The organism is Nitrospirales bacterium (genome assembly GCA_031315865.1).
In the GTDB taxonomy this organism is placed as follows: Bacteria; Nitrospirota; Nitrospiria; order Nitrospirales; family UBA8639; genus JAGQKC01.
Map to the genome: position 1 here is coordinate 2011346 of JALDRJ010000002.1, position 114901 is coordinate 2126246.

114 protein-coding genes and 1 riboswitch (2 of these 115 cut by a window edge) are annotated in these 114901 nt (G+C 50.7%); of the genes, 40 read left to right on the forward strand and 74 right to left on the reverse strand.

From position 1 onward, the window contains the following. The 3 genes from MRJ96_09290 to MRJ96_09300 all read right to left on the reverse strand — a co-directional run. Positions 1-463: the 5' portion of an efflux transporter outer membrane subunit gene (locus MRJ96_09290; protein MDR4501627.1), read on the reverse strand. 1085 nt of this gene lie to the left of the window's left edge; the window shows 463 of its 1548 coding nt (coding positions 1-463); its start codon is at positions 461-463; the stop codon falls past the left edge of the window. Between the two features lie 20 nt (positions 464-483). Continuing rightward, on the reverse strand, positions 484-1623 hold the full coding sequence (locus MRJ96_09295; GenBank protein MDR4501628.1) for an HlyD family secretion protein: 1140 nt from the start codon (positions 1621-1623) through the stop codon (positions 484-486). A 93-nt stretch (positions 1624-1716) separates the two neighbouring features. Next, entirely contained in the window at positions 1717-1929 is a 213-nt protein-coding gene (locus tag MRJ96_09300) for a DUF1656 domain-containing protein (GenBank protein MDR4501629.1), read from the reverse strand. A gap of 373 nt (positions 1930-2302) precedes the next feature. Between MRJ96_09300 and MRJ96_09305 the strand changes: the two genes are divergently transcribed. After that, the gene (locus MRJ96_09305) at positions 2303-4462 is read left to right on the forward strand and encodes an FUSC family protein (GenBank protein ID MDR4501630.1); all 2160 of its coding nucleotides are present in this window, start codon (positions 2303-2305) and stop codon (positions 4460-4462) included. A 126-nt stretch (positions 4463-4588) separates the two neighbouring features. Further along, entirely contained in the window at positions 4589-4963 is a 375-nt protein-coding gene (locus MRJ96_09310; GenBank protein MDR4501631.1) for a hypothetical protein, read from the forward strand. Between the two features lie 29 nt (positions 4964-4992). Here the strand turns inward: MRJ96_09310 and MRJ96_09315 are convergent, their stop codons facing one another. The 3 genes from MRJ96_09315 to MRJ96_09325 all read right to left on the reverse strand — a co-directional run bounded on the left by MRJ96_09315 (position 4993) and on the right by MRJ96_09325 (position 7688). Further along, positions 4993-5619 carry a DUF3365 domain-containing protein gene (locus tag MRJ96_09315; protein ID MDR4501632.1) on the reverse strand — a complete coding sequence of 209 codons (627 nt, stop codon included), beginning with the start codon at positions 5617-5619 and terminating at the stop codon, positions 4993-4995. Between the two features lie 40 nt (positions 5620-5659). Then, positions 5660-6145 carry a hypothetical protein gene (locus MRJ96_09320; protein ID MDR4501633.1) on the reverse strand — a complete coding sequence of 162 codons (486 nt, stop codon included), beginning with the start codon at positions 6143-6145 and terminating at the stop codon, positions 5660-5662. Positions 6146-6263: 118 nt separating this feature from the next. Then, on the reverse strand, positions 6264-7688 hold the full coding sequence (locus tag MRJ96_09325; protein ID MDR4501634.1) for an MBL fold metallo-hydrolase: 1425 nt from the start codon (positions 7686-7688) through the stop codon (positions 6264-6266). Positions 7689-8306: 618 nt separating this feature from the next. Between MRJ96_09325 and MRJ96_09330 the strand changes: the two genes are divergently transcribed. Then, positions 8307-8894, forward strand: a complete 588-nt coding sequence (locus MRJ96_09330; GenBank protein MDR4501635.1) for a superoxide dismutase family protein — start codon at positions 8307-8309, stop codon at positions 8892-8894. A 42-nt stretch (positions 8895-8936) separates the two neighbouring features. Next, positions 8937-9467 (forward strand): c-type cytochrome, encoded by a 531-nt coding sequence (locus tag MRJ96_09335; protein MDR4501636.1) that lies wholly within the window; start codon positions 8937-8939, stop codon positions 9465-9467. A gap of 134 nt (positions 9468-9601) precedes the next feature. On the opposite strand, the gene uvrA is transcribed toward MRJ96_09335, so the two are convergent. The 6 genes from uvrA to MRJ96_09365 form a co-directional block, all read right to left on the reverse strand. After that, a complete protein-coding gene (gene uvrA, locus MRJ96_09340; GenBank protein ID MDR4501637.1) occupies positions 9602-12403 on the reverse strand; it encodes an excinuclease ABC subunit UvrA in 2802 nt (933 codons plus the stop codon). A gap of 162 nt (positions 12404-12565) precedes the next feature. Continuing rightward, positions 12566-12943 (reverse strand): fluoride efflux transporter CrcB, encoded by a 378-nt coding sequence (gene crcB / locus MRJ96_09345; protein ID MDR4501638.1) that lies wholly within the window; start codon positions 12941-12943, stop codon positions 12566-12568. Positions 12944-13268: 325 nt separating this feature from the next. Next, the gene (locus tag MRJ96_09350; GenBank protein ID MDR4501639.1) at positions 13269-13817 is read right to left on the reverse strand and encodes a hypothetical protein; all 549 of its coding nucleotides are present in this window, start codon (positions 13815-13817) and stop codon (positions 13269-13271) included. Positions 13818-13939: 122 nt separating this feature from the next. Continuing rightward, positions 13940-14434: a hypothetical protein gene (locus tag MRJ96_09355; GenBank protein ID MDR4501640.1), complete on the reverse strand. Its 495-nt coding sequence runs from the start codon at positions 14432-14434 to the stop codon at positions 13940-13942. Between the two features lie 723 nt (positions 14435-15157). After that, positions 15158-15991, reverse strand: coding sequence for an ROK family protein (locus tag MRJ96_09360; GenBank protein ID MDR4501641.1), 834 nt, complete (start codon positions 15989-15991; stop codon positions 15158-15160). Beyond that, positions 15957-16508, reverse strand: coding sequence for a nucleoside deaminase (locus MRJ96_09365; GenBank protein ID MDR4501642.1), 552 nt, complete (start codon positions 16506-16508; stop codon positions 15957-15959). Before MRJ96_09365 ends, MRJ96_09360 begins: the two co-directional genes overlap by 35 nt. A gap of 817 nt (positions 16509-17325) precedes the next feature. On the opposite strand from MRJ96_09365, the gene MRJ96_09370 reads away from it, so the two are divergent. Next, on the forward strand, positions 17326-18141 hold the full coding sequence (locus MRJ96_09370; protein ID MDR4501643.1) for an SDR family oxidoreductase: 816 nt from the start codon (positions 17326-17328) through the stop codon (positions 18139-18141). A 100-nt stretch (positions 18142-18241) separates the two neighbouring features. On the opposite strand, the gene MRJ96_09375 is transcribed toward MRJ96_09370, so the two are convergent. The 7 genes from MRJ96_09375 to MRJ96_09405 all read right to left on the reverse strand — a co-directional run bounded on the left by MRJ96_09375 (position 18242) and on the right by MRJ96_09405 (position 25325). Next, positions 18242-18637, reverse strand: a complete 396-nt coding sequence (locus MRJ96_09375; GenBank protein MDR4501644.1) for a hypothetical protein — start codon at positions 18635-18637, stop codon at positions 18242-18244. Positions 18638-19146: 509 nt separating this feature from the next. Beyond that, positions 19147-19578, reverse strand: a complete 432-nt coding sequence (locus tag MRJ96_09380; protein MDR4501645.1) for a hypothetical protein — start codon at positions 19576-19578, stop codon at positions 19147-19149. 127 nt (positions 19579-19705) lie between these two features. Continuing rightward, positions 19706-20458, reverse strand: coding sequence for a CPBP family intramembrane metalloprotease (locus MRJ96_09385; protein ID MDR4501646.1), 753 nt, complete (start codon positions 20456-20458; stop codon positions 19706-19708). Positions 20459-20482: 24 nt separating this feature from the next. Next, positions 20483-21706, reverse strand: coding sequence for an ABC transporter permease (locus tag MRJ96_09390; GenBank protein MDR4501647.1), 1224 nt, complete (start codon positions 21704-21706; stop codon positions 20483-20485). Positions 21707-21719: 13 nt separating this feature from the next. After that, entirely contained in the window at positions 21720-22430 is a 711-nt protein-coding gene (locus MRJ96_09395; GenBank protein MDR4501648.1) for an ABC transporter ATP-binding protein, read from the reverse strand. Between the two features lie 3 nt (positions 22431-22433). Then, positions 22434-23576 carry an efflux RND transporter periplasmic adaptor subunit gene (locus MRJ96_09400; GenBank protein ID MDR4501649.1) on the reverse strand — a complete coding sequence of 381 codons (1143 nt, stop codon included), beginning with the start codon at positions 23574-23576 and terminating at the stop codon, positions 22434-22436. A 189-nt stretch (positions 23577-23765) separates the two neighbouring features. After that, positions 23766-25325, reverse strand: coding sequence for a TolC family protein (locus MRJ96_09405; protein MDR4501650.1), 1560 nt, complete (start codon positions 25323-25325; stop codon positions 23766-23768). Between the two features lie 369 nt (positions 25326-25694). Between MRJ96_09405 and MRJ96_09410 the strand changes: the two genes are divergently transcribed. Further along, the gene (locus tag MRJ96_09410) at positions 25695-26528 is read left to right on the forward strand and encodes a hypothetical protein (protein ID MDR4501651.1); all 834 of its coding nucleotides are present in this window, start codon (positions 25695-25697) and stop codon (positions 26526-26528) included. Between the two features lie 95 nt (positions 26529-26623). On the opposite strand, the gene MRJ96_09415 is transcribed toward MRJ96_09410, so the two are convergent. Both MRJ96_09415 and MRJ96_09420 read right to left on the reverse strand, forming a co-directional pair. After that, entirely contained in the window at positions 26624-27274 is a 651-nt protein-coding gene (locus tag MRJ96_09415) for a protein N-lysine methyltransferase family protein (GenBank protein MDR4501652.1), read from the reverse strand. Between the two features lie 33 nt (positions 27275-27307). Continuing rightward, complete coding sequence (locus MRJ96_09420) at positions 27308-27637, reverse strand: hypothetical protein (GenBank protein ID MDR4501653.1); 330 nt, start codon at positions 27635-27637, stop codon at positions 27308-27310. 317 nt (positions 27638-27954) lie between these two features. Between MRJ96_09420 and MRJ96_09425 the strand changes: the two genes are divergently transcribed. Further along, a complete protein-coding gene (locus tag MRJ96_09425; GenBank protein ID MDR4501654.1) occupies positions 27955-28197 on the forward strand; it encodes a ribbon-helix-helix domain-containing protein in 243 nt (80 codons plus the stop codon). Next, positions 28194-28580, forward strand: a complete 387-nt coding sequence (locus MRJ96_09430; GenBank protein ID MDR4501655.1) for a type II toxin-antitoxin system VapC family toxin — start codon at positions 28194-28196, stop codon at positions 28578-28580. The genes MRJ96_09425 and MRJ96_09430 overlap by 4 nt, the downstream gene beginning before the upstream one ends. 79 nt (positions 28581-28659) lie before the next feature. Here the strand turns inward: MRJ96_09430 and MRJ96_09435 are convergent, their stop codons facing one another. The 12 genes from MRJ96_09435 to thiS all read right to left on the reverse strand — a co-directional run bounded on the left by MRJ96_09435 (position 28660) and on the right by thiS (position 40803). Further along, on the reverse strand, positions 28660-29886 hold the full coding sequence (locus MRJ96_09435) for an aminotransferase class V-fold PLP-dependent enzyme (protein ID MDR4501656.1): 1227 nt from the start codon (positions 29884-29886) through the stop codon (positions 28660-28662). After that, entirely contained in the window at positions 29861-30718 is an 858-nt protein-coding gene (locus MRJ96_09440) for a tryptophan 2,3-dioxygenase family protein (protein MDR4501657.1), read from the reverse strand. The genes MRJ96_09435 and MRJ96_09440 overlap by 26 nt, the downstream gene beginning before the upstream one ends. A gap of 78 nt (positions 30719-30796) precedes the next feature. After that, positions 30797-31375 carry a TIGR00730 family Rossman fold protein gene (locus MRJ96_09445; protein MDR4501658.1) on the reverse strand — a complete coding sequence of 193 codons (579 nt, stop codon included), beginning with the start codon at positions 31373-31375 and terminating at the stop codon, positions 30797-30799. 151 nt (positions 31376-31526) lie between these two features. Then, complete coding sequence (locus MRJ96_09450) at positions 31527-32450, reverse strand: M23 family metallopeptidase (GenBank protein MDR4501659.1); 924 nt, start codon at positions 32448-32450, stop codon at positions 31527-31529. Continuing rightward, complete coding sequence (gene pafA / locus MRJ96_09455; protein MDR4501660.1) at positions 32447-33820, reverse strand: Pup--protein ligase; 1374 nt, start codon at positions 33818-33820, stop codon at positions 32447-32449. The genes MRJ96_09450 and pafA overlap by 4 nt, the downstream gene beginning before the upstream one ends. A gap of 258 nt (positions 33821-34078) precedes the next feature. Beyond that, positions 34079-34762 carry a proteasome subunit alpha gene (prcA, locus tag MRJ96_09460; protein ID MDR4501661.1) on the reverse strand — a complete coding sequence of 228 codons (684 nt, stop codon included), beginning with the start codon at positions 34760-34762 and terminating at the stop codon, positions 34079-34081. Between the two features lie 3 nt (positions 34763-34765). Beyond that, a complete protein-coding gene (gene prcB, locus MRJ96_09465) occupies positions 34766-35614 on the reverse strand; it encodes a proteasome subunit beta (protein ID MDR4501662.1) in 849 nt (282 codons plus the stop codon). 25 nt (positions 35615-35639) lie between these two features. Then, positions 35640-37115, reverse strand: a complete 1476-nt coding sequence (locus MRJ96_09470; GenBank protein ID MDR4501663.1) for a proteasome accessory factor PafA2 — start codon at positions 37113-37115, stop codon at positions 35640-35642. A 48-nt stretch (positions 37116-37163) separates the two neighbouring features. Then, positions 37164-38843 carry a proteasome ATPase gene (arc, locus tag MRJ96_09475; protein MDR4501664.1) on the reverse strand — a complete coding sequence of 560 codons (1680 nt, stop codon included), beginning with the start codon at positions 38841-38843 and terminating at the stop codon, positions 37164-37166. A gap of 224 nt (positions 38844-39067) precedes the next feature. Continuing rightward, on the reverse strand, positions 39068-39700 hold the full coding sequence (gene thiE, locus MRJ96_09480) for a thiamine phosphate synthase (protein MDR4501665.1): 633 nt from the start codon (positions 39698-39700) through the stop codon (positions 39068-39070). A 52-nt stretch (positions 39701-39752) separates the two neighbouring features. Next, complete coding sequence (locus MRJ96_09485) at positions 39753-40526, reverse strand: thiazole synthase (GenBank protein MDR4501666.1); 774 nt, start codon at positions 40524-40526, stop codon at positions 39753-39755. Between the two features lie 73 nt (positions 40527-40599). After that, complete coding sequence (thiS, locus tag MRJ96_09490; GenBank protein ID MDR4501667.1) at positions 40600-40803, reverse strand: sulfur carrier protein ThiS; 204 nt, start codon at positions 40801-40803, stop codon at positions 40600-40602. Between the two features lie 260 nt (positions 40804-41063). On the opposite strand from thiS, the gene MRJ96_09495 reads away from it, so the two are divergent. Together MRJ96_09495 and MRJ96_09500 are read left to right on the forward strand one after the other, a co-directional pair. Beyond that, positions 41064-41528 (forward strand): histidinol-phosphatase, encoded by a 465-nt coding sequence (locus tag MRJ96_09495; GenBank protein MDR4501668.1) that lies wholly within the window; start codon positions 41064-41066, stop codon positions 41526-41528. Between the two features lie 178 nt (positions 41529-41706). Further along, the gene (locus MRJ96_09500) at positions 41707-41943 is read left to right on the forward strand and encodes an Lrp/AsnC ligand binding domain-containing protein (protein ID MDR4501669.1); all 237 of its coding nucleotides are present in this window, start codon (positions 41707-41709) and stop codon (positions 41941-41943) included. Positions 41944-41958: 15 nt separating this feature from the next. Here MRJ96_09500 and MRJ96_09505 read toward each other — a convergent pair whose 3' ends face one another. From MRJ96_09505 to ffh, 11 genes are all read right to left on the reverse strand, one after another. Then, a complete protein-coding gene (locus tag MRJ96_09505) occupies positions 41959-43272 on the reverse strand; it encodes a S41 family peptidase (protein MDR4501670.1) in 1314 nt (437 codons plus the stop codon). 27 nt (positions 43273-43299) lie between these two features. Continuing rightward, complete coding sequence (locus MRJ96_09510) at positions 43300-44496, reverse strand: peptidoglycan DD-metalloendopeptidase family protein (protein MDR4501671.1); 1197 nt, start codon at positions 44494-44496, stop codon at positions 43300-43302. Then, the gene (locus tag MRJ96_09515) at positions 44493-45392 is read right to left on the reverse strand and encodes an ABC transporter permease (GenBank protein ID MDR4501672.1); all 900 of its coding nucleotides are present in this window, start codon (positions 45390-45392) and stop codon (positions 44493-44495) included. The genes MRJ96_09510 and MRJ96_09515 overlap by 4 nt, the downstream gene beginning before the upstream one ends. Further along, positions 45389-46057 (reverse strand): ATP-binding cassette domain-containing protein, encoded by a 669-nt coding sequence (locus tag MRJ96_09520; protein ID MDR4501673.1) that lies wholly within the window; start codon positions 46055-46057, stop codon positions 45389-45391. Before MRJ96_09520 ends, MRJ96_09515 begins: the two co-directional genes overlap by 4 nt. A gap of 165 nt (positions 46058-46222) precedes the next feature. After that, positions 46223-46609, reverse strand: a complete 387-nt coding sequence (locus tag MRJ96_09525; GenBank protein MDR4501674.1) for a YraN family protein — start codon at positions 46607-46609, stop codon at positions 46223-46225. After that, complete coding sequence (locus MRJ96_09530) at positions 46606-47232, reverse strand: ribonuclease HII (protein MDR4501675.1); 627 nt, start codon at positions 47230-47232, stop codon at positions 46606-46608. The genes MRJ96_09525 and MRJ96_09530 overlap by 4 nt, the downstream gene beginning before the upstream one ends. Before the next feature lie 44 nt (positions 47233-47276). After that, on the reverse strand, positions 47277-47729 hold the full coding sequence (gene rplS, locus MRJ96_09535) for a 50S ribosomal protein L19 (GenBank protein MDR4501676.1): 453 nt from the start codon (positions 47727-47729) through the stop codon (positions 47277-47279). Positions 47730-47781: 52 nt separating this feature from the next. After that, positions 47782-48543 (reverse strand): tRNA (guanosine(37)-N1)-methyltransferase TrmD, encoded by a 762-nt coding sequence (trmD, locus tag MRJ96_09540; protein ID MDR4501677.1) that lies wholly within the window; start codon positions 48541-48543, stop codon positions 47782-47784. Then, positions 48533-49072 (reverse strand): ribosome maturation factor RimM, encoded by a 540-nt coding sequence (gene rimM / locus MRJ96_09545; protein MDR4501678.1) that lies wholly within the window; start codon positions 49070-49072, stop codon positions 48533-48535. The genes trmD and rimM overlap by 11 nt, the downstream gene beginning before the upstream one ends. A gap of 78 nt (positions 49073-49150) precedes the next feature. Continuing rightward, a complete protein-coding gene (rpsP, locus tag MRJ96_09550; protein MDR4501679.1) occupies positions 49151-49435 on the reverse strand; it encodes a 30S ribosomal protein S16 in 285 nt (94 codons plus the stop codon). 109 nt (positions 49436-49544) lie between these two features. Beyond that, a complete protein-coding gene (gene ffh, locus MRJ96_09555) occupies positions 49545-50930 on the reverse strand; it encodes a signal recognition particle protein (GenBank protein MDR4501680.1) in 1386 nt (461 codons plus the stop codon). 321 nt (positions 50931-51251) lie between these two features. Here ffh and MRJ96_09560 point away from each other — a divergent pair, with 321 nt between their 5' ends. The 8 genes from MRJ96_09560 (at position 51252) to MRJ96_09595 (ending at position 58657) form a co-directional block, all read left to right on the forward strand. After that, positions 51252-52673, forward strand: a complete 1422-nt coding sequence (locus MRJ96_09560; protein MDR4501681.1) for a sigma-54 dependent transcriptional regulator — start codon at positions 51252-51254, stop codon at positions 52671-52673. A 591-nt stretch (positions 52674-53264) separates the two neighbouring features. Further along, complete coding sequence (locus MRJ96_09565; GenBank protein MDR4501682.1) at positions 53265-53660, forward strand: S-adenosylmethionine decarboxylase; 396 nt, start codon at positions 53265-53267, stop codon at positions 53658-53660. A 183-nt stretch (positions 53661-53843) separates the two neighbouring features. After that, positions 53844-54311: a hypothetical protein gene (locus tag MRJ96_09570; protein MDR4501683.1), complete on the forward strand. Its 468-nt coding sequence runs from the start codon at positions 53844-53846 to the stop codon at positions 54309-54311. Positions 54312-54376: 65 nt separating this feature from the next. Further along, a complete protein-coding gene (locus tag MRJ96_09575; GenBank protein ID MDR4501684.1) occupies positions 54377-54799 on the forward strand; it encodes a hypothetical protein in 423 nt (140 codons plus the stop codon). A 127-nt stretch (positions 54800-54926) separates the two neighbouring features. Further along, positions 54927-55586 (forward strand): hypothetical protein, encoded by a 660-nt coding sequence (locus MRJ96_09580; GenBank protein ID MDR4501685.1) that lies wholly within the window; start codon positions 54927-54929, stop codon positions 55584-55586. Between the two features lie 240 nt (positions 55587-55826). Beyond that, positions 55827-56678 carry a thioredoxin domain-containing protein gene (locus MRJ96_09585; protein ID MDR4501686.1) on the forward strand — a complete coding sequence of 284 codons (852 nt, stop codon included), beginning with the start codon at positions 55827-55829 and terminating at the stop codon, positions 56676-56678. A gap of 87 nt (positions 56679-56765) precedes the next feature. After that, entirely contained in the window at positions 56766-57725 is a 960-nt protein-coding gene (locus MRJ96_09590; GenBank protein MDR4501687.1) for a hypothetical protein, read from the forward strand. A 152-nt stretch (positions 57726-57877) separates the two neighbouring features. Then, on the forward strand, positions 57878-58657 hold the full coding sequence (locus tag MRJ96_09595; GenBank protein MDR4501688.1) for a CPBP family intramembrane metalloprotease: 780 nt from the start codon (positions 57878-57880) through the stop codon (positions 58655-58657). 216 nt (positions 58658-58873) lie between these two features. Here the strand turns inward: MRJ96_09595 and MRJ96_09600 are convergent, their stop codons facing one another. Further along, positions 58874-59716 (reverse strand): EcsC family protein, encoded by an 843-nt coding sequence (locus tag MRJ96_09600; GenBank protein ID MDR4501689.1) that lies wholly within the window; start codon positions 59714-59716, stop codon positions 58874-58876. Positions 59717-59866: 150 nt separating this feature from the next. Next, entirely contained in the window at positions 59867-60562 is a 696-nt protein-coding gene (locus MRJ96_09605; protein MDR4501690.1) for a hypothetical protein, read from the reverse strand. Positions 60563-61022: 460 nt separating this feature from the next. Between MRJ96_09605 and MRJ96_09610 the strand changes: the two genes are divergently transcribed. After that, positions 61023-64106, forward strand: a complete 3084-nt coding sequence (locus tag MRJ96_09610; protein MDR4501691.1) for a DUF748 domain-containing protein — start codon at positions 61023-61025, stop codon at positions 64104-64106. A gap of 78 nt (positions 64107-64184) precedes the next feature. Further along, entirely contained in the window at positions 64185-64982 is a 798-nt protein-coding gene (locus MRJ96_09615) for a DUF1295 domain-containing protein (protein ID MDR4501692.1), read from the forward strand. Here MRJ96_09615 and MRJ96_09620 read toward each other — a convergent pair. Beyond that, on the reverse strand, positions 64977-66284 hold the full coding sequence (locus tag MRJ96_09620) for an AmpG family muropeptide MFS transporter (GenBank protein ID MDR4501693.1): 1308 nt from the start codon (positions 66282-66284) through the stop codon (positions 64977-64979). The genes MRJ96_09615 and MRJ96_09620 overlap by 6 nt on opposite strands. Before the next feature lie 476 nt (positions 66285-66760). Here MRJ96_09620 and MRJ96_09625 point away from each other — a divergent pair, with 476 nt between their 5' ends. Next, a complete protein-coding gene (locus MRJ96_09625) occupies positions 66761-69796 on the forward strand; it encodes a PAS domain-containing protein (protein ID MDR4501694.1) in 3036 nt (1011 codons plus the stop codon). Between the two features lie 290 nt (positions 69797-70086). After that, on the forward strand, positions 70087-70539 hold the full coding sequence (locus MRJ96_09630; GenBank protein MDR4501695.1) for a hypothetical protein: 453 nt from the start codon (positions 70087-70089) through the stop codon (positions 70537-70539). 196 nt (positions 70540-70735) lie between these two features. On the opposite strand, the gene MRJ96_09635 is transcribed toward MRJ96_09630, so the two are convergent. Beyond that, a complete protein-coding gene (locus MRJ96_09635; GenBank protein ID MDR4501696.1) occupies positions 70736-71296 on the reverse strand; it encodes a YqgE/AlgH family protein in 561 nt (186 codons plus the stop codon). 215 nt (positions 71297-71511) lie between these two features. Next, complete coding sequence (locus MRJ96_09640) at positions 71512-71784, reverse strand: Fe(2+)-trafficking protein (GenBank protein MDR4501697.1); 273 nt, start codon at positions 71782-71784, stop codon at positions 71512-71514. Positions 71785-71922: 138 nt separating this feature from the next. On the opposite strand from MRJ96_09640, the gene MRJ96_09645 reads away from it, so the two are divergent. Continuing rightward, positions 71923-72852, forward strand: a complete 930-nt coding sequence (locus MRJ96_09645) for a Ppx/GppA family phosphatase (GenBank protein MDR4501698.1) — start codon at positions 71923-71925, stop codon at positions 72850-72852. An 83-nt stretch (positions 72853-72935) separates the two neighbouring features. Here MRJ96_09645 and MRJ96_09650 read toward each other — a convergent pair whose 3' ends face one another. Together MRJ96_09650 and MRJ96_09655 are read right to left on the reverse strand one after the other, a co-directional pair. Further along, complete coding sequence (locus MRJ96_09650) at positions 72936-74438, reverse strand: class I SAM-dependent methyltransferase (protein ID MDR4501699.1); 1503 nt, start codon at positions 74436-74438, stop codon at positions 72936-72938. A gap of 1 nt (position 74439) precedes the next feature. Continuing rightward, complete coding sequence (locus tag MRJ96_09655) at positions 74440-75156, reverse strand: iron-containing redox enzyme family protein (GenBank protein ID MDR4501700.1); 717 nt, start codon at positions 75154-75156, stop codon at positions 74440-74442. 139 nt (positions 75157-75295) lie between these two features. Between MRJ96_09655 and MRJ96_09660 the strand changes: the two genes are divergently transcribed. The 4 genes from MRJ96_09660 (at position 75296) to MRJ96_09675 (ending at position 78547) form a co-directional block, all read left to right on the forward strand. After that, positions 75296-76045, forward strand: a complete 750-nt coding sequence (locus MRJ96_09660) for a polymer-forming cytoskeletal protein (protein ID MDR4501701.1) — start codon at positions 75296-75298, stop codon at positions 76043-76045. 184 nt (positions 76046-76229) lie between these two features. Continuing rightward, on the forward strand, positions 76230-76676 hold the full coding sequence (locus MRJ96_09665; GenBank protein ID MDR4501702.1) for a polymer-forming cytoskeletal protein: 447 nt from the start codon (positions 76230-76232) through the stop codon (positions 76674-76676). Positions 76677-76791: 115 nt separating this feature from the next. Further along, positions 76792-77526, forward strand: a complete 735-nt coding sequence (locus MRJ96_09670) for a CopD family protein (protein ID MDR4501703.1) — start codon at positions 76792-76794, stop codon at positions 77524-77526. Positions 77527-77770: 244 nt separating this feature from the next. Further along, positions 77771-78547, forward strand: coding sequence for a hypothetical protein (locus MRJ96_09675; protein ID MDR4501704.1), 777 nt, complete (start codon positions 77771-77773; stop codon positions 78545-78547). Between the two features lie 676 nt (positions 78548-79223). Here the strand turns inward: MRJ96_09675 and MRJ96_09680 are convergent. From MRJ96_09680 to ccmA, 11 genes are all read right to left on the reverse strand, one after another. Continuing rightward, a complete protein-coding gene (locus MRJ96_09680; protein MDR4501705.1) occupies positions 79224-79460 on the reverse strand; it encodes a type II toxin-antitoxin system HicB family antitoxin in 237 nt (78 codons plus the stop codon). After that, on the reverse strand, positions 79457-79876 hold the full coding sequence (locus MRJ96_09685; GenBank protein MDR4501706.1) for a putative toxin-antitoxin system toxin component, PIN family: 420 nt from the start codon (positions 79874-79876) through the stop codon (positions 79457-79459). Before MRJ96_09685 ends, MRJ96_09680 begins: the two co-directional genes overlap by 4 nt. Positions 79877-80088: 212 nt before the next feature. Continuing rightward, on the reverse strand, positions 80089-81006 hold the full coding sequence (locus tag MRJ96_09690) for a hypothetical protein (GenBank protein MDR4501707.1): 918 nt from the start codon (positions 81004-81006) through the stop codon (positions 80089-80091). A 21-nt stretch (positions 81007-81027) separates the two neighbouring features. Beyond that, entirely contained in the window at positions 81028-81501 is a 474-nt protein-coding gene (locus MRJ96_09695; protein ID MDR4501708.1) for a cytochrome c-type biogenesis protein CcmH, read from the reverse strand. Then, the gene (locus MRJ96_09700) at positions 81498-82052 is read right to left on the reverse strand and encodes a redoxin domain-containing protein (GenBank protein ID MDR4501709.1); all 555 of its coding nucleotides are present in this window, start codon (positions 82050-82052) and stop codon (positions 81498-81500) included. Before MRJ96_09700 ends, MRJ96_09695 begins: the two co-directional genes overlap by 4 nt. Next, on the reverse strand, positions 82049-83998 hold the full coding sequence (locus MRJ96_09705; GenBank protein MDR4501710.1) for a heme lyase CcmF/NrfE family subunit: 1950 nt from the start codon (positions 83996-83998) through the stop codon (positions 82049-82051). Before MRJ96_09705 ends, MRJ96_09700 begins: the two co-directional genes overlap by 4 nt. A 176-nt stretch (positions 83999-84174) precedes the next feature. Further along, on the reverse strand, positions 84175-84630 hold the full coding sequence (gene ccmE / locus MRJ96_09710) for a cytochrome c maturation protein CcmE (GenBank protein MDR4501711.1): 456 nt from the start codon (positions 84628-84630) through the stop codon (positions 84175-84177). Positions 84631-84637: 7 nt separating this feature from the next. After that, on the reverse strand, positions 84638-85126 hold the full coding sequence (locus tag MRJ96_09715) for a cytochrome c maturation protein CcmE (protein MDR4501712.1): 489 nt from the start codon (positions 85124-85126) through the stop codon (positions 84638-84640). Continuing rightward, positions 85123-85848, reverse strand: a complete 726-nt coding sequence (gene ccsA, locus MRJ96_09720) for a cytochrome c biogenesis protein CcsA (GenBank protein MDR4501713.1) — start codon at positions 85846-85848, stop codon at positions 85123-85125. Before ccsA ends, MRJ96_09715 begins: the two co-directional genes overlap by 4 nt. Before the next feature lie 81 nt (positions 85849-85929). Continuing rightward, complete coding sequence (locus MRJ96_09725; protein MDR4501714.1) at positions 85930-86607, reverse strand: heme exporter protein CcmB; 678 nt, start codon at positions 86605-86607, stop codon at positions 85930-85932. Positions 86608-86626: 19 nt separating this feature from the next. After that, on the reverse strand, positions 86627-87265 hold the full coding sequence (gene ccmA / locus MRJ96_09730) for a heme ABC exporter ATP-binding protein CcmA (protein MDR4501715.1): 639 nt from the start codon (positions 87263-87265) through the stop codon (positions 86627-86629). Between the two features lie 271 nt (positions 87266-87536). On the opposite strand from ccmA, the gene MRJ96_09735 reads away from it, so the two are divergent. Beyond that, positions 87537-88178 carry a TlpA family protein disulfide reductase gene (locus MRJ96_09735; GenBank protein MDR4501716.1) on the forward strand — a complete coding sequence of 214 codons (642 nt, stop codon included), beginning with the start codon at positions 87537-87539 and terminating at the stop codon, positions 88176-88178. Beyond that, the gene (locus tag MRJ96_09740) at positions 88165-88911 is read left to right on the forward strand and encodes a cytochrome c biogenesis protein CcdA (protein MDR4501717.1); all 747 of its coding nucleotides are present in this window, start codon (positions 88165-88167) and stop codon (positions 88909-88911) included. The genes MRJ96_09735 and MRJ96_09740 overlap by 14 nt, the downstream gene beginning before the upstream one ends. A gap of 75 nt (positions 88912-88986) precedes the next feature. Here the strand turns inward: MRJ96_09740 and bamD are convergent, their stop codons facing one another. Next, positions 88987-89961: an outer membrane protein assembly factor BamD gene (gene bamD, locus MRJ96_09745; GenBank protein ID MDR4501718.1), complete on the reverse strand. Its 975-nt coding sequence runs from the start codon at positions 89959-89961 to the stop codon at positions 88987-88989. Between the two features lie 172 nt (positions 89962-90133). Here bamD and MRJ96_09750 point away from each other — a divergent pair, with 172 nt between their 5' ends. Further along, a complete protein-coding gene (locus tag MRJ96_09750; GenBank protein ID MDR4501719.1) occupies positions 90134-91153 on the forward strand; it encodes a ketoacyl-ACP synthase III in 1020 nt (339 codons plus the stop codon). 186 nt (positions 91154-91339) lie between these two features. Next, entirely contained in the window at positions 91340-92278 is a 939-nt protein-coding gene (gene ispH / locus MRJ96_09755) for a 4-hydroxy-3-methylbut-2-enyl diphosphate reductase (GenBank protein MDR4501720.1), read from the forward strand. Between the two features lie 252 nt (positions 92279-92530). Here the strand turns inward: ispH and MRJ96_09760 are convergent, their stop codons facing one another. Further along, a complete protein-coding gene (locus MRJ96_09760; GenBank protein ID MDR4501721.1) occupies positions 92531-92704 on the reverse strand; it encodes a Flp family type IVb pilin in 174 nt (57 codons plus the stop codon). A 364-nt stretch (positions 92705-93068) separates the two neighbouring features. Between MRJ96_09760 and smc the strand changes: the two genes are divergently transcribed. Further along, complete coding sequence (smc, locus tag MRJ96_09765) at positions 93069-96758, forward strand: chromosome segregation protein SMC (GenBank protein ID MDR4501722.1); 3690 nt, start codon at positions 93069-93071, stop codon at positions 96756-96758. 174 nt (positions 96759-96932) lie between these two features. Continuing rightward, a complete protein-coding gene (locus tag MRJ96_09770) occupies positions 96933-98123 on the forward strand; it encodes a mechanosensitive ion channel family protein (GenBank protein MDR4501723.1) in 1191 nt (396 codons plus the stop codon). Positions 98124-98222: 99 nt separating this feature from the next. Here MRJ96_09770 and MRJ96_09775 read toward each other — a convergent pair whose 3' ends face one another. Both MRJ96_09775 and MRJ96_09780 read right to left on the reverse strand, forming a co-directional pair. Further along, positions 98223-98570, reverse strand: coding sequence for a YfhL family 4Fe-4S dicluster ferredoxin (locus MRJ96_09775; GenBank protein ID MDR4501724.1), 348 nt, complete (start codon positions 98568-98570; stop codon positions 98223-98225). A gap of 248 nt (positions 98571-98818) precedes the next feature. Further along, positions 98819-99352, reverse strand: a complete 534-nt coding sequence (locus tag MRJ96_09780; protein ID MDR4501725.1) for a 4'-phosphopantetheinyl transferase superfamily protein — start codon at positions 99350-99352, stop codon at positions 98819-98821. 517 nt (positions 99353-99869) lie between these two features. Here MRJ96_09780 and MRJ96_09785 point away from each other — a divergent pair. Together MRJ96_09785 and MRJ96_09790 are read left to right on the forward strand one after the other, a co-directional pair. Beyond that, positions 99870-100763, forward strand: coding sequence for a DMT family transporter (locus MRJ96_09785; GenBank protein MDR4501726.1), 894 nt, complete (start codon positions 99870-99872; stop codon positions 100761-100763). A gap of 46 nt (positions 100764-100809) precedes the next feature. Then, positions 100810-101202 (forward strand): nuclear transport factor 2 family protein, encoded by a 393-nt coding sequence (locus MRJ96_09790; GenBank protein MDR4501727.1) that lies wholly within the window; start codon positions 100810-100812, stop codon positions 101200-101202. Positions 101203-101306: 104 nt separating this feature from the next. Here the strand turns inward: MRJ96_09790 and MRJ96_09795 are convergent, their stop codons facing one another. Then, entirely contained in the window at positions 101307-101681 is a 375-nt protein-coding gene (locus tag MRJ96_09795) for a hypothetical protein (protein ID MDR4501728.1), read from the reverse strand. A gap of 67 nt (positions 101682-101748) precedes the next feature. Next, a complete protein-coding gene (locus MRJ96_09800) occupies positions 101749-101964 on the reverse strand; it encodes a hypothetical protein (GenBank protein ID MDR4501729.1) in 216 nt (71 codons plus the stop codon). Between the two features lie 231 nt (positions 101965-102195). On the opposite strand from MRJ96_09800, the gene MRJ96_09805 reads away from it, so the two are divergent. After that, on the forward strand, positions 102196-102669 hold the full coding sequence (locus MRJ96_09805) for a hypothetical protein (GenBank protein ID MDR4501730.1): 474 nt from the start codon (positions 102196-102198) through the stop codon (positions 102667-102669). A 26-nt stretch (positions 102670-102695) separates the two neighbouring features. On the opposite strand, the gene MRJ96_09810 is transcribed toward MRJ96_09805, so the two are convergent. The 6 genes from MRJ96_09810 to MRJ96_09835 form a co-directional block, all read right to left on the reverse strand. Further along, positions 102696-103790 carry an aminomethyltransferase family protein gene (locus MRJ96_09810; protein MDR4501731.1) on the reverse strand — a complete coding sequence of 365 codons (1095 nt, stop codon included), beginning with the start codon at positions 103788-103790 and terminating at the stop codon, positions 102696-102698. Continuing rightward, a complete protein-coding gene (locus MRJ96_09815; GenBank protein ID MDR4501732.1) occupies positions 103790-104176 on the reverse strand; it encodes a histidine kinase in 387 nt (128 codons plus the stop codon). Before MRJ96_09815 ends, MRJ96_09810 begins: the two co-directional genes overlap by 1 nt. Positions 104177-104191: 15 nt before the next feature. Beyond that, positions 104192-104707: a tetratricopeptide repeat protein gene (locus MRJ96_09820; GenBank protein ID MDR4501733.1), complete on the reverse strand. Its 516-nt coding sequence runs from the start codon at positions 104705-104707 to the stop codon at positions 104192-104194. 332 nt (positions 104708-105039) lie between these two features. Beyond that, positions 105040-105840 carry a sulfide-dependent adenosine diphosphate thiazole synthase gene (locus MRJ96_09825; GenBank protein ID MDR4501734.1) on the reverse strand — a complete coding sequence of 267 codons (801 nt, stop codon included), beginning with the start codon at positions 105838-105840 and terminating at the stop codon, positions 105040-105042. A 69-nt stretch (positions 105841-105909) separates the two neighbouring features. Beyond that, positions 105910-107847, reverse strand: a complete 1938-nt coding sequence (gene thiC / locus MRJ96_09830) for a phosphomethylpyrimidine synthase ThiC (protein ID MDR4501735.1) — start codon at positions 107845-107847, stop codon at positions 105910-105912. Between the two features lie 102 nt (positions 107848-107949). Then, positions 107950-108052: riboswitch (TPP riboswitch) on the reverse strand. 185 nt (positions 108053-108237) lie between these two features. Beyond that, positions 108238-109122, reverse strand: coding sequence for an EamA family transporter (locus tag MRJ96_09835; protein MDR4501736.1), 885 nt, complete (start codon positions 109120-109122; stop codon positions 108238-108240). Between the two features lie 53 nt (positions 109123-109175). On the opposite strand from MRJ96_09835, the gene MRJ96_09840 reads away from it, so the two are divergent. The 4 genes from MRJ96_09840 to lspA all read left to right on the forward strand — a co-directional run. Beyond that, the gene (locus MRJ96_09840; GenBank protein MDR4501737.1) at positions 109176-110126 is read left to right on the forward strand and encodes a transposase; all 951 of its coding nucleotides are present in this window, start codon (positions 109176-109178) and stop codon (positions 110124-110126) included. 152 nt (positions 110127-110278) lie between these two features. Beyond that, the gene (gene nadA / locus MRJ96_09845) at positions 110279-111382 is read left to right on the forward strand and encodes a quinolinate synthase NadA (protein MDR4501738.1); all 1104 of its coding nucleotides are present in this window, start codon (positions 110279-110281) and stop codon (positions 111380-111382) included. A 163-nt stretch (positions 111383-111545) separates the two neighbouring features. Continuing rightward, complete coding sequence (ileS, locus tag MRJ96_09850) at positions 111546-114416, forward strand: isoleucine--tRNA ligase (protein ID MDR4501739.1); 2871 nt, start codon at positions 111546-111548, stop codon at positions 114414-114416. Further along, a protein-coding gene (gene lspA, locus MRJ96_09855) for a signal peptidase II (GenBank protein MDR4501740.1) crosses the window boundary here: on the forward strand, positions 114413-114901 show its 5' portion. The gene runs 21 nt beyond the window's last position; the window shows 489 of its 510 coding nt (coding positions 1-489); it begins with the start codon at positions 114413-114415; the stop codon falls past the right edge of the window. Before ileS ends, lspA begins: the two co-directional genes overlap by 4 nt.

A 114901-nucleotide genomic window follows, 5' to 3' on the forward strand; every position in this document is an offset into this window, starting at 1 on the left:
CGCTTGCAGATTCCACGCCGCGTCGAAACCGTCCCCAAAAGTCCAATTCCCACGCGGCATCAAACCCGATCGCATAATTGTAATTGAAATGATCCAGCGCCCCGACTAATGGTGAATTCTTGCTGAATTGATTGATGAGGGCTCCGGCGCGCGCTTGTTGGGATTGAGGAAAGAGAAGGCCGATTGAGATGCCCAATTGCGCTCTCGCTTCAAAAATACGCAAGCCCGCGATTTCCAGGTCGAGGTTTTGCTGGCTGGCCTTTTCGATAAGCGTGTTCAAGATCGGATCATTAAATACCGCCCACCACTCGTGATAATCTGCCGTCTCTGTCTTGATAGTCGGGTTTTCTTCATAAATCCACTTGTTCTCAATCGGAATATCTGGCTTGGCGAAATCCGGTCCGACCATGCACCCCGTGGGTACAAGTGCCAATATAAGAAGGCAGGGTAAATTCAGTCGCATGTTCAAATCAGGTTCCTCCCTCACTGAAGTGGACGGGGAACAGCCTCGACTGGACCAGAATCCTCCTGTTCGCTCGTTCCGGTCATGACCATCACCGACGCCGTCGTTCCTACGCGCAGCTGGATGGTGTCTGGGACGGCAAGAAGACGAATGCGCACGGGGACACGTTGCGCCAGGCGAATCCACTCAAAGGTCGGGCTGACGTTTGGCAACAGATTGTTCCCAACACTCCCGTCATGCTGGGCAATGCCCCAGGCAAGACTCTCCACTTCGCCTTTTATGGGCGTGTCTGGATACGTCATAAGCGTGACAACAGCTTTGTCGCCTGGACGAATAGGGGCGATGTAATTTTCCCGAAAAAACCCGTGAACCCAAAAGCTGTTGACATCAATGAGTGCCATCACTGCCCGGTTGGCGACGGCCTGATTACCGAGCTTGAGATTCAAATTGGTCACATAGCCGTCAACGGGTGCTAGGACTTGGGTGAACTTCAGGTTCAATTCCGCTTCCTGCAATTTGGCCTGCGCTGCGCGCAAACGTGGATTCATGTTTCCTTCAACGCCAAGATTCGCCCGGTCTCGTGCCAAGTCCGCTGTCGCTTGCTTGGCTGCGACTCGCGCTTCTAATAATTTGATTCTGGCTTCATCGTATCTGGCCTGCGCCACTGCGTAATCGGCCTGGGCGGCTTCCAGTGCCCGTTGAGACATCGCGCCTTTCGGAACCAATTCTCTGGCGCGATTGAATTGCGCACTGGCTTGGTTGAATCGCGCTTCGATTTCTTTAATTTCCAGCGCGGCTTGTTTTACGACGATATTTCGTTGCTTCTGAAGAGCTAACGACGCTTCAACCTGTTTTTCCAATGCCTCGATATCATCGTGGGTTTTGTCGAGCTCCGCACGCGCAAAGTTGAGCGAGGCGATGAAAGTGCTTGGATCTATCTGAAAAAGATGCTGTCCTGCGGTAACGAACTGGTTATCAACAACGGAGAGCTCGACGATAGGCCCCGTCACTCTTGGCGTGATTTGAATGACCTGGGCGCGCACCTGTCCGTCCCGGGTCCAGGGGTTAATGATGTAGTTCCAATATTTGACCAGCAAAACACTGACCGCAAGCAAAAGCACCGCACTGGTGAGTATCAGTTTCTTCGATGTGTGGGACATAAGTATTGAACGTTCTACGTTCTAACTGTATAGCCAATCCATGTCGATACGGTATGCTTCGAGCACGTTGCCATCGTACGTGTTTTCGCCATTTTATACCGGAATGAAGAGTGTTCCAATCAATCCAACATAGATAATAGTCAGTGCCACAAAGATAAGCGGCGGATAGTAAAAGAATTGCGACAATCGTGAACGGTTAAGAAACGTCACTGTTACCAGAGCGGCAAGGACGCCCAAGACACTGACGATGAACAAGGGCGGTAAATACACACCTCCTATAGCAAATTCGTGCGGGAAATACTCCATTCGTCTCCTTCACGTTCCTTCAGTACGATCGATCGAGCCATCTGTCTTTCTGGATTGTCAATGCAGTGAATCACGGTATGCGTTCGTAAGGCCTTATCGCTTTTTCCGTGTTGGCGTTATTGGAACAGCCTGATTTTACTAAATGACCTCTTAATAATACATAGGAAACATGGTGAGCTTTTTCTTTCTTTATTCGTTTATGGCATGATCCCATAGCCTCGGACCCACCAGTGAAGAGGCGAGAGACTTGATGGCAGAAGAAAACGGAAATGGTCACCGGTGTATCGCATCGTGCTATCGGTACCAGTGGAGAGACGATGGTTTTCCATATCTTCACCAACTCGTCGGATAAAAACGGCAGAAGTTCTTATCGATGATTCCTTTATCGAGACGCACTAAAGAGGCCATCAAGACGGGTTTGGCCATGACGACCGTGTTTGCGGCTGCCTTTTATTTCAATTGGAAAAGGCCGGAATGGGGCGGACTGGCGGTCATCATGCTCGGTCTGACGGCTACGATGGGACAGTCGTTGAATAAGGGTATTTTGAGAATCTCAGGTACGGTGCTAGGAGCCACTGCCGGGCTGGTCTATTTGGGATTTTTCCCCCAGGACCGTTGGTTACTTCTGCTGTGTTATTCCTTGCATCATGGTATTTGCGTGTACATGATTACAGGCAAAAAGGACCAATATTTCTGGCATATTACCAGCTTTGTGGCCATGACCATTATCATTGGGACGGGAGGCTCATCAAAGGGGGCCTTTGATATTGCCATGGCACGACTGGAGGAAAATGCAACAGGGATCCTGATCTATACCTTGATCGTCGTGTTTCTGTGGCCACGAAACAGTGTAAGCGATCTGAAAACAGCGAGTCGAAAATTGATGGAGGTTCAGAGCAGGCTATATCGCGTGCGTTCTCATTTCATGATGAATGGTGTTGCCGAAGACATCCAGCCGCTTCAACGAGAAGAATCTGGTTTATTACTCAAAGTCGGGCAAGCCCTTGAAGCAGGCAAGGTCGATAGCAACCAGGTCTTCGCGCAACGATACCGGTGGCAACGATTTCTTCAGTTGTCGACATCTCTGAAAGAAACTCGTGAAATATTGCACCAAAATTTCTCTGAAATCCAGTCATTCAACCTCATCGAGTGTATTCCCGATCTTGAGCGCTTTTTATCGGGACTGGATTTGCGATTTCAAGAAATTGAGCGCCTGATGAATGACGGGGCAGCATCGAGCCAGGTGCCATCTGCCTTCAACGTACATATCGATGACGGCTATATCCAACGATTATCCCCTTTTCAGCGTGCATCGGTGCTCTTAATCAAGACAGAGCTAGAGCGTCTGGAAACGCTGAGCCGGTCGCTATTCGAATGTGTCCTGGGACTCAACGAAAATATTTCACCTGTCCCTTCTCCTCAAAAAAAATCACCTATGAAGCTGTCTATCGATCCTGACCGGTTGATGGGAGCGGTGAAAATGGTGATCGTTCTATGGGTCGGTTTTTTCATATTGATCTATATCGATCCGCCGGGGCACGCAGGATTCCTGTATCTCGCTGTTATCATCGGTCAGGGCGCTTTGATGCTTGGAATCAGTGCCAAAGTAATCCTGTTGCCTTTTGTCGTTGGTTCTATTGTGACAGGGATATTATATATATTTGTCATGCCTCATTTGTCTGGTTTTGCAGAGCTGGGCATGTTGATTTTTATCGTGACGTTTATTGCCCATTATCTGTTTGCGCTGCCTCAGCAAGGCTTGTTGCGGTTGGGAGTCATGCTTCCTTTCGTGGCGTTCACATTTCTCGAGAATCACCAGGCTTATGATTTTGCCGTCTATGCGAACAGCGTGATTATGCTAATGCTGTCCATTAGCATTAACATTGCTGTAGATTATTTTTTCTCATCGACTCGACCTGAAAAGATGTTTCTACGTCTGCTTGCCCGGTTTTATCGATGTTGCGGCTTTTTGTTACTGGACTTGGCGCACGAAAACGAACCCAGGCAAAGCCTCAAGAGCCACTACAAGGCCGAGTATTATTACTACAACTTATTGTCTCTGCCCGAGAAACTGGCAAAGTATGCGCAACGTATCGACTATCACGCGTTTCCCAACAATAAGCCTGAGCAAGTGCAATTGTTGGTGATGAATTTGCAGAATATTATCTATCGGATCACGATGTTGATGGATGCCAAAAAATATCCGCAAGACAAGTGGCTGGCTAGTCATTTACATGGCGATGTACAAGACTTGTGTCTGAAACTTGGCGAACAATTCCGCCGTTGGTCTGACAACCCGACGGTTCTATCCGAAAAAAATCTGCCAATGCATTTGGCCGCACAGTTGGATACTATCGAAACTCAGTTTAAGGAGGCGTCTGCTTCGATTTCTCAGGAAAATTACGACCATAAGGATCGTGAATGCCTTTACCAGTCCCTCGGTAACTACCGAGGCCTTGCTGAAGCTGTTATCGGGTATGCGCATTCCGCAGGAAAATTTGACTTTGAGACATGGCGAGAAGCCCGATTTTAAACGAGCGTTCCTTTCACGTGACATGACCGGATAGCGTTGTTTGAGTCTTATCTGTATGAGCCTGTACCGTTCCCACGGGCGTGGGGATGAACCAGCACTTCTGTCTATCATGAATGAGGAGGACCCATGAATCGAGTCCTATCGTATATGTTGCCCATTCTTCTTGGTCAATTACTGTTTTCCCAATCTGTTTTGGCGTATCAGGAGGAAGTGGATTGGATGTGGCAGGATGTGAAGGCGAAAGCCAGAGGCGGGGCACAATGTAAAAATTTTGTGGTGAAGGCCGGGCCTCCCGAGATTCTTCGCGGGAAAATCTCCGGGCGAGCCTGCTTAAAAAAGGCGATCCAGTCGTATCGACATGGGGATCATGAAGAAGCCTTTGGCTGGATTCTGGCCGGTGAATGTCACGATCGACAGGCTCGTGACAAACTGGTTCGACATGCGCCAAAAGTCCTGGAGTACGTCGTCAAGACCTATGGTCATGATGTGCCGGACAACTGACGTATTGACTGTTCTTCGCGCATGCCTTTTTATCTACCTCGCTGATTGATCGCATACTTAATGCTGACCGCTCCACGGAGGTCTCCCGCTTTGTAACCTGTAGCCGCGTCATGAGGGTAGTGTTTCTTGAGCATGGTTCGAATCGCCTCAGGTATCTGCTCAGGGGCTCCATGACAGAGCAAGCATTGTGGTTGAATGCCAATAGGCTTCATAAATCGAAAATATTGGCCACTCGGTTCGGAGACAATATCGCCATAGGTCATCTCCGTAAAGCTCTCGCCGTTTTGAGCCAGCTTTGAAAATTGCTCGAGCACGCCCTGTTCCCAGGCATCCGGCATGCCAAGTAGGGGGTTTCGTACGCGTGTGCCCACTCGTGTGACCCGCCAGCCATGTTCCCGGGATAATCGATTGGCGATTTCCGGGGCCAGCCCGGCGCACACGTTGATGGCTTCTGATGGACCGCTTTTCTTCATCTCCGACATCATCGCCGCGCCCAATTCTTTCATAAACGCTCCTGCAACCTCATTGGCGGCTTTCGCTTCTGGATCCATGAGCGGAGAATGGAGTTGAGGATCGGAAGCCCATGCTGATGAAACCACCATGACCGTTAACGAGAGAATAAGAATAAAACGGCTAAAGAATTTTTTCATGCTCATCGAATAGTTCTCCATTTTTTAGACTTGTTGCCATGCGACATTAACGCTGATAAGTCTGATGACAGACCACACAGGCGCGTAATGTTCGTTCCAAGTGTGGAAGAATCTTTTGCAGATCGTGCGAAGACATGGCGCGAGCCAGCTCTTCAGCTGCCTGATGATGAGCCATCGCAAGATCATGGTAAGCTGGAGGAAAATTTTCAGGTTGCTGCCGTCGCATGGCTTCCCGGTGTTTGGCGAATCCCAATTGAGTCATCGCGACGTGTTCTGCCTTGGGAAAATTTTCCTGTGCTAACGCACTCACGATGTCATGGACAGCTTCTAAATGCTCACGCATGACCGCACGATGTGCTGTCTCGGCTGATGGACTCAGTGTGAAACCCTGGTGATCATCTGGCGCTGACGTCAAAACTTCAGGATTTTTCCCGTTCATGTGGGTGCGATCAGGGGTTCCTGGCTGATGGGAACAGCCAAACGTGAGCATGCACCAGATGAAAACCCGCCCTGCCAATTTCGTGAGACCCATCGCGTGACTCATCTTTTTTGAACCTCTTTACTCCTAAGCGGACACGCCTCCATCTGTGAAATACGCAAGGCTTCTCCGGTTTCGTTATAGGACTATGGGTTTTTGGCTTTGATGCATATCAATGATTGGAGCATGTCTGCCCCGTCGCAGAAGCCTGGGGCTTTTCAACAGCCGCCTCCCAGGCGTCAATGCCGCCAACAAGATCCATCACATTGGTAAATCCGTGTTTTTCTAAGAGGCTTGCGGCGATCGATGAGCGATACCCCGTGGCGCAGTGCACAACTATTTGTCGGTCTCGAGTCACTTCGTCGAGGCGCTCTTCGAGATGACTGACCGGAATATTCACGCTGTGGGCAAGGTGTTTGTCTTTCCATTCCTGTTCTTTACGCACATCGAGCACAAGTGGCGGTTCGGCCGTGTGTAGTTCGTCTGCTAATGTCTGAGCCGTGATTCGAGCCGTACGGCTCACAAGATCTGCACGATGAGCCAGGGCTTCCATTCCTCCCTTGAGATACCCAGCGACCTGATCAAAGCCAATTCGGCCTAATCGCATCGCTGCCTCGGCTTCACGGACCGGCTCCGCAATAATGACAATACAGTGTTTAGGTGAAAGGATGGTGCCCGCCCACGTTGCGAATTTTCCACCAAGCCCAATGTTCACACTCCCCGTCAGATGACCTCCGGCAAAATCAGCGGGATCGCGGACATCGAGCAGTTGTGCTCCAGTGCTCCGCAATTTAAGGACATCCTCAAGGGATAAGGGCTTGAGTTCTTCTTCCAAGACACGATCCAGTGTTGGCCGTTCTTTCCGGTTGAGCATCGCATCATAGCTGAAATACTGCGGGGCTTCGGGCTGGTTCGCAGTCACGAGCCGTATGAATTCGTTCCTCTTCATTGGCTGCAAAGCATAGTTATACCGTCGTTGCGTCTGCATGGTGGAAAAGGTGTCCGTGCTCAGATTTTTCCCACACATCGACCCAGCTCCATGTGCGGGGTAGACGAGTGTTTCGTCTGGCAACGGAAGCAGTTTGTTCTGCAAGGAATCGTACAACATTCCACCCAACTCATCGGCGCTCACTCCGACGGAAGCCATGAGGTCCGGGCGTCCTACATCGCCGATAAACAAGGTATCCCCAGTGAGTACCGATTGGGGTATGGACCCGCTTTTTTCGAGATCATAGACGAGGATGGAAATGCCTTCAGGCGTATGCCCGGGAGTCTCCAGGATCTGCAGTCTGACCTTGCCAAACTCCAGGTTTTCACCGTCCCTGAAGGCTCGAAAGGGAAAATCAGCCTGAGCTTTGACACCCAAACAAATTTCTGCTCCGACACGATTTCGCAGCTCCAGATGGCCAGCCACAAAATCGGCATGGAAGTGAGTGAGAAAGACATAGCGAATGTTTAATTTCTGATCTTCGGCATCGTGAACATATTGATCGATATCTCGTTGTGGATCGACAATGACCGCACTTCGCGTTTCTTCGTCTCCAATCAAATATGAGGCATGAGCCAAGCAGCCTAAAAAGTATTGTTTGAAAATCATGGTGCCCTCCTTTTTTATATCATTGGGATTCAAGAGATGATGCTTCTTTCTTGACTCGTCGTCATCGACCACCATCACTCATCCCATAACGCATGCCCCTTCAATCGTGACAGTAGAACTGGCTCATACTTCATATTGTTTATAAGTGTGTGCATTTGCGATGCCGAAAAAAGAAATTAAACACAGCCCAATATTGGCCAATATTGACAGACGTATTTTCGTTTCGGTGATTTTCGGTCAAGGCAGAGCCGAAAATTGTTAAGTGAATAGGTTAATCGTTAACTTTACGCATTAACGTGTAAAAGTAAGGTGTGCTGATAAAAACAGTTCAAAAAAATGCAGCGCATGACGTCTTCTGTCTCAAGTCAATGAGACCTGCTGAGGTTTGTCTCAGTCTTATCCAGAGTACGTGTCGCAAAATTCCACATGTGATCTATTGATCATGTGCGATGGATAGTCGGGCCATGGAGAATAATTTGGCGTCACTCTTGCTAGCCTTCAGTGCACGAATGAGTCAGAAGATGGTAGCGGAAAAACGCGGTGGGTCGAACGTCGAGGCAGACATGACTCCTCCCAGAAAGAATTCGCATCATCAAAAAAGAAAAAAGGAGGTTGCAGATGACACAAGTAAGGCTAGTCAAGGGAACACTGTTCCTAGCAATCGTGCTGGGGGCAGGATTGGTTTCCGGGTGCGCGCATCACGGGCATGGGCCCTATTCAAAGATTGCCAACGCCACGATTACGGGTTGTACCGATGCCAATATTACAGGGACGGCCATCCTCAAAGAACGAGAATCACCAGAAGGGATAAAACTTGTGGATATCATGATGGAGGTGAAGGGGCTCAAGGACGGGAAGCATGCCGTGCATATCCATGAAGTCGCGAGCTGTGAGCCCTGTGGCTCCGCCAAAGGGCATCACGATCCGGGACCAAACTCCAATTCCGCTCCTGATGCTCCCTTGTTTAATCATCCGTATCACATGGGGGACTTAGTCAATATCGAGGTCAAAGACGGAGTGGGCAAAGTGCATATGGCCACTAGCCGTATTACCCTCTCGGGCGGTCGTTTGAGCGTGCTTGATGAAAACGGCAGTGCCTTCATCATTCATACAAACCCGGATCTGTACTGTGACCAAGAGGATGAGCTGAACCCAGGATGTGCGGGGGGATCACGCGACGCCTGTGGAATCATCAAGCCCCAATAGAGTTGACGACGAGAGTTACCGGTAAAGAAGAAGGAGAGGATCATGCGGCTTAAATTTCTGGCAATGAGTATCATAGTCTTTTCGATGATAACCAGCATCGAATTCGCTACGGCACAACATGGTGCACAAATGATGCGTCCCCGCGTACCGGATGACAAGCTTGAGGAAGCGCGGGCACTGACGAGCCCCCTTCCACAATCAGAAGAAATCGTTGCGAAGGGAAAGGTCATCTATGAGGGAAAAGGAACCTGTGTGAATTGTCATGGTGAGACCGGACATGGAGACGGACCTGGCGCTGCGAATCTCAATCCTCCCCCAAGAATTTTTCGCTCGCATGGGTTCTGGATGCATCGAACAGAGGGTGAGATTTTTTGGGTGATTAAACATGGATCACCCGGTACAGCAATGATTCCGTTCGGCGGGTTGCTGACAGATGAGGAAATATGGGCGGTGATACAGTATGAACGCAGTTTCGCCGCCGGACATGGACGAGGTGGAGGAATGGGGCGTCATAAGGGAAGAGGGTCAAGAGGGAGGCATGGTGGTCGGGAAAGGCATTATGGAGGACGATAAGGACACATGCTTTGGGTTCTTCTGTGGGAACGCCTGCCCCATCGTAAACTCTACATGCTAATGGAGAACTATTCTTCGACGAGTGGTTCAAGGAAGCTCTTCTGTGAGTGCATTGGATGAGGTATTGCCCCTTATTATTTACCTAATAGGGGGCGGAGATACCGTCCTGTCTGTGAGTGAGGGTGTTTAGCGATCTCTTCCGGCCTCCCTTCTGCCACGATCTGGCCCCCGCGTTCTCCGCCACCCGGCCCAAGGTCGATGATCCAGTCGGAACATTTCATGATATCGAGGTGATGTTCGACCAGGACGACGGTATTTCCTGCGTCAACCAGACGATTGAGAACCAACAGGAGCTTTTTGATGTCCTCTTGATGAAGGCCAGTCGTCGGCTCATCGAGAATGTAGAGCACGCCTCGAGCGTCAGAAGACCGGGTCTTCCCCTTTAATTGTCCGGTCAGTTCTGCGGCGATTTTGAGACGTTGGGATTCTCCTCCGGATAGACTCGTGGCGGGCTGTCCGAGACGCAAGTACCCGAGCCCTAATGTGGCCAAGAGTTCCAGTGGCGGGACCAATGCAGGCGCCAATTCCCCGAATTCGGCCAGGGCCTCTTCAATCGTCAGGTTCAGGACATCATGAATCGAGTAGCCACGTACGCGAATCGCTAAGACTTCAGGCTTGAATCGCCGGCCTTCACATTCTTCGCAGGTTACGTACAGATCATCGAAAAAATACATTTCAAGCTTTTCCTGGCCCTGTCCTTCGCAGCGTGAACATCGTCCGGCTCCGGTGTTGAAGGAAAAGTGAGCAGGGGTGAGCCCTTGGGCACGGGCTTCACGGTCTTGAGCGAACAGGGTGCGGAGAAGCTGAAAGGCTTTGATGTAGGTGATGGGGTTGGAGCGAGGGGTCTTTCCGATCGGGTCTTGATTGATGAGGCGCACGGTGTGGAGATGCTCGAGGCCCGAAATGGTCTCGTACGGTCCCACAGGAGGAGTTCCGACTTTGAAGGCCCGTGCCGCGGCTGCATAGAGAATATGTTCGACCAACGTACTTTTCCCTGATCCTGACACTCCTGTGACGCAGGTCAGCAGCCCTAAGGGGAATTGGACGGTCAATTTTTGTAGATTGTGTGCCTCAGCGCCCGTGATGGTGATGGCTTGTCCGCTCTTGGCGCGGCGTACTTGAGGAACCGGAATCGAGTCTTCTCCCCGGAGATAGCGAGCCGTGATGGCACGAGAATCTTTAAGGAACGCATCAACGGAGGCTGCGCACACGACCTGTCCGCCCTGCTGTCCGGATCCGGGTCCCATTTCCACGAGGTAATCCGCTTGCTGCATAACTTGCGAATCATGTTCGACCGTGATGACGGTGTTGCCGAGTCTGGCCAACTCTCGTAATAACGAGGCCAAAGCGGCAGTATCTTTGGGATGCAGGCCGATCGTGGGTTCGTCCAAGACATACAGCGTGCCCACGAGTTTGGCTCCAAGCTGTGTGGCCAAAGAGATGCGCTGAGCTTCCCCACCGGATAAGGTGCGCATTTCACGGTTGAGTGTGAGATAGTCCAAGCCAACTTGTAAAAGGAAGGAGAGCTTAGCGTCTAAGGTCTGAAGAAGGTCCTGGGCGATCTCGCGTTCAAAAGCCGTTGGTGAAAATGTCTGTAACCAATCGTAGACTCGTTGTATCGGCCATTGCGACACATCATGAATGTGCTGTCCTTGTATTCGGACCATCAACGCCTGAGGCCTAAGACGACTGCCTTGGCAGGTTGGACAGAGGGAAGGACTCCGGTAGCGGCTCAGGAAGACCCGAACATGCATCTTGTATCGTTTGCCTTCGAGATACTCGAAAAATTGGTGAATGCCTTCCATCTTTTTGTCACCTTCCCAGACGATCCGTTTGGCTTCCGGTGACAATTGTGCGTAGGGGGTGGAAGTCGATAGTTTCCGTTTTTTAAATCCTTTCAAGAGTTCGTCCTGCCACCAACGGTTGGACGGTTTCGTCCACGGTTCGATGGCTCCGTCCTGAAGAGATGTTGTCTGGTCAGGGATGATTAAGGCTTCGTCGTAGCCCAAGATGTTGCCGAATCCTTTGCATTCAGGACAGGCACCCAGGACATGATTGAATGAAAAGTGGACCGGCCTGACAGCGTCGAAGGTTCGATGGCACTGTGGGCATCGTAATGACGTGCAATACTCCAATAGGTCTTTCCCGACGATTTGCACAGAGGCCAAGCCCTGCCCTTCCCGAAAGGCCGTCTCGAGGCTCTCGACGAGTTGAGACCGATTGTCATCCCGGAGAACCAGCCGATCGACGATGACCTGTATCGTCGCTTGCGAGAAATTTTTGGGTACATGATCTTTGTCAAGATTGTAGGTTTGCCCATTGTCGAGAAGACGAAGATACCCGCGCTTCAGTAATGATGAGATAAATTCCTGAAGATGCGTGGGCTTGGGGGCCGGAACGGGAAAAAGAATGAGTGCCCGGTCGTGAGAGAATGTTTCGAGCAGCGCGTCGGCCACGGTTCCCGGCTGGTGAGCTTTTGCTTCTTTGTGGCAGTCAGGGCAGATATGGTGACCGATTTTGGCGAACAAAAGGCGTAGATAATCGGAAATTTCACTCGCAGTTCCGACGGTCGAGCGCGACGTGCGAACAGGATTTTTCTGTTCAAGGGCAATGGCGGGACGAATATTCTGCAGTTGGTCCACGTCAGGCCGCGTGACGCGTTCCAGAAACATTCGGGTATAGGAGGAGAGCGATTCAATGTACCGCCACTGGCCTTCGGCAAAGATCGTATCAAAGGCCAGAGAGGACTTTCCCGATCCGGATACGCCGGTGATGACCGTCAGCGCATTGTGCGGAATCTGGAGCGAAACATTTTTGAGGTTATTTTGTCGCGCGCCTTCGATGACAAGATCGCGGTTGTGTTTGGTCTTTTTCATGACGATTGCCCAAAGTGAGCAACTCTAACAGCTTGGAGGCGGCCTCGCCACTTATGTTGAGGCAGTGACAAGCGTAAGATGGTGGACGGAGAAAAATATCAAGCGGGTAGCGAAACGCGTAGTAAGCCAGAAGCAGACGGGTACGGGGAAGATGGAGAGGGGCTAACTTAATCGCCCCAGTGCATCACCAGCCCAAACGGCTCCGAGGCCGACGATGAGATGGAGGCCAATACTGAGAACGGCCCGGTGAAATTCAGCGTCCCGTAAGAGTGAGAGGGTTTCGTACCCAAACGTGGAATACGTCGTGAATCCTCCAAGGACGCCAATGAAAAGAAACAATCGGAATTCATTCCCGAAGAGTTGTCGTGTGTCAGCCACGCCATTGAGCAGGCCGATCACGAAACATCCGATGACATTCACGACGAGCGTGCCGAATGGAAACCCGACGATGGGACTGAAGCGTTGAACGAATCCCGAAAGAAGAAAACGACCGATGGACCCAACCATTCCACCGAGCCCCACTAAAAGTATTTGAGTCATAACACGGAGGAAAGGTACGAGACGATAAAGGTTCTTTTGCGCACAGTCTCCAACAACGCTTTAAGGTTCCTGTCGCGGCAATGCCAACTTTTAGATAGATATTAGCAGAAAATCAAGGAATTCTCCTATTTTTGTATTGTCTTCAACGAGGCCCACCGTTTCAATATGAGTGAGCTGGGAGGGGATAAACGGGATGAAGGCAAATGGAGTAACCCACTGTCATGTTTACCGGAAGATATCAGATGTCATATCGAGGCTTAAAAATTCGGTAGCGTTTCGATGAGTGTCCGAAAAGTAGACAAGCCAGCTATAGAAACGGCCCCACTCACTTCACGCCATTTTGCTCCTGCATACTCAAGATGAGCTCGCGCATTTCGGGTGGAGTATCGTTAAGCAATTCCTCATCTGTCAGGTACGTTTTTTCATCAGCAAATTCTTGTCCCGTCATATCTTCAAGATCTTGATCGGAATCATTTCTCTCCAGTTTGTTGGAAATAATCTGGACGTTAGTGTCAACAGGATGCGCCTCCGCTTCGCTCGTTCGACGTGAAACAATCATCACGGTCCGTACCGCACCTGAGGCGGGGTCCTTGCTCAGACCATAGTTCCATCCATTCAAGAGGCGATCGAGGCCTTGTTCAAGAGGCATATCAGTAAAGGCTTCAGAGATCACGGCATTGCGATAATCCAACGCATTCATAATAGCAATGTCGATACCTGCTTCCCATCCGATCTGCTCCATGACTCTCGCAAGTGAAGCATCCTCCAGGTTTACACTAAGATCATGACCACTTACTCTAACTTCAGCATGACAATCGAACGTAAAAAGCAGCCACATCCCAACGGCTACCCAAATAGAGACTGTTTTATTCATACGTCTGCTCCCTCACGGGTTACGCTAATGTAGCGTGAAGAAGAATTGTTTGACGATCGTTATTGTGCTATGCCTCCTTCCACCACGCTTGCTGTGGGGTGGAAGGAGGCAATCCCGATCACTTAGTTTGTTTCATACACGGAATAGGACACTACCGAGAACGATGGTACACCGGCAATTCTTTGGGGCAGACTACACAACACGTTGTAGATCCCCCCGCCTCCGGTATAACTAATGCTTGGGATAAACACATCACTGTTTCCACCAAAAAACTCGTCGCTATTCCCTGATTTGCTCGTGACATAACTTCCGTTCAACCCCCGAACATACGCAGTGCAAGAAATCGTGGCTGAGTTACTTTGATCTTTCACATCGACGATCACATACGTCAGTTTTCCACCTGATAACGTGTACGGAACCGGACAATATACTGTCGCAGACTGCGAGGCACTATCGTTGTACACGCCCTGTGAACTATACCGCACGTTATTAGACGCTGTGGGATTGTAGGGTTGACACATTGTTCCCGGGTACGTCGTGGTCTTTGTTTCGGCCTGAGCAGAGCCAGTACCGACCACTCCGACGAACATCATCACTCCCATCAATGAATACAGCATTGTTCTCATTGGGTTGCTACATACTTTCATACCTTAATTCCTTTCTTTTACCATCAACCCATATGAGGTTGAGGCATTAGATTGTTGTTTGACTGTTTTGCTCTTTTGCGGAACCGTGTATCACACGTTGCATGTGATAAGCACAGAATGTGCCGAACCATGAACGTCGCCAATCGGGGAAGCTCATGAAATGAAATCTCTCTTTTTATTAGAGGAAGTTGGGAGCAGAACGAAGGAGGTGATGGAGCCAGATAGGCGTATGAGCATGAAGTCAATAATGAATCTGATTCGATACATTGCGTATCGATAAAGATACTATCAGTGCAATTGCCGCGACGGCTGTGAATTATATTGCCGCCAAGTCCATCGTCAGTGGTCGATAATATGCTTATTAACGTTTAATGAAGAGAAGAAAAGGAGTGTATCGGCATGTGGCCGTTATTACACAGGTCATGGGGCCGGATGTGTCTCGGAATGGGAGTCTTTTTCGCCCTGATGATTGGGACAGGGATTTAAGAGGCAAAGCCCGCTGTTACCACTCTGCCTGGGCTCGTAGAATCAGCAACTCCCAACCATATCAATTCTCAAATTCTCAGGATCTCTCTTTAATCATATCGGGAGACATGAATTCTTCTCTGCACAGGAATGACGGAGCACTGCTCTTGTCACACAACTTGATGAGTTCGATGATTTTTAATTAGGCGATATGCGGAGACACAATAATCAACCTTTGGCGATGGTCTTGCGTCGAGATTTGCTCTTGGATTTTGGTGACTTAGTCTTTGATGGTTTGGCTTGAATCCATCGGTTCATGGGGTCATCCGCCCCCAAATTCCAAAATGCGATGCCCCCAAGCAGGCCAGCCGTGTTCGGAACGAGCGTGACCTTTTCAGGCAGGGTGAGTGTCACTTTTTTGCTGTTTCCACCGCCGATATAGAGGTGGTCAAAATTCAGGACAAGGTCCAGGGTTTCTATGGCCTTCTCGAGCCGCTTGTTCCATTTTTTTTTGCCAATTTTTTTGAGTGTTTCTTCGCCCAGTTGCTCTTCATAGGTTTCGCCGTCCCGAAACGGGTGATGCCCCAACTCTAAATTTGGGACTAATTTGCCATCGACAAACAGGGCCGATCCGAATCCGGTTCCTAACGTAATGACCAACTCGATATCTTTCCCACGAATGGCGCCAAAGCCCTGGACATCGGCGTCATTGGCGGCTCTCACAGGCCTTTGTAATTTGGTCGTGAGCGCACTGACCAGATTAAACCCTTTCCACAGGGCATTGCCGAGGTTGGGGGCCGTGTAGACGATGCCATGACGAATCACGCCGGGGAAGCCCACGGAAACCCGGTCGAATTCACCTTGTCCCTTCGCCAGTTCGACGATAGTCTTGGTTACCGCTGACGGACTTGCCGGTTTGGGCGTGGGAATGCGTCCCCGCTCGGTCAGGGGGCTTCCTTTTTCATCCAGAACGATGGCTTTGATGCCTGTGCCTCCGACATCAACCGCGAGGGTTTTCATCGTTCTTCTATCGTGTTTTCGTGTCTGACGGGTAGTGGCCATGATCATTCTCCTGTTGAGTGCCTTGCCGACCGTTGTAAATAATACCGCCAGCCTTTGCATACTCCTCTAATATCTGAGCAGCTTGCTTGCGGCCAATATCCTGCGTGACCGAGATTCCTCGTCCTTGAAGCGTATCGATCCAGTTCACCGGTTTGTCACCTTCATCAAATCCGATAGCCCGCGCATCTTCGTCCCGCGCCCCGCACACGACTGCGCGTATGCCGGACCAGGGTATCGCACCGAGACACATGGCACAAGGTGCGGTACTCGTGACGAGTTCGTATTGCCAACGATCATCCGCGCCGAGGTCATGATGCCCCACTGTCTGCTGCGCGAGGGTTATGGCCACGATCTCAGCGTGGGCAATCGAGGCTCGTGTGGACGTGACGAGGTTCACGCCAGCGGATATGAGAGTATGGGTTGAGCGCTCAAACACTCCTGCCGCAAACGGTCCTCCTGTCTGGTATTTCACGTTGAGTTGGGCAAGGTCAAGAATCATGTTCATCCGATCAGCCATGGTTTCATGAATCCCAGGGGATTCGCGAAGGTACGCAGGCAGCCAAGGGGGCAGTTGAAGAACATAAGAAGGAAAAGTTTCAAGCGGTTTGTGATTCATAGGCAGAGAGACAAGTTCTGGTGAGACGTCCTACCGGCAGATCGGAGGTTTCGAGGAACAGCGTACAATACTGTAAGAACGTTGAAAAGAGCCTGGGCCGATAACGATGAGGTCACGATGAGGATAGGTGGTTACATGGAAAAAGAATCGGGCTACTCATATCCATGTATGAGCAGCCCGATTGTGGCGTTTATGACGCCGTCTATGAGGTACCTCCATATGTCTTCTACCCATTTGTGGTTAGACACGGAGTCGTTCATTTTTTGTGATGGCCGGTTGATCGGTCTATATGAAGTGCCTTTCCATCGTGAACAACGGTATTGCCTTCACTGACCTATCCCTTATGAAAAGCGTGAAGTGGAATTCTTCCTCGTGCGATCCGGCACGATCTTTTTCAGAGGATAGGGACTTCAACTCGGCAAAAATGAAAACCCCGGTGCGGTAGGGAGGTGATCATGACCACAAACGGGGCTAAATGGCCAGGTGGAGTAGCGTCATCCATGGGAGACCTCCTTTTTTATGGCGGTTGAAAGGCCTCAAGGGATCATCGCTTTCATGCTCTGTCCTTATGACCTTTCTTCAGCGAAACATTGCTAATGCTACGCCTATCTTTAATAGATGTCAACAAGATAAATTATCAAATCTTCGAATCGTTTTCGGCTCCATGTGATCATGCTTCATGATGAGTCCGTTCCGATGGAATCCGATGGAGTAAGGAATGTTCAGTTTTCTTGAAAAAGTCGTGTTGATTACAGGCGCTTCAGAGGGGATCGGGCGCGCATTGGCGCTAGCCCTGGCGCCTTTACGGCCTAAGCTGGTGCTGATCGCCAGGAATGAAGAACGTCTTCAAGAGGTGGCGTCCGAATGTGAACAGTGTGGGGCCGCGACATGTGTCGTACCGGCTGATATCACGGAGGAGCAGGCATGCCGCCAAGTCATCGATCGTGCCGTTGGAGCCTATGGAGGCGTGGATGTGCTCGTGAATAATGCCGGTATGGCAATGCGGTCGACGTTCGAGGAAACGTCAGATCTTTCGATCTTTGAGTATCTCATGAAACTGAATTATTTAAGTGGCGTCTATTGTACAAAGTATGCGTTGCCATACCTGAAAGAAGCCAAAGGCCAAATTGTGGCTATTTCCAGCGTCGCCGGTCTCACCGGAGTCCCGACGCGAACGGGGTATGCGGCCAGTAAACATGCGATGATCGGGTTTTTTGAATCATTACGGATCGAATTAGCAGAGACGGGCGTGACGGTCACGATTGTCGCCCCGGATTATGTGCAATCTCAGATTCATGAACGGTCATTTGATGCTCACGGTCATCACATTGGAATCAATCCGGCAAATCGTCATACCTATCTCACCGCTGAAGCCTGTGCCGCCATGATCGTCAAAGCCATGGAGAAACGGCAGCGTTTATTGGTGACATCCTGGAGAGGTCGTTTGGGAAGAATCGTTCGAACGATTCTTCCAACCGTCATCGATGGGATCGCGAAGAAAGCTGTGGAGGAAGAAATGGACAGAAAAAACTAGAATAATGTTGAAAGAAAGGCTGCTTGGCTGAAATTTCTGTTGTTCTTTGAGAAATCAGCCAAGCAAAAACTTTTATTTAACCTAATGATATTGTGTATTTCTAGCCTTGGTCGCCTAGTTTTGTGTGAGCGACACTTTCAAATTTAACTGCTGTTCCCCGTACAGTCGTACACGTAAATGAGTATACATTGAAATAAGGAATGAAGCCATACAGGCTGCTTTCTGTGCTGACGTTGATCAAGGCGTCCCCACCCGTTTTCTCCAATGCTTTGTCGACGGCGGATGATGTATCCGATTCTCCAAACGGAATAATGGCTAGGATGAAGTGACGACAAGATTGCCCTTCGGCCGGCCCAAGTTCTTTAAATGTAGTATTTGTTGTCAGCAGTGAGCTCGGGTCAGCTGTGCTCTTGGTGACAATTCCTAGATTGCCAGTAGTACTACAGCCGGAAAGTGCAAACATACAGAGAATCAGTAGGTAAATAACTTGTCTCATCACGTTCTCCTTTTTTGTTGAATTAGCTATTTGTTCTACGAACTTCCAACATGAATAATGAAGTTCTCATCGCTTAATCATGGATGAGATGACTGTTGTACCAGAGGTGAAATTAGTGCGTTAGCAGACTTCTCATGATCGATCTGAGTCTGCGCAGATAAAAAAAACGAAGTCAAGACTTTGAGAGAGTTGATGGTTTTGGCGCAGATACTTGAAGTTATTCGTCGTCCTTGAAAAAACTTTTCCCAGAGTGTGTGAATGAGGAGAGTGTAGGCAACACTATCACCTTCTCGAATAGTCAGGGCTATTCTTTAGCGCCTGTGTGTTTTTGGGATTTCAATCGTCTTTGTTAATCAACTGGCGGTTTGATTCCAAGGGAGGATTCCAGGCCAGTCTGACAGTCCATGCACTCTTGGAAACTATTAGAAAAACGACTTTCGCAGGAAAGACAAGGTAACGTAGAAAATGAGAAATTCTGCCCAAAGCTTATGCAAGTGAGAGATTCGTAGCTAAGGCCTTTCTGAGGTCGAGGGGGTCGGCTGGGCTTCTTGCTGAATCACGTAAAAGTCTTTTTGCGTGATGAACTGCCCATTGGCATGTAGTCGAAATTCATAACGACCGGGTCCTGGAAGCACGACTGTGGAGATGTTCAGGCCGAAATCATGAGTCTCAAGACGGTTTTTAATTTGAATCGGTGAAATCGCGCCCTTCCCCACCGTTTGGTTTTTATCCAAGTAGACCAGCTCGATTTCAAATTGATACGCGCCTTCTGCATCGGTCAGGCAGAAATACACGCCCATTTGCGGATGTTGGCAAGGGAACGTTTTGGCCCACAGATGGGAAAATGCGCCAATGATGCTCTTCTTTCCAGTTAGGCTGTCGATAATGATCGTGTCGCACACGAGAAAAGCTTGGACGCTGGGTTTGACGATTTCCGACATAGGTGCCTCGGGTGTCAGGTTGGAGATGGTTACGTCACGAAGAAAGTCGTACCATACAATGGAGAACCTCTGTTTGTCAGTCACACCTTTGCTTTAAACGTCGAAGCCGTTCATCGCGAGGGACGAATCATGTAAGGGCTGCTTTGATCAAACTGTATAAGACGATGACTTCGACTGCGTGCGCCGTGATGACGCTGTACAGATTCCTGGACTGGACCCACATCCATCCCCAGACCAGCCCGTCCCATACGGCAATCCAGTGGAGGTGTTGAAAGGTGGCGACCATAAAGGGATCAAAGGCAAAAACGAGTGCGGAAAGAAGAATGGCGAGTAGAGGAGTGAAGGGTTTCCTTTTGCCATGGATTGTCCGAGAATGCCGTTGAAGGCTTGCCAGGCTAGTTATGAGTCGTCCGAGCAGAAAACCACGAAAATTCAATTCAACAGCGATGGCGATGATGACAATGGTCCAGGGGACCATCATCCATACGGGAGCTTGCGCATGTGGAGTATTCGTCAGGAACGTAATGTCTTTTCCCAAGAAGGGAACGAGATAGAGGATGATCCCCGTATTGGCGAGACCTAAGGTGAGCCCCACGAGACTTCCCATCCCAATTCCCTCCACAAGTTGATTCCTGCGCAGACCGATTCGTGTTGACACATGATCGTTTACGCAGGCCCAAATCGCGAATCCCAGATAGGCCAATAATTGTGGCATGAACTGTACGAGCGTTCGTTGCTGCTGAGCGTCGGGGAGAAGGTAGAAGGCGACGGTGCCAAAAAGTGGCAGCAGCACAAGACTTGTCCCCTTTTCTGCTTGGAGCTCTTCAGTCTGATCGTGATGATCATGGGGCCAGGCGAATGGAGATGAAGAATGCCGCATAGCCACACGCGTCACACGGTTGAACTATTGGTAGCGAAGGGCTTCAGCCGGGTCTAGCTTCGAGGCTTTGATGGCGGGATAGAGTCCGAAAAACACGCCGACGATCATCGCGAATGAAAAGGCGATTACGATGGCCGACGGCCGAATCACGGCCCCCCAATCACCACCGCCCGGCATCGCTTGAGCCACGAAATCCCCGAATCCATACGCGGCGATGATGCCCATAAGGACACCGATCAGTCCGCCAACCAAGCTGATCGTGATCGATTCAATGAGGAATTGAAGCAGAATATCTTGACGGCGGGCTCCGATGGCTTTGCGCAAGCCAATCTCTCGAGTGCGTTCGGTCACCGTGACGAGCATGATATTCATGATGCCGATGCCGCCCACGACCAGGGCCACGACGGCGATACCGCCGAGCACGATACGAAAGGTCCAGATGGTACGATCCACTGCATCGAGAAAATCGCCTTGGTTACGAACTTGTACGTCGTCCACGCCATCGTGGCGTTGAATTAAAAACGCATGGAGTTGTTCCATGGTTTGATCCATGCGATCTCGATCCGGTACGTGAACGATCATCGAACGCAAGGCATCCGTTCCTTGAAACCGGCGCAGGGCTGTGGTGACCGGGATAAAAATCATTTCGTCATAATTCGAGCCGTAGATGATTCCCTTGGGCTGCATGACGCCGATGACCATGAATCGCTGATCTCCGATATTGACTTCTTTCCCAATTGCGGACTCACTGCCGAACAGGCGTTCGGCGACTTCTTTTCCTAAGGTGACCACACGCTTCCATTCGGCGATGTCTGCTTGCTGTAAAAAGCGTCCTTGCTCCGCTTGAAAATTCCTTGCCATGGAAAACTCGGGAGAAGTTCCAGTGACTTCTCCGCTAAAATGGCGATCTCCTGCCTTGAGCTGCTGTTCGAGAAAGACGCGAGGGACGACGTGCAGATGCGGAAATTTGGCTTGAATCGCGATCGCATCGTCATAGTGTAATCCTGTCGAGCGTCCTTTGAATAATCGCTGTTCTTCTACGGTGAGGGATTTTTGCCAGACGAATAATAAATTCGTCCCGAGCCGTTCGATAGAGCTGACGAGCCAGAGTTGCCCGCCTTCTACGATGGCAATCATGGCTATAACGGAGGCTACGCCGATAATGACTCCGAGCATGGTGAGGGCTGAACGCAGTGCGTTGGCCGACAAATTCTTGAAGGCATCTAAGATGATTGAGCCGAGAATCATCGTCTTCTGTCGATCACGCCATGACCTGGTTTGCCGCTCTGAGACGTTCGTCGGATGATACTTTGCCGTCCGTTAAACTGATGCGACGTTCGGCCTGTGCGGCAATGTCTCGATCGTGGGTAATCATGATAATGGTTTGACCCTGTTGATGCAGGTCATGAAACATGGAGAGAATATCCTGCCCTGATTGGCTATCAAGATTGCCCGTTGGTTCATCGGCGAGGACGATGGCAGGCCGGTTAGCCAATGCCCTGGCGATAGCGACGCGCTGCTGTTGCCCGCCGGAGAGTTGATTCGTGAAATGGTGGGTGCGGTTCTCAAGGCCGACGCGGGTCAGCAGATCCAGAGCGCGCTGGCGTTGAGCTTCTCGTGAATGACCGGCATACAGCAGCGGGAGTTGGACATTTTCCAACGCGGTCTTTCGCGGAAGAAGATGGAAGGTCTGGAAGATAAACCCGATCTTTTGATTTCTGATTATCGTGAGCGCATGATCCGAGAGAGAGGTGATCCGCTCTCCGTCGAGCCGGTAGTCGCCGGAGGAGGGACGGTTCAGGCAGCCGAGAATGTCGAGCAACGTCGTTTTGCCACTCCCCGATTGGCCGACAATGCAGACGAATTCTCCGCGTTCGATGGAAAAATTTACATCGGTTAAGGCGGGAACCGCGATTTCTCCGGCCTGATACACTTTGCTGATATGCTCTAACTCGATCAGCGGTGGAGCCATGGGTTATCGTCTTGAGCGTTCGGTGCGTTTGAATGTTGGGATGACGACTTCATCGCCTTCCTCGAGTCCTTCTGCGATCACGGCTTGCGACGCTGTGCGAAATGCGACTCGAACTTTCCGTTCGGTGATCTGGCCGTTTTCCATGATGTCCACGATATCATCGCCATGTTCGGCCTTGAGAGATTCAAGAGGGACGGTCAGAACGTTATTCAGCGATTCGGTGATGATGTCGATGTTGGCCGTCAGCATCGGGCGCAATTCAGGGCTTGGCCGATCGATGGTGATGGTCACTTCATAGGTGACGATGTTTTCTTCCTTCACGCCTTGAGTGGAAATATGCGTGACCGTACCTTCAAACTGTTCTTGTAGTAACGCATCTAGGCGAATGTTTACGCGTTGACCGACTTTGACCCGCGCGATGCCGACTTCATTGATCTTGGCCACCACGACCATGTGATGTAAATCCGCGACACGCATGAGGACGGTTCCTCCCCCGACCGTGGCTGTTCCCGAGGTGATGATCTCGCCGGGCTGGACGAGCACTTCGAGGATCGTCCCGGATATCGGGGATTTGAGCTGAAATTCTTCGGGCCGGTTCGGTGAGAGCCGTTTGGTGAGATAACGTTGATACAGGGTTTGATTGCCGCCAAGGGCAAGCAGTAATTGACGTTCGGCTAATTCCAGCCGGACAAGAGCGCGGCGATGTTCCTGTCCCGCGAACTCCAGCTCTTTTTTTGCGATGAATCCCTTCTTGAATAGGGCCTGCGTTCGGACCAGTTCCAGCCTGGCCTTCTCGACGCTGATTCGTTCTTCTTGAATGGATGCACGAAGTTGGGCGGCTTGCCGTGCTTCTCGTGGTTCTTGCCTGATGACGGCGAGCAACTGGCCGGCCGCCACCTGTCGCCCGGCCGTCACGGAAAGCCGGGAAATTTCCCCGGAAAATTGCGACTTGATTTCGACTGTTTGTGACGGCTGAATGGTGCCGGTTTCGGAGACATGGGTCTGGATCGAACCTCGTGTGACGGAGACAAGCTTGACCGCTTCATCCTGTGTGTTTGGCTTACCGGAAAGTGGATCAAGAAACCAGACTACCCCGCCAATGACGAGGATTGACGAGGCTAGACTCATGATCGTCCAACGCTTCATGGAGGAAATGATAGAGCGGTTTTGTGACTCTTACGTCCGATGAATTAACGGCAATGGAATAGTGATACCCTATCATAACAGGCGGAAAAGACTTGAGGGAATGGATCGTGTGCTGAATGAAGAATGTTGTGTGGGGCATGAGGCCTACGTCGAGCTCTGTACAGAATGATACGGTAACGATTCTGCGTTCTATTGGAGGACGATGTGGTAGTCTTCCAACGCTGTTGCCGTCATACGTCGAAGGTTTGACAGCGATTGATTGTAATCGATGATCGCACGTTGTTCATTCCCGCGCGCAATGGCCAAGTCTCGTTGAAACTCAAGGACGACTCGCGTGGTGCTGAGGCCTAGTTGCAGTCGTTCCTGCTCGGCATGAAGCTGTTTTTCAGCGAGTTCACGAGCGGTTCGGGTGGTTTGGATTCGCTTGAAATCGGTGCGTACGCGGCGGACGGCTTCCTTGGTGTCAATGATGACCTGGTGGCGGATGCGTTGCAACGTGGCTTTGGCTTGATTTGTTTCCAAGACTCGCCGATTGTACTGACTTTGGGCCGACCGATTTCCTAGAGGATAACTCAGGATAAGACCGCCTCCAAAGTTATAAAAATCCCGGCTGGTGGTCCGATCCAGGGTATCTCCCGGGTTTTTCCCTAGACCGCTCAACCCGACATTTCCCTCGAAGGCAAGGCTTGGGAGCAGCTGATTCTTGGCTAAGTTTGTGTTGAGTGTTCCCGTTTCGATATTCTTTTGAGCTTGAAGTATTTCCGGGCGTTTTTGAAGCGCCAGCTCAAGCTCGTGGCGTAACGTTTGGGTGCGGGCTTTCTGCGTCGGTCTATCGGTGGCAATGACGGTGATCTCTTCCTGTAAGGTTTCTTCGGAAGGGCTGAAGAGACGATAGAGTTGATCTTCCTGGTCGTGTACGGCCTTTTGCGCGATTAAGACTTCTTCGACTCGACTCGCGACTCCTGCTTGCGCTTGCAACACTTCCACCTCGGCCATGACTCCAGCCGAGACCTTTGCCCGGTTTGCCGCGAACAACTCTTTGGCAGCCTTCAGCGTGGATTTGGCGACCTTCAGGTTTTGTCGCGAAAAAACCAATTCCCAATACGCGTGCTCCACGTCTTTGATCACGTTGAGGACTTGATCGACGAAAACATACTGTTCGGTCGTGGCGGCGTTCCGCGCGATATGAATTTGGGTGGTATTCACGTCGACGCCAAAATTACGAAGCAACGGTTGGCTCAAGTTTAAGGAGAGCGTATTGGTATAAGAGGGATTGAAGAGAAAGCTTGTTTGACCCGCAACGGAGTTTCTATTCGTGTCGAAGTGTAGGTCAAGGTTCCCGCCAGAGTATAATTTTTGAGTTAACCCGAGCCTCACATTCATATTGTTTTGATCGATTTTGTCCGGCTCCGACCCCAGTGTTGTGCCGCCGAGTCCGAAGATGGGTCGATTGAGTGGTGTCACGCTTCGATCATAGTTGGTTGACAGTTCGACGGTCGGATCGAATTGCGCGAGTTCCAAGACAATGTCGGTGAGGCGGGCATCTCGTGTTTGTCGACTGATCGTGATATCAAGATTCTCTTCGAGCGCGCGGAGGACGGCCTCTTGAAGCGTCAAGGTTTCAAGTGGCTCGGGGTCTATAAGGTTTGTGAGTTGGGAAGAGGTCGTCGATGTCTGTGCAAACGTAAAAGCGGCAGAAGAAAAAACCATGAACAGACTGAGAAGGCTGTTGCAGAAAAGTTGTCGCATGCTGATCCTCGCTGATCTATAGATCGTGGTGGCGCGACAGGCTCGTCCATGCATGAGTGTCGTCACGCTCAACATACCGAAAGCATGGAATCTTTGTATTGATTAGGTTTGGTTCAGGCTATCAAAGTCATTGAAGGCTCTGCAAACATCGAATGAACCATTTCATCCTTCACGTTGAGACGGCGCGTGAAATAACTAGTAAAAATACTACTCTTCATCCCAGCAAGCTATTGTCCTGATGCAGGCAGCGGACTGTCGAGAATAAGTACTTGTGGACAAGACCGGTAAATTCGTAAAATCGGGAAAGATCACCCATCGCAATGAGCGATGTATTCCATCATCCATTCGTTATTCTATAGAGGGAGTTGTATGAGCGTGTTGGATAAGATGCATACAAGGTGTTTGGCAACTGACGGATGTTTTCTGTCCGTATCAATAAAGCGGCGGATCCTTGGATTCCATACTATTGGATTGGCCACCGTTTTTATTTTTCTCTCTGTCGTGACCGGTGTGTGGGCGAATGCGAATGATGAGCCGCAAGAGCTTCCCAAACCCCAAATACGTACGACCCCTCCGCTGTATAAAGAATGGCGCTTTGATAAAGATGCGTTGGGTGCCCATCCTGTGGGATTCCAGAGTGGGGCGGTCAATGGACAGGCTGATGGACAATGGGTCGTTACCGAGGAGGCGACGGCTCCGACCAAATCTCAGGCAGTGCTTCAGCAGGCCGATTGTTCAGACGACTCGTGTTATTCCATTTTACTTGGCGATGAGACCGATGTGGCTTATGTTGATGTGTCAGTCCGGCTCAAGCTTCCCACGAGCGATACGATGGGAAAGGCGGGTATTGTCCTTGGCGCGAAAGATGAGAAAAATTTTTATGCGGCTGTGGTGACCCCGGACACGAAAACCATCGAAGCGTTCATCGTTCGCGATGGAAAAGCCACGTCATTCGGCAAGGCGCAAATCAAGCATGCGAAACAAGATTGGCATCATCTGCGAGTACAGCGAAGTCCGATGATGAGTCACGACCTCTTCAACGTGTATTTTGATCAGCATATGTTGTTGTCGCTCTCAGACTCGACATTCAAGGAAGGAAAGGTTGGATTGATTACCTGGGGAAAAGGCGACTATAGCTTCGATAATCTTCGAGCTATTGAATACGTGACGAATCTTCCCCTCTCCCGGCCACCGGCCTATTAGTCTTTTCCTGAAAGCTCTATGCTCGAGTCAGGCACAGGATAGAGGATGAACCACATGGCATCATCCTTTATCCCAACCTTGTGTTGAGGGAATGATCAGGGTGATACACTTTCCCTGGCCTGAAGCGCGTAGATGTATCCAGTTTTCCCACCGCCCGAGCGTTTTCTCAGTGCCTCGTTCAACGGACAGGGTTGCACAGACATGGCGAAATGTTCCTGGAAGTGAACCTCGATCGTATTCAAACCAAGTCGATTGGGATCGCAAAAAAAGGCCTTTCCGTCAGATTTGAGGGTGGAGCGGAGGACGTTCGATATTCCTGGCAAGTTTTTGGTGTCATAAAATACTTCGCTACCCATGACGATGTCGTACTTCCGAGGCATGGAGATTGAAGAAGACCAATCTAACGTGTGTGTATCAAACTGTCGAATCTGATTTATCCTGCATGTTTCTTTCACGCCTTCTAAAACGACCGGGACCATGTCGGAAAACGTGGTGAAGGCCCCCAACTGAGCAGCCACGACTCCCGCAAGGCCAACTCCGCAGCCGATTTCCAGGACGTGTTTTCCCGTCAAGTTTCCTGGAAAGTGCTCGTGAATGAGATATTCAGCCAGGGCGAGCTCGGATGGCCAGAGGCGGTCCCAATAGGCCCAGCCCAGAGATTCATCGTCACGTTGCTCCAATGGTGTTTCGTCGCCGATGTCTCGTTTGGTCTTAACGACGACCTGGATATCTCCAAGGCGAGGCAATGAAAAGGTTCTGATGCGACTCAATGAACAGGCCTAATTATCCGGAAGCTTACTTAATTCGGCGTGGACAAAAGATAAAATCTTCTCGCAATCCTCGATCATGCCATCGGTGACATTCATGCCGAGGGCGATCTCTTCTTCATCCAACGTGTCGACCAGGCCCTGGTTTTGTAGGAAATTCACGTCCCAGAATAGCAGGCCGATGTTTTCCTTTTTCCCATCTATTGTGACAACGGCATTGATATTGTCGCCATGTTCTGTCGGCGTATTCACAAATGTGGGTTTGACTCCGGCGCTAGAGGCTCGTTGAAGAAATTCCATGAACGTCTTGATACGGTTTAAGCTCGTAATATCTTTTTCCATGTATTGGCCTCTCAAGGTACTAACATAATGCCTATTGTGCTTGTGAAGCGAGACGTTTCAGTTTCGATATTCCACCATCCAGCCAAGTCACTCATACCCGCAAGCTGTACGTGCAAGTGTATTGGAAACGACTTAATGAACACCAGCCATAGAATGCTCTTCATTGTATGAACAGATTTTCGCTTGAGCTCATGAGCTCGATTGAGAACTTTTTATAACAGAACTCCTCAACAGGGACTGCTGTCTTAGAAGGCAAGTCTTGTGGACTTCGAGAAGTTAACATATAATACTAATGTATACATTACAGGGCCATTTCAATGATTCGAACACAAATTTATTTAACTGAACGTGAGAAGGATCAGTTAGAAGCCATAGCCAGTACTCGAGGGGTGAGGCAGAGTGAGCTCATTCGAGAGGCTGTTGATGAGTTGATCGAGAAGTATGCGCCTTCCCAGCGATTGGAGCGTATCAGGAAAGTACGCGGTCTATGGAAAAAAAGAAAAGATCTTCCATCGTTGCATGACCTTCGCAAGGGGTGGAACCGTAGGACTCCAAATTGACGCAGCGTATTCTTGTCGATACTGATGTCCTCATCGACTATTTTCGGGGTATAGACGTTGCGTGTGATTGTATTGAAGCGCATCTCGACCTCGTCTCCCTATCCGTCATTTCTGTTGCTGAAATCCGTGCTGGCATTCGAGGTAAAGGTGAGGGGGACGCACTCGAACAGTTCCTCTCAGTTATTCCAATATTTGATGTGACTCGAGTCATTGCTGAGAAGGCAGGGGACTGGGTGAATCAATTTGGTAAGTCTCATGCCGTCGAAATCCCTGATGCGTTAATTGCGGCGACCGCCACTGTACACGACCTTCAACTGAAAACGCTTAACATCAAGCACTACCCCATGTTTAAAGGCCTCGTTCCAGCTTATAAAAAGAGGTAGGTCTTTCCAGTTGCTGGCAGTTCTGTCAAAGAGTGTAGGAAGGGGCTAGGCGGCGGTCTGTGTTTTGAATGGTTTACGATCATTTGCTTCCAGTTATTTTGGCTATTTCGCTGGCGCATTTTCTCATTTCTTCATCCTTGGTCAAAATGTCTGGGCAGATGCGGAGAAGATTGTCGCGCGCGTCGATGACGATGCTGTGCGCTTTGAGTTGTTCGGCGATTCTCCTGGCCTCAGGATGAGTGACTGTCAAAAACGCGCCACGTCTTTCTGGCATTCCAAGCACATGTATTCCTCGTTCCAATAGTAACTCGGTGAGTCTGGCCTGTTGTCCGAGTGAATATTCGCGAAGCCGATCGACTCCGATGCCTTGCGTAAATGCCAGCCCAGCTTTGGCCTGATAATAGGGTAGGATTGGTGGCGTCGATTCCAGAAACGCATTGCCTCCTGATGCGAGGGCAGGGGAGTCGGGTCTCAGAAAGTCAAAGGGCGTTGGTTGTGCGAACCACCCTGTGTCCAATGTGGATAGCGTACCATCCAGATGTTTCGGGTGGATAGACAGCCAACAGGCTCCCGGCCCGCCTCGTAAATATTTATAGCACCCTCCAATCGCAAAATCCGCTCCTAACGCTTGGATGTTGATCGGTATGACTCCTACCGCGTGATAGAGGTCCAAGAGTACCCGGGAGCCTTGGGCCTGTGCTTCTTGAATGATCGCAGGCAAGTTCGTGAGATACTGGCCGGTGGAAAATAGCACCATCGAGACGATCAATAAGCTGCCCGGATGTTTTTTGACCACCCCGAGTATGTCGTCTTCATGGAAGATGCCTCGTTGATCGGAAGGAATCCAGTGTATGGCGATGCGATTTCGTTTAGCGTAAGTCTTGAGTATATGGTCAACGGAATTAAACTCTGCCGTGGTCGTTACGACGGAAGTTTTTTCGTCGTAGCAATTCAGTACTGCCCGCAATCCCTGCCCGGCGCTGGTTTTGGGAATGATACAGTCTTCCGACGGCGCGTGAATCAAATTGGCGATCTGCCTGCGAAACGTCTGGATTTCGGCTAGCCAGACATCCCAGGCCCCTTCCATGTCCGCATACCAGTATTCTATGGCCTGTTGTACGTCGGCGAGTGTTTGATCCGGGGGACGACCCAGCGAGTGATTGGCGAGATAGATTTCCGGTCGTCTCAGGACTTTTGAGAATAACGGATGAAGGTGAGCACGTAGGGATTGTTCATCTAACGGTCCAGGCCCAAGAGCCGTAAGCGCATCGTGAAGCCTTTTATTTTCCGATTTCTGTCCGGACATCGAGTAACTCAGGGAAAAAAGAAAAGTCGAGCGCTTGCTTGAGAAACTTGACGCCGGATGAACCGCCGGTGCCTCGTTTGTATCCGATCACGCGTTCGACGGTCTTGAGATGACGAAATCGCCACAGTTGAAAGTTTTCCTCCACATCCACTAATTTTTCGCACATCTCATAGGCATCCCATTGGGCGTTGGGATTGTCGTAGATCTGCTTGAATACGGGGACGAGTGCAGGAGTCCGGACGTGCGGAAGCGACCAGTCTCGCTCTAAGCAGGATCGAGGAATATCGTATCCCTGGCGACCGAGTGAGCATAAGAACTCATCGTAGAGGCTTGGGGCATGAAGCGTCTTTAATAAAAGCTGGTACAGTTTGTCATCGTGGCGGAAGACTTCGATGACATCAGCGTCCTTGTTTCCGAGGATAAATTCAATCGACCGGTATTGAATCGATTGAAACCCTGAGGCGTTTCCCAGAGAATTTCGGAACGCGGCATATTCATTAGGCGTGAGGGTTTCGAGTACCGCCCATTGCTCAAAAAGTTGCCGTTGGATTTGTTTGACGCGTGCGAGGATTTTAAAGCATGGGTTGAAACGATTGTGTTGGATATGGATCAATGCCGCTTGCAATTCGTGCAGAATCAATTTCATCCAGAGCTCGGATGTTTGATGTTGGATGATAAAGAGCATTTCGTCGTGATGCGGTGGGTCGCTGAGCGTCTGTTGCGCGGTCAGTAATTGATCGAGGTGCAGGTAGCCAGCGTAGGTAAGACGATCCCGGAAATCGAGCTGGATTTCTTTTTCAAGTTGACGTTTGTTGGAAGAATGTTCGGACATTGGGAAGATCCATGGATGGTATTGTGGAACTACCTCCACATGGTGAAGATACAATATCCCAATTTTTTCATGAATAGTCTATGGGCGGTCTAGGCTGGCCGAAGATATCTCCGTATGCGCCTTACCCTGCAAAAGATCCAACAGATGTTCTGGCTTCAGTGCTTCCATGACCAAATACCGGTTCACGGGCGTGACGAAGCCTTGTTGAACTTGATTGTCCATGAACGACAGGAGATCATCATAAAATCCTTCGATATTCAAGAGACCACATGGCTTTGAGTGAATGTTCAATTGCGCCCAGGTGACCATTTCACAAATTTCCTCAAGCGTGCCGAATCCTCCTGGCAGAGCGATAAACCCGTCAGAGAGTTGTTCCATGAGGGCCTTTCGTTCATGCATGGTTTGAACGATACGAAGGTCAGCCAATTCTCTGAAAGCGAGTTCCTTTTCGGCCAAAGCTTTAGGAATGATCCCAATGACTTCTCCTCCACCCTTCAGGACCGTTTCGGCCATGATGCCCATGAGTCCGATATTGCCTCCCCCATAAACGAGGCCGATCCCTCGTTTCAAGAACTGTTCCCCCAATTCTCGAGTGACTCGTTCATAGATGGGGAGGCTGCCTTTCGTTGACCCGCAAAATACACAAAGACGTTTCATGATTGAGTAATGAGTCCTGTCATGAGAATGATAAGTCTTCTGGAGAGCAGCCGGTCAGAGCGTGAGCCGTTCTACCTTACGCAGGTTGCAGTTTAACCCCACGTGGAGATGGGCGTCATTGTCTGAGAAGAATTCGCACGAATCCCGGTCGTTACGGTTCGCTTGGCAGATTAATCAGCGAGTAAGGATTGACGCGGGAACCATTCAAACGAACGCCCCAATGTAAATGCGGTCCAGTCGCGCGGCCGGTCGCTCCCACTTTTCCGATGATATCCCCCTTTTTGACGAGCTGTCCTTCTTTGACTGAAATGGCTGAGAGATGGAAATACATCGAATAAAGGCCAACTCCATGATCGAGGATGACTCCTTTCCCTGTAAAAAAGTGGTCGTGGGTCAATCGAACGGTGCCGGTATTCATCGCATGAACCGGTGTCCCGCGAGGAGCGGCAATGTCTTCTCCGCTATGCGGGTTTTTGGATTGTCCGTTAATCACGCGCTGACTGCCAAATCGGCCAGAAACACGTCCTTTCACAGGGGCCATGAATGGACCGTCCCAATAAGGATGTGGACTGACTGATTCAAAAGCCGCCATCATTTCTTGTCGTTCTGCTTTCACCCGTTTCAGTGTTTTCGAGTCGATGTCGACTTTCTGCTTCGGCAACTTCAAATGTTGTACGGAATACTCTTCTTTGAGAACGAGCACCGAATAACTTCGATGCTCTGTTCCGGCCGAAGATGTAATCGTGATATCCAGCTCATGAAGGTTTGGCGAATCTTGCATGTCAATGCCGAGTAAGCCTGCATATGTCTCGGGAGACAAGGGGAAAAAGGGTATGTCACGTTTGAGGAATGTTCCCGTGACCTTCGCCGGGTCGAGGTTGCCGACAGGGACAGTCACCCAGATGACTTCGCCCTGTTTGGCACTAAGCTGCCCATCGGTGCCTGGCGGTTGTTGTTGAGCGCCAGGAATCAGTTGGAGGGGGAAAATACTGGCAACGATGACGGTTATGACGAGGAGGATTTTGCCTGCACGTGTCGACTGTGAACGGGACTGGCCGACGAAATAGATGCTCATGCTTTGAATCGAGTATGAGGAATTTGTGCGAGGAGTTCCTCGACTCGTCGATTCGATGCACAAAAGGGGTCCATGCACAGAATTGTTTCTTCCCAGTAACCGTTGAGTTTTAGGTAAGTCCAGTCCACCGTGTACGAGCGGTTTTTGGCTCTGGCGAATCGAATGAAATCTCCCCGTATCTTTGCACGAGTGGTCTGAGGCGGGATGCTTTTCGCCCGTTCTATCGCTTCTTCTGAGACGACTTTTCGGATATTGTCCCGGCCAACTAACAGATAATACAGGCCACGTTGTTGGTTGACATCATGGTACTGCAGGTCCATCATGGCCAGGCGGGGGTCGTCCCACCTACAGCCTTTTTTCTCGATAAACGATTCCATCAACCATTTTTTTGTCACCCAATCGAGTTCTCGAACGAGGAGCATTGGCGACTCTTCAAGCCGGTTCAAGATTCGTTCCCATTCATTCAGGACATCGTGCAGCACTTTATCGTGTGGTTGAGTCTCAAGATATTCACTTGCGCGTTCCCAGTACATTCTCTGAATTTCCAGAGCGGTCAATTCTCGACCATCTTCGAGTTTCACGCGTCGTTTGAGGGTCGGGTCTTTTGAGATGTCACGAATGGCTTTCACGGGCTCATCTAATTCGATGTTGGGAATCATAAACTTGTTTTCAATCATCGAGAGAACGAGGTCGGTCGTTCCGACTTTCAAGTACGTCGCGAACTCCGACATATTCGAGTCCCCGAGGATGATATGGAGCCGGCGGTATTTTTCTGCATCAGCATGGGGCTCATCACGCGTATTAATGATGCTTCGGGAAGAAGTGGTCGACGAGGACGTCTTTTCATGGATATGTTGGGAACGCTGGGAGATAAAGTATTGAGGCCTTCCCGATACTTTGAGGATTTTCCCCGCGCCAGAAAAGATTTGTCGGGTGACGAAGAATGGGATTAATTGTTCGGCGACTTTCCAAAAGTCCACATCGCGTCGCATGAGAAAATTTTCGTGACAGCCATAGGTATTGCCGAGCGAGTCGGTATTGTTCTTGAAAATGAAAATGTTGCCGGAAAGACCTTCTTCCCGGAGGCGTTCTTCGGCGATAGGTAGGCAGGCTTCAAGGACGCGTTCGCCAGCCTTGTCATGCATGACGAGATCAAACAGGTCGTCACATTCAGGGGTCGAATATTCTGGATGACAACCAGTGTCTTGGTAAAATCGAGCTCCGTTCGCTAGAAAAGCATTGGATGGCCAACTATTGGGAATCAACCCTTCAAAGATGTATCCGAGAATTTTTTCGATAGGCAAGTAGACGCGACCGTTCGGGGAAAAGGTGAGTCCGTATTCGCATTCAAGGCCAAATATGCGTTTCATCGTGAAATAACAGTCCTTGAGAGGGCACGTACATTTCAGCATACACCCCATTGGTCCAATCTTCAATCATTATCGACCTAACGACTGAGGATGAGGCGTGGCCGTTCTTCAAGCATTCCTGAGAGGCGTGTTGAATAATGACGAGAACGAAGCTGGCGGGCTTTTTTCAACAGACTTCTGAGTAACCGTTTGGGAGGCGCACGTATTCGGATAGGATCTGCCAGGAAAGAATGAACTGGAAGTCTGTAGGGAGAAGAGCTAAGAAAGTAGGGATTTGACTTCTACGGAAGAAATGCGTCTAAATTTTCGACCAGTCCGTGTTCGATCCAGAACGGCGACTTCCAGGCCTTCATCGGCAATCGCTTGTTCGGTCATTTGTTCAAACGCTTTTTTACAAAGGGCGAGAGCGTCCGATAACGAGGGCGGTTCTGTCGGGCTTTCGTTTCGGAGGTATGACAGTAAGGCTTCAGCCCGTCCTCCGATGGCCGTCATGCGTTGTTCATCCACGATGCTTCCATCAAAAGCAATACGGTACAGCTCATCTTGGCCCGCTTCTTCTCCGACTTGCGCGAGCAGCAATTCCACTTCGAAGGGCTTCAATTCCTGGCTGAAAATGGTGCCAAGCGTTTGGGAATACCCGTTGGCTAGTGAACGAGCCGTGACATCTTCCCGGCTATACATCAACCCCTTTAAGTCAGCATGCTGAATGCCGGCTTTTCGAAGATTCTCGAATTCACTATATTTTCCGGCTCCGGAAAAGGCGATATTGTCGTACACTTCAGAAATTTTGAACAAGGATGCGCTGGGGTTGTCAGCGATCAACACCAGGCCTTGCTCAAACTCCATGGCGATGATCGAGCGGCCTTTGGCGATGCCCTTTTTGGCATACTCAGCCTTGTCTTGCATCATTTGTTCTGGAGAGACGTAGTACGGGAGCGCCATGAATTAGCTTTCCTGTCTCCGAGTTTGTACGAGCTCTTCCCACAGCGTGGCGAGCGTGCTCTCTTCGATGTCCTGTACGCCTTGCCCGCTCACGACTTTCATAGATGGGTAGATGCGTCGGATTGGGTCCGGCCCTCCGGTTCCTACATCCTCTTCTGCCGCGTTGGCTAACGCTCGAAGCGCGATTCGCACGGCAGCCTGTTCCGTGAGATCTTTCTGATACCGTTCCTTCAGGAGGAGCCGGGCATCCTTTCCACCGGACCCGATGGAATGAAATTCAGTTTCTTCGTATCGTCCACCGGTAATGTCGTACTTGAAAATTCGCCCCTGCGCTCGTTTCGCGTCATATCCGACAAACAGAGGAATGACGACGAGCCCCTGCATGACCAACGGTAGGTTCGCTTTGACCATTTGTCCTAAACGGTTAGCCTTTCCTTCGCAGGAGAGCTGCACACCGTCGAGTTTTTCATAATGCTCGAGTTCAATACTGAACAGCTTAGCCATTTCTAGGCAGGGTCCAGCGGCGCCGGCGATGGCCATCGCGGAAAAGTCATCGGTCTTATACACTTTCTCCATACGGTTTTCAGCTATCTGAAATCCTTCCGTGGCCCGTCGATCGCCGGCGATCAAAACGCCATCAGCATATTTGAAGGCCAGGACGGTCGTGCCATGCGCCACGGGTTGTGGAAAGGGAGATGACTGATAGTCATGGGGACCCCGTTGTTGCAGGATGGGCTGCCCCCCCCATCTGGCCATGGGCGTTAACTCGGGCCGATGGGTTGAAAGAAACTGAAAAAAGCTTGAACAATGATCAGGTGAACCGGGCGGGAGGTCAAATCCAGAAGATTGCATGAGTGTCCTTAGAAAAGATTCCGGTTTATTTAGAAAGTTTTTCGAGCAGTTGATCGATCGTCTGGACACCGTCAAGAAGCTCGTTGGTGAGGGACTGGGTCCCTCGGTAGGGGTCCGTGAGCGGAATTCTTTTTATCTGATCATGCCCTTGGTCTAAGAGGACCGAAGTCCAGCTCATTCCGTACACGTTCTCTGGAAATCGCTTGAGGCAGGTTCCTCGAAAGTAGGCCCTCGTGTTACAAGGCGGAGAAACCGTCGCCTGTTCGATATCATGATCTTGAAGCAGCCGCACGATGCGGTTTGCGCGTTCAAGGGTGTAGTACAAACCTCTCTCCGGGCGCATGTCGTGGTATTGCAGGTCGAGAAGTCTGGCGCGTGGATCGTTCCATCCACATCCTTTTCGATCGATGTATGTCTGAATCATCCGGTGTTTGGCGACCCAATCCAACTCTTTATGAAGTTGAGTCGGATCTTCTTCAAGCTTCTTGAGGATTGTGTCCCAAAGGACCAAGACTTCCTTTGTGGCGGGTGAAAGATCCCGCGTATTGTAGAAATCATGAGCGGCTTGAAGGTAGCTTTGTTGTATTTCGATCGACGTGGTGGTCCGCTTGTTGGCAAGCCGTAGACTGGCGTTGAGGTTCAGATCTCGCGAAACGGTCTTGATATCTTGTACCGGGTTCTCAAGGCTCAGCTTCGGGAATTCCCATCCCGCGTCCAGCATTTCCATGATGATGGCCGTTGTGCCAATTTTGAGGTATGTCGGAATTTCAGCCATGTTGGCATCACCGACAATCACATGTAACCGCCGATATTTGTCGAGTTCGGTATGTGGTTCGTCCCGAGTATTGATGATGGGACGTTTCACCATCGTGTTGAGGTCCATCAGGCATTCAAAAAAATCAGAACGTTGCGCGATTTGATAGTCGATGGGGTTCGTGTGGTTTTCTGCGCCGACTTTTCCCGAACCCGCATAGATTTGACGGGTTACGAAGAATGGAATGAGTGTTTGCGCGATCTTGTCAAAGGGAACTGATCGTGACAGCAGGTAGTTCTCGTGGTAGCCGTAGCTATTGCCTTTCCCATCGGAATTATTTTTATAGACGAAGACTTTTTCCCCGTCGAGCGAGGTGTTGAGCGACTCTAAACAGGCCTGAATGATGCGTTCGCCTGCTCGTTCATAGGCTAGCAGCTCAAGTGGTTGACTGCATTCCGGGGTGGAATATTCCGGGTGGGCCCCGTCGACATAAAGCCGTCCCCCATTCAAGAGGAGTTTGTTTAACTGACGATTATAGTGGGGATTGGGACGTTCAGGCTCTCCTTCGACGACGAAGCCTCGTGAATCAAGAAAAGGATTTTCATATTCGTAGTCCCAGATACCCCGTGGTGCTGCGAGAGATGGGAAGTGGCCAATGAGCCGAATGGAATCCGTGACCGGGTCAGCATGACCGGAGCCCTTGGCAAGAATGCCAAATTCTGTTTCCGTACCTAGAATGCGGTACAAGGACCCTCCATGTCAGCCTCAAGCGATGGGCAAAGTGAACGTGACATGTCAGAAGTAGTGTCCGACGCTGACCGTTTCTATTTCTCGGGATTCCGACGGTTCTTCCGTTAACGTACGCACGTGAATGATCTTTTCTCCCTTTTTCCCCGCGATTCTCGCCCAATCGTCAGGGTTCGTGGTGTTGGGGAGATCTTCCTGTTCTTTGAACTCTTCTCGAATAGCTTGCCGTAAATCATCTGACGCAATGCCTTTTTCCCCAGTGGTGATGGCTCGTTTGATCGCCATCTTTTTGGCACGAGCGACCACACCTTCGATGAGCGCGCCGCTGGCAAAATCCTTAAAGTAAAACGTTTCTTTTTCCCCGTTGGCGTAGGTCACTTCCAAGAACCGATTTTCTTCCGAACGGGCATACAGCGACTCTGTCGCGATCTCGATGAGATGGGCGACGAGCTGCTTGGGGTCACCTTGCTGTTGATCGAGTTCAGCTTTGGAAAAAGGAAGGTCCGGCGTCAGGTATTTTCCGAGGATTTCTTTCGCCCCCTGTTTGTCCGGACGGGGGATTTTCACTTTGACATCCAGGCGTCCGGGCCGTAAGACGGCAGGGTCTATCAAGTCTTGTCGATTGCTCGCTCCGATCACGATCACATCACGTAAGCTTTCGACTCCATCGATTTCAGCGAGAAATTGCGGGACGATGGTGGATTCTATGTCAGATGAGATGCCGGTGCCACGCGTGCGGAACAATGCATCCATTTCGTCGAAGAACACGATGACCGGATAGCCGTTCGAAGCTTTTTCTTTTGCTTTCGCGAAGACCTCTCGTATTTGCCGTTCGGACTCACCCACGTATTTGTTCAGCAACTCCGGCCCTTTGATATGGAGAAAGTAACTGCGAACTTCCCGTCCAGTTAAATGTTTTAATTTTTGCGCTATGGAATTCGCGACAGCCTTGGCAATAAGCGTCTTGCCGCATCCAGGCGGACCATAGAGTAAAATGCCTTTCGGAGCGGAGAGCCGATGTTCGGCGTACAGGTCCGGGTATAAAAACGGTAGTTCTACTGCATCTTTGACTTGTGTCAGTTCGTTCTCAAGCCCTCCGATTTGCTCATAATTGGCATCAGGTACTTCTTCTAACACAACTTCTTCCATCTCGGATTTCGGGAGTTTTTCCGTGATGTAACCCGATCGCGTTTCGAACAGGAGCAGGTCGCCGACACTCAAAGTTTCGGATTGCAGCGGTTGAGCAACTTCTACGACGCGTTCTTCATCGTGTCGTAATTTGACTAATGCTCGATGGTCATCAAGACGGAGCTTTAACTGCGCGACCTCACCTTGGGGATTAAAATCTCGTATTTCGATGATATTCATGGCCTCATTCAGGATCACCTCTTGCCCTTTGCGAAACTCCTGTTTAGGCAATGACGGATGAACGCTGACACGCATTTTTCTTCCCGAAACCGTGACATTCGCCGTGTCATCTTGGTTCAGGTCACAGAAAATGGCAAAGGTCGAGGGAGGTGCAGTCAGCTTTTCAACTTCTTTTCGGAGAGCTTCAATCTGAACTTTGGCTTCTTGCAGGCTGGAAACGAGACGGTCGTTCTGTTGTTGCGACCGGCGGAGTTGATGGCGCGAGTCATAAAGTTGATGGATTTCAGACTCCATCACCTGCAACTCACTTCGAAGTTTTTCTAATTCACTGTCCTGATCATCCTGTTTTCTCATTCCCATCGTCGTTCCACCTGTTGTTGGTTGTGGACGTTTCCGGCAGGACTTATGGGAGAAAGCTCTGATCTATTACGATAGTCGTCATCCCTACCAAAATACGCAGTATTCTCAAGGTTTCTCAAGCCATAGGTATTGTCAGAAGTACCGTCATCTTATCACTCGATTTTCAAAAGGGTCAACACAGACAAGGGTGAGGACGTGGAGAGAACGTGGCCGAAGGTCTTGACTTATGAGGCGTCTAGTGCATTTATGAAATTCTTGGTTGCGGCGGAAACCTGTACTGCTTCCAGGATGGCGGATATCACCGCGACACCATACGCTCCGGCATCCTTGACTTCCTGAACTCGTTCCAGCGTGATGCCCCCGATGGCGTAAATGGGGAGAGTTGATCGTTGGCAAACAGTTTTGAGCGTCTTGATCCCCAGAGGTGGGCCGTACGGTCTTTTTGAAGGCGTATCATAAATGGGACCAAGAACGAGAAAATCGGCTCCTTCGCCTTCTGCCACGCAGACATCTTCTTGAGAATGCGTGGATTTCCCAATGAGTGTGGAGATGCCAAGGAATTTCCGTACTTGTGGAATAGGCAGGCTATGGGCCGGTAAATGCACGCCATCAGCTCCGATACATCTTGCGATATCGGCTCTGTCATTCACGAGTAGAAGGGCATCGTGACGATGAGCTTCAGACGCAAGCTCGCTGGCTAGACTCAGTAGTTGACGAGTATCAAGGTCTTTTTCGCGAAACTGTATGAACTTTGTTCCGGCTCTCAGTGTCTCGTTGATGATGGAAGGAAGGGGGCGCCGTCGAGTTTGACGGCGATTCGTGACGACATATAAACGAGGAAGCGTTTTTTTTGTCATTCAGGAGAGGTTGGAACAGCAGCAGCGTATTTCTTGAACATGTCCAGTCCTTTTACAGCATTCCCTCTATCGGACTGCTAGCGGTCGCATACAGTTTTCGAGGTATCCTTCCGGCTCTGTAGGCGAGCCGTCCTGCGTCAATCCCCAGTTTCATCGCCTCAGCCATCATGATCGGATCTTTGGCCCCGGCGATGGCCGTATTCATCAGAACCGCATCTGCTCCGTACTCCATGGCGAGAGCGGCATCAGACGCCGTGCCTACGCCTGCATCGACGACAATGGGAACTTTGATCGTTTCAAGGATGATCTTCAGGTTATAAGGATTCCGAATGCCAAGTCCGGACCCGATCGGGGCTGCTAACGGCATGACGGCCGGACAGCCGACATCAACCAATTTTTGAGCCACAATGGGGTCATCGTTGGTATAGGGTAAGACGATAAATCCTTCCTTCACGAGAATCTTGGCCGCTTCGACTAACCCAGCCGTGTCAGGAAAGAGTGTCCGTTCGTCACCGATGACCTCAAGTTTGATCAGGTCAGACACCCCGGCTGCACGTGCCAGCCGTGCATAGCGAAGCGCATCGTCAACGGTGTAGCACCCCGCCGTGTTGGGAAGAATGGTGTATTCTTTCGGATTGAGGTAGTCGAGCAGGTTCTCTGATTGACGATCCGTAATATTCACCCGTCGAACGGCAACCGTCACGACATCGGCGCCAGCCGCATCGATGGCTTTTTTCGTTTCTTCGAAGTCTTTATATTTCCCCGTTCCTACCCAAAGACGTGATTTGAACTCGCGTCCGGCAATAGTTAAACGATCGTCAATCATGGTCAGCTCTCTCGTTCTCAATTAAAAAGGTTGTTGCAGGTCTATCAAATGGCGTGTGTGTCGCCGATCAGCGTCAGGTCCCTCCGCCAATAAAGCTTAAGATCTCCACAGTATCCCCCTGGTGCAAAACTGAGGTGGGAAAATCCTGTCGATCGAGTATTTTCAAGTTCAACTCGATGGCGACCTGTTCCGGGCAGATGTCTAGTTGATGAAGAAGATCTGATACCGTGAGACCTTCCTGGAGAGTTTGGTTGTTCCCGTTTACTTGAATATCCATGAGAACGTGATCACTGTACACTCATGGGACGAGAATTGTCTCTGTGCCTTCACGCCTGATTTCATCCTAAGGCAGTATTGAAATGCTTGTCAATAAAAGGGGGACGGTTGTTTGTGACATCCAATCATGTCGTAAGGACGCATGGCGACAAGAACGCGATCATGAATGAAATTGGTGGTAGCTCTAGCGGATGGTTCTGCGTACAATGTGAAATCCTCAAATTTTCCCCTTGTTAAGATCCTATCAACCGGTGGGAATTTATGACGAATCATAATCAAGATTTAGCAGGGCTGTTTCATGCGATGGCCGGTCTCCTCTCGAGGCGTGCGGCAAATCCGTATCGCGTACGTGCTTACCGAAAAGCGGCAGAGGCATTGCTGGCTTTGGAAGATGATATTAACATGATCGCTCAGCGTGGAGAATTACAATCGATTTCCGGGGTAGGAAAAGACCTTGCGTCCAAGATTCAAGAGTACGTGTCGACTGGACACATACAGGCCTATGAGGAGTTGAAAACTCCCCTGCCAGATGCAGTCAAGGCTTGGATGAACTTGCCCGGATTTTCAGAACATCTCGTCCATGATTTATATTTTCGTTTAGGGATACACACGTTGGAAGACTTGGAACGATTGGTTCGCTCTCATATGTTACGGACGATCCCAGGAATGATGGAGCGGACGGAAGAGGTTTTGGCAGCCATTCACCGTCGGCTTCCTGAAAAATAAGATCGCGTAGGTCGGTTTGGATTGACTGCCTGATTGGCCTTTGTTAGCGTTTAGAAGGTGACTCGTTGGCTCGCTCATCCCTGGAACGGCATGCTTCAGCGGTCACGAACGAAACAGATGATCGTGTCCTTGGGGCATGGTGAATATGAATCTTTAAAGAAAAAGGTCGAGAGTGGATATGCCCATTGCTGCGTTTATACTGATCGACGTGACAGGAAACCACACCAAAAGTGCGTACAAAACGATCATGAGAATTCAAGGCGTGAAATCGTTGGCAGCCGTGACGGGGCCTCACGATCTCGTCGCGCAAATTGAAGCCGCTACGATCGAGGAACTCAATGATATCGTTCTTTCACGTATACGTAGTATTGACGGAGTCTTGAAAACGAGCACTGCAATCGTACTGAATCTTTGATGCTTTATTAGAGTCTTAGGCTGCCGGCCGTAATTGTTTAAAGACCTTCCAGGTTTTCAAGAGTTCCAATGCTTTTTGAAGCTGTACGTCGTCAGGCGGTACTCCCGTGTCCTCGTCTTTCTTCTTATCATCGCCGCCTTCACTGGCTTGAGTGTTTTCCAGTTCTGATAGTTGAGGAAGCGAAACGGCTTCTTCATCAGTTTCCTTTTTTGTTTTCGCATGTGCGGTGGTTTTGGGATCCACCACGATATCAGGTTTGACGCCAATTTTATGAATCGACTCGCCTTTCGGGGTGTAATATTTCGCCGTCGTTAAGCGAAGCCCCGACCCATCCGAGAGCGGAAGAATCGTTTGCACGGACCCTTTCCCAAAGCTTGTCATGCCCAGGATGACGGCTTTACCCCAGTCTTGCATGGCTGCGGCCACGATTTCTGATGCACTCGCCGAACCTTGGTTAATTAAGACGATCATGGGGTATTGATATTTCTCTCCATTGTCGCGTGCCCGATACTCATCTTCCCGTCCATTGCGTCCTTTAATCGATACAATTAATTTTCCGGACTTCAAGAATTGTTCGGCGACTCCAACGGCTGCTGTGAGCAGGCCGCCTGGGTTATTTCGTAAATCTAAGATCAATCCTTGAATGTTCTGTTCTTTTAGCTTTTCTAATTCGTTCGCTAAGTCCTCCGGTGTTTGTTCCTGAAATTGCGTAATCCGAATATACCCGGTATTTCCGCCAATGACCTTACTGCGGACACTCTGAATTTTGATAGTATCACGCGTAATGTCGAATACTAGGGGTTGTTTTTCGCCCTCTCGAAAAACCGTCAAATTGACGGATGTCCCTTTCGGTCCCCGCATTTTTTGGACGGCCTCCATCAGTGTCAGATCCTTCGTTGGCGTATCGCCAACTTTGACGATAATGTCTCCGGCTTTGATCCCGGCCGCGAAGGCGGGTGTGTCTTCGATCGGGGCAATCACGGTTAACCGATTGTCCTTGATGCCAATCTGAATGCCCAGTCCTCCAAATTCCCCCTTCGTTTCCACCTGCATTTCCTTGTACATGTCTAATGTCATATAAGAGGAATGTGGATCTAGTCCCGCCAGCATGCCACGTACGGCCCCATGAACCAGGTCCTCCATTTTGGTCTCTTCGACATAGTGTTTTTTGACTTGAGAGAGGACTTCCGCGAAGATTTGCAATTCTTCATAATTCTCGCTCGCATATCCAGTCCGATCCCATCCTTTTCCGATCAAGACTCCCACGAGCAGAATAATGACCACCGTCAGACCAGAGACCCAGACAGTTGAGTGGCGTTCTTGTTTCATACAAAAGTTCCTTTGACTACTCCATGGTTATGGACGTTTAACGAGCCAGCGAAGCGGATCCACCGGTTTGGTGCCTTTTCGTAACTCAAAGTAGAGGGTGTTGTTGTCGGTGAGACCGGTTTCTCCAGTTTTTCCGATGACTTGCCCTTGGGAAACCTTCTGGCCTTCTTTCACGAGTAATGTTGACGCATGAGCATAGAGAGAGAAAAACCCATTGGTATGGTCGACGATCACGACTAATCCGTATCCTTTTAACCAATCGGCATAGACGACAGTACCTTGAGAAACGGTTTTGATCGCTGTGGCATGGTTGGTTCGGATCTCGATGCCTTTTTTATTGACATATGTATCAAAGGTTGGGTGCTTTTGGCGACCAAAAAACGAAACGACCGTTCCTTGTGTTGGCCAGAGTAATGAGCCTTCGTTATGGGCTTTACTCTTTTTTGTTTTCGCCTGTGCTTGTGATAGCTTAAAGCGTTGATCGAGTTCTTTCAACAATGCATCGACTTGTTTGGCGGAACGCTGTAACCCTTCGACGGTACGTTCATAGAGTTTTTGTTCTTTCGATAAACTCGTGAGGACTACATGCTTGTCCTTCTTGACCCCCTTCATATCATTGATCGTTTGTTGCGTCTGTTGTTTGAAACTCAGCAGTTCTTCACGAGCTTTCGCTCGTTGTGTCTTGAGGTTTTCCAATTCCTCCAACTGTCGTCGGTAGTCGGTCAGGAGTTGGTATTCTTGCTTGGATATCGTGGAAAGATAGGCTAACCGTCGCTCAAAATTGGCGAAGGTGTCGGCTTCGAACAAGGCTTTGAGATATCCCCCCCTTCCTTCCATGTACAGCAGCCGTAGTCGATTGGAAATACCTTTCCGATGTTGGGAGACTTCTGATTCAATGTTCGATAATTGTTTCTGGACTTGAGAGAGCTCCCGATCTTTTCCTTTGAGATCCTTGTCGATACGCCGGTACTCTTGTTGTTTTTTGACTAATGCCTTATCCAGTTTTTCAATTTTCTTCAAGACTGATTCAGATTGTTTTTCAGCTTTCTTGGCCTTCTGCTTGGTTTTGTTGATTTCTTCATTGAGTTTTTTAAGGCGAAGGCGTTCCTGTTCCAATTCTTGGGAAATAGCCGTCTTCGGTTGAGAGGCTGCCCAGATCGGGAGTGGACATGCCATGCTCGTGCTGAGAAGAATGATCGACCAGAATCGAGGAGTCTGTCTCATGTTCGAATTTTTGCCCATCCGTAAACCGACAACGCACTCCCAATACAGCCCAGGATCAATCCCGCTAACACTAACATACACGATAATTGGATAGGGAAGAAGCTAATGGCCGTCTCTAATCCTCCTACCCAGCCTAAATCGCTGATTTTATCTTTGACGATTTCAAATCCCCCGCGAAGAAGGCCTAATGAGAGCAGTCCACCCAACGTGCCGAGTACCGCGCCTTCAATCAGGTACGGAATAGAAATGAACGCTCCGGTGGCGCCTATCAAGCGTAAAATTTCTATTTCTTCACGCCGTGCCCAAAAGGCTAAGCGGACGGTGTTCGAAATGATCGTCAATGAAGCTATTGAAAGAATCAGTCCCACTCCCAGCGCCCCAATCTCAAGGTAACTGGTGAAGAGCGTTAATCGTTCCACCCAATCCCGGCTGTACCGGACATGCTCCACGCCTGACAGCACCTTGACTCTTGAAGCAACCGCCGAGACGAGGTCTGAGACATGCGGGCTGGGTGTGAGGTGCGCGACGAATGAGGCCGGTAAGGGATTATCTCCAATACCCTCAAGTAGGTAAGATTCACTGGGGAATTGCTCATGAAAGTCTTTAAGGGCTTGGTCTTTGGAGATAAACGCCAGGGTTTCGATGTTCGATTCCTGCTTGAGCATGGTTTCGAGGGTTGATCGTTCCTTGGACGAAATCTCATCCTTGAGGTAGATAATGATTTGAACCTGGTCTTGAAGAGTCCCGGCGATGGTCCGCACATTGTGGTACAACAACACAAACACACCGAAGCTGGCGATCGTAAACGCGGTCGTCATAATCCCGATAACCGTGCTCGTTCGGTTGGCACGGAGGCCCCGGATGGCCTCGCGGAGGAGATAGAGCACGCGTTTCATACCATCACTCCTCGGTCAGTGATAAGCCGACCACAGTCGAGCTTGATCATGCGGCCATTCATTTGATCGACGACCTGACGGTTGTGGGTCGCGAGCATGACCGTCGTTCCTCGCGCGTTGATCGCTTTAAACAGCTCTGCGATTTCATACGTGAGTTGAGGATCCAAATTACCTGTCGGCTCATCGGCGAGTAAAATGATGGGGCTATTCACGATTGCCCGGGCAATGCAGACCCGTTGTTGCTCCCCAGCGGACAAGACCGAGGTCTGTGCTGCTCGTTTATGGTCCATACCGACCGCCTGGAGCGATTCAGCGACTTTCCGGCGTGCGTCAAACGACGAGAGGCCGCGAATAATCAATGGCAGTTCCACATTTTCATACACCGTTTTATGGGGAAGCAGCTTAAAGTCTTGAAGGACAAATCCCATTGTGCGACGGAGATATGGAATGTCTCCTGGCCGCAGCCGCGCAATATTTCGGTTTTGCACGAGAATTTGTCCATCATCCGGATGTTCAGCGCCAAAAATAAGCTTCAACAAGGTGGTCTTACCGGCGCCACTGGGTCCGGTGATCAGGACACATTCACCTTTATCAACCCGCAGGGAGAGATCGGAGAGGGCAATGCATCCTTCATAATATTTGGTGACGTGAAAAAGTTGAATCATCCGGCGTCTGTAAGGTCATAATGTGAAGAACAGACGAAGATCGGAAGGTGGAAGTTCTTCATGGAAAGTATGAGCGGTTTAAGGGAAGGCTTCATCTATTATTTGATCGCAGCAGGTGTCCCAGTGAGAGGATACCTGCGACCGTCTTTTCCTCATTATAACAGCTCACCATCTGATGTCTTCCCCAGGAATCTCAAAGGCATCTTCAATGTGTATCAATTCAAGAGGCTGTCCAAGATCTCCATGGCATAACACGACATCAAAACGACAAGCACGTTGACTGATCTGGCGTTGAGCCAGGTACTGGGCTGCCAATTTAATGAGCCGCAGTTTTTTTGAAGACGTGAGGGTATAGGGCGCGCCGCCATGACTTTTTGATCTTCGTGCCTTCACTTCCACAAAGACCAGCGTCTGGCGATCCTGGACGATGAGGTCAAGCTCTCCTCCGGCAAGCCGCATATTGCGGTGAAGGATACGATATCCTTTTTTTCGAAGATATGCAGTCGCAAGGGATTCTGCGGCTTTTCCAAAGATGTGACTCTTTGGTTTCATGCGGGTTCTGAGACGAGAGACCGACAGGCTTGGACCGGACGAAAGCTCTGTCGGTGCCCTTGGCACGGCCCATGTTCGGCAAGAAGCCGAAGGTGTTGCGGTGTGGGATAGCCCTTATGAATGTGGAACTGATACTGTGGGAATCGCTGATGATAGTCATGCATCACACGGTCTCTCGTGACTTTGGCCAGAACAGACGCGGCGGCGATCGATAACGAAAGCCCATCGCCTTTGATGATTGATCGTTGAGGAATCGAGGTGTAGGGGACATGAATGGCGTCAGTCAAGAGGTAGTCTGGGGTAATAGACAGTGCCGTCAAAGCTCGGAACAACGCCAATCGTGTGGCCTCAAGGATATTCAGACGGTCAATTTCTTGCTCAGAAGCGATTCCGATAGACCAAGAGATCGCTCGATGCGTCAACTGTCCGTAGAGAGACTCTCGATCGGATTCATGCAGGACTTTTGAATCGTTCAAGCCTTCGAGCCGAAATCGCCTGGGCAATAGAACTGCGGAGGCTACGACAGGACCGGCCAGTGGGCCACGTCCTGCTTCGTCGAGGCCGGCAATGGATCGATGGCCGCACGAATGCGCAGCGTCTTCAAAAAAATGATCGGGCTGCATGAGCCCCCGCGAAGGACATGTGTTGAGAACTGGTTACATATTGGTCAGGCATCTTGCGAATCAGTCTCGGAGGGCGTCTCCTCCTTGAGAACAGACTCAGCCGTTGCCGTGGTCTTACTTATCTTCGCGTATTCACGCTCAGCAACTTTTGCGGCTTTTCCTTTTTTCGTTCGAAGGTAGTAGAGTTTTGCGCGTCGTACTTTACCCTTTCGCACCACTTCAATGCCTGCGATGCTGGGTGAGTGAATGGGGAATATTCGTTCAACCCCTACGCCAAAGGAGATTTTCCTCACAGTAAACCGTTCACTGGCGCTTTTGCCTTTCCTTGCGATGACGACGCCTTCAAACGCTTGGATCCGTTCTTTTTCCTCTTCAGTCTTTTTCCCGGAGGTCTTTGTTTCGATCACTTTGACTTTGACTCGCACGGTATCCCCGATTTCAAAAAAGGGCACAGTGCTTTGGGCTAATGATTGCTCTAACCGCTCTAACCGATTCATGTCTTCGCTCCTTCTTGACTCTGACTTCTTACGGACATATCAGACTCTTTGATTAAGATGTGTAAGTGTCGGTGATGCTTGGCTTTTCGGCGACTATCTCATCGAGTAATCGCTGATCCTCCTCGATGAACGATTGTTGGTTGAGTAAGTCAGGACGTTTCACAAGAGTATTTCGCAACGCTTCCTTGCGGCGCCAACGTCTCACGGCTTCATGGTTTCCGGATGAGAGCACTTCTGGAATGGCCAAGCCGCGAATTTCATGGGGTCTGGTGTAATGCGGGTAATCTAACAAAGATTCAGTAAAAGAGTCATGTATGGCAGAATCAGGGTCTCCCAGCACACCCGGGATGAGGCGAACGGAAGCATCGATCATCACCATGGCCGCCAATTCACCACCGGTTAAGACATAATCACCGATCGAAATCTCCTCGGCCGATAATTTCGTCCGCACCCGTTCATCAATACCTTCGTAGTGTCCACAGATAAAGACAACCCGCTGAGATTCACGACTGAACCGTTCTGCGTGACGCTGGGTGAACGGAATACCTTGCGGTGACGGAAGAATGACGCGAAGGTGTTGGGATGTGCATTGAATCGCATCGATCACCCGAAAAATGGGTTCCGCTTTCATGACCATGCCCTCCCCACCACCGTAGGGGGTATCATCTGCGTTGTAATGCGGTCCATCCGCATAATCGCGAATATTATGGATGGTCAGTGTAAGCAGTCCCTTATCCTGGGCACGCTTGACGATGCTTTCGGATGTCACGGCGCGGATGCTATCAGGAAATAGGGTCAGGACGTCACACTGCATAAGAGATATCCCATTGTTCCATCGGGGCGACGAGAATTCTACGTTGCTCTAAATTGACCCGTTTGACGATGTGTTTGGTGGCGGGTATCAGGAATTCCCGCCCATCTGATTGTTGCACGACCAACACCGAATGTTGAGGAAGATCTAAGATTTCTTTCACTTGCCCTAACATTCGTTGACATTCATCCAGGACGGCTAAATCAATCAGTTCATAATGATAATATTCGTTGGCCTTGGAAGATCGAGCGTGATCGTGAGACACCTGAATGAGTGCCCCTCGAAATTTGGCCGCTTCTTCTGGCGAGGTGATGGCTTTGAATTTGATGAGATAGGTCTTTCCAGACGGTCGGGCTTGGGTCACCGACGTCGTGATTACTTCCCCACCGAGTGTGAGCAGCATGACAATTGGAAGATCTGCAAAGCGGTTAGGGATGTCTGAGAGTGATTCCACCCGGACCTCGCCGTTCACGCCGAATGGCCTGAGAACACGTCCAATCGTGACCGAGTCGGTCTTGGCAGAAATAGGCATGGATCAAACTACTGGCCTAGATGTGGAAGAAACCTTGGCAAACCATTTACCGTGAATTGTGTGACGGGCCCAGAATCACTATGAGGTCTGAGTCGCGTTTTTCTTAGATTCAGCTAGGGCTTTCATGACTCCCGTTTTACGTAAAAGCGCGCGAACCGGGTCAGATGGCTGTGCGCCTTTTTTTAACCAGTCCAGAACCCGATCCTCTTTGAATGTCGCCTTCTCAGATTCCTTCAAAGGATTATAGGTTCCCACCACTTCCAAAAACCGACCATCTCGTCGCATGCGGGAATCAGCCGCAACAACCCGATAAATAGGGTGTTTATGCCGTCCGACGCGCGTTAACCGTAAATGAACTGCCACTGGGTACACTCCTTGTTAAATGAACAATAGCTACTCTATCACATGAACGATTCTCGTAAATTCTCTAATTCGTGCGCCAAGCCTTGACGATTTCCTCGACGGGCTTTTCTCAGTTCTGCAGGATTCTTACGAGCTTCTTGCGTTTCTTGCCTTTTCCGAATTTCCCCATACCCATCCGTCCGCCCGCGAGGGTTTTCATCATTCTGCGAGCTTCCAAGAATTGTTTGATGAGACGATTGACTTCCTGAACCGTAGTGCCACTGCCCCGGGAAATTCGTTTTTTCCGGTTACCGTTGATGATGGTATGGTCGCGACGCTCTTTGGGGGTCATGGAGTCGATAATCGCGACGACGCGTTTAATTTCCTTTTCAGGCAGTCCTCCCTGGGTTTGTTCCGCCACCATGGACTTAATCTTTTGACCACCCGGCAACATGTCGAGAATCTGATCAAACGACCCCATTTTATTGACCTGCTGGATCTGGTCGCGAAAGTCTTCCAGTGTGAGCGTGTTGCTCGTGACCTTGCGTTGAAGCGTTTCCGCCTGCTCTTTGGAAAAATTTTCCTGAGCTTTTTCGATCAAGGTGAGGACATCGCCCATGCCCAATATTCTGGATGCCATCCGGTCGGGATAAAATGGCTCCAACGCATCAAGTTTTTCACCGACTCCCAGGAACTTGATCGGTTTCCCCGTCGCGGATCGGATGGAGAGGACCGCGCCACCACGTGCATCACCCTCGACTTTTGTCAGGATGACGCCATTCAAGCCAATCACTTGGTCAAATCGTTCGGCGACGGCGACGGCTTCCTGTCCGGTCATGGAATCAGCGACCAGGAGTGTCTCCTGAGGAGCGACCGCCTGTTTGATATCCACGAGCTCCTGCATCAGTTCATCATCGATATGCAGTCGGCCGCCAGTATCTAAAATGACGACTTCGTACCCATGTTCTTTGGCTCGAGCGACACCATCCCGACAAGTCTGGACGGCGTTGGCATCAGGCCGGCCTTCCTGATCTCCACGATGGACCTGGATTTCAAGGTCTTGCCCTAATGAAGCCAATTGTTCTCCGGCTGCGGGACGGCGGGGATCGGCAGCGACAAGAAGCACTCGTTTGCCTTGCGTCTTAAAATGGTTCGCCAGCTTCCCGGTTGAGGTGGTCTTCCCTGAGCCCTGGAGTCCGACCATCATAATAATGGTTGGCGGGGTGGATGAAAGATGCAGTTCTGCTTGGTCTTTGCCCAGTAGGTCCCGTAGCTCTTCCCATACGATCTTGACCACCTGTTGAGCAGGGTCGAGACCCTTGAAGACTTCCTGACCTACGGCTTTCTCTCTAATGTTCTCGATGAACTGTTTAACGATTTTGAAGTTGACATCGGCTTCCAGGAGGGCGAGGCGAACCTCTTTCAGCGCATCGGTGATATTCTGTTCAGAGAGAACAGCTTGGCCACGCAACTGTTTGAAAACGCTATCGATTTTTTCAGTTAAGGAACCAAACATAACATTACGATCCTATCCACTCATTTTTTTCAACACAAACGAGATAGTCTAGTAAAGACAATAGGGGGAGTCAAGTAAACCATTTCAAGATATAATGCCTAGGTATTTCATCGTGGCCTGTTCAGAACTTCCTCGCGACTTGTCTCTTACATTCTTCATCCAAAATTGACCGCTGAATGGGATATGAACATGTCCCGATTTGTGTAAAGCCAAAACGGACGTGTCATTGTTACAATCATGCCAACATCTTTACTTGGTAGGTAGGTCAAGCGTAGCGCACAATCTCAAGTCACCACGAAGGTTCGTGATGAAGGAAATGTGATGAAGGCGAAGGTTCTTGTCGTAGACGACGATGAAGATGCGAATATCTTACTGCAACAGCGGTTAGAACTGTTGGGGTACGATTCAATTTCCGTCTTTGATGGCGCACGGGCTCTTGAAAAGATTCAAGAGGAATCACCGGAGGTTGTGTTACTGGACCTGGAATTGCCTACCTACTCTGGGATCGATGTTCTTCGACGGCTCCGCGATCGTGTCAAGCTGCCGGGCGCCTCGCCTTTGGGCTCCTCGGCTGGCTACCAGCTGGTTCCCCCTTTCATCATCGTGATGACGGCACATGGATCGATCGACAATGCGGTAGAAGCCATGAAATGCGGGGCCTATGATTTTTTGACGAAACCATTTGACTTTGATCACCTGGAGTTAGTGATGCAACGGGTCCTCGAACGAGAAGCGTTGAGCAAAGAGGTGAAATACCTTCGTCAGGAAATCAATCACCGCTATGCCAATATCGTGGGGAAGAGTCAGAAAATGACCGCTGTGTTGAGAATGGCGGAACAAGTCGCACGGTCACGAGAAACGGTCTTGTTGTTAGGGGAGACGGGTACTGGTAAAGATATCCTGGCTCGCACGATCCACCGTTGGAGCGTACAGAGCCATGGCCCATTTATGGCGGTGAATTGTTCCGCGTTTCCGGAGACCCTGTTGGAGAATGAGTTGTTTGGTCACGAAAAAGGGGCGTTTACCGGGGCGAATGAAATGAAAGCAGGGAAGATTGAGGCGGCCGATGGCGGCACCGTCTTTCTGGACGAAATTGGAGACATGCCGATCCATCTTCAAGGTCGTCTCTTGCGATTGCTACAAGACCACGAGTTTCATCGGGTTGGCGGGACGAAGTCCATCAAGGTCAATGTCCGGTTTATTGCCGCAACCAACAAAGATTTGCAACAAGGGATCGCCCATGGAACATTTCGTGAAGATCTGTTTTTCCGCCTGAATATACTTCCGATTACGCTCCCGCCACTGCGAGAGCGGATGGAGGACATCCCGGACCTCGCTCAATATTTTGTGGTACGACATTGCCGGCACACGAGACAACCGAGCAAAACGCTCACGTCCTGCGCCCTTGAGGCCATGATGCATTACCATTGGCCCGGCAATATTCGGGAACTGGAAAGTGTGCTCGCACGGGCCGTGATCTTGAGTGCTGATGAAAACATTACCGAAGAAAACTTGCGGTTGGAGAATAAGGCTCATCAAGTGAAAGAACTCCGGACCGTTCAGGATGGGAACATTCCTCCGCTGAAAGAGTCCCTTGATCGGCACAGTCGGTTTTTACTCATTCAAGCGCTGACCAAAACGGGTTGGAATCAAAGTAAGGCTGCTGAAATCTTACACATCCATCGATCGTACCTCGTCCGACTCATCAAGCGACTTGGAATTTCATCCGCTGGTCCGTCGTAACCTCCTTGGCTTCCTCGCAATTCACCGATCGAATTCGCAGTTCGTTTAAAGATCGAAAGTGGAGTAATGCTCGATTGTTTCCTGCCGGCAGAATAAAAGTTGCTGTCTCAATTTAGGTCATGCTTTCAATGTTTAACGTGTGATGATTTAGGACAACCGCTCCCTTGCCCTTCCTTTTCACTCAACTCGTTTTGTGAAAATCCTTATTAGAATCCACTAGTTCTCCTCCACTTCCGACTTGGTGTTTTACGCCATAGGCGACGGCATTCATGTTGCTATTTCCTAGTGACAAGGGAATTCACGAAAGCCAATTTCAATCACAATAGCGAACCAACTTCCACCCGATTCAAGGCAACTTACACAGCGTAAAACACGACTTCACACATTCGGAGGTTAATGGGAATGGCCATAGCATAAGAGGTGACGATGTGAGGCCTGGTTTCTTGGAACCATTTGTATGCATTGATGAACCATACTTTTCGTGATGACGACAGACGGTCTGAACTTCATGCTCATCTCAAAATTATCCAAGAGGCACAGGATGGATGTCGGTCTTTGGAGTAATTTGGTTTAGGAAAGGAACTCGATCACATGGACATGTGTACGTTTGGAGAACATCTCACGATTGACGGATATGGCGGTGAGTTCATGTTTTTAAATGACCGGGATCTCGTGGAGCATTGCCTTCGCGAACTACCTCTCTTGCTCTACATGCACCCCTTGATGCCTCCTGCCGTACAGTGGGCTCAGCCCGATGATCTCAACGATCCAGGCGGATGGAGTGGGTATGTGTTGATCGCGGACAGTCATATCAGTCTTCATACGTTCCCTCATCGCCGGTTTTTGAACGCGAGCATCTATACCTGTCGGAATGGAACGAACATGGATCGGGTCATTCATTACTTCACAGAAAAATTCTGCCTGACGGATACGGAAACCCGATTCACCAAGCGTGGAGCCAAGTCTCCGGTTCGCAATGGTGTATGAACATGAAGAGCATAGATGTGAGCGGGAGTGTTGAAGGGAAGATACGGGTGAACCATTTAAGCGTTCATCTAGACATACATCTCAAAAGGAACATCACTCACAATTGAAGTCATGATTCTGATGCGTGTTTTTCTGTCCCATGCATCATGAAGCGACATTGTGGACAGAGGAAGGAGATCTATCATGGGTATTTCAATTCAACAACAATCTCAGACAAAAATTTTGAGGCCTTCTTTTCTAGATGAATCAGCGCGAAGGTGGAGAATGATAGGCCTTTTGGGTCTTTCGCTGTGTGCCACGCTGGCTTTATCTGGCCAAGCGAGCGCTGGAGTGGGATGCGATCTGAATGTGCGCGTGAATAATCACACGAAGAATTCGATCACCGTGTATGGGGCTGCTCACAGCGGGGCGAGTAAAACCGGCTTGAATATTTGGGCTCCCCTTCAAGGAATGGTTGATACCGTTTTAGACCCGAAAGATTCGGGATCGGCATCACATACCAAACAGGCTGTTGAATTGCAGCTGCCTTGTTGGACTGGAAAGGTTGACTTTCGAATTCGATATCTCGACGGGTCTCATGCCAAATGGATGCGTCGCGATGCCGTCAAGATCAAAAATGGCCAAACCGTCCAGATTAACATCAAGAATTAAACAGCTTGATGGAATTCACCATGGAGAGAGTTTCACTCATGCGAAATATGCAAGGAGGATACGTCATGAATACGTGCAATCGATTTCGGACGCGAGAACGTCGTCGTTGGTTCACATGGAATGCAGGGAAGGCCTTGCAGCTTTCCGGTCTCTGTGCATCCGTAATGATTGGGAGCATGGTAGCGGGAGGACACGCCTTGGCGGGTTGTGGTCTGACTCTTCAATTCGACAATGATTTGAGCAAATCCATCACGGTACTGAACATTGAGTCCAAGACGTCGACGGGTAAGTGGAAGTCAGTGTATGGCGAGGACTTCACGGTGAAGTCTGGCAAGAAGGTCTCGAAGGCGATCGAGACGAATGCGTCTTGCATGATGCCGCATCATTTACGGGTGAAATACGAACAGGGGAAGAGCACGCTGTATAAAACCAAAGGGCCCTTAGGGACGGCGGTCGACAAGAAGTACACGTTTGAGTTTGATGACTAACCATCACCAGGCGTTGATGCCATGGTGAGTGTGGGGTGGAAGCCCTCATGAACGTGTCATCCGATACTTTCCCTTGTCCAATTCGGATGACACAACATTACCGGACAGGGGATACAGGGAGGTAACCATGAGTATACTTCATCACAGACCATCAACTATTTTCAGTCGAAACATCAGTGTTCTGGGGCTGGCCGCTTGTCTGCTCAGCGCGTCCGTCGTGCAGGCTGGGACGAAATGCTATGACTTTAGCCAGCCTCCCGTCGGTACGGAATACCACATAGGCGATACGCTTAACCTCAGACACTCAGTCATTAATGTACGACCATTAGTGAACCGGGATGGGCCAGCGAGCAATGACTCGGCGGTCGCGGAGATCCATGCGGGTAATCTTCCTCAGGGAGGGGCTCCTTCATTGCGAATGAGTTCCATCGTGGCGCAAGTGATTCCCAATAAGCTGGTGAAGACGATGACACTGAAGTTTGCTCAAAACCTTGGGAGCGATCCTTCGAAGCGCATCGTCAATATTGGCGTTAACGGGCAGAGCCTCTCATTGAATGGGTCTCTTGACCGGGCCGATGGCAAGGTGTTGGGTAAGGCTGATAAGGGAGGAAAGGTTCGTATATCCGTTCAAGCGACACCTGATGGTGGCGATAGTTATTGGGTTCGCGGGACGGTCACTTTAACCTCAGCTTCACCGCTTCCCTTGCCTCAGAAAGGCATCAAGCAGTTTTCGTTCGGGGCCTCCACCCAATTGTTTATCGATGATGTGTGTATGACGGAGAAATAGATTCCTGTTCGGCGGAGTCCACGTTTCGCTCGGGCGCGAAACGTGGACGGTGTCGTCGGTCGACGACACATTTTCCCGTGCCATGCTCAAACAAGATATGGAAATGCGCTTGTTGCCTTTTTCACTGAGCTTTCTCGTTCGTGTATTTTTCTACGGCACCATTTCCGGATATGATACAGTCCCTTCCTCTCTCGAATGATCTATACGGTTCGAGTCAGTCTCTGAAAAAGGAGCGTTTGTATGATGACTCGTGTATTGCATTACATTGTTGCGGCGCTGCTGTGTATTCCCTCCGCGGGTATTTCTGTTGTTAAAGCCCAGTCTCCGGAATCGTTTCTGGCAGAGGGTTCCTCGAGGTCCAGCCTGATCGCAGCCGTGAGATCCGTGCTTCGGGAACATCCCGAACTGATCCTTGACGCCTTAGAGAAAGATCCGGTGGCGTTGGCTGATCTTGTTGAGCGGGCTTCAATCGCCAAAACTTTTCAGGTCGAACAGGAGAGACGGCTGGATGAGCTCAAACACCCGAAGATTCCCGCCGTTGACCTGAACCGCCCGATCCGTGGAAACCCGGAGGCTTCGATCACGATCGTAGAGTATAGCGACTTCGAATGTCCCTTCTGCCGCTCGGCATCCTCCACCGTGAAACAAGTCCTGGAACAATACGGAGATGAGGTTCGATTCGTGTATAAACACAACGCATTGAACTTTCATCCCATGGCTGAGCCTGCCGCACGATACTTTGAGGCCATTGCCTTGCAAGACACAGATGAGGCTTGGCGTTTTCATGATCTTGTCTTCGATCAACAGGACCTGCTCGCAGATGGGGAGGCGGTCTTGAAAGCCATCCTGGCGACATTACAGGTTAATCAGGAACAGGTAGTCCGAGACCTGAACGGAGACATGGTTGAACAACGTCTGAGCCTTGACCGAGACGAAGTGGCTCGTTTTGGTTTTGATGGAACGCCGGCTTTCCTGATCAATGGCGTGTCATTGATGGGAAGTCAACCGATGGAAGATTTCGAAGACATCATCCGGATGTTTATCGATGACAGCCAAGGCGTAGAACATGTTGAGGTCGAACATGAAAAGTAGGGGTAACGTGGCCCTAGCTTCAGTCTCTCGTGAATATCAGACATGGCCGCTCGCAGTGAAACGATAAACCCAGAAATGGAGTTGAAGATGGAATTGAGAACATGGTTGACGATATCTATGGTCCTATTATGTGTTCTCTCGTGGCATAGCCACGGTTTTGCCGCCGATAAAATCACCAATTGTTCTGCAAACCAAGAAGCGGCGCTGCAAAACGCGAACGAGTACATTTCCGATCATCTGAATAACTTTCTCGCGACGAAAGCAGGATTTTTGCCAACCAAATATAAGGACAAGTTAAAGAAGAATTGGCCGAAGACGACGCTGAAGTGTTCGAACGCCGATGACTATTGCGCTAAAAAGGGGTTTGCCGCCTTTCAAAATGTGGGAAAAGTCTTGAGATATTGCACGAAAGAGTTTGATCTGACGACCGCCAGTCTTTGCCGGGTTGCTGCGCTGACCATGCATGAATTAGGACATTCCGCTGGAATTCCCATCCATGCTCGACATAATCATGCCGATCTGTACGGTTCAGTGGCCTCGGGCGATGCCGATTTGGTGTATCGGCTAGGCAATGAATTTCGATCGTACTGCGACAATAATCCTGGCACGAGCCCGTCCGTCACTCAAGCAAGTGGTGGTCCGATCGGAGCGACGTGTCAGAAGAATGAAGACTGCCGTTCGAAGAAATGTCAGGGAACGGGGAGCGTCCGAGAATGCGTATGCGCGAAAGATGGAGACTGCGGAAGCGCGGCCCGCTGTAAAAAACGATTGGGGAAAAATTACTGCCTTGCCAAAGGTACGGGCCCCGGGGATTTTTGTAAAAAGAACAGTGATTGTCACATCGGCGTCTGTCAGAAGAAAAGCTGTGTGTGTAAAACGGATGATCATTGCAGGAGCTTTTATGTTGGGATTACCGATATTCGATGTGTCAATCGCGTCGGCAAGAATTTTTGCCAAGAGACAAACCAAGACCTGGGTGAGTCGTGCCAGAAGGATTCTGATTGTCGCGGTTCGTTGAAATGTAAAAAGAAGCAGTGCAGCAGTTGACCGATTCTATTCTTCTAGGAGGGCACTTCCGCTGTTAGTAAGATATTTTACTGTTCCCACTAGCGGCGGTATAGCCATTTCAGTACTACCGAAACGATACAGCAACCTCCTGTACGCTTTGGTTCTTCAAGACGTGAGAGAAACATCAACGTGTGTCAGGGTATCCAGGTGGGTATCACCTTCCGCTTGTGATGACGTCGTACCGCGCGGGAGTTGTCGCATGTATCGACTGGAACGTATGTGAATTCGTTATAATAATCGTGATGCGATTTTCCGGTGAGAGTTCGCAGGACGCAAGCGAGTACGTGTCTCCGGGAGTTGAGTTAGGAGCGGTCGTCCTGACGGGGCTTTTGCATGTTGTGTTTCAAGGCCCTGAGAGCAAGGGGGCATTTATCGCATTGGCCAGCGTGAGCTGGGTGAGTTATATCGGGTGGCGAGTGAGGCAGGCCCCAGGACTCTGGAGACACTGGGGATTCCGATCCGATAATCTGAAGGCGTCATTTTTCATTCCCAGTATTGCCTTTGTTTTATCAATGGGAGGCATGGCGGTCTGGGGCTGGTTCTCCGGCCATGACTTGTGGAATGAGCACCTCATTCCATTATGCCTGTTGTATCCGATCTGGGGCGTGCTGCAGCAATTTTTGGTTCAGGCCTTGGGGGTTTTGAATATTCAGAAGCTTTTCCCCAATGTCGGAGTGCGCTCAGTGGTGCTGCTTGGAGCCTGTCTGTTCTCCCTCGTTCATTACCCACAGGGATGGTTGATGCTGGCGACTTGGGTCTTGGGCCTGGTCTTCATTCCTTGTTATCTCCGGCACCGAAATCTTTGGCCTTTGGGTTTGTACCATGGGTGGCTCGGTACCTTCTTCTATCTCTGGGTTTTAGGTCAAGATCCGTGGGATTTGGCTTTTGGGGCCTATAGCCGTTTCAAATAATTTCCGTCTGGTTCAACGTCGTACCGCGCGGGGTGTGTCGTCTGTATCGATTGGCACGTATGTGGATTCGCTATAGTGATCTCTTGCTGGACTTGATTAAAGCAAGTGCCTTGTGTGCCGATGAAGTCGACTCGTGACTGTGCAGGTAGGAGCTGGTTGAGGGAGAAAATCCTCGGTCGCTAGTTTATGAGTCGCTGTTGTCGCAGAACGTCGGATTTAGCCGGAAGTTTTAGCTTGTGATTCTGTCTGGTTGGGAGTTTCCCGATGATTGGGATCCCTAAGGGCTTCATAGGCAGTTTTGATCTGTTCGGTACCATAGGTCCGTTCCAGGCGCCGCACGGTAAAGTGACCGCGTGCGATGTCTTGAAAATGGTTGATGAAGAGTAGGTTAATCGTCGCTCCTCCCGCCGCTCCGATGATCGGAATGGCTTGAGCAGCCGCCTTTTCGGAAACTTGGATACTGTAGCGGGTGGCGATTTGCGTGACGAGACGAACCAGGCCGGGAGCTCCGGTTTCCGCCATGCCACGTTCGGTGATGTATTTGGCAGCTTCCGTGACCGCCGCCCCGAGTGCGGTTCGAACGGCAAAGTAGCCTGTCTCGGAGCCGTCATCGTTTTGAGTCGGTCCTCCAAGTGCGAAGACCTCGAGGCAAGACAGCTTGGTCTCGACATCAAGAATGTTTTCCCCTTCGCTCCGTGCAATATCCGCGATAGACCGAAGCATGATGGTGGTCGAGATGGGCAGTTCGACCGCCAGGCCTCCCAGTCCGAATGCCCCGCCTAACGCGCCGCTGATCGACGTGAAAACTTTGTGGGCTGTGTTCGATGCCTCTCCCGCATGCTGATAGTTCAGGGTGGCGACAGCGACGTCTAGTGCACGGGACAGGGCCCCTTTAGTAGAGGTCATCAACTTTTCGGACCAATTGTCCGGAAGAACGGCGAGGGCTTTTTCGACGGGTGTACCGATTAGATTCGTTACTTTGGCTGCAAAACTTGGACTTTCCAAGAGCAGATATGCTCGTTCAAGCGCTTCTTGGTCTTCAACGCTAAGCGTCGTCATGGGTTCCTTTCTTTATCCGGCTGCATGCATGGTGAAATGTTTACTCGTATCTCCTCGATTAGAGCCCGCCTTACAACCATGTTGCGAGTGCGATTCATTTTTTCAGTGAGAAGAAGATGATGATGATGAGTATTGACGATCACAACCGGGTTATTCCTTTAACTTCACGCGGAATCGTCCTTCCTGAATACTGATGTTTTCGACTCCCTTGGAGAATTGATCCCAAAATCCCCCTTCTGCACCAAAGTGTTCGACTAAATTCACGTTCTTGATCTCACCCCACCAGGATTGCGGAAGGGGAACTCCCCCCAGACTCAAGCCTTTGATGGCCACGACTGGTTTATTGTTCACATACTTAAGGACGACTCCTAAGTTGAGGTGTAATGTTTTGCCGCCGAGCAGCGGGACCTCCTGATCCATAGGCACGAGCAATTTGACGCTGACGAGATCGTCGTCTAAATCAACGGCCACATATTTGGCGGTCTCAGGGTCTTTGGCGATAAGGGCATTCAATTCTTTTTCCGACAAAGAAATTTCTCGGTTTTCGTCATGTTCCGTGTAGGCTTCAGGCTCTAACCGTGCAGGAATTGGAGTGGTCGTTTCGGGTTCGTTTTTTGAGAGAGAAGGCCTGTTTGGTCCCGTCAACTTTGACATTTTGGCCTCGAGAATGTGCTGCTCGGGTGTCGTTAATTCTGTGGGAGTGAAGGGCGCGGCATAGATGTTTTTGTTCATCCACCAGGCCGTCATTCCGATCGTCACCAGGATGACGAGTCCTATAATGCCTGTGACTTGAAGAATGCTGACTCGGGGGGGTGATGATGAATGTTGTCGCGTGACATGGTTCATGACTCACCTCACGAGATGGGTGAAACATATTTGCACTTTTGAGTAATAGAGAAGGCTTATTTGCAATCGGGGTACTTGAGGGGGTGTGCACTCTTTAAGCCATAAGGGCGGTTGAGTATGTTTACTTCTTTTCAGTATACCGTATTTTCATCGAGTTTGCACATGACCGGTCCATGGGCCATACAATTTTAAAAGGATCGGCCTTCGTTTCAGTCTGAAAATCGGGTTGCGGGCGGCGCGAACAGGGTGAAAAAATCCGGAGATGCATGAACGTCCCATTCATGCATGGCCATGGCCGGCCGGTGAACAGTTCAGTCATTAACGTCATGATACCTGGCACATTCAGCCTCCAGGGCCAAAAGTTTTCGCTGGTCTCACTCAAGACAAGAGGGTATAGTAATGGTTCTGCTGGAAACACTGTTGATCGCTATTCTTCAGTAGATCGTCGAACAGTTTAGGCATGTTTGGAATGGGCATCTTCCGCAATATACGACGGCTGATCCTGGTTCTTGTGTCATTGGTGCTGTTGTACGCTGTCTTGGGATTTGTCGTGATTCCGTGGGTGGCCGAATCCAAGCTCCCTGAACTCCTCTCCGAGCAGTTGGGCAGAACTGTGTTGGTCGAAGACATTGCCTTTAATCCCTTCACGCTTTCGTTGGATGTTCAAGGATTTGAGGTTCAAGAGTCGGATCAGAGTCCCTTGTTCGGGTTCCAAAGACTGTTCGTGAATTTCCAGATCTCGTCGCTCTTTCGGCAGGTGTATGCGTTTGAAACCATTCAACTGGTCTTGCCATATGGGCTGATCAGGGTGCGGCCCGATGGCACGTTGAATGTCTCAGACCTTGGTCCGAAGACGTCTTCTGACCAGGCCATGCCATCACAGGAAGAAGAAGCGGAGTCACCATCGAATGGTGAAGATGGAGCGTTACCCGCCGTCGAAATAGACCGTCTGGCGATCGAGCAGGGGATGGTGGAGTTCCATGACGATTCACGACAAACACCCTTTTCGGTCGATATCGTTCCTATAGAAATCTCCCTGAATCATTTCACCACGCGAGCCGATTCCGAGAATCCCTATGCCGTCACGGCTGAGTTTGGAGAGGGTGAGGAGCTGCAGTGGGAAGGAACGCTTGTTTTGGACCCCTTGAGTTCGTCAGGAAAGGTTTCATTAACCGGGCTACAGCTTCAGACTCCGTGGCAATACCTTCAGGATCAGTTGCGCTTTGAGATTCACGATGGGGTCTTGAACATCAGTACGAAATATGAGGTGACGTCACGAGAAGACATTGTCAAGACGACGTTGTCGGAAGGCGACATTCATATCGGCAAATTACGAATGGCGGCCAAAGGCAACACGGAGACCGTGCTCGACATCCCTTCATTGGACGTCAACGAGGTCATGGTTGATCTGACAGATCAACGTGTGACCATCCCGTTTGTCCGTTCGAAAGATGCCAGGCTGGTGACTTGGCTGAATGATACGGGTCAGGTGAATTACCAGGAGCTGTTTTCTCCTATCGATGCGACCGAACGTGATGCTGACTCTGATGTCACCCCGGCGGATTCCGAAGAGCCCAAGAAGAAGTCTTCTGGATCTGACCGGCCCTGGGTCGTTGAAGTGAAAGACTTCGCGCTCCAGAATTACACCGTCGGATTCGAGGACCGCACGGTTGAGCCGCCTGTGAAGCTCGACCTTGCAGGACTTGACCTGCAAGTGAAAAGGCTCTCCACTACGTTTGATAAGCCATTCGACCTGGCTTTGGTGCTCACCTTGAACGAAACCGGAAGGATTGAAGCGAACGGTTCGGTAGATGTCGATCCTGTCGCCGTCGATCTCATGTTAAAGCTCTCAGGATTAGCCGTGGCTCCCTTCTATCCCTACTTCTCTCAACATGTGCAATTTGAACTGGCCGATGGCGCAGTCGATATCGACGGCAAAATGCAGTACAACAGTGCTCCGGAAAAAACTCCTCTTGTTCACTACGAAGGTGGGATTGCGCTGAATGGCCTCATCGCGAAGGATCGTGAGCTCGCAGAAGAGTTTCTCACGCTTCAGTCATTGGCCGTTCATGATCTCAATCTCGATGTCGAGCCGACAGCGGTGTCGATTGGAGAGATTGAGCTGACACGACCGTTCATCAAAGCGACGATCGGCACGGATGGAACCATGAATCTGTCACGCGTGTTTTCGCCTCCCGGCAATCACGAATCTCCTGAGGCCTCGCCAACCGATTCGCCAGAGCCCGATGAATCCAAGCCAGCCTCGGATCCGCTCCCCGTCAAGATTGACCGCGTCCGGCTCGCCAATGCCGAGGCGCAGTTTGCCGATTGGTCGTTGGAGCCGAATGTGCTGACCGGCATTCAAGAATTGGCGGGAACGATTTCTGGACTGTCTTCGGCACAAGTCGCAAAGGCTGATGTCGATCTCAAGGGCAAAGTGGGCCAGTATGCGCCCTTTGAGGTGAAGGGGAAAATTAATCCCCTCAGTCAAGATGCCTACACGGACCTGACCCTCAACTTTCAAAGGGTGGACCTCACGGCGGTGTCTCCTTACGCGGGAAAGTATGCGGGACATCCCATTACGAAAGGCAAGCTCTCTCTCGACCTCAAGTATAAAATTGCCGAGCATGTGTTGGAGGGGGAAAACAAAATCCTGATTGATCAACTCACGATGGGAGGGAAAACGGGAAGTCCTGACGCCACATCCCTGCCCGTTCCATTGGCTTTGGCGCTCCTCAAGGACCGTCATGGAAAGATCGATATCGACCTGCCCGTTCGTGGCAATCTGAACGACCCTGACTTCAGCTATGGTCGGGTCGTCCTTCAGGCTTTGGTGAACATTCTGACGAAAGCCGCTACCTCGCCGTTTAATTTAATCGGAGGACTCATCATGGGAGGCGGGGGAGATGATCTTCAGTCTGTGGAGTTTGCCCTGGGTTCTGATCAATTGGAGCAGGGTGAGCAAGACAAGCTGAACTCCTTAGCACAAGCATTGGAAGAACGGCCAGCCCTTCGTCTTGAAGTGACGGGCACAGCCGATCAGACTCAGGACCGTCAAGCACTCATTGAATCGAAATTTTCTGAACAGATTCAGGCATTGAGGGCAAGTGCCCCTTCTTCCTCAGGGGCGCCTGCTACATCAGGCAACGAGGACAAGGCCCGACCTCGTGATGAGCGTCAATTGATTCGTCTGCTCTTCGTCAAAAAATTCGGAGAAGCGGAAGCCAAAAAATTAGAAGCCCAGCCCGGAGAAGCGATTTCTCCAGGAAGCGACCGTGAGTCGCCCGATCGCGGAGCGGAAACGCAGTCTGAACCTGTCAAACGCGAACCTTGGGAGGAGATGAAACGTCGACTGTTGGATGCCATCGACATTTCCGAACGTGATATTCGGCTGTTGGCCCAACGCCGGGCCCGAATGATTCGTGATCATCTCATTCAGCAAGGGAAAATTCCCGAAGAACGGGTCTTCCTGATCGAAGTCACACTGGATGCCGAGGCCGAACAGGATCATGTCAAGAGTCACCTTTCCTTAACGGCAGGGTAAGCCGTGTGTGGCAATGAAGTGTTCGGGTAGATGCTGTTGCACATTTTCCGCTAGCACCATCGTCTTTCCCCGCGCCATATGACTGTCCTATCCTCATTCGTGAATACGCTCGTCCAAGTCTGGCTGTGTGCGGCCTTCTTGATGTTCTGGCTCTGGATCATCCAGAACTTCTACCGTAATGCCGTGGTGGCGGACATCGGCTTTTGCGTGATGTTTGGCGTGCTGAGTATCGTCTATGCTGTCGGACTTCCGGGAGATCCCGTCCGAAAGGGACTCTTGGGTATGATGGGGGCCGTGTACGGGTTTCGTTTAGCGTCGCATTTGACCCTGGATCGGTTGTATAAAAAGGCTGAAGACGCGCGGTATCAAACTCTCAGAGAAGCGATGGGGGCCTGGGCCCAGTCCGGGTTCTTCCTCTATTTTCAAGGGCAGGCTGTTGCGCTTGCGGTCTTCTCGATCCCGTTGCTGATTCTGATGGTGAACCCCTTTCCGCCGTTCAGTCTGTGGGAAGTTATCGGGATCTTCTGTTGGGTTTTCGCGATTGCGGGAGAGGCTTCAGCGGATTATCAATTACGAAGGTTCCGGATGAATCCGTCGCACGTCGGAAAAACCTGTCGCGTAGGATGGTGGTATTATTGCCGTCATCCAAACTATTTTTTTGAGGGATGCATTTGGAGTTCCTACGTGGTGATGGCGATCGGCATTCCTTGGGGGTGGTTGACCGTGATCGGTCCATTGGGAATGATGATCGCGCTTCTTAAAGTTAGTGGCATTCCGTACGCCGAAGCCCGGGCCATCGTGACGCGGGGAGACGATTATCGTGACTATCAACGGACGACGAATGCCTTGATTCCCTGGTTTCCCAAATCGTCATGAAAGAGAAGTCTGACTCGTGGTGGGGGCCTGGTGGTTGACGAGTGGCGCCGAATCGCCGTGCTGGAGGCTAACGAGGCGTCTAATCAGGAAAAGTCCCGGTAGAGCGATGAGCGTGCAGAATGTATAAAACGCTTCCCACCCGATCCACTCCACCAGAACACCTGTGGTCGATCCGGCAATGACTCGAGGGATGCCCATCAGGCTGGTGAGCAGGGCATATTGGGTCGCGGTGAACCGTTTGTTGGTGATGCTGGCCATAAACGCCACATAGGCGGTTTGTCCGAGCCCGCTGGTGATCGTCTCGAAGGCAATGACGGCCGTGAGGACTGTCAGGTGGTTGCCGATGGCCGCCAGTACGATAAACCCGGCAGTCGACAGCATTTGTAGAAGGCCAAAGATCCACAATGAGCGAACGATGCCGAGCCGGTACACGACTAACCCGCCCAACAACCCTCCTCCGATTAACGCCACCATCCCGAAGACCTTCACAACCATGGCGTATTGGGTTTTCGACACGCCCAAGTCAACCATCAAGGGAGAAAGCATTTCAGAGGCCATACTATCTCCCAATTTATAGAGCAGGATGAAGAGCAAGATCTGGAGTGCTTGGGGTCGTGAGAAGAATTCCACAAACGGCCCCACGATCGCTTCCTGAAGAGAGGCTGGGGGGGAGCCGGCATCCGGCTCGTGGGCGAGCCAGGTGGCGAAGAGCCCGACGAGCATCGCGCATCCCATGATCAGGTAGACGTCCTGCCAGGAAAAGAACGTTACGTCGGCGAGGAACAGGGCTAAGGCGCCGGCAACTAGCATGCCGAGTCGATACCCATAAATGAACACGGACGACCCGATACCGAGCTCTTCATCCCTCAACGCTTCGCGTCGATAGGCGTCGAGAACGATATCTTGGCTGGCGCTGAAAAACGTGATCAGCGTGCACAGGAGGATGACGCTGGGAAGGTCCGTGTGAGGGTTCGTGAAGGCGATGGCGCTAATGGCGAGGAGCAGCATGATTTGAGTGATGAGCATCCATCCTCGGCGTCGGCCGAAGGCGAAAGGGATGCAGCGATCCATGAGAGGAGCCCAGAGAAATTTGAGCGTGTAAGGCAGGCCAACCAGACTGAAAAACCCAATGGTGCTGAGGTCGAGTCCTTCTTCCCGTAACCAAAACTTGAGGGTCGATCCAGTAAGAAGAAGGGGCAGGCCTGACGAAAATCCAGCCAATAACATGACCAGCATCTTTGCACTCAGCAGCAGCCTGACGAACTCACCAAGCCAATGATTTGACGGAGTTTTTTCGTTCATACTCAAGAGCGTATCATAGGCCGTGGGTAGAGTCTTCTCAGGACGATCGTACGTGAAGAAAAAAGAGCGGATGATACAGTGCGTTTGGGAAATAAGGGATGGTTCTTCGCTCTCAAGAAGCGGGAGATCCTTCGTGGGGAAAATTGCTACATTGCTTGACATTCTATTGAAAAGGTGTCAGCCTAGTTCAACTATGCGTGACGTATGGAACAGATTGATATTCGTCGAGTGTTGAGCCGAAATTGCCCGTTCTGAGGGATAGTGGGTTGTGGAGGGGCTGCATTTTTCCAATCATTCTTTTTTCATAAATTCCTTCCTCAACCGCTGTATAACGATTTTTCCAAGGAGGTATCTGTTCGCTTCGTTCTTGCTCCATTCATTGGCTGATTCATTCGCACTTGTAACGTATTTTTTCACGATTGTCTTCCGGTTCTTGGTGTCGGTAGCGTTTCATAAGCCAGTGAAATGGTTGGTCCATGAAGAGACAGTCTTCAACCCCATCGCTCACGAGGGCGGAATTACCCGTCCCCACCTTATCTTCTCTCGAGCAACCTCCTGACCTTTCCGCACGTCGACAGGCATTCCCCTCGATTGCCTCACAAAAAGTCCTCTTGGAACACCTGGCTTCGGCCACATCGCTGTCCCGCGCGTTGACCATTTTTTGCCAGAAGATCGAAGAGCAGTTCCCCGAAATGACCGTTTCATTCTTTTTGCAGAAAGGGACCGTTTTGCGTCATGTCGCCGCTTCACGATTGCCTGAACCGTTTCTGCGTGAGATCGATGGTGCCGTGATCGGTCCGGAGGGCGGGGTATGCGGGGCTTCCGCGTTTGAACGGCGAACGATTCTCGTATCCGATATTGAACACGATGGGCGTTGGACGCGACACAAAGACCTGGCGTTACGGTTCGGGTTTCGTGCCTGTTGGTCCATTCCTATCTTTTCCAGCAAAGCCGAAGTGTTGGGGACGTTGACGATGTATTTCAAAGAGATGAGGACACCGCAAGAAATACCTCATGATCTGATAGAAGTGTACGCCCAGCTGGCTGGCATGAGCATTGAACGTTTTCGTCTGGAAGAGTCCTTGGCCCACCATCCCCCTCGCTTACAACGACTGGTGGAATCCACCAATGTGATTCCCTGGGAGATTGAGTGCTCGACATGGAGGCTGACGTACATTGGCCCGCAGGTTTGGCGCCTTCTCGACCGTCCTGCAAGCTATTGGGAAGAAGATCAGGCATGGGAACGGTGTATTCATCCGGCAGATCGAGACAGGGTGATGGCGGAATGTCGAACGGTCATGGAGCAGCGGCGGGAATTCGAACTGGAATATCGCTTGCTGCGGGCTGATGACGCGACGTTCTGGGTCCGTCATTTAATCAGCGTGGTGCATGATGAGGATGGCCAGCCACAGTCTCTTCAAGGGTTTTTGCTCGATATCACTCAACAGAAGGAAGCCCAGATCGCCATGCAGGGCAGTGAAGAACGGTTTCAAGCTATTCTGGACCATTCGCCGGCCTTGGTGTTCGTGAAAGATCCGGATGGACGGTATTTGTTTGTCAACCGGCAATGGGAAACCCAATTTGCGCTGTCCAGATCTGACGTGCTCGGAAAGACTATGCATGAAGTATTTCCATTCGATACAGCCGATGCTCTTCTCGCGAATGATCGCCTGGTCTACCAGAAACGAACTCCGGTGGAATTTGAGGAAGAGATACGACTCCAAGATGGAACAGCACATACCTATTTGTCCGTTAAGTTTCCCATTCCGAGTTTCCATCAACAAACGATGGCGATCTGTGGGATCGCTACGGATATTACCGACCGAAAACGAACGGAACATCTCCTCCAAACTCAGAATACCATCTTGCAGCTCCTGGCTGGTGGCGAATCGTTGAAGCGTGTTCTTGACGCGCTCTGTCTTCTAATAGAGCAGCAGCGGCCGGGGACCTATTGCACGGTTCTTCTTCTCGAAGACGATGGTCAGACGTTTCGTTTAGCCGCGGCACCGACTGTGCCTCAAGAATTTGCCCGGGGGCTTGATGGATTAACGGTCGGCGAATTCAACGGATCCTGCGGGGCTGCGGTGTTTCATGGACAACAGGTCATCGTTTCCGATGTGAGTCAGGACCCACGCTTTGAAAAATTCGGAGATTTTCCCATGAGACATGGGATTCGTGCCTGCTGGTCTACGCCATTTTGGGGAAAAGATGAAAAAGTCTTGGGTTCATTCTGTATTTCACACCCTTCTCCGTGCATGCCAACGACATACGATCAACAGCTGATGAGCACGGCGGCTCACCTGGCGAGTATAGCCTGTGAACGCCATGCCACGGAGCAGGCGTTAAAACATAGCGAAGCCAAACTGCGTCAGGCGCAGAAAATGGAAGCCATTGGAACCTTGGCCGGAGGAATCGCGCATGACTTTAATAATATTCTCACGGCCATCCTGGGCTTCAATGAATTATCCCGTTCGTTTCTTCCAAGCACCAGCCCTGTTCATCGATATCTTGAGGAGGTTCATGAGGCTGGGATTCGGGCTAAAGGCTTAACGAAGCAAATCCTGGCTTTTAGTCGTCAATCTGATCAAGAGTTGAAGCCGGTACATCTCCCTCAAGTCATTGAAGATGGCGTTCGGTTCTTGCGAGCGACATTACCGACGACGATTGAAATCAAGACCACATTGAAACAGACGGTCAACCCGATCATCGCCGACCCCGTTCAAATCCATCAGGTGTTGATGAATCTCTGCACCAACTCCGCGCAGGCGATGGAGCCAAAAGGAGGTGAGCTTGAGGTCTGTCTCGATCGTTGCGTGTTGACGGAGGAAGAAAGTTGTCATATGAATGATGGCGTAACCTCCCTACGCCGCTCGTACATCAAATTGACGATTCGGGATACCGGACCAGGCATTGCTCCTGAAATCCTCGACCGGGTCTTTGATCCGTTTTTCACGACCAAAGAGTCTGGTGATGGAGTCGGCCTTGGTCTCTCTGTCGTGCACGGGATCGTCTCGAATCACCAGGGAGAAATTAAGGTAGAAAGTACGCCTGGCTGCGGAACGACGTTTACGATACTCTTACCTGAATTAGATGTTGCCTCATTTCAGGACCGACACCATGATCGACCGCTTAAGATTGGAACAGGTGAACGTATATTATTCGTGGAAGATGAGGAAGCGATTGCTCATCTTGGGAAAGAAATACTCAAGCAGCTGGGGTACACGGTGGTCGTAGAAACGCAAAGCGAGAGGGCGCTGGAAGTGTTTCGCGAGGAGCCGGAGGCATTTGACCTTGTGATTACCGATCAGACGATGCCCAATATGACGGGAGAAGTGTTATCACAAGAATTACTTCGCTTGCGCCCCGACATCCCGATTATTCTCTGTACAGGCTATAGTCCGGGTATGACTCCAGAAAAGTCTCGAAAATTGGGGATTCGGGCTTTTCTATGGAAACCATTGTTGTTACACGACTTGAGCCATACCATTCATGAGGTACTGTCGTCTCGATAAGTTAGTCTCATGCCGAGAGTAATGGACACAGGGCCTGGCTATAGGTGGCTTAATTTTTGCTTGTATGACCGTCATACGATAGCGTTCCGGCTTGAAAATGTCTGACTCATGGCTGATAGAGTATATCTTCAGTGAAATGCTCTCTCATTAGTACGCTGACCTCAAGGGGGGAGACGTCGTATTGGATCGGATACAGGTTGTATCCTTATAGATAAGCATGATGATGGTGTGTCGGTCAGTCATCTGAGAGTGACTGGATGTGATGACTTGAGGAGAATGACAAGAAAAACATGACAACATCCATTTTACCAGACTATTTTTTTATCACAGCGATTCCGACTCCAACCTGGGGGCAAGTGCTGCATCGTTGCCGTTTCTCGAGCTTTCGCGACGAGCAGTTATCTTTGTACCAGTTCGAGGCCAGTACCGGGTTGACCCTTGAAGTCCGGCCATTTTATGAAGGATGGGATTTTCAGTCCCCGAAGCCGTCCGGTACGTTCTTCTCGGAACGATACCATCAACATACCTTCATGGATATTATTGACGCCGTTCGCGAAGGGACATTGGATGGCAAGGTGCTGACGTATCCGGAATTATTGTCCGGAGAGGATAGCATGGTCGTGTATTTCTGGCCTGACGAAGCCGCTATCGGGCAGGGTGAAGGAATCCATGGCGTCCAGTTGCTCCGCAACGCGTTCGATCTGTTCGAAAAGTTGCTGTCGGATTCAGTGGAGAAAAAATAACGCATCGATGAACATGATAAAAGGGACGTTCTATTTGTATGATCGTCAAGCATGAAATCGTTCAAAGAATTGAGACCCTCGAACATTCATATCTGACCTACGATCCACTATCCGGTTTTTCCCGCAGCAGTTGATCTGAGTAAATCTCCAGAAACTTCTTCCGAACAGACAACCTCGCAGGCTTGTTTCCCCAGGATTAGTTCAATGATGGGTCGACGGGCATGTCCATGTAGATTTTATAACTTTCGTCTAACGATTGAATGATTTCACCCCAGAGCACGGTGGGATCTTTCTCGAATACCCATGAGGGATCGGCGGGCAGTGTAAGCCATGATCCAGTTTGCATCTCATTTTCCAGTTGACCAGGAGCCCAACCGGAATACCCCATGAATGCTCGGAAGGCTTCATCCTGGGAAGGCTGTTCTAAAATTCGCTCGAGTGTCTGAATATTCCCTCCAAGATACACGCCATCGACCACATGGTGAGTGTCCGAAGGTTCATTGGGAACCCGGTAGAGGATCAATAGACTGTTCTTTTGAACGGGGCCACCGGTAAAAACGCGATGCCGCTGGCCCTCAATGATTGGAATTTGGGGTAAGACCTCGGTGATGTTGATTTCGGTGGGACGGTTAATGACGACACCCAATGCCCCTTCTTGGCCGTGCTCGCACAACAAGATAACGGTTTGCCGAAAGTTCGGGTCACGTAAAGACGGTGTGGCGATCAGAAAAATCCCTTTGCCTAGTCGCGTGTTCATGCATTCATCCTAACCTGCCTGATTTACATGTTCAAGTATCAGATAATCGAGCGGGGCTTATTGGATTGTTTGTCTGAGTAGAATCAAGCGGATCGGGCTTGGAGTGTAACGGAGAGAAACACCGCATGGTGTATGAGCCGTGCTGATCCTTGATGCCGTCGAAAACTTTCCTGGTAAGTCACGAGGTCGCCACAAGAGTGGAAGCGGGTTTGCGGTTAGGTGCGGTAGTCTTTAAACTCTGCATTCGCGTCCGGTAGTTTAAAAAAGGCGCGCATTTGATTTTTGAGTGTTGCGCGCGCATTTTCGTCTCCGAGGTTGAGGCGATATTCATTGATCACCATGGTTTTGACCCCGCCTGGGCGGTTCCACTCGTCCCAGCACTCTTGGCACACGTTGTTCTTGATCTCGTCTTCCAACTTGCCCAAGAACAGATTATCGGTGATCATTTCCGCGGACTTTTCGCATTTTAAGCAGGAAATTTCAGACATATGACCTTACGCTCCTTTGCCGAAGTAAAAAATGATAGAAACGAGATTCCCGTAGTGGACATGCAATCCTATCACACCTTTTTGTCTCAGGAAAAGTAAGAGGTTGCAGTGAATTATAAACTGGAAGGAACGATAAACATGATTGTGGCTGGTATAGATATTGGGACCTTAACCTGTCGGTTGTTGATTGCTGAAGTTCAGGCAGATGGGAGTTTTCGGGAGCTCGAAGCCGACCGTCGTTTGTTGCGGTTAGGGGAAGGTCTTGATGAAACGGGGTCGCTTGGCCTTCCGGCGATGACAAGGGTCGTCGAGGCGTTGTCGCAGTGGCGGGGAAGAATTTCGATGCGTCGAGCCGAGGCTACGGTCGTTGTGGCGACCAGTGCGGTTCGAGACGCCAAGAATCAACGGGAATTCCTGGATAGAGTCAAGCGGGAAACAGGTTTTGAGGTCGAAGTGCTCAGCGGAACGGAAGAGGCGCGCCGCACGTTATCGGGAATGAAACATGGCCTTCTGCCTCAGGTTGACTCTCTGCTTGGTCTTGATATCGGTGGAGGGAGCACGGAGTTTATTCGAGCGTTCAACGATGAACGATTGCAGGTCGCCTCGTTGAATATTGGCGTGGTCCGGCTATCCGAGCGATGCCTGCATGCAGATCCACCGGAACCCCAAGAGCTTGCCTCTGCCGAGCGCATAATTCGTCAGGAGCTGGAATCAATCCGATCGATCGCCGTCGATGCCACGAAGGCTACGCTTGTCGGTACCGCTGGAACCATCACGACCTTAGCCGCTATGGCGCAACGGTTATCGCATTATGAATCGGCTCGTATTCATAACTATTGGCTGTCTTTGGAGACTGTTTGCCAACTCCAGAAAGAACTCTGCGCACGAAAAGCCGAAGAACGAGCTCAACTACCGGGGTTGGAGCCGGGGCGAGAAGGCGTCATCGTGGCAGGAACCGTGATCCTTCGAACGGTGATGGGGACGTTCGGATTCGAGCGTTGTTTAGTCAGCGATTACGGGTTGCGCGAAGGGATCATCGTGGAATGCGCGGAGCGGTTGAGGCGGTAAGCCTATCGAACGCGTTTGCTGTTGGAGTGTCCGCGCGAATCGTATCCGTGGACTGGTGAAATCCATACAGGCCGGATGGCCGATTATCGCTGACTGTACCACCGGAATCCTTTGGATTCCTGGTAGTTTGGCCTGTGGAATTTCGCGCCCGGCTTTTCGAGCATCAATACCTTGAAGTCCCAAAGTCCGAACCAGGCCGGGTCCAACACGCTATGATAGTGCAGGCCCGTTAATTTAGGGAGGGTTTCCCCAAGACTGTCCTTCAATTCGGCGTGCGTGTAGGCGCGGACGGAGAAGGGTTTGTCGAGGCTCGCGCAAATACGACGAATTGCGTAGGCCGCTCCGGTACACAGAACTTGCGTGTTCCCGGAAATATTCAGAAGCTGCGGCAGCGCACAGTATTGTTCACGGAAGCCAAGGCCCCGAGCGGCATGCCGCATGTGTGAATATTGAACTTCATACTCGGTATGTCCCGGTAGCTTCACGGGTTCGGGATAGCCGGTCTCGATCCCAAACTCGATCATGATGGCATGGCCCCCCGGCTTCAGGACCCGCCAGGCTTCCATGAGGAATGAGAGCGCGCCGAAATTGAAAATAATCTCGTCCGGGAACGGGGTATCCAAAGGCAGATGCAATCGGCGAATCAGGTCCAACGCCGCTTGATGTTGCGGGGTCGTGCCTTCATGAGTTTCCAATTCTTTCGCGGTGAGTTGAACCGGAGTCATGTCGGCGAGGTTTTCATTGTCGATGATGAGGTCAACACTGCCGTCCCTGAATGGAAGCTGTTCGGCGTTGGCCTGTATGGCCGAGGCTTGCCATCCGGCAGATTGCGCTAAACGGGTCTGTGATCCCAAAAAAGGTTTCGTGAGGTCTAAGAATGTATAAGACATGCCGGCACGTTCTTCCGCACTCAGCTCTCCGGCCAGCTCTTTTGAAACGTACCCCAAGCCGGCGCCGACTTCAACGATGCACGTGGGGCGTGGAGAAAACCATCCCATCTGTCGAAGGGTCGTTCCCAGCAACCGGCCATAGGTCAGGCCATGTAACGCTTCGCAAGGCTCACGGAACAGATGTGACACGGTCGTCTCGATGATTTCGAAATGACCATGTTGAGTCTGGATTCCTTGCATATGAAACTTCGAGAGATGATCTTCCGTTTCCTCCGAGACATTCCCATGCCATTTCTCTCGAACCTTTTGTAATAACAGGTCCCATTTGGCTTCGGTGTTGTGTCCGCTGGGGGCTTCTGTTCCGTAAAAACACAGAGAGTATCGCGGCAGAGCCCAACGTTCCAAAAACCACTGGCCTGTCTCCTGGTTGGGACCACAGACCCATTTCCCAAAACGACTCAGCAGGGTGGCCAGGGTCGATCGGCCATCCATGGCCCCCAGCAGTGAAGCGCCCATGCGGTTGAGTTTGATCAACGGCAGGTCCTCATCCAGGGGGCTCACCCACCATTCTTCAGGCCCATGCTGGTAGATGATGAGATCCGGCATGCGCCAGGCGCGCTGCGTAAGGATTTCGCCCTCAAGCGTGAGTGCGTCGTCGGTCTGTGTCGTCGGGTTTGAACTGAGAGAATCTGGCACGTCACGAGTCCTTCATATGTTCAGATTGAAAAACCGCGCGGCGCATGCCTGTCCAGAAAGCGTCCCACCCATCGGCGGCGGTTCGAGCTCCGGAAACCACGAGTGCTAGCTTTTCCGGCGTTTGGGCTGTCTTCTGCACGGCTGTGATGAGCCAATCGCTGTGCGCGATTTCTTCTTCGAGGTGCATGGAAAAAAACGTTAAATCCTGCTCCGTGAATCGCGGATACTTTTTCAGTCCCGGCAGGAAAAACCGGAACTCGGACACCGCGGTCGTTTCGACGGCCAGTTCCGCGCCAAGCGCTTGTAAATACCCCGCTTCGAGGAACAGGTGCCGCAAGATGTCCAGATAATGGCGATTTTCCGGGATGGGCCGCGTCAGACGGAGTTCGTCTATGTCGATGCCCGCAGCCGCGGCGAACCGTTCAAGATGACAAATATGAGCCTGGGTCACGGTGCCGCTGCCGAGTTCGGAGTACAGGGTTTTTGTCAGCTCCACGCGCATTTCCAGTTCTTCGACCGGAGTCTGAAAGAGCAGGCCTTCGAGGAGCTTCACAAAGTGACGGCAAAAATAGTGGTACTGCGTGGTGAAGACGTAGAGTTGTTGCGGTGTTAGCCATCGCTCCCGGAATTCAATAAAGAAGCGATGAGTATTGACTGGATGGTCGTGGAGCTCAGCCAGCAGCGATTCCAGGGAACAATCGTGGACCGATTCAGCCATGTTTTCGGTTCCTCGCTTTCCAAAACAACGATGCGCTTGCGCGAGCCTGAAGACTACATGAAGTCCGGAAAGGCCCGCAACTTTTTCCTGACGGGAGGAGGCCATGCTGACATGACCGGGATGACGAACGATCGTCTCAATGGTGCTTCCTGGTAGTTGTGAGACAGTACCGCCATTTTGTCATGATTGGTCGGAAAACGGTCAGGATTCTTCAAAAACTGCCGAAAAGGTAACTGAAATTCTGGTGCCTGTCATCCCTCGCCGGCGAATTGACCGCGTGACGTCGCGAGTGACAGACCCGTCTGGCCTTGAAAGGATCATCATGCCGCAGATTGCCATATTGCATGGAAAACCGTCCAGGTTGAAAGGGCCGATGTTTCCGATCCGCCGGATCGCCAAACTCGTGAAGCATCCGAAAGCTGCGCCATCGGCAGCACCTGCGCCCACTGCCTGGCAGGAGGAGAATCCCGCGGCGTTTATCGGTCCCGGTGGCGAATGCAAGGGGGTCATCGTCGGAGACGGCAAGATGCGTATCGATGGCAGACTCGAAGGTGAAATTCATGCCAATGGAGAGGTGATTGTCGGGGAAGAAGGCGCTGTCGAGGCGGACATTCAAGCCGATTCGGTGATCACGCAAGGACACATTACCGGCAATGTGAATGCGAAGAAAAATATCCACCTCAAGTCCACCGCTGTTCTGAAAGGCTCGGTCAAGACGCCGTATCTGTCCATGGAAGAAGGGGCCGTGCTCGAGACCGATTGGAATATCTGGATCAATGGCGGGCGGATTCCGGGGAATGTCTGGAATGAGATGTTTCAATGGGGAGCCATCAAGCATCCACACTGGTGGCCGACGGAAGTCCCGAGCCTTCCCGTCACAAACATGTAAATGAAGCGTCTGATGAATGGACAATAACGGCACACAATGAGTTCTGACCGGGGCAGATTCAAGAAAGTGTCACGAACCACCGACAACAGTTGGAGAACGATCAAGAGAAGAGAGAACGAGATCGTCGACCAGACTAATCACCAACAGAATCCCGATAGCCGGGATAAGGGAAGGAGAGAGTCACATGGCCATTGAATTAGATGAACGAGAAACCGTCAACGGTCAATCCGCTACAACCACGAATGGCGGAGGGGGAGGCTATCGAAATGGATCGACGCCTGCCGGGGTCAAAGGCGATGTCGTGGCCTTCATCGGCCCGGGTGTCGAATTCAAGGGGGTGATCAGCTACCAGGGAAGCGTGCAAATCGATGGAAAACTCGATGGAGAGCTGCATACCGAAGGCACCCTGTTAGTCGGAGAGCAGGCCGTGATCACGGCTAAAATCAGCGCAGGTTCCGTGATCAGCCGTGGAGAAATCAAGGGGGATATCGTGGCGAAAGACAAAGTGCAGTTGCTGTCTACGGCCGTGATGGAAGGGTCCCTCAATACGCCGCAATTGTCGATGGAAAATGGCGTGGTGTTGAACGGAACGGTCGAAATGAAATCCAATGGCGCCAAAAAAATGTATTGATTCTGGAGAGTTGAGGCGTTTTGATCGAATCAATCTGAAGAGAACGCAGGCTTTTGAACGTGAATTTTAGCCTGCGTGAGCGAGAAGGCATGAACTGTGGCGTTTTGTCGCAAGGATGGCCGCTCGACATGTCACAAGTCTTCCGAACGGTGACGGTTCGGAAGGCAACCCCGCCGTACGAATCACAGGAAATACGATAAAGCAGCTTGCCAGTCGGCGAGATCTCTCATGCGGCATGCCGGTCTCGCCACAATCCTCTCGACGCAACCAGACCGAATTTCCTTTCCTGAAATCTTTGACTGCCTGGAAAAGTCTCCAGTATAGTTCTACCCGCTCCGCAACCAAGGACCCCCAATCAGAGAGTAGATTTTCCTCGATGCCCTTATACCTTGTCATTTGGATTCATCTCGTCGCGGCCATCACATTCATTGGCGGTCTGCTGTATGTGCAGCTTGTGCTGAGACCCGTGCTCTCCGCTCAAAGTAAAAATACCGGTGAAGCCCAGGATATTCTGAAGAAGACCGATCAGCGATTCCGGACGATTTCATGGGTAAGTCTCATCGCGCTTATCATTACCGGAGCCTTTAATATGTTGAGCGAAGGAGGATCGGCCAGGATCGAAACGGCCTGGGGCGTGGTGTTGATGTTGAAACTCTTTCTCTTCGCCATCGCGTTCGGGTTGGTCCTGATCCATGACCTGGTCCTCGACCCCTATGCACCATCCCACCGGTCGTCCCGTCCCGATGCTTCCCATCCCGGTCACATGACCAAAGCCCTTCTGGTCCAACGCCTCATCCTCACCCTGGCGCTCGTGATTCTCTTGATCGCGACCTATCTCACAACGATGTGAAGAACTGGCTCAAGGCGCCTAGAGAACTCGTGTATACTGAATAAAGTGTCGATAAGTAGAACTGTACGTCATATTTATCGAATTTGTAATTATGGTTCTAGCCTCAAAAGTAGAACAACCTCGTTGGCGAGTTTTGCTCTTATATTTTTCCTTAGCGGCTTGGCTTGGTGGATGTACGACCACTATTGAGTCTGTCCACTTCGATTCCGATATTCAAAAACCGTATGCTTCTGGGTATGGGAACATGGATGTAATAAAGGGTGATGCAGTTCCAAAGGTGCACTTTGTGAGCCCTGATGTTGTGAAGAAAGTTGAAGATCGCAGCATAGGACGAAAAATCGGTAATAACATTGTCGTTGGAATGGTCGAGGGCGCCAAGAGCGGTCTGAAAGTAGGTGTTGGTATCTGTGCAACAATATTGCGGAGTGGCGGCGCGAATACCCCAGAAGCACTTCTGCTTACTGTGCTTCTTTGTGGAGGAGCAATGTCTGGTGCGCCTGTCTTAGGAGGAATGATCGGAGGATTGTCAGCACCGTTCGTTGAGGACATGCCTGAAGAGTCGCAGTATCAATTGTTTGTCAATGAAAATATCTTCCAGTTGATGAGAGCGAATATCTTAGCCATTGCCCCTGAGAATTCTAGCAAGAACTTATGTAAACACGGCCCCAAAAGAAATGAGCGGTGGTCATTTGAAAAGGAAGAGGCTCCCATTGAAAACCATCTGAAAGTAAATGTTGTCGAAATCGGGTTTATTCAAGAAGCTTCAATGCAGAGGGAAAGCTATAATCTTCTTTTGAAACTTGAGCCAGTCTTGACGGATCTTAATAACCAAGTCCTTGCCAAGCAAGAGATCGAGATACGTCATACAGCACATACATATGAGGAATGGGCTGAGTACGACGGTCAATTATTGAAAACGGCATTGGCTCAAAGCTATCGGGTCGCAAGCCAGTTAATCGTTGGCGCGCTTATTTTAGAATGTGAGGGAGAAGGGGAAAGGGCGGCCATCCCGCAGAGCTGATTACCGAAACTATGAGTTACTGAAAAAGTCTTGGGTAACAACCGTGAGTAATTCAAAATCATTTGTTGTTCGAACAGGCAGTATCTTGCCGTGAGGACCTTTTGTTTGTCTTAAATACGCCAACACGTGCGGCTTGACCCGTAACGAGATAGGAATACTCGTTGGGGCCTTTTGCGGTCCACGCTGGCCGCGTAGTCGTTTCATCTCTTTGGCCAGTTTCGGATTCACCTCCTGAATGGGCCGAAACGATCTGAAATCCTCCTTGGTTATCTCGCGGACCTCGCCGTTTTTAGTCGTGAGCTTTTAAATAGACTGTCAAGCTTTTGGGGTATACAAATGGTAGCAGGCACATCCGTGCGACCATCCACGGAAGAACGCAGAATTTCCCGGATACAAACGAACCAAAAACATTCGAGTAGTGTAGCTTTTGTCAGTCCCGCGAAATTAGAAAGTACAGTTTGGTATCAGGAGATCGAAGTCGACGACGCGCTAGCTTTTCAGGACACGCACGTAAAGCGGCTCGGTCTAAGAAAGGAACGGTACAGCATAGCCTGAATTTTGGATGGCTCATCCGTAGAGAGAGTTTGGAAGGAGGCTTTGCAGACAGCAGAATCTGGAACATGACAGGGTAGTAGATTGGGGGAGGGTAGATTCTACAATGAAAAGACTAAAAGATTCAGGGTTCATCTCCTGTCAGGGGCGGCCGAGCCGGCACTTTTCGCAAGATCTTACGTAAGGTGCCTTTTTTGGCTTTGGCGGCCCGATTTTGTAAATAGTCCTCGGTCATGATCGCCGAAATCTTTTCTGCGACAGCAGTAGAAATAAACTGGTTGATGGACACTCCTTCTTTTTGGGCAACTTCCTTAATATGTCGATGGATCGATTCAGGCAGTCGTAAATTCAGCGCGCTCATGTCAGTTCCTCCAAGAAGAGCCTTGGTGTCACGGCCCGGATACCAAATTGTGTACTCTCGTGAAAATCCTTGACATTGTGGGTCACAATCAGCGGCGCTTTTGCTGCCACGGCTAACTCAAGGATGTGATCGTCCTTCGGGTCCTTTAAACAGGGGCGCCACAAATAGGAGATTCGATGGTGGGTGCTCACCTGACATAAATAATTCAAAAGTTGTTCAATATCGTCACCGGTTAATCGCAACATTGTCGTATGTCGTTTTAAGACCTCTTCGTACTCAAACAAGAGGGTTGTCGAAAGGTTCAGTTTAACGACTCCTTGCTCAACCAATTGAAGGATGCGATAGGACCCTCCACGTGAGGAATATAATCCAGCATGCAAGACGTTGGTATCCAGGACAACTTCAATTTCTTCCATGAAGTATAAATGATACCGTATATAGTATCATTATTCAAGGTGATCTCTTTTCGCCGTGTAGCAGGAGCAAACTAGCCTGAGCGAGGGCATACCCTATGCAGTGGCCATCGTATGTATACAGCATCACCAAATAATGGCAGAACTCTGTCCTATCCACGAGATTTATTCTTCCGTGGACTTGGTGATTAACAGCTACGCTTAGTGCTCTATTTTTAAAACGGCACGTCGCCGGCGCGCAGTTTGGCCAAGGCGTCTTTCACGAACTTGGCATCTGGGCTGTTGGGCTCCAGGTTTTTAAACGCCAGGGCCCAGGCTTCTTCGGTTTCTCTCGGTCGTTTGAGGTACCACAACGTCAATCCCCGGTACCAGTTCACGCCCGGTTCATTCGGCCGGTCAATCAGCACCTTGTCAAAATAGTCCAGCGCTTTCTGAAACACTTCCGGGTCATCGAATTTTCGTGTTTCGATCAGAATGACGCCTAAATTGTAGGAGGCTTCGTTGTTCCGGGGCTGGAGCTCTAAGACTTTGGTCCATGCTTTCCGGGCTTCCTCATGCCGATTGAGGACCTGATACGAGCGTCCTGCCATGATTTGCCCTTCAAGGTCGTCCGGGTTCTTTTGCAATCGTTTTTCGAGGCGGGCGACCATTTCCAATGGATTGGGCCCGCCGGCTCCTGCCGTTTGCGCTTGCGCAGCGGCATTGAGTTTTTCAAGAGCTTGCACTTGCACCCATAGATAGGTTCCCAGCGATGAAAGGAGCACGATGAGCCCACAGATGGTGGCAGGAATCCAGACTCGTTTTCGTGCTGGCGTGGACTGGGAGTCTGTGGCTCGAATGCCGGAGTCTTCCTGGAGCCGGTCAATCCGGTCGAGTACTTGCAACAAGCGATGTTCGTCCGTCGCTTTGAGTCGGGTATGATCTTCCGGTTCCAGACGTTTTTGAGCCAACTCCACGTCCAGTTCCTGCAATGAGCGGATGAGCACCTCGCGTTCGACGAATAAATCGGCGAGCTCTTGCTGTTGCTCATCATGATGAAACGGTGAAAACGGGTGAGGGTCTTTTCTCCAGAACGGGGACGTGATCGCCACGATGACGAGAATGAGGATGATCGTGACAGGAATGAGCAACATGATGATTCGTGAGGTAAACGGTCAGGATTGGAGTTCGCGTTCGATTCGTTTCCGAGCTTCGACATCGAGCGGAGGCGGCTGGTCCTGTGGCTTCGGGGACGGTGGTTTGACCCAGTGTCTGACTTCTTTGTACAGAAAAAACCCTCCGACCACGAGAAGGATAAACGGCGCAACCCAAATCAACCAGTTCATGCCATGTTTCGGCGGCTGCATCAGTATATAGTCGCCGTACCGGCTGAGAAAATAGGCGTGAATTTCTTCCGGCGTCTGTCCTTGCGTGAGCCTTTCGCGGATGACGCCGCGCATTTGCACGGCCAGGGGCGCGCCCGATTCCCAGATGTTTTCCGTTTGGCAGACCGTACATCGCAGAGTCTTCGCAATCTCCCGCACTTGGATGTCAAGCTCGCTCTCGTCTACCACCTTGGCCAGCGCCGGTGATGGCGGAGACAGCCAGAGGAGAAGCAGGAGGCAAAGAGCGAAGGTGCGATGAATCATGTCGATGCCGGCGTCTTGTTCAAGAGCGGAGTGATGACGTTTTCCGTGAGGTTCGTGTAGACCTGTCCAACGATGGGACCCACCCACTTGTGTCGAATGATGCCCTGCTGATCGATGACGAAGGTTTCAGGAACGCCGTAGACTCCGTAATCGATGGCCACGGTGCCGTTGATGTCCCGCACATGCTGAAATGTGGTGCCATATTGTTTCAGGTACTGCCGGGCATTGGGGAGTTCATCCTGGTAATTGACCCCAAGCATGACAAAATCCGGATGATCCTTGAATTGTTGATGGAGACGCAGGATATCCTCATGTTCCACTTTGCATTCGTAGCACCACGAAGCCCAGAAATTCAGGAGGACGACCTTTCCTTTATAGTGATCCAGGGAAATGGGTTTTCCTGACTCCACGTCCGGGCCCGTGAAGGTCGGCGCGGTCGTGCCGATGAGCACGGTGGGAATACTTCGCGGGTCTCCCCACAGGCCTTGATAAAACAGGGCGAAGAGCCCCAGCAGGCCGATGACGATAGCTATTTGTAATCCACGACTCATTCTTCTCGTCTTCGTGGCCGGAAAATATTCAGCAAGACTCCCAATCCCATAATCCCACCGCCCCCCCACACCCACAGGATGAGCGGATTAATCACACCTCGGGCCACGGCGACGCCATCGGGTGACACGTCGGGCATCGTCAGGAAGATGTGCCCCATGTTGATCGCATAGATGGCCGATTCGGTCGTCGGGCTCTGGGACGCCGTGTAGACGCGTTTTTGCGGGCGAAGTTTCGTGATTTCTTCATTTTCGCGCGTGACTTGAAAGACGCCTTCCTGCGCGGTCCAGTTCGTTCCTTTCACCTCGTGAATGTTCAAAAGCTTCATGTCGTAGTCAGCGATGGAGAAGGTGTCGCCCACTCGCATCGACACGACTTTTTCGGTCTGGTAGATCGTCGACGCGATGATGCCGACTACGAGCACCAGCACGCCGATGTGCGTGATGAGGCTGGAATACCGGCGTTGATTCGCGGAGAAGGCCTTGAAAAATCCCTGCAACAGATTGACATGTTCCCGGTTGGCGTAAAGTTTTGAAATTTTCCCGAAATCCAGAAAGATCGCCGAAGCGGAAAAGCCCACCACAAAGCCACCACTCAAAGCATAGAGACTATGAATGCCTGTAAGCCAGAGGAGGATGGTTGTTACGACGCCGACTATCGTCGGAACCAGGAAATTCTTCTTAAGCATGCTGGTCGAAGCTTTTCGCCAGGGAATGTAGGGGCCAACACCCATGAGAAACAACAGTCCGAGCGCGATGGGCATAAAGACCGCATTGTAATACGGCGGCCCCACGGTCACTTTTCCGCCTTGAAGGGTTTCGACCATGAGGGGATACAGCGTGCCCAAAAAGACCGTTGCGGCGGCCACGAGGAAAAACAGGTTGTTGAAAAGGAAGACCGATTCCCTCGAGATGAATGAGTCCATTTCGATCTGGCTTTTGAGTTTTTTCGATTGAAAGATGAGCGCTCCAAAGGCTATCCCGATGACGGTCGTGATGAATAACAGGATGTACAGGCCGCGTTCAGGGTCGGTGGCGAAGGTATGGACGGAGGTCAAGACGCCGCTTCGCACCAGGAACGTGCCGATGAGCGACAGGGAAAACGTGATGATGATTAAGAGCAGGTTCCAGACTTTGAACATCTTCCGTTTTTCCTGAACCAGGACGGAATGCAGGTAAGCCGTGCCCACCAACCAAGGCATGAATGACGCGTTTTCGACCGGGTCCCATCCCCAATAACCTCCCCATCCCAATTCGTAGTAGGCCCAGTACCCTCCTAACAGGATGCCGGTAGTGAGGCACAGCCAGGCAAAAATCGTCCAGCGCTGGGTGACTTTTATCCATTCCTCTCCGAGCCGGCCGGAAAACAAGGCGGCCATCGCGAAGGCGAAGGGAATCGAAAAGCCCACGTAGCCCATGTAGAGCATCGGGGGGTGCATCACCATCGCCGGGTCTTGAAGCAGAGGATTGAGGTCCTTCCCGTCTGCGGGCGTGGGAACCAACCGGGCAAAGGGGCTGGATAAGAACACGATCAGAGACAAAAAGCCCAGCATCACTCCCGATTCCACGGCGATCAGGTAGGGCATGATCGTGGGTTGAGTGCGCCAATGCAGCCAAACCGCTAACGTGCTGAAGGCCGACAATATGAAGGCCCACAGCAGTAAGGACCCTTCATGCCCTCCCCAGACGGCGGCCACGGTGTAAAAGAAGGGGAGTTTGGAATTGGAATTATTGGCGACGTACAGGACTGAGAAGTCCCTCGTGAGGAATGAGTAGACCAGAGAGGCCATGCCGACGAATAACAAGAGAAAGATGGCGGTGACCGCTATGCGACCGACCCGGACCCAGTCTGGGTTTCTCGACCGCAGGGCCGCAAGGGCGGACCCGATGCCCAATAAGGAAAGCACCCAGGCAACGACGACAGAAAAATGGCCGATTTCGATGATCATGGATACTCAGATTGTATCAAAAGTGGAATCCGGCTAGGCCACCAACGCTTCGATGGCTTGGGGAAACCGTTGAGTCAATGGGGAAAAGAGGTCCAAGAAGGTGTGACGCAGGCTATTGGTTTTCCATTGCTGGCTCTTCATGTCCCTAATGTTTCGCTCTCTGTTGATCACCATCTCTAAGGAGAGAGGGTCTTCATGAAATCTTTCTTTGGTAATTCCACGCCAGCCCGTTTCATCTCGATTGGCATGTAATCTTCAGAATGTTTCGCCATGATCATATTGGAATGAAAGACGTGATCCGCCCGCCAATGCCCCTCGGCCACGGCCCCCTGGCCTTCCTTGAACAGGTCCGGCGGAATCCCCTGAAAGACTACAGGAATCGTCGCTTCGCCATCGGTCAATTCAAACGTAAGGCCTACAGGGTCGGATTGCGTCTTAATGCTTTCCTTGACGACCATCCCGGCGACTCGAATTTTTTGTTGAGCCTGCTCAGCCGTAAACGCGCGTACTTCTGAGGGTGTGACGAAATAGACTAAATTCTCGCCAAAGTTCCCCAACGCCAAATAACCCAGCGCTCCCGCGACGAGGAGAACGCTGATGATCAGACTGGTTTTTCTGCCTGTGCTCCACATAGGTCACTCACTCGGCTTCATAGAGTTTGGAATCTTTAATTTCCTGGTATAAATATGTGACTTTTCGGCTCATGAAAAACACGTAGGCCACAAGGCCGATCAAGGCGACGATATAGGCACTTGCGACAAAGCCATAATTGGTCACGAGAGCCGTCTCTCGCGCGAAAAAAATCTGGTCTTCCGGGTTCCATTGTCCGATGAGTATGAGCGTTTTTAACTCGCGCAGGTTGTCCGGAGGCGGTCCCTGGTACTGCACGTGTAAGGTCTGCGAATCTCCGGACAGCTCGAATTCCGCCTGACCGGATTCGGGATCGCCGCGCAAGCTCCCGCTTTTGACCATGCCTTGGACGCGGATGGGTTCTTGTGACACATGTCCGGTACGCACCATTTCCGGGCTGACGCTGGCCAGATGAGTCTGATAATTGCCGGTTGCAAGTATGGCCAATACGATCATGATCCCAATGATGCCTGCCCATCGTAGATAAAACGCGGTCATGAGGTGGATTGAGACAAGTGAATTTGGCTCAGCAGCCGTCCTTTTTTCGCTTCGAGCAAGTTGGTTAAGTATAACATTTGCGTTCGAATCATGAGCATGTAGATAAATAACAGGTTGAAACCCAGGCTCATGATCGACAGGGGCAGCAGAATATCTCCGGTCATGCTCACGCCTCGCATGGAGATGGACAGTGGTTGATGGAGCGTCCGCCACCATTCGGCGGAAAAATAGATAATCGGCAGGTCGATGCCTCCGACGATCGCGAGCACCGCGGCGTAGCGTCCAACTTTATCCGGGTCTTCGACGAACGTGCGGAGCATCAGGTACCCGGAGACAATCAAGAGAAGCACCGCGAATGACACCAATTTCGGGTCCCATGTCCACCATGTATTCCAGGTGGGTTTTGCCCAGATGGCTCCCGTAATGAGGGCCAATGTCGTAAAGGCGACGGTAATGCCCGCGGCGGCCTGACACATATTGTCCACGAGTGGGTCTCGCTTCCATAAATACCATAAGCTTCCGATGAACAGAGTCATATAGGCCAATAGGGCCGTATGCGCCAGAGGAACATGGACATACATGATGCGAACGACCTCTCCCTGGTAATAATCCGGCGGAGAGTCGAGCAGTCCCAGGTACAACCCGTAAAAGATGCACATGGCCGAAATCGCACCAAACCACCCCTTGAACCGTTGAATACGTCTAATAAAGCGATTCATCATAGTTTAGTCAGGATAAAAAGCCATTAATTGCATGGTTCGGATGGTTAGGCTGCCAGGTGACAGTGGGGATTCTTCTGATGACTATGAGTCCAAGATCAACTCAAATAGCCAAAAGGACGCCACGGTGAAGATGATATCAAAAACCGTCAGAAGCTCAATCCATTGTGAATAGATGGCGAATGGCTGTGCATTGAGAGCGCCTCGAGTAGCCTCCACTGCTGCAATCATCACTGGGACGGCCAGTGGAAGGAGCAAGACTGGGAGCATGACCTCTCTGGCACGAACCTGAACCGTAAGCGCTGAAAACAGCGTCCCCACAGCGGAAAGTCCCACGGTGGCTAAAAAAAATATTAACAGAAGAATCCCGATTTCTTCAACAATATCAAGATTGAAGAAGAGAACGAAGAGTGGAAACAACATGACTTCCACAACGAGCATGAACAGTAGATTCCCTAGCATCTTTCCTAAATAGATGGCTCCCTTGGGAGCGGGACTCATCTGCAGGTATTCGATCGCGTCGTTCTGTAATTCCGCCGTAAAGGATTTTCCGAGTCCGATAATGCCGGTAAAGGCGAATGAGACCCAAATGATGCCGGCGATCAGCTGCTGGGCCGCATCCTGGTCCATCGAAAAACTGAAACTGAAGACCAAGATGACGATAAGAGCGAAAAACAACATCGACGAGAGCGTTTCCCGGCTTCGCAGTTCGCTGATGAGGTCTTTCCATACGACCCACTGAATGATACTGAAAAAGGTCATGAGTGGTGTGCGGCGTGCTTCACGACAATGTGAGGGACCCTTGCCGCAGCAGTCCGCTACGGGTCGAGACTTTGTGCGCTTTTTCCTGATCGTGAGTGGTCATGACGACGAGACCGTTACGTGTCATCACTTCGAGAATAATGGTGTTCGTCGTCTGTACGCCAGCTTCATCAAGGGCGTTATAGGGTTCATCCAGGAATAGCACTTGAGGTTGCGCGAGGATGACCTTGGCTAATGCGAGACGACGCTTCATGCCGGCGGAAAAATTCCGTGTTTTCATGCCCGCGAACGCTCCGAGGCTGACGCGATCCAATGCTCGTTTCATGTCTTGACTTGAAGGCTGTTGATTGCGCATGGCCAGCGCAAACCGGAGATTTTCGAGCGCGTCCAGGTCATCGTACAGGTGTGAGCCATGGGCCAGGAACATGATGGTTTGCCGGACAGCATCTTTCTCTTGAATCCCATCCTTCCCAAAGATCGAAAATTCACCGCTTGTGGGCCGCACGAGGGTGGCGAGGATACGTAATAGCGTGGTCTTACCCGCCCCGTTTGACCCGAACAGCGCAAAGCATTGTCCGCTTGAAATCTCAAAGGAGAGATTCTCAAAAATTCGATAATTGCCGAACGATTTCGTGAGGTTGACTGCCTGTATGGCCATAGATGAAGCGTTTTGTCACTCGTGTGCCCGCTAGTCTACGCAACGGACTGACGGTCTGTCTATCTGTGTGAACATCGCTGATGAAGGCCGCTTGGTGTCGTTGATGAGTATGGTACACTATGATAGGTCAAATATTGACGCTCCTGGTGGCGAGAATTATATTGAAGCCTCGATGACGGCCGAATTTACCGGGTCCAAGGTCCTTACGTATCGATCCAAGAAGACTGCCGGGATGTAAAAGAGCTGTTTCAAAACTGGATTGGGAGATTGGATGAAGAATACGATCATGAATGTGCCGCTTTGCTTCGTCATGAAGAGGAATCCGCGAATATCAGCATTGGCGATTGCCCTAATATTCGCCGCCACGTTGGGGTGCGATTCAGGTTATTCTGGCCTTTCCGACGTCTCGTCTACGGATTATCGGCTTGCTGTAAAGCGGGGATGGCCGAAAATCGGGGACGCCTCTCCTCCCTTTACACTCATCGATTTGGAAGGTCGACAGGTGAGCCTGTCGGATCATCGCGGAAAGGTCGTGCTGCTGAATTTTTGGGCCACATGGTGCGGTCCCTGTCGGGTCGAGATGCCGGCTATGGAAGCCCTCTATCGTGACATGCGGAGTCAGGGGTTGGAGATTTTGGCTGTCTCCGTCGATGCGCAGGGTTCTCAGGTGACCAAGCCTTTTCAAGAAGCCATGGGGTTGACCTTTCCTATCCTGCATGATCCCGACTATGAAGTTGGTGGAGCCTATGGAGCGCGAACGCTTCCGATCAGTTATGTGATTGACCGCGACGGCATTATTCGTCACCGGGTGTTCGGTGCCAGAGACTGGAATGGCTCTCAAGCCAAAGAACTGATCCGGGAACTGCTTGCTCCTCCGGCTCAATCTCCCATGGTGAACGATGGATTCCTTTAATCAAGTCTCCCTCCTGGCCGCCTTTAGCGCGGGATTTCTCTCGTTTGTTTCCCCCTGTGTCCTGCCATTAGTCCCATCCTATATTTCCTACATCACGGGGTTGTCAGTCGAGGAATTAGCCAATGCGCAAGAACGGGAGCGGTTTCGAAAAGCGATTATGTTGAATTCGCTCCTGTTTATCGCCGGGTTCTCCAGCGTGTTTATCGCATTTGGTGCCTCGGCCAGTTTTATCGGGCAATTGTTGTACGAATACCAAGACCTGATCCGAAAAGTCGGGGGCGTGCTGATCGCCGTTTTTGGGCTCTACTTGATGGGAGTGCTCAAACTACGGTTTTTAATGACGGAACGTAAACTACTGCATTTTGAGAAACGTCCGTTAGGGTACATCGGCTCTTTTTTGGTGGGGACAGCGTTTGCCGCCGGGTGGACACCCTGCGTAGGGCCGGTATTGGGTGGTATTCTGGCCTATGCCAGCACGACCGAGTCGATGCGAGACGGTATAGTGCTCCTCACGTCGTACTCGGTGGGATTAGGGCTCCCGTTCTTTCTGGCTGCTTTTGGAGTGGATAGGTTTTTAACTCACTTTAAAAAAATCCGTCATTACCTGGGTGGGATCTCCATCGTCAGCGGCATGCTGATGGTCGCGATCGGCGTCATGTTGTACACCAATGGCGTGACGATGTTGACGAGCTTCCTTGAACGTCACGGGATTGGTTGGTACCTCGGACAATAGGTATTGTTTTCAGCCTCTTTCTTCCTACTCGGATACTCCACGCATCAGGCCAAGAACCCTCTCTTCGCTTCTACTTTAACACCATTGTCCCGGTCTACAGGTCTTGTTCGTGGATGGGGCCAAAGAGGGTTGCGGGGAAGATTCACACCATGCCCCGATCGAGCATGAGGCTGCCCCTCCTGTCGGAGTTTGAGATGTCGATAATTCAGTGGTGGAAGGGGATGGAGGCAGGAAGTGCGTTTGAAGTCGTGATAGGTCCGGTTGTAACTTAACAAGCTTTATATCTTCTTTAGGCGTGGTATCCATGTCCGGCACTTCGAGCTCGGGGTGCTGCTGTTTTAGCTGCGTGAGCATTTGCATACCACGTTCATACGTCGAATGAGATTGATGGTTTTGTACGAGATCGACAAGCCAGTCTTTGGCCCATTCTGCATCGCCGAGTTGCTCATACGTCTGGGCAAGGTGTAACTTGGCTATTATGGCGGCATCCAGTAGAGGGTATTGATCCACGATATGCGTGAAGCGATGGGCGGCAGCCAGGAACGCTTCACGGTTGTAATAAAATTCGCCAACGAATAAGTCATGTTGAGCCAGGTGTTCCTGGCATGTTCTAATATCCGCACGCGCTTCTTCTTCATAACGGCTGTTCGGGAAGTCTGTGATGAGTTTGCGAAAGGCCGTGATCGATTCTTCAAGCGGAGCCGGGTCCCGATCAATCGTTTGGAATTGCTTAAAGTGACTCATCGCGATTTTATACTGGGCGTACGAGGCTAAAACGTGGTTTCGGTGAAGATCCAGGAAATGTTTGTATTCCACGATGGCTTCCGAATATGATTCTTTTTCATAGTAGGCTTCTGCGCGTTTCATGATCACGTTAGGGTCGTAATTCATTTCAATCGAATCACCGACAAAAATTTGTTCATCCGTTCCGCTCAGGACGGTCTGAGGATCGGCCGGAGGGGCATTCTGTGTGGATGAGCAACCTGTCCCAAGAACGCTGGAGGATAGGCCAATTGCTATAAGAACGGTGGTCAAATTTCGAAAATTCATATGAGTCGATTCCTGTGGGTAATTGCTATGGACGCTGCCTTTGAGCATAACACAAAAAACGTGCCAGGCTAGCAAAGCATATGAAAGCAAATCAAATTTATGTCGTTTGCTGGCCGTTCATGTGGTGTTTTCCCTTCAGAGAGTTGTTTTATAACCTCAAATCTTCACAATTATGAGTAATGCCTCCCAGGCACATTCATCACCCTGTGTAACCAGGATTGCAGGTACCGGGTCATATTTACCCACTCGGATCGTTTCCAATGCCCAAGTGGCTCGTCTGCTCGGGGTGGAAGAAGGCTATATTTATCGTGTATCGGGTATTCGTGAGCGTCACTGGAGTGAGCCATCGGAGACTTGCTCCTTATTGGCAGAGCAGGCCGCTCGTCAGGCGCTCGATCAAGCCAAGCTTAAGCCTTCGGACATTGATACGATTCTATTGTCCACGACCTCTCCGGAAATGGGAGGATTTCCCTCCACCGCCTGTCTGCTGCAACGTCGGCTAGGGATCAACGGCGCCAGCGCTTTTGATATAAGCGCTTCATGCTCAGGGTTTTTATATGGACTGTCTCAGGCGGATACCTTGATTCGTTCAGGGTACAGTCGGCGATGCCTGGTGGTGGCAGCCGAAGTCAAATCCTGTTACCTCAACCCGGACAATACGGGCACGGCCCTGTTATTCGGTGATGGAGCCGGTGCGGCAGTGGTGACCCAAGGACACGATCCTCATGTAGGGATCCAAAATATTCGACTCTTTTCTGACGGCCAATATACGGACTTGGTCAGCATTCCGGCTGGAGGATCTCGTGAACCAATGTCACCGTCGACGGTCCAGGCAAAGCGCCATACGCTTCGATTGAAAGGCGCAACCCTGTTTCGAGTCGCCGTGAAACAGTTGGCGCACTCTCTCACTGAGCTTCTCGCGTCTCATCAGGTATCGGTCGAAGATTTGGATCATGTCATGTTTCATCAAGCCAATGGTCGAATTCTGGCGAAACTCGCTGCGCGCTTGCACATACCTGTCCGCTCGGTGTTTTCGGTCATTGAGCGCACCGGTAATACCTCTTCGGCTTCTCTGCCTCTCACACTTGATATGGCCAACAGGCAAGGACGTCTGAAGCCAGGGGATCTCATTTTGCTGGGAACCTTTGGCGGTGGGATTACATGGGGAGGCGCGCTTTTGCGATGGGGCTGAATCAAAAGAGTCAGTAAGCTGTCCTAAGGAGAGAGAGGGGGATGTCTCCAACAGACGCTCTATTTCTATATTGACGAACGCAGCCATTTCACCTATCGTGGCCATGACGGACGGATGGTAGGATTTCTGAGAGTGAGTGAAGTAAGTAATGACTATTGGGTACAACATGAATAGACGGAGGCAGCTGTGAAAATTTATTTGGCGGACCCGCGTGGGTTTTGTGCTGGCGTTGATCGGGCAATTGAGATCGTCGACTTATCTCTGAAAACCTACGGAGCCCCGATTTACGTACGTCATGAAATTGTCCACAGTCGTCATGTCGTCAACTCTCTTCGTGAAAAAGGGGCGGTCTTCGTCGAAGAGTTGGACGAAGTGCCAGATGGCGCGATCGTTATTTTTAGTGCCCATGGCGTCGCCAAAAGTGTCTGGGAAGAAGCCAATCGCCGAAATCTGAAGGTCATCGATGCGACGTGTCCCTTGGTGATCAAGGTGCATAACGAGGTCAATCGCGACTATACCAATGAATATGAATTGATACTGATCGGGCATTCGGGTCATCCGGAAGTAGTCGGGACGCTCGGCCAAGTTCCAGATAAGTTTCACCTGGTTTCGTCGGTAGAAGATGTTGAACGTCTGATCGTAGAAAACCCCAATCACTTGTCTTACGTCACGCAGACCACATTGAGTGTGGATGAATGTCGCGATATTGTCGAAGCGCTCAATCGACGATTTCCGGGAATCAAGGGGCCTCATCAAGAAGACATTTGTTATGCCACGCAAAACCGGCAAAATGCGGTCAAGGAGCTCGCGAAGCATGTCGATGTGATACTGGTCATCGGTTCTCCGAATAGTTCCAATTCCAATAGGCTTAAAGAACTTGGAGAACGGTGCGGTAAGGCGTCGTATCTCATCGATTCTTACCAGGACATTAAGCCAGAATGGCTGGATGGGGCGAAGGCCATCGGGATTGCGGCCGGAGCTTCGGCTCCTGAAGTGCTCGTCACCGAAGTCGTTGAGAATCTCAGGACTCTCGGAGCGGATGAACTTGAAGAATTAACGGTCGTTGAAGAAAATGTAGAATTTCTCCTCCCCCGTGAGCTACTGGCTTCTCAGGCGAAAGCCTAGGCGTTAGCCTCTCCTCTCAACTCTACAGTTTTTATTCCCTCGCGCATGGACCTGAGTCTTCTGCCTCACCAAAATTCTGGTATTGTCATGAGGGAGACTGTGAAGATCTTTCTCCTTATTAAGCATTCCAAAGGCCACAGAGTAGGATCAAGGATTTTCGAAGTTTGTTCGAGGATTTACGGAAAACTCAAATCCTTGGTGTGCCGTTTCTTACTGATAAAACGGGTAAGAAACGGCGTTGAGGGATTACTTTTACGATGCGGCGCTCATCGATGAAGACAAGGTATTAAAGGTGTTGGCTACGGTTTGACCGAGGACGGTAACGGCGCCGATGATGACGGCGGCAATCAAGGCGGCTAATAGTCCATACTCCAAAGCGGTGGCACCTCTTTCGTCATGAAAAAAATGCATGATGTGCGTCAACATGGTCTCGTCTCTCCTGATGCCGGACATAGTAATGAGATGTCAAAAACGATCGTCTGTCCCAATAGGTCGATCGCTGACAGTGTGGAGGGATTCCACCTCTTGCTCAAGGCGCAAGGCCAGGCCATGATAAACCCGTGATTCAACTCGTTATTTCGGAGCCTCTGACTAAATACTTGATGAAATACAGAGGAATTGAGCGCGGCGTAATCCCTATCTTATCCACAGCATCCACAATATATGGGATTGATCTTATGGATGATCCACTTCATTTGGTATGCTTTCTTTGATTTAACGAAATTATTGTGTTAGATGTTTATGGTTACTCAAACTCCAGTTTGGATTCACGCAATTACGGAGGAAACATATGCATCTCCAGACCGTCATCGTTGATGGCTTTAAGTCATTTGCCGAGGCCAAAATCGACTTTCCCCAAGGCGTGACTGCTATCGTCGGGCCGAATGGGACGGGGAAAAGTAATATCGTGGATGCATTGTTGTGGTCGTTAGGCGAGCAAAGCCCAAAATCTCTGCGCACGGAACGGATGGAAGATGTCATTTTTAATGGAACGGAAGTGCGAAAACCGATGAATATGGTGGAAGTCTCGACGGTATTCGGGGGCGTCACCGAACAGGAGCTGGAGGCCTTGTCTGCCTTAGGAGATGCGTTAGGCCAATCGACCGAAATCATGATCACTCGACGACTCTATCGGGATGGGGAAAGCGAGTATTCCATCAATAAAATTCCTTGTCGTTTGAAAGACATCCGGAGCCTATTGTGGGCATCGAGAGCCGGAAGCAAAGGGCATACGGTGATCGAACAGGGGAATATCGATCAGCTTTTGAGCGCGTCACCGCTCGAGCGACGTGAATTTATCGAAGAAACCGCCGGCATTATTCGTTATAAAAAACAGAAGGCCGAGGCCCTACGAAAACTCGACTCGACGGAACAGAATTTGTTTCGCGTCCGAGACATTCTCACGGAAGTTCAACGTCAACTTCGTTCGTTAGAACGTCAGGCCAGACAGGCTCAGCACTATCAGGATCTCCAGCAGGAAGCCAAGGCTTTAGAGATTCAGCTGTTGAAATGGGAATGTCGGCAACTCCGGACTCAGCAAGACCTGATCGAACGGGAACTTCAGGAGTCCGAGGATCGCGAACTGGCCCACGTGACTGAAGAACAGCGTGTCATGGCCGAGCAAGAAAACGTCACCCTTTCCCTCTCAAAGACCGGTGAGTCGGTGTCAGAAAGCCGCGAGCAGCTCCGCGAGGTCGAGCAGGCCATGGCGCATGCCTTGACGACGATGGAGGTGTTACGGAATCAGCTCGAACATTATGAGGAACAGCACGAGCACGCGTTGAAAGAGCGGAGTCGGGTCAGGGAAGCGTCCGATCAATCACACGGTTTGACCGAAGCCAAGAAGGCACGATTGTCACAGATTCAATCTGAGATCGAAACCCTGGAAGCATCGGTCGTCGATGGAAAGGAGCGGTATGAGACTTTGATCGAACAGCGGTCTGTTTCGGCGCAGGGTCGCGACCGTCTTCGGCAGCTACTCGTTGATCTGGCGGTTCAAAAGACCAACATTCAGAATCGCACCAAGAGCATGGAAGAACAGCAAGGAGGTCTTCTGCGGCGCCTTGAACGCTTGTTAGCTGAATTGACGGAGACCGAAACCCAACAGACTCGACTGTCCGCCGAAAATCAAGAATTTCGTCAACAGCGAGAAGTATTGTCGGATGCCTATGAGCAGCTCCAGACCAAACAAAAGGAAATGGAACTGGACCTTCAAACGCTCGTCGGGGAGCAGGAAGAACTTGATTCGCGTCTTCAGACGAGACGAACCGTGATCGCTGGGCTTGAATCAGAGATTCGGGCGTTACGGGCGGTTGTTCAGGAAGAATTAGGGTACGGGCCAACCGGTGAAATCGACGAATCCTCCATCCGTGGGGTCTGCCATGAAGTTGTCGAAGCGTTTGCTGAACGCATGGTAGTCCAAGAGCACGTTGAAAAAGCCATAGAAGTGGCGTTGGGTGACCGTCTCAAGGCCTGGGTGGTCGGGAGTCCGGATGATGCGTTGCAGGCGATTCGGACGTTGAAAGGGCAGTCGCTGGGACGAGGCAGTTTCGTGTCTTTGACCAGCGGGACCGTCGCATCAACCCACCCGCCGATGTGGCGGCAGGCTTTGCATGAAGAAACGGCCATCAAAGGTGCGGCCATAGAGTTCGTGCAAGTGCCAGATGCGTTACAGTCCGTCACCTCGATTTTTCTGGAGAATGTCTATATCGTCGAAACCCTTGAAGCGGGCCTCCATATCATGGAAACGCATGAGTGGTTCCATGGGCGTGGTCCCATACTCGTGACCCCGGACGGTGAAATGATTCAATCATCAGGGGTCATGACCGGTGGAATGTTAGGGGAGTTTGATGGAGTTTTGCGGAGGCGTGGTGAAATTAGCCGGCTGGAGGCTCAATCCGAGGAATTAGAAGGAGCTCTACGGGAGGATGAACGTCGGAGAAATGTCATCGTCACGGAACGGGATGCGATTCAATCTCAATTGCACGAATTGCGACAATCCATCCGTGAGACGGAAGTGCGGCTTCTGTCTGTGCGGCAAGAAGAAAGCGTTCGAACCAACGCGTTGCCGGAACTCACGCGACGCGTGGAATTGATTCGTGCCGAACGTAGCTCTGAAGAAGGAGAAGTCGGGAGGTTGCGAAGAGAGTCTGCTCTCCTGCAGGAGCAATTACGAGAAGTCGAAGGGACACTTGGACAGCGGGAACAAGAACTTCAAGAGGCCTCGCAGGGTTTGATCGATCTAGAGGCAGAAGTGGATGAACTTCAAAAGTACATGACGGAAACCCGCATGAGTTTGAGCACGCTGTTGGCGCAACGTTCCCACGAACAGAGTGACTTAGCGCGCCTGCGGGATGAAGAACAAGCTAGGGCTGTCAGATTGCAGGAATTAGATCAACATCTTGAGCAACTTTTCCTTCAAACGAGACAGAGCCGAGATGAACGTCTTCGTCAGGAAGAAATGTTTGAAAAAGCTGACGAGAAAAAGACCGGCATCGAAGCGTCATTAACTACGCTTCAGGAGCATTATGACCATGTCGTCGAGCAGTCGCGCATGTTCGACCGACATATTTCGGACATTCGTAAGCAGTTGTCGGAAACGCTCAAGGTTCGAAGTGGGATAGAAGTGCGAATGGCCGAAGTTCGTACCAAATTAACCACGGTGCAAGAGACGCTAACGGCCACCTATGAATTATCTCTCGATGCGCTGGACGAGGAAGAAGGCGGAGAACGGCAGCCTGAACCTGGTGCTCAGCCAGCATCTAGCGAACAGGATGAAGAGGGTATTCTCGATGATCCTTCAGAGCAGTGGAAAGAGCAATTACAGCTCGTCAGAGGAAAATTAGCGCGAATGGGGCCGATAAACCTTGCCGCGATCGATGAACATCAGGAATTGCAAGAACGGTGTCAATTTCTCACGGCTCAAGAAGCGGACTTGACCGCATCTATCCAGTCACTCCAAGAGATTATTCAACGGTTGAACCAGACCACGAGTAAATTATTCACGGAAACGTTTCAAAGTATCCAGATCAAGTTTAACGAGGTGTTTTCCGCATTGTTCGCAGGGGGACGAGCCGAGCTTATTCTCGTGGAGCCTGAAGTCGAGGAAGGGGAGACAGCCCGAACAGATGCTGGCGTGGATATTGTCGCGCAGCCTCCCGGCAAACGTCTGAAAAATTTGTCGATGTTGTCTGGCGGGGAAAAAACCATGACCGTGTTGGCTTTGTTGTTTGCGAGTTTCCTGATTAAGCCCTCTCCCTTCTGTATCCTCGATGAGGTTGATGCTCCGTTGGATGAAGCCAATGTGGGTCGTTTTGGGCAGTTCTTAACGCAAATGGCTGAGCGATCTCAATTTATCATCATCACTCATAATAAACGTACCATGGAAATCGCCGATTCCCTTTTTGGCGTAACCATGGAGCAGCCCGGTGTGTCAAAGTTGGTTTCAGTCCGGCTGAATGAACTGCAGAAAGTATCCTGAGCGTTTCTTTTCTTTAATCCGCCACCTCCGTAAGTCGGTGTCTGCTGATCGTGATCCTCTTGTTCAGCTGATTGTTCGTACGAAACTCACAGGACTGCCATACGAAGTCGGATGCCGAGTGTGGGTGCTTGGCCAAAGAAGTGCTGAAACTATGAGTATGGATGTGTTTCCTGTATGGAGGCTTCTTCATTGGATAGCGTAAAGAATTTTATCGAGCAGGTTGTCGTCGTCTGGAATGCCGGGGTGTTGGGGACGAGTGTCGGAGAAATCCTCACGGCAATTGGAATCTTCTATGTATTTTTAATGTTACGTCATCTCTGTTCCAGGCTTGTGATGAAGATTGCTTGGAAGTTGACACAACGAACAGAGACGGCGATTGATGACCAGCTTCTGGAGGCGGTGAAGAAGCCCTTGGAGTTTATGTTTGTGGTGATTGGGCTGTATGTGGCCAGTCAGACGGTTCACGTTTCTGAAGCTGTGGAGGTGGTTTTTTCCAGGATCATTCGCTCGCTGATTGCTTTCACGATTTTTTGGGGGCTCTATCGTGCGATTTACCCGCTGTCACTCATTCTTGATCAGGCTATTGGCTTTTTTGACGACTCGAGCATGCATGAGACCATGCAAGAGTTTTTTGTCAAATTCTCCAAATTCATTATTGTGTGTTTAGGGGTGGCTGCCATTATTCAAGAATGGGGATTCAACGTGGTTGCCTTACTCGGAAGTCTCGGGCTCGTCGGCATGGCGGTAGCGCTGGGGGCACAAGACTTTATTAAAAATATGTTTGCGGGCCTCACCATCTTTCTGGATCGAATGTTTGAGAAGGGTAATTGGATTCAGACGCCCGACATTGATGGCACTGTGGAACACATTGGGTTTCGTGCGACAAAAGTTCGCCGTTTTGATAAGGCTTTGGTGACGATTCCCAACAGCAAGCTCGCGAACGAAGCGCTGATTAATTTCTCTCGAATGACGCAACGGCGTATTTATTGGAAGATCGGGGTGGAATATCGCACGACTCGCGAGCAATTGCAGGATATCATTCATGATATCTCCGAGTACGTGCATTCGAACCCTCTTTTTGAAACTGACCCCGAGAAAACCAAAACGTTCGTGTTTCTCGACTCATTCGGTGCGTCAAGCATCGACATTATGCTCTATTGTTTTACGAAAACAACGAAATGGGGAGAATGGTTGGCAGTGAAGGAAGAGCTGGCGTACAAGATTAAAGCAATCGTGGAGGGACACGGAACGGGGTTCGCATTTCCTTCTACTTCTGTATATGTGGAGACGCTCCCGTTTGGGACTCCTGAAGCCTTTCCTGTCCCGGAGGGTGAGGGGAAACCGGAGAAGTCAACAAGGACATGAGGCGACCACCGGCTCGTTTGATGTAGATCAAGCCCCTCCATAGATATTGAGATGTATGGAAGGGCTTGAATAAGAAAGGCTCAGATTGAATTGAGTAAATTAATTTCTTACCCCGCTCCAAACCTTTTCAGGGTCGATTTCTTTGTCCGGGTTTAACTGGCGGGCTTTTTCTAGGAGCGCTTCCGTTGTTTCAGGAATGTCCGGGTCGGAAATACAGCAATCATCGACAGGGCACACGGCAGCGCATTGGGGTTCATCAAAATGTCCGACGCATTCCGTGCAGCGTTCGTAGGTGATGACATAAACCGTATCGCCATCTCCCTGACCTTCCCCTACCTGGTTGCCCGCTTCCTCAGCCGCGCTTCGTGTTTCGAATATGGCTTCATTTGGGCATTCAGGGAGGCACGCCCCACAATTAATACATTCTTCAGTGATAAGCAATGACATAGTTCCTCCTTCGAAACCGAATAAAAGGGCTACAACCCTCAATAGGAAATTTAGGGTTCTTCTCTTGGATCAATCGAACCTAAGAAAATACCACATGTTACGTACAAGTGGAGTTTATTCTAACCCTGTGATTTTACACTCGTCAACGGCACAGAAGACCTAACTTGCTAAGCCCTTTGGTCCGTAAAATGGTCTCAGATGAATGAGAGGGGCAAGCAAATATGAAGGGTCTGTCTAACTGTCGGAGGTTAGGGGTTCAGAGCGTCCCAGGACCACTCGAAACGTGAAATAGAATAGTCCTGTGAGCCATACACGACCAGCGAGGCGGAATAATCCGGTTCGATGAAGAGGTTATCCATTGACCAGTAGAGGCTTTCCTGGTCGGCTCCTTGTACATGAATGAGTGTGGTGCATTCCGAGGGCGGTAAGGAAACGGTAATCGATGACAAAGGAATGCTCATTCCCTTACCTGTGGCTTTGAGGTAGGCTTCTTTTCTCGTCCAACATGCAAAAAAGCACCGCTCGAATTCAGGGGGCGAGAGCGTTGAAAACACCATCTGTTCGGCTGGAGAGCAAATGCGTCGGATCAGCGCATGCAGTTCAAGAGGGCGACGATGGTACTCAATGTCAATGCCGACTTCTCTCTCTACTGCGACAGCGTACAGTGCATGATGGTGTGAATGGCTGACATTGAACTGATAACAGGGAGTGGTAGGATTGGTGAGAAAAGGTTTACCATGGGGCCCCTGTGCAAACTTCAGGGTTTCCGGAAGGGCACTCACGTATCGGCTTAAGATGAGGCGAAGGACGCCTCTCGCGGATATAAAATCCTGTTGATGTTGCGTTGATTTAAAACGTCTGCCTCTCTTGATTTCGTCAGGGGAGAGTAACGTTTGGAAGTGCGTGAGTTGAGAGTCTGATGGATATAAATGTGCGTGCCATACATGAACCTGATTGGCAAGCAACGTTATGGGTGCTTCTGTACGGTCTCTATTCTTTGCCATAGAACGGCCATTATGTCGGAATGAGTGGATGTGTGTGAGAAGATTGTCGTTCTCGCAGCCAACAGGCCAGTGGGCTAGTAGTCCAATAGGAATGAAAAGAACAAAGGTGAAAAGGTTTAGGTTATTGTACTGATGGGGGAAAGTTAGAATCAATCGATAGGGAAGTATCGGGTGCGCTTATTAAATGTTTCCTAAACAGCGATGTCGAGATTGTAGCTTGTAATCAATCAGTCAGAGGCTCAATCAACATTGACGGTCATGCTAGCCTCTTGTTTTTCTTCTTAGGATTTTAAGCATGTCAGTTAAAACACCCGCAGTCGCGTATGCGTCTCTCACGACGGCCGCAGTCGTCTGGGGTGGATCTGTCGTGGCGCAAAAAGTGGCGCTCGGACCATTTTCTCCTGTCGAGGTTTCGGTGCTACGAGGGTTCGGGGCGTTGCTCATCTTATTTCCACTCTGGTTATGGCGTGAGCGTTGTATCACGTTTACTGGCCGGGATATTGGCGTGTTTGCTATCCTCGGCCTCACGGTCTTAGCCAATCATCTTCTGGTCCTGTTTGGGTTAAATTTTATAGGAGCAGGAGCGGCCGGCATCATTATCGGCGCCGGTCCGGCCATAACGGCGTTTTTGTCATCGGTCATTCTCCGTGACCTTCCCTTCCGGCAAGTTTGGGTTGGCTGTACGGTGTCTTTTGTGGGAGTCTTGCTTGTATCGGGGACGAATGGTTCGGCAGAGTGGGGAGGAAGTCCTTTATTGGGCGGGAGCTTGATTCTCCTCTCGCTCGTCAGTTGGGCGCTCTATACCATCGGTAGCCGGCGAGTCATGGAACGGTTTTCATCGTTAACTGTCAACTGGACGACGCTGTTGATTTCCCTTCTTCTCCAGATTCCTCTCTTGACCATCAACCAAAAAGTGTTTTCGAGTGGTGTGGAGGTTGTGCCGCTTTCAGGGTGGCTGGCGCTTTTCTACGTGATCGTGTTCGCGACGGCTCTTGGCCAACAAGCTTGGTTATACGGGGTGGAAGGCGTCGGCCCCGCACGGGCCGGTATATTCGTGAATGTGATCCCGGTTTCTGCCCTGATCTTGTCATTTTTCATTCTGAATGAGTCCATAGGTTGGATTGATGTGCTCGGTATCAGTTTTATCCTGACGGGAGTATGGCTGGTCAATCGACAGTCAGCCGTGTAAGCTGTGCCGATCGCGTGGAGAATCATCGTTTAGAAGGAGTTGTTTCATGCTCGAGCAACGTATAGAAGAAGTGACCCATGCCAATGATGTGTTTTATCGGTCTTTTGAGAATCTGGATATTTCTGCCATGGATGGAATTTGGGCACATCAAGAATACGTGACCTGCATTCATCCTGGGTGGAGCATTCGAGTTGGATGGCCAGCAGTTCGGGATTCATGGGTCGTCATTTTTAATAATACCTTCTCGATGAAGTTTGATTTAACAGAGTTACAGGTACAGGTTGCTGCGGATGTGGCTTGGGTGATCTGCACGGAAAATATCACCAGCCGTGTAGGGGAGTCTGATCAGAATAGCGTCGTGGTGGCTACGAATCTCTATGAGCGGATCGACGAAGAGTGGAAGATCATTCATCATCATGGGTCGCCGTTGATGGAATGATCATGCGCCTGGTCACTCTCGTCCAACATATTTATGTTGACGGAACCCTGTTGGCAATGATGTTCTTCACGGAAGTCATTGCCAGCGACAGCAAATGCCAGGATTTAAGGACCGAGAAATCGAACCGGTTTATCGCCGGTCAGGTGTTCAGGCGTAATCACATACGTTCCGAGCAGCGATTTTTCCCATACGATATTGGCTGAATCCAGATCTCCCGCCGTTAAGAGGTATGTAAATCCACCTACTATTGCGCCGAGGCCAGCGTACGCGATTTTTACGGCACCGTAAGGGAGGGTACTCAAGAAGCTCGCGATTCCTAGTCCAATGTCGGCTGCTTTGTCGGATTTTTCTTCTTCTGCAAAAACTGGTTGAGCGCTGAGACCTAACATCAGCATGGACATGACTGTCCAATAAAGGAGTCTTTGGAATACGGTTCTTGCTTGTCGAGATTGGACAGTCAATGAAGAAATAATTTTCATGAGTATAACTCCTTTCTATCAAATATCCCCTCTCAATCATTTTCAGGGGAAAATACGGTATGATGGCTTACACTTGAACGGTAACCGTCTTGGACCATTCATCAACGGTGGGGTCTCGTTCATCCATGGTCATGGCCCCGTATTTTTTAAACATGCCCAGCCCGCCTTTTTTCCGTCGCCAGTTCAGGAAATCCAGGAAATGCTCCTTACAGAGTGAGCGTGTTCCCGCAGGGGCGTAATAGGGTTGGGTACATCCTTGAATCAAACATGGTTCTGTACTCATGTGAAGACTCCATCCAAGATTGCAGATATAAGAATAGGGCGAGTATGCCGAACTCTTACGATGGAATGCAATGGGTGGTGTCAATCCAGCGTTCAACGACATGACGGTGCATTTTTCAGGCGGCGGACGATCTTGATGGTTCCCTTGCATTCCTCACAGACCCATAGGTATCGTAAGGCCCTGAAACAACCATCTGTTTAGCTGTGCTATTACGTGAAAGGAGAGTGCCTTGTGTTGACCGCTAAAGAAGTTTTTGAGAAGACGAAAGAAGCTGCGCTGGGTACGACGGATCAAGACGAACGGCCTTTACAGATTGATTATCCTGCGCTGGAGACGAAAATCCAGGATGCCTTAGGGGGGCGCAAAATCGAATTGCTTCATATCAATCAGTTTTTGCCGGAAGGGTATGAAGATCAGGGGCGATTTAATGTCTTGGTCATGAGTTCGGGTAAAGTCTTATTCGATATCGTCATTGGCGACTCCTACTTTCGTTATGATGTCTTTTCCTGTGGTGATCTAGACAAAATTCAGCTTATCGACGGAACATGGGATAATACGGAAAACAAAACTCAGGATGCATTCTTGAGCTTACGGTTGATGCACGGCGATGAGGCCCACATTCTACTTGCTCTGAGCGATGAGCAACGACCAGGTGTGTTCGCGATGGCGGCGGCGGTGTCCAAGGAACGGCATCCGGAAAAATAAATGTTTTCCAGAAAACGTGAACGGACTTACTTGTAGGGGAATGGGAGCGAGTGAACGGTTGCCGGAAATCGATGGTCTCCAACTTCCACTGTGAGAGCAGTGCCGGGTTTCATGAAGTCTCGTAAGGGAAAGCCGAAGGCTAGTGGTTTCTTCAACACAGGGGAGTAGGCGACGCTCGAAAGCCATCCAACTGCCCGATCGCCACTAAAGAGTTTGGCTCCTGGTTCTGGGAGCTGATTGTCTGGAAGGTCGAGCGTAAGGCCAACCAGCCGACGTTTGACCGACCCATAGGTATCCATACGTGCCACTACTTCCTGGCCTGGGTAGCACCCCTTGGTCAGGCTAAAGGCTTTTCCTTCCAGGTTAGCTTCCGGAGGAACGATACGGTCGTTGATATCGGGTCCGACTTTGGGGAGGCCAGCCTCGAGGCGTAATGATTCTAATGCCTTGCGGCCTACTGCCCGCAAGGAAAATCGTTGGCCTACCGACCAGATTCGATCCCAGACGTTAAGCAGTTCAGAATGAGGCACAAGGATTTCAATGTCTTGCTCTCCAGTCTCCTCCGCCTTGAGCAGCAGGACCGGTGTTCCATCCATATTGCCGGTATGAATCGTGAATGGCTTGGCGTCAGCCATATCGACGGAAAACGCTTCCCTGATCAGGGCAGGGGCTGATGGTCCGGATACCAGAAGAATCCCCCATGATTCGAGGCAGTTTTCCATCTTCGCTTTCGTTCCAAACAACAGAAATTTTTTCAGGTGTTGATACGTGGTCTCACCCACTTCGCCGAGATCTTCGAGCAGAATCGAATCTTCTAGGAACAGAACGCGAAAATAGGCCAACATTTTCCCTTTGTGATCCATGAATGCGGAAGGGAGCCCCTGGCCGGCATTCAACGGGCGAATATCGTTACTGATGAGATTCTGAAGCCAGGAGACGCGGTCCTCGCCCGTGATACGGTTGAGTCCCCGGTCAGAGAGGTCAGCCACGCCGACGCCTTGTCGAACGGCCATGTGTTCCTCAATGGCCTGTCCGTAATATTCAGGCATCTCCCAATCTCCCAATGATTGGAAGTGTGCCCCTTGGGCTTGATGTCGAGAATGGAGGGGAGATTGCTTCATCAGGATGATGTCGAGTTGACGGTTAGCTCTTCGAGCAGGGCCAGAGTTCTGGCGGAAAACTCGTTTCGTGAAACGATTTTGTTAATGCCCATTTCTTTGGCGCGCTTCCATGTTTCCACTTCCTCATGATTGGCGAACGCCAGGACAGGAATATGGCTGTAAGCCTCCGTTTCTTTGAGCAGGCGGAGAGCAGAGGGAGCGTCCAGCCGTTCATCGTTCATGTTGAGGATGACGGCATGGGGTTGTAGGGACTGAAGCTTGGTTGACCAGTCATCCTGGTTTTTCACCCGTTGAAGGGCGTATCCCTGCGGTAAAAAGGCATCACGGATTTTGGTGTAGAAGAAAATATCACTGACTCCGACCAGAAGGGTTTTTGCATCGCTCATCGTGTGAATCTTTCTCTAGTTCATTAGCGTGATCAATCGCATCATGGCCCGTTTGGCTGCGGTATATTCGGGGTCCAGCGTCGTGGCTTGTTTGTACGCCTCGATCGCTTTGTCCCAGTCACCTTTTTTCTCATACACGCGGCCGATGTTCATATGAGGAAAAGCGGGGTTCTCATAGCGTTTCGCATTCATGGCTTTTTCAAACCAGGGAATGGCTTCGTCTAATTGATTGAGTTCGATCAAATACGCCCCGATATCATTGTATGGGTTGCCAAAGTCAGGATCGCAATTAATCGCCCGGTGACATTCCTCTATCGCTTCATTTAATTGTCCCATAAAACTGTACGTCCAACCGAGGAACGTGTAGGCTTCGGCTGTCGGAGAGGCGTCGATGGATTGTTTGTAGAGTTTTACTGCTTCGTCGAGTTGCCCCTTACGCTGCAGTTCATAGGCTTGCTGAAAAAGATTCCACGCTAAAATCTTCTCCTCTTCCGTACCGCTGCCCTGTTGCAGGAAGTCCTGCAAGTCCATCCCTGGTCTCCTGTTGTGAGGGATTCGTAAATTCTTGAATGCTATCGAAGATCGGTCCTTACAGTCTAAGGTGCCATTCGGAGCTTTTCAACGGGTCTGTTGAAAAAAGCTGTCAGCGGTGTTCTCGGTATTTTGCCGTGCTCACGTAATGCCAGTACGTTCCGCGCGTCAAAATGCCTGTGGTCTTGCTGACCAGACTTTTTTGAACCGCCCCGAAGCTTCTGGGTTGCAACGTCTTTCTGGCGATATATTGCCTTTGCTACCTTCATTATTCAACATTTTCAACCATTAAAATTTTGAACTGGGCGGTCCATCCAAGTTGAGCGGAATCCTTATTCACCTTTCAGTTTTTTTCGAACAAGTTCTGCGGCCTTCCTTCCTGATAAAATCATCGAGCCGAAGGCCGGCCCCATCCGTGGCGTGCCGTCCACCGCCGCGACCGCCAATCCGGTGACGAAACAGTTCGGGTAGACTTCTCGAGTGTTTTCCACGACGAGGACTTCGGATTTGGCGATCCACATGGCGCCATTGCCCGGGACGTTTTTGTAGAGATTACGACGATGAAGCAGATCGACCACGACCGCGTCATGCCCTGTGGCGTCGATGACGATTTGGCTTTCCAAGGCAATCGGGTCTACGTGGATAATGTCATGGCCAGCCATTTCAGCAGTGGTATTATTGACGACGACCCCACCAAGTTGGCCTTCTTCGCGGACGATCAAGTCGAGCACGCGGGTTAAGTTCATGATTTTCGCGCCGGCTTCATAGGCTGCCGCAATCAAGCGAGCGGTGGCATGTGGCGGATCGACGATCGTCATTCCATCGCATTCCTGAACGGGTTTGCACGGGATGCCGAGTTCCTCCAGGATCGCGTCCGCCGGGCGACAAATCGTGGCTTTATTCATCAGATAGCCACCGGACCAAAATCCTCCACCCAACGCCAGGCTTTGCTCGAGAAGCAAGGTCCGGATGCCATGTGATGCGAGGTCTCTTGCGCATAAGAGGCCGGAGGGGCCGGCGCCCACGATAATCACGTCACTCTCGATTAGTTGATCAAACTCTCTATAAAACTCCCGTGCGATGTGACGAGTGACGTCTCGTTCACGTAAGGGAGCTATCTGTTGTCTGCTCATCGTCTGCTCCATGTTGGCTTATTTCAAACATCGTTTCTTTTTTGAAGAGACCCCTTAAAGGGAGGTGCATTACAGATACAGCTCGCCTCCCGACTTGCGGAATTCCTTTGACTTTTCCCGAAGACCGATCTGAATGGCCTCCTCTTCGTCAACTTGCAATTGTCCTGCATATTCACGAACGTCTTGCGTTATCTTCATCGAGCAGAAATTCGGACCGCACATTGAACAGAAATGCGCGCCTTTGGCCGCCTGATCCGGTAGGGTGGCATCGTGGTATTGCCGAGCGGTTTCCGGGTCGAGTGATAGATTAAATTGGTCTTCCCAACGAAATTCAAACCGCGCTTTGGAGAGGGCATTGTCACGGGCCTGTGCGCCCGGGTGTCCTTTGGCGAGATCCGCCGCATGGGCCGAAATCTTATACGCAATCACGCCATCTTTGACATCTTCTTTATTTGGCAGGCCGAGGTGCTCTTTGGGCGTGACGTAGCACAGCATCGCGCAGCCATACCATCCAATCATGGCCGCGCCGATTCCAGAGGTGATGTGATCATACCCCGGAGCGATATCCGTGGTGAGCGGTCCTAATGTATAAAATGGCGCTTCTTTACATGTTTCGAGTTGCTTGTCCATGTTTTCTTTGATCATGTGCATGGGGACGTGTCCAGGGCCTTCGATCATCACTTGGACTTCGTGCTGCCAGGCGATGTCAGTTAACTCGCCGAGGGTCTCGAGCTCTCGGAATTGCGCGGCGTCATTGGCGTCGGCGATGGAGCCGGGCCGCAGACCGTCGCCGAGGCTGAACGAGACATCGTAGGCTTTCATGATTTCACAGATTTCTTCGAAGTGCGTGTATGCGAAATTTTCCTGGTGATGGGCGAGGCACCACTTCGCGTGAATGGAACCACCCCTTGATACGATCCCGGTCATCCGAGAGGCAGTCAGAGGGACATAGGCCAGACGAACGCCTGCATGAATCGTGAAGTAGTCAACCCCTTGCTCTGCCTGTTCGATTAATGTGTCTCGATAGATGTCCCACGTCAATTCTTCCGGCTTGCCGCCTACTTTTTCTAATGCTTGGTAGATCGGGACCGTTCCGATAGGGACAGGAGAGTTCCGAATGATCCATTCCCGTGTCTCATGGATATTCTTGCCGGTTGAAAGATCCATTACTGTGTCGGATCCCCATCGGATCGACCAGATGAGCTTTTCCACTTCTTCTTCTATAGAAGAGGAGACCGATGAGTTGCCGATATTCGCGTTAATTTTGACGAGAAAATTTCGGCCGATGATCATGGGCTCGACTTCGGGATGATTAATGTTGGAAGGGATAATGGCTCGACCGCGCGCGACTTCATCTCGGACGAATTCTGGCGTGATTCGTGATGGGATCGTAGCACCCCACGCTTGCCCGGGATGTTGAACGACCCCTCGAGGTTGATGCCCATTGGCGAGGGAACGTTCTTCTTCTTCCTGCCGGGCTTGATTCTCCCGAATCGCGATAAACTCCATTTCAGGAGTCACGATCCCTTGACGCGCGTAATGCATTTGGGTGACGTTCATGCCGGCTTTCGCCCGCAGCGGTTTCCGACTCAAGGCAAAACGGATCGCATTTAAGCTTGGATCTTGAGAGCGGGTACGTCCGTAGATGGAGGTGACTTCCGGTAATTCTTCGACGTCGTTCCTCGCGAGGACCCATTCACGCCGTAGTGGAGCAAGTCCTTTGCGAACATTAATCGTAACATCCGGATCGGTGTACGGACCTGACGGATCGTACACGGTCACCGAAGGATTTGGAGATGGTTCCGCACCGTTTGGGCCTTTGGTCGGCGTCAGAGCGATTTCCCGCATCGGGACGCGAATGCTGGGATCTGATCCAGTGACATAAATTTTTCGTGATGCTGGAAAGGGTTTCGTCGTTAATGCCGCAGACGGGGTCGTGCTTGCTTCAACGGCTGGACTTGCTTCTCCGTTCGTGGGATTGGTCAGATCGCGTTGCGGGATGCTCATATGACGATCCTTTCTCAGGATGACGGTGATAAGGTAATCGAGATATTGTGGCCAATAGTAAAAAAGGCCGCTTCCTTCTAAAGGAAACGGCCTAACATGCATTGTCTTATTATGCCGCTTCCCTACGCTGGTATTACCCAGGTCAGGTATAAGGGTCGTCCAACGTAGTTGGACATCTCAGCGAAACGCTCCCCTAGCCTTGTAGGCCCAATGCTAACGCTGGGGTAAACCCTTGTCAATGAGGCGAATGGTCGATAATAAAGTCGTCGGACACATTTGGGGTAAAAATTGACCTACCATCTTCATGAAGAAAGAGCGCCAGGCACGAGATAAGTAATGGGCAAATATTAAAGAAACCAGTTCTTTTTCATGTCACCGTACATATCATCCTCACTCGCCTTCATCTATTGCTATTGCCACGAGTCCAATTCCTATCACCATCAGCGTGGCTCCAAAGAACCGCTGCCGGATGTTGGGTTCTCGTAAGATCCAAAAGCCCCAAAGAACTGCAAACAGAACGCTTGTGCGTTTGATGGCGATAACGGCAGGAACGCTTGCCGTGCTTAAGGCCATGTTGTGAGCGATCAACGTCGTGGCGCTAAAGAATCCAATGAGCAGAAGTAGGGGGAAATTAACATGTGGGCCTTTTTTAACCAGAGGTGCACGAATGAACAGGTGAGTGACAAACAAGCCCAGCACCATAAATATATTGATCGAAAGGCTCCAAAAGAGGGGCGATGAGTTCAGTACACCAATCTTGTCGAAATTTGACGTAAGACCATAGATAGCTGCGACTGAGAGCATTCTTCGAGGCCCTGGCTCTTTCACTATCGCGAAAAACGGGGCGAGTAAGCTGGCGTTTGATCCCTGAACGGAAAGAATGTACGAACCTCCGACTATCAGCAGAATTCCTAGCAGTCCTAGCGACCCGGGAGATTCACCGACAAGCCATGGTGAAGAGAAAAGCAGAAAGATGGGCGTAAAGGTTATGAACGGAATCGTGAACGATAAATCTGAGGCCTTCAGTGCCCGCATGAATTGAACAAAGGCCAGCACGTTTAGGGCTCCTCCCCATAGAAGGGCTTCCCAATATCGTGGGCCGATGAGCGGAATTCCACTCGTGAAAAGAAAAAAACCGAGAAGAATCGGGAAGGAAAAGGCACTGGCGGCCAATGCGGCGACGTGGGGCTGGACAGATTCCAATCCTTTTTTACTAAAAAGATCCTTCAAGGATTCGGAAAAAGCCGCAAGCAGAGCGAAGAGAAACCAACTCATGGGGTCAAGTCTTTTGTTGTTAAAATTTAGGGCTTGTGGTATGCTATTCTCCTATGGCTCGTCCTCTTCGCATTCAATATCCCGGCGCGGTCTATCATGTGATGAATCGGGGGCTGTCTCGCCAGTTGGTGTTTCGCGATGCTCACGATTATCGGGCACTTCTCGCGGTACTCGCCGAAACGCATGATCTCTGGGGAGTGGAAGTCCTGGCCTACTGTCTAATGCCCAATCATTACCATCTGTGTCTGAGGACACCGGAAGGCAATTTGTCTCGGGTGATGCGTCATGTCAATAGTGTGTATACACAAAGGTTTAATCGATCTCATCGGCGTGATGGCCCTATATTTCGTGGTCGGTATAAATCCATCCTTATCGATGTCGAGACCTATCTGGCTGCAGTGATTCGCTATGTCCATTTAAACCCGGTGAAGGCGAAAATGGTCAAAGCACCCGAGCAGTACGTGTGGAGCAGCCACGGCCAGTATGTGAGACCCCAATCGGCCTTTCCGTGGTTAGCCGTCGATGAAGTGATACAAGAATATGGTTCTTCTCATATGTTCCATGAATTTGTGTTATCGGGCAATGAAGGCGAAGTTGAAGCCTTCTATGGTGCCGGCCGTCAATCTCCAATACTGGGGACTGACCGATTCCAGGCAAAAGTGGTTAAAAATGTTCGGGCCTTTTCACGAGAGCATCCTCGCTATGAACGTAAGTTGGCTCGCCCGTCAGTCAAACAGGTAGAAAAGGTTGTAGCGAAAGAGTTCGGCGTGCCGGTCTCAGTGTTGTGTCATGGTCGTCGAGGCGTACCCAATGATGCTCGCAAGGCTGCCATGTATCTCGTGAAGCGATTGTGTGATTTGACTCTTCAGGACACCGCGAGAGAATTCGGTGTCAGCAGTTATGGTGTTGTGGGTTGGGCCTGTACGCAAGTGAAGAGCAAAATACAACAAGACTCTCGTTTTCGGAGGCGAGTCGCTCAAGTGGAGAAGTCTTTCGCAGTATAGGTCATTTGGTACTGGGAGAATGAAAAAAGAACTTTTGTAACGTTTGAGTCATCTGCTAGAGTACTACATTAATCGTTTTTCTCGCGTTAGTCACTTCCTGTATTTCAACTTTTCCTTATCATTCACGAAGTACGCGATAGACGAGGTTGCCCATGAAAATTATAGAAGAAGCTAGCATACCCATTACTGATTACCAGGACCGTTCAGCCGAGGAATTGTACGCCCGTATTACAGAAGCCAAAAAGTCGCTTGGCGGTCAAGTGCTCGTGCTTGGGCATAACTACCAACGTGATGAAGTCATCGTTCATGCCGATTTACGAGGAGATTCGTTGTTGCTGTCAAAGCTGGCCGCCGAGCGATCCGAGTTTCCGAATGTGGTGTTTTGTGGCGTGCATTTTATGGCGGAAACGGCGGATATTCTGAGCCGATCCAACCAGACCGTGATATTGCCGGATTTAGCCGCCGGATGTTCGATGGCCGATATGGCGGCGATTGAACAGGTGGATGAATGCTGGGAGGCGCTTTCCCTGTTCATGCCAGTTGAGGAGGTGGTGACCCCGGTCGTGTATGTCAATTCGGCGGCTGACCTAAAGGCCTTCTGCGGGGAACATGGCGGGATTACCTGTACGTCTTCTAACGCAAAATCTGTCATGGAGTGGGCTTGGTCGCGACGTGAGAAAATTCTTTTTTTCCCCGATGAACATCTCGGGCGAAATGTCGCCAACAAGATGGGCTTTCCCAAAGAGGAGATGATTGTCTGGGACCCGTTCCAAGTCAATGGAGGCAATAGCCCCGAAGCCATTCGCAAGGCCAAGTTGATCCTCTGGAAGGGCCACTGCAGCGTCCATCAAATGTTTCAGCCGGAACATGTTGACTATTTTCGCAAGCAATATCCTGGCATCCAGGTTATCGTGCACCCTGAATGTCATGAAAACGTGGTGAATAAAGCGGACCTTGTAGGGTCCACCGAGTACATTATTCAAACGGTAACGAAAGCTCCTGCCGGAACGACTTGGGTGGTTGGTACGGAGTTAAACCTCGTGAATCGTCTCAAAGCCGAACTCACCGATAAGCAGGTTTTTTTCCTTTCCCCGATGGTCTGCCGTTGCGCCACGATGTTTCGGATTGATGCGGCCCACCTCTGTTGGTCGATGGAAAACTTAGCCCAAGGGCAAGTCGTGAATCAGATTTCCGTACCCACGGATGAAAAGGTTTTGGCCAAAGTCGCCCTGGATCGCATGATGGCCCTGAGCTAAGACGGCTACTCGCTTTCTCATATTTCCCTGTCACTGTCGAACTTGCCTTGTTCAGGAGAGAGAATGAGCGTACGTTCGGCCTCGGTTCGCAGGGTGTTTGACGGGCTTTCAGCCCACCGCTAGAATGCCAGAAAAGCTTTTTTTGGCCTTGATTGAGAGGGATATGGATTACAAGTCAACACTCAACTTGCCTCAAACCGACTTTCCGATGAAAGCCAACCTCCCGCAGCGGGAGCCCAGGCTTTTAGCCTGGTGGGCAGAACAGCGGCTGTACCACAAGATTCAGGAGGCGAGATCTGGTCATCCCCTCTATCTTCTGCATGATGGTCCTCCGTACGCCAACGGCAAAATTCACATTGGCCATGCGCTCAACAAGATTCTCAAGGACATCATTATTAAATCCAAAACCATGGCGGGGTATCGTGTTCCCTATGTTCCGGGTTGGGACTGTCACGGGTTGCCGATCGAGCACCAAGTCGCTAAACAGTTGGGAGAAAAGAAAAAGCATCTCTCGGCGGTAGAGTTGAGGCAGATGTGTCGTGACTATGCCGGGAAGTTTTATCGCATTCAACGGGAAGAGTTTGAACGCCTTGGCGTGTTCGGTGATTGGGAGCGTCCCTATCTGACGATGGACAAAGCGTATGAAGCGGATATTGTCCAAGAGTTTGGGAAATTCGTTGAAAAGGGTGGAGTCTATAAAGGTCTGAAGCCCGTTTTATGGTGTACCACCGATCAGACGGCTTTGGCTGAGGCGGAAGTCGAATATGAAGATCATTCATCACCATCAATTTTTGTCAAGTTTCCATTTGAGCGATCGCCAAAGGAGCTTGCCTCAGGTTCGGTATTTGGCCTTCCTCTATTAGCGGAAGCGTCACAGGTTTCGATCGTAATCTGGACCACGACTCCCTGGACCCTGCCGGCCAATCAAGCCATCGCGATCCATCCCGACCTGGCCTATGCCTTTGTGCGCGTCGGTGATGAAGTGTTGGTGGTGGCGGAAGAACTCGTCGAACAGGTCGCCAAGACCTGCCAATGGTCAGACTATCACGTGCTAGGAGTCAAAAAGGGGAACGAGCAATTCGAAGGGTTGTTGTGTTCGCGGCCGCTGACGACAGGGTCTTCTCCTGTCCTCCTTGGCGACTTTGTGACCTTAGAGCAAGGGACGGGGTGTGTGCATATCGCACCTGGGCATGGGATGGAAGACTACCTTCTGGCCCTCAAGTATAACCAGGCGCCACATAATTCCGTCCTGCATGAACGGTTACAGATCCTCGTTCCAGTCGATCATGCCGGTCGCTTCAAGCAGGATGTTGAAGATTTTTCAGGCCAGCCGGTGCTGAAGGCTAATCCGGATATCGTGGACAAGCTGGAAAAATTGGGTGTACTTGTCGGACAGGGTACCGTCGAGCATTCGTACCCTCATTGTTGGCGCTGTAAGAATCCGGTGATATTTCGCGCGACAGAGCAATGGTTTGTGTCGATGGAAGAGGGTGAATTACGATCGCGCGCGTTGAAAGAAATCGATCATGTGCGATGGTTCCCGGAGAGGGGAAGGGACCGCATTTATGGGATGGTCTTGAATCGACCGGATTGGTGTTTGTCGCGTCAGCGAATTTGGGGGACCCCGATCCCAGGGTTCACCTGCACGGCCTGTGGTAAGACGTTGGCCGACACCGAAGTGATCGCGCATATCGTCGGTCTGGTTCGTCAACATGGGGCGGATGTCTGGTTTGAAAAGCCGGTCGATGAGTTGTTGCCGAATGGCACTGCATGTCCATCTTGCGGAGGGACGAAATTTACCAAAGAGCAAGATATTCTAGATGTGTGGTTTGAATCGGGCGTGAGTCATGCTGCAGTCCTGAAAGCTCGTGATGCGAACTGGTGGCCCGCCGACCTCTATCTCGAAGGATCAGATCAACATCGGGGTTGGTTTCACAGCGCGCTGTTGGCTTCCGTGACGACGGATGGACGCGCGCCTTACAAGGCTGTCCTGACGCACGGTTTTGTCGTGGATGGTCACGGGAAGAAAATGTCCAAGTCTGCCGGAAATGTCGTGGCTCCCCAAGATGTCATTAGCCAGTCTGGCGCCGATATTTTACGGTTATGGGTGGCGTCACAGGATTATCAAGAGGACTTACGCATTTCTCAGGACATCCTCAGGCAAATGGTGGATGCGTACCGGAAAATCCGGAATACGTCGCGATTTTTATTGAGCAATCTCTATGACTTTGACCCGCTTCAGCATCGCATTCCGTACTCTGATCTTTCAGGAATCGATCGGTGGGCGCTACTGCGGTTGGCACGGATGAGCGCGGCCATTCAGAAAGCCTATGATGACTTCGATTTCCGGCAGGCCATTCACGAGCTGGATTATTTTTGTTCGGTGGATATGAGCGCCACATATTTGGATGTGTTGAAGGATCGTCTCTATACGTTTCCCAAGAATTCGACTTTGCGGAGAGGAGCCCAAACCGTAATCTTGGAGATCGTGATTGCCTTATCGAAATGCATGGCCCCGATACTGAGTTTTACGTCTGAAGAAATCTGGCAGGCGTTGCCCAAAAATGCCATTCAGGGAGTTGACTCGTTCAGTGTCCATGTTTCTTCGTTTCCCGAACCTGATTCGTCTTGGATGAATGCTGATCTGGAGCGAGAGTGGGATTCTCTTTTGGCCATTCGTACCATTGTGCAGGGTGCATTGGAGAAACTACGGCGCGAGAAGGTGATCGGTGCGCCACTAGAGGCTCAGGTGAGCATTCGCGCGACGGCCAAGCATTATGATCTGTTAAAACGGCACGAATCGGAACTGCCTGCGCTGTTTATCGTGTCTCATGTGCGTGTGAATCAGGAACAGGCGTTTGTCGCCGACGATGGGTTCGTGTCGGATCGAGAGCTTGAGATCATGGTGGATGTGACCAAGGCCCAAGGGAACAAATGTGAACGGTGCTGGAATTATCGATCGGCAGTCGGGGCGGATGCGGAACATCCCAACCTGTGTGATCGCTGTCTCGAAGCCATTAAGGTCTGTGCATGAGCAAACGTTTTCTCGTTCTGGCTGTCGTCAGTTTGACGATCATCGTGCTTGATCAAGTCACGAAGTCGTACATTGCCTCGAAGATGTACCTGCATCAATCCATTCCTGTCATCCCAGAATATTTTAGCCTGACGTACATTCGAAACCCTGGCGCGGCCTTTGGCATCTTGGCTTCCAGTAGTAGCGGGTTTCGCATGGTCTTTTTCCTCATCACGTCGCTCTTTGCCCTGGGGCTCCTCATGACGATTTTTGTCCGCTTGCAACCGAACGATTGGTGGGGACAACTGACCATTGCGAGCATTTTCGGGGGCGCCATCGGGAACCTGATCGATCGTCTGCAATTCGGCGAAGTCATCGATTTCCTTGATTTTTACGTGAACGGTTACCATTGGCCTGCCTTTAACGTGGCCGATATGGCTATCAGTATTGGTGTCTGCTCGCTGTTTCTCCTCTTCGCCTTCGAAAAACGCAAACCGACTTTATCT

Bases quoted from the DNA above. Each gene is read 5' to 3' on its own strand.
- MRJ96_09295 (MDR4501628.1), bottom strand. From the start codon at position 1,623: ATGTCCCACACATCGAAGAAACTGATACTCACCAGTGCGGTGCTTTTG.
- MRJ96_09300 (MDR4501629.1), bottom strand. From the start codon at position 1,929: ATGGAGTATTTCCCGCACGAATTTGCTATAGGAGGTGTGTATTTACCG.
- MRJ96_09305 (MDR4501630.1), top strand. From the start codon at position 2,303: ATGATTCCTTTATCGAGACGCACTAAAGAGGCCATCAAGACGGGTTTG.
- MRJ96_09310 (MDR4501631.1), top strand. From the start codon at position 4,589: ATGAATCGAGTCCTATCGTATATGTTGCCCATTCTTCTTGGTCAATTA.
- MRJ96_09315 (MDR4501632.1), bottom strand. From the start codon at position 5,619: ATGAGCATGAAAAAATTCTTTAGCCGTTTTATTCTTATTCTCTCGTTA.
- MRJ96_09320 (MDR4501633.1), bottom strand. From the start codon at position 6,145: ATGGGTCTCACGAAATTGGCAGGGCGGGTTTTCATCTGGTGCATGCTC.
- MRJ96_09325 (MDR4501634.1), bottom strand. From the start codon at position 7,688: ATGATTTTCAAACAATACTTTTTAGGCTGCTTGGCTCATGCCTCATAT.
- MRJ96_09330 (MDR4501635.1), top strand. From the start codon at position 8,307: ATGACACAAGTAAGGCTAGTCAAGGGAACACTGTTCCTAGCAATCGTG.
- MRJ96_09335 (MDR4501636.1), top strand. From the start codon at position 8,937: ATGCGGCTTAAATTTCTGGCAATGAGTATCATAGTCTTTTCGATGATA.
- uvrA (MDR4501637.1), bottom strand. From the start codon at position 12,403: ATGAAAAAGACCAAACACAACCGCGATCTTGTCATCGAAGGCGCGCGA.
- crcB (MDR4501638.1), bottom strand. From the start codon at position 12,943: ATGACTCAAATACTTTTAGTGGGGCTCGGTGGAATGGTTGGGTCCATC.
- MRJ96_09350 (MDR4501639.1), bottom strand. From the start codon at position 13,817: ATGAATAAAACAGTCTCTATTTGGGTAGCCGTTGGGATGTGGCTGCTT.
- MRJ96_09355 (MDR4501640.1), bottom strand. From the start codon at position 14,434: ATGCTGTATTCATTGATGGGAGTGATGATGTTCGTCGGAGTGGTCGGT.
- MRJ96_09360 (MDR4501641.1), bottom strand. From the start codon at position 15,991: ATGGCCACTACCCGTCAGACACGAAAACACGATAGAAGAACGATGAAA.
- MRJ96_09365 (MDR4501642.1), bottom strand. From the start codon at position 16,508: ATGGCTGATCGGATGAACATGATTCTTGACCTTGCCCAACTCAACGTG.
- MRJ96_09370 (MDR4501643.1), top strand. From the start codon at position 17,326: ATGTTCAGTTTTCTTGAAAAAGTCGTGTTGATTACAGGCGCTTCAGAG.
- MRJ96_09375 (MDR4501644.1), bottom strand. From the start codon at position 18,637: ATGAGACAAGTTATTTACCTACTGATTCTCTGTATGTTTGCACTTTCC.
- MRJ96_09380 (MDR4501645.1), bottom strand. From the start codon at position 19,578: ATGTCGGAAATCGTCAAACCCAGCGTCCAAGCTTTTCTCGTGTGCGAC.
- MRJ96_09385 (MDR4501646.1), bottom strand. From the start codon at position 20,458: ATGCGGCATTCTTCATCTCCATTCGCCTGGCCCCATGATCATCACGAT.
- MRJ96_09390 (MDR4501647.1), bottom strand. From the start codon at position 21,706: ATGATTCTCGGCTCAATCATCTTAGATGCCTTCAAGAATTTGTCGGCC.
- MRJ96_09395 (MDR4501648.1), bottom strand. From the start codon at position 22,430: ATGGCTCCACCGCTGATCGAGTTAGAGCATATCAGCAAAGTGTATCAG.
- MRJ96_09400 (MDR4501649.1), bottom strand. From the start codon at position 23,576: ATGAAGCGTTGGACGATCATGAGTCTAGCCTCGTCAATCCTCGTCATT.
- MRJ96_09405 (MDR4501650.1), bottom strand. From the start codon at position 25,325: ATGCGACAACTTTTCTGCAACAGCCTTCTCAGTCTGTTCATGGTTTTT.
- MRJ96_09410 (MDR4501651.1), top strand. From the start codon at position 25,695: ATGAGCGTGTTGGATAAGATGCATACAAGGTGTTTGGCAACTGACGGA.
- MRJ96_09420 (MDR4501653.1), bottom strand. From the start codon at position 27,637: ATGGAAAAAGATATTACGAGCTTAAACCGTATCAAGACGTTCATGGAA.
- MRJ96_09425 (MDR4501654.1), top strand. From the start codon at position 27,955: ATGATTCGAACACAAATTTATTTAACTGAACGTGAGAAGGATCAGTTA.
- MRJ96_09435 (MDR4501656.1), bottom strand. From the start codon at position 29,886: ATGTCCGGACAGAAATCGGAAAATAAAAGGCTTCACGATGCGCTTACG.
- MRJ96_09440 (MDR4501657.1), bottom strand. From the start codon at position 30,718: ATGTCCGAACATTCTTCCAACAAACGTCAACTTGAAAAAGAAATCCAG.
- MRJ96_09445 (MDR4501658.1), bottom strand. From the start codon at position 31,375: ATGAAACGTCTTTGTGTATTTTGCGGGTCAACGAAAGGCAGCCTCCCC.
- MRJ96_09450 (MDR4501659.1), bottom strand. From the start codon at position 32,450: ATGAGCATCTATTTCGTCGGCCAGTCCCGTTCACAGTCGACACGTGCA.
- pafA (MDR4501660.1), bottom strand. From the start codon at position 33,820: ATGAAACGCATATTTGGCCTTGAATGCGAATACGGACTCACCTTTTCC.
- prcA (MDR4501661.1), bottom strand. From the start codon at position 34,762: ATGGCGCTCCCGTACTACGTCTCTCCAGAACAAATGATGCAAGACAAG.
- prcB (MDR4501662.1), bottom strand. From the start codon at position 35,614: ATGCAATCTTCTGGATTTGACCTCCCGCCCGGTTCACCTGATCATTGT.
- arc (MDR4501664.1), bottom strand. From the start codon at position 38,843: ATGGGAATGAGAAAACAGGATGATCAGGACAGTGAATTAGAAAAACTT.
- thiE (MDR4501665.1), bottom strand. From the start codon at position 39,700: ATGACAAAAAAAACGCTTCCTCGTTTATATGTCGTCACGAATCGCCGT.
- MRJ96_09485 (MDR4501666.1), bottom strand. From the start codon at position 40,526: ATGATTGACGATCGTTTAACTATTGCCGGACGCGAGTTCAAATCACGT.
- thiS (MDR4501667.1), bottom strand. From the start codon at position 40,803: ATGGATATTCAAGTAAACGGGAACAACCAAACTCTCCAGGAAGGTCTC.
- MRJ96_09495 (MDR4501668.1), top strand. From the start codon at position 41,064: ATGACGAATCATAATCAAGATTTAGCAGGGCTGTTTCATGCGATGGCC.
- MRJ96_09500 (MDR4501669.1), top strand. From the start codon at position 41,707: ATGCCCATTGCTGCGTTTATACTGATCGACGTGACAGGAAACCACACC.
- MRJ96_09505 (MDR4501670.1), bottom strand. From the start codon at position 43,272: ATGAAACAAGAACGCCACTCAACTGTCTGGGTCTCTGGTCTGACGGTG.
- MRJ96_09510 (MDR4501671.1), bottom strand. From the start codon at position 44,496: ATGAGACAGACTCCTCGATTCTGGTCGATCATTCTTCTCAGCACGAGC.
- MRJ96_09515 (MDR4501672.1), bottom strand. From the start codon at position 45,392: ATGAAACGCGTGCTCTATCTCCTCCGCGAGGCCATCCGGGGCCTCCGT.
- MRJ96_09520 (MDR4501673.1), bottom strand. From the start codon at position 46,057: ATGATTCAACTTTTTCACGTCACCAAATATTATGAAGGATGCATTGCC.
- MRJ96_09525 (MDR4501674.1), bottom strand. From the start codon at position 46,609: ATGAAACCAAAGAGTCACATCTTTGGAAAAGCCGCAGAATCCCTTGCG.
- MRJ96_09530 (MDR4501675.1), bottom strand. From the start codon at position 47,232: ATGCAGCCCGATCATTTTTTTGAAGACGCTGCGCATTCGTGCGGCCAT.
- rplS (MDR4501676.1), bottom strand. From the start codon at position 47,729: ATGAATCGGTTAGAGCGGTTAGAGCAATCATTAGCCCAAAGCACTGTG.
- trmD (MDR4501677.1), bottom strand. From the start codon at position 48,543: ATGCAGTGTGACGTCCTGACCCTATTTCCTGATAGCATCCGCGCCGTG.
- rimM (MDR4501678.1), bottom strand. From the start codon at position 49,072: ATGCCTATTTCTGCCAAGACCGACTCGGTCACGATTGGACGTGTTCTC.
- ffh (MDR4501680.1), bottom strand. From the start codon at position 50,930: ATGTTTGGTTCCTTAACTGAAAAAATCGATAGCGTTTTCAAACAGTTG.
- MRJ96_09560 (MDR4501681.1), top strand. From the start codon at position 51,252: ATGAAGGCGAAGGTTCTTGTCGTAGACGACGATGAAGATGCGAATATC.
- MRJ96_09565 (MDR4501682.1), top strand. From the start codon at position 53,265: ATGGACATGTGTACGTTTGGAGAACATCTCACGATTGACGGATATGGC.
- MRJ96_09570 (MDR4501683.1), top strand. From the start codon at position 53,844: ATGGGTATTTCAATTCAACAACAATCTCAGACAAAAATTTTGAGGCCT.
- MRJ96_09575 (MDR4501684.1), top strand. From the start codon at position 54,377: ATGAATACGTGCAATCGATTTCGGACGCGAGAACGTCGTCGTTGGTTC.
- MRJ96_09580 (MDR4501685.1), top strand. From the start codon at position 54,927: ATGAGTATACTTCATCACAGACCATCAACTATTTTCAGTCGAAACATC.
- MRJ96_09585 (MDR4501686.1), top strand. From the start codon at position 55,827: ATGATGACTCGTGTATTGCATTACATTGTTGCGGCGCTGCTGTGTATT.
- MRJ96_09590 (MDR4501687.1), top strand. From the start codon at position 56,766: ATGGAATTGAGAACATGGTTGACGATATCTATGGTCCTATTATGTGTT.
- MRJ96_09600 (MDR4501689.1), bottom strand. From the start codon at position 59,716: ATGACGACGCTTAGCGTTGAAGACCAAGAAGCGCTTGAACGAGCATAT.
- MRJ96_09605 (MDR4501690.1), bottom strand. From the start codon at position 60,562: ATGAACCATGTCACGCGACAACATTCATCATCACCCCCCCGAGTCAGC.
- MRJ96_09610 (MDR4501691.1), top strand. From the start codon at position 61,023: ATGTTTGGAATGGGCATCTTCCGCAATATACGACGGCTGATCCTGGTT.
- MRJ96_09615 (MDR4501692.1), top strand. From the start codon at position 64,185: ATGACTGTCCTATCCTCATTCGTGAATACGCTCGTCCAAGTCTGGCTG.
- MRJ96_09620 (MDR4501693.1), bottom strand. From the start codon at position 66,284: ATGAACGAAAAAACTCCGTCAAATCATTGGCTTGGTGAGTTCGTCAGG.
- MRJ96_09625 (MDR4501694.1), top strand. From the start codon at position 66,761: ATGAAGAGACAGTCTTCAACCCCATCGCTCACGAGGGCGGAATTACCC.
- MRJ96_09630 (MDR4501695.1), top strand. From the start codon at position 70,087: ATGACAACATCCATTTTACCAGACTATTTTTTTATCACAGCGATTCCG.
- MRJ96_09635 (MDR4501696.1), bottom strand. From the start codon at position 71,296: ATGAACACGCGACTAGGCAAAGGGATTTTTCTGATCGCCACACCGTCT.
- MRJ96_09640 (MDR4501697.1), bottom strand. From the start codon at position 71,784: ATGTCTGAAATTTCCTGCTTAAAATGCGAAAAGTCCGCGGAAATGATC.
- MRJ96_09645 (MDR4501698.1), top strand. From the start codon at position 71,923: ATGATTGTGGCTGGTATAGATATTGGGACCTTAACCTGTCGGTTGTTG.
- MRJ96_09655 (MDR4501700.1), bottom strand. From the start codon at position 75,156: ATGGCTGAATCGGTCCACGATTGTTCCCTGGAATCGCTGCTGGCTGAG.
- MRJ96_09660 (MDR4501701.1), top strand. From the start codon at position 75,296: ATGGTGCTTCCTGGTAGTTGTGAGACAGTACCGCCATTTTGTCATGAT.
- MRJ96_09665 (MDR4501702.1), top strand. From the start codon at position 76,230: ATGGCCATTGAATTAGATGAACGAGAAACCGTCAACGGTCAATCCGCT.
- MRJ96_09670 (MDR4501703.1), top strand. From the start codon at position 76,792: ATGGCCGCTCGACATGTCACAAGTCTTCCGAACGGTGACGGTTCGGAA.
- MRJ96_09675 (MDR4501704.1), top strand. From the start codon at position 77,771: ATGGATGTAATAAAGGGTGATGCAGTTCCAAAGGTGCACTTTGTGAGC.
- MRJ96_09680 (MDR4501705.1), bottom strand. From the start codon at position 79,460: ATGAGCGCGCTGAATTTACGACTGCCTGAATCGATCCATCGACATATT.
- MRJ96_09685 (MDR4501706.1), bottom strand. From the start codon at position 79,876: ATGGAAGAAATTGAAGTTGTCCTGGATACCAACGTCTTGCATGCTGGA.
- MRJ96_09690 (MDR4501707.1), bottom strand. From the start codon at position 81,006: ATGTTGCTCATTCCTGTCACGATCATCCTCATTCTCGTCATCGTGGCG.
- MRJ96_09695 (MDR4501708.1), bottom strand. From the start codon at position 81,501: ATGATTCATCGCACCTTCGCTCTTTGCCTCCTGCTTCTCCTCTGGCTG.
- MRJ96_09700 (MDR4501709.1), bottom strand. From the start codon at position 82,052: ATGAGTCGTGGATTACAAATAGCTATCGTCATCGGCCTGCTGGGGCTC.
- MRJ96_09705 (MDR4501710.1), bottom strand. From the start codon at position 83,998: ATGATCATCGAAATCGGCCATTTTTCTGTCGTCGTTGCCTGGGTGCTT.
- ccmE (MDR4501711.1), bottom strand. From the start codon at position 84,630: ATGTGGAGCACAGGCAGAAAAACCAGTCTGATCATCAGCGTTCTCCTC.
- MRJ96_09715 (MDR4501712.1), bottom strand. From the start codon at position 85,126: ATGACCGCGTTTTATCTACGATGGGCAGGCATCATTGGGATCATGATC.
- ccsA (MDR4501713.1), bottom strand. From the start codon at position 85,848: ATGATGAATCGCTTTATTAGACGTATTCAACGGTTCAAGGGGTGGTTT.
- MRJ96_09725 (MDR4501714.1), bottom strand. From the start codon at position 86,607: ATGACCTTTTTCAGTATCATTCAGTGGGTCGTATGGAAAGACCTCATC.
- ccmA (MDR4501715.1), bottom strand. From the start codon at position 87,265: ATGGCCATACAGGCAGTCAACCTCACGAAATCGTTCGGCAATTATCGA.
- MRJ96_09735 (MDR4501716.1), top strand. From the start codon at position 87,537: ATGAAGAATACGATCATGAATGTGCCGCTTTGCTTCGTCATGAAGAGG.
- MRJ96_09740 (MDR4501717.1), top strand. From the start codon at position 88,165: ATGGATTCCTTTAATCAAGTCTCCCTCCTGGCCGCCTTTAGCGCGGGA.
- bamD (MDR4501718.1), bottom strand. From the start codon at position 89,961: ATGAATTTTCGAAATTTGACCACCGTTCTTATAGCAATTGGCCTATCC.
- MRJ96_09750 (MDR4501719.1), top strand. From the start codon at position 90,134: ATGAGTAATGCCTCCCAGGCACATTCATCACCCTGTGTAACCAGGATT.
- MRJ96_09760 (MDR4501721.1), bottom strand. From the start codon at position 92,704: ATGTTGACGCACATCATGCATTTTTTTCATGACGAAAGAGGTGCCACC.
- smc (MDR4501722.1), top strand. From the start codon at position 93,069: ATGCATCTCCAGACCGTCATCGTTGATGGCTTTAAGTCATTTGCCGAG.
- MRJ96_09770 (MDR4501723.1), top strand. From the start codon at position 96,933: ATGGAGGCTTCTTCATTGGATAGCGTAAAGAATTTTATCGAGCAGGTT.
- MRJ96_09775 (MDR4501724.1), bottom strand. From the start codon at position 98,570: ATGTCATTGCTTATCACTGAAGAATGTATTAATTGTGGGGCGTGCCTC.
- MRJ96_09785 (MDR4501726.1), top strand. From the start codon at position 99,870: ATGTCAGTTAAAACACCCGCAGTCGCGTATGCGTCTCTCACGACGGCC.
- MRJ96_09790 (MDR4501727.1), top strand. From the start codon at position 100,810: ATGCTCGAGCAACGTATAGAAGAAGTGACCCATGCCAATGATGTGTTT.
- MRJ96_09795 (MDR4501728.1), bottom strand. From the start codon at position 101,681: ATGAAAATTATTTCTTCATTGACTGTCCAATCTCGACAAGCAAGAACC.
- MRJ96_09800 (MDR4501729.1), bottom strand. From the start codon at position 101,964: ATGAGTACAGAACCATGTTTGATTCAAGGATGTACCCAACCCTATTAC.
- MRJ96_09810 (MDR4501731.1), bottom strand. From the start codon at position 103,790: ATGAAGCAATCTCCCCTCCATTCTCGACATCAAGCCCAAGGGGCACAC.
- MRJ96_09815 (MDR4501732.1), bottom strand. From the start codon at position 104,176: ATGAGCGATGCAAAAACCCTTCTGGTCGGAGTCAGTGATATTTTCTTC.
- MRJ96_09820 (MDR4501733.1), bottom strand. From the start codon at position 104,707: ATGGACTTGCAGGACTTCCTGCAACAGGGCAGCGGTACGGAAGAGGAG.
- MRJ96_09825 (MDR4501734.1), bottom strand. From the start codon at position 105,840: ATGAGCAGACAACAGATAGCTCCCTTACGTGAACGAGACGTCACTCGT.
- thiC (MDR4501735.1), bottom strand. From the start codon at position 107,847: ATGAGCATCCCGCAACGCGATCTGACCAATCCCACGAACGGAGAAGCA.
- MRJ96_09835 (MDR4501736.1), bottom strand. From the start codon at position 109,122: ATGAGTTGGTTTCTCTTCGCTCTGCTTGCGGCTTTTTCCGAATCCTTG.
- MRJ96_09840 (MDR4501737.1), top strand. From the start codon at position 109,176: ATGGCTCGTCCTCTTCGCATTCAATATCCCGGCGCGGTCTATCATGTG.
- nadA (MDR4501738.1), top strand. From the start codon at position 110,279: ATGAAAATTATAGAAGAAGCTAGCATACCCATTACTGATTACCAGGAC.
- ileS (MDR4501739.1), top strand. From the start codon at position 111,546: ATGGATTACAAGTCAACACTCAACTTGCCTCAAACCGACTTTCCGATG.